Source organism: Trinickia sp. HAY1-2D, from assembly GCF_056754935.1.
Genome location: NZ_JBPGWX010000002.1, coordinates 2,155,538 through 2,270,057 on the forward strand (window position 1 = coordinate 2,155,538; position 114,520 = coordinate 2,270,057).

Annotated in this window: 101 protein-coding genes, 1 other RNA gene and 3 pseudogenes (2 of these 105 cut by a window edge); 36 read left to right on the forward strand and 69 right to left on the reverse strand. The window is 63.7% G+C overall.

Features of this window, described 5'->3' with window-relative positions:
• Together ACR9ZC_RS17210 and ACR9ZC_RS17215 are read left to right on the forward strand one after the other, a co-directional pair.
• Positions 1-516 carry the final stretch of a YeaH/YhbH family protein gene (locus ACR9ZC_RS17210; RefSeq protein WP_481581223.1) on the forward strand. The gene continues 759 nt to the left of window position 1, outside the view, so the window shows 516 of its 1,275 coding nt (coding positions 760-1,275); the start codon falls outside the window, past its left edge; it ends in the stop codon at positions 514-516.
• On the forward strand, positions 506-2,194 hold the full coding sequence (locus ACR9ZC_RS17215) for a SpoVR family protein (RefSeq protein ID WP_481581224.1): 1,689 nt from the start codon (positions 506-508) through the stop codon (positions 2,192-2,194). Before ACR9ZC_RS17210 ends, ACR9ZC_RS17215 begins: the two co-directional genes overlap by 11 nt.
• Positions 2,195-2,222: 28 nt before the next feature.
• Here the strand turns inward: ACR9ZC_RS17215 and ACR9ZC_RS17220 are convergent, their stop codons facing one another.
• Entirely contained in the window at positions 2,223-2,885 is a 663-nt protein-coding gene (locus ACR9ZC_RS17220) for a phosphoribosyltransferase (RefSeq protein ID WP_481581225.1), read from the reverse strand.
• 44 nt (positions 2,886-2,929) lie between these two features.
• Positions 2,930-3,652 (reverse strand): 2OG-Fe(II) oxygenase, encoded by a 723-nt coding sequence (locus tag ACR9ZC_RS17225; protein ID WP_481582697.1) that lies wholly within the window; start codon positions 3,650-3,652, stop codon positions 2,930-2,932.
• A 366-nt stretch (positions 3,653-4,018) separates the two neighbouring features.
• On the opposite strand from ACR9ZC_RS17225, the gene ACR9ZC_RS17230 reads away from it, so the two are divergent.
• The 3 genes and pseudogenes from ACR9ZC_RS17230 to ACR9ZC_RS17240 all read left to right on the forward strand — a co-directional run bounded on the left by ACR9ZC_RS17230 (position 4,019) and on the right by ACR9ZC_RS17240 (position 6,760).
• The gene (locus ACR9ZC_RS17230; RefSeq protein ID WP_481581226.1) at positions 4,019-4,753 is read left to right on the forward strand and encodes a cupin domain-containing protein; all 735 of its coding nucleotides are present in this window, start codon (positions 4,019-4,021) and stop codon (positions 4,751-4,753) included.
• Between the two features lie 2 nt (positions 4,754-4,755).
• Positions 4,756-6,080, forward strand: a pseudogene (locus ACR9ZC_RS17235) (NAD(P)/FAD-dependent oxidoreductase).
• Positions 6,081-6,103: 23 nt separating this feature from the next.
• Positions 6,104-6,760: an aspartate/glutamate racemase family protein gene (locus ACR9ZC_RS17240; RefSeq protein ID WP_481581227.1), complete on the forward strand. Its 657-nt coding sequence runs from the start codon at positions 6,104-6,106 to the stop codon at positions 6,758-6,760.
• A 46-nt stretch (positions 6,761-6,806) separates the two neighbouring features.
• On the opposite strand, the gene ACR9ZC_RS17245 is transcribed toward ACR9ZC_RS17240, so the two are convergent.
• From ACR9ZC_RS17245 to ACR9ZC_RS17255, 3 genes are read right to left on the reverse strand one after another with little or no spacing between them, the layout of a single operon-like run.
• Positions 6,807-8,231, reverse strand: coding sequence for an FAD-dependent oxidoreductase (locus tag ACR9ZC_RS17245; protein ID WP_481581228.1), 1,425 nt, complete (start codon positions 8,229-8,231; stop codon positions 6,807-6,809).
• On the reverse strand, positions 8,221-8,565 hold the full coding sequence (locus ACR9ZC_RS17250) for a (2Fe-2S)-binding protein (RefSeq protein ID WP_481581229.1): 345 nt from the start codon (positions 8,563-8,565) through the stop codon (positions 8,221-8,223). Before ACR9ZC_RS17250 ends, ACR9ZC_RS17245 begins: the two co-directional genes overlap by 11 nt.
• 7 nt (positions 8,566-8,572) lie before the next feature.
• Positions 8,573-9,715 carry an NAD(P)/FAD-dependent oxidoreductase gene (locus tag ACR9ZC_RS17255; RefSeq protein WP_481581230.1) on the reverse strand — a complete coding sequence of 381 codons (1,143 nt, stop codon included), beginning with the start codon at positions 9,713-9,715 and terminating at the stop codon, positions 8,573-8,575.
• 72 nt (positions 9,716-9,787) lie between these two features.
• Here ACR9ZC_RS17255 and ACR9ZC_RS17260 point away from each other — a divergent pair, with 72 nt between their 5' ends.
• The 3 genes from ACR9ZC_RS17260 to ACR9ZC_RS17270 all read left to right on the forward strand — a co-directional run bounded on the left by ACR9ZC_RS17260 (position 9,788) and on the right by ACR9ZC_RS17270 (position 13,016).
• The gene (locus ACR9ZC_RS17260; protein WP_481581231.1) at positions 9,788-9,910 is read left to right on the forward strand and encodes a hypothetical protein; all 123 of its coding nucleotides are present in this window, start codon (positions 9,788-9,790) and stop codon (positions 9,908-9,910) included.
• A 274-nt stretch (positions 9,911-10,184) separates the two neighbouring features.
• Complete coding sequence (locus ACR9ZC_RS17265; RefSeq protein WP_481581232.1) at positions 10,185-11,639, forward strand: carbohydrate porin; 1,455 nt, start codon at positions 10,185-10,187, stop codon at positions 11,637-11,639.
• 129 nt (positions 11,640-11,768) lie between these two features.
• The gene (locus ACR9ZC_RS17270) at positions 11,769-13,016 is read left to right on the forward strand and encodes an MFS transporter (protein ID WP_481581233.1); all 1,248 of its coding nucleotides are present in this window, start codon (positions 11,769-11,771) and stop codon (positions 13,014-13,016) included.
• Positions 13,017-13,154: 138 nt separating this feature from the next.
• Here the strand turns inward: ACR9ZC_RS17270 and ACR9ZC_RS17275 are convergent, their stop codons facing one another.
• Together ACR9ZC_RS17275 and acs are read right to left on the reverse strand one after the other, a co-directional pair.
• Positions 13,155-15,284, reverse strand: coding sequence for a glycoside hydrolase family 3 C-terminal domain-containing protein (locus ACR9ZC_RS17275; protein ID WP_481582698.1), 2,130 nt, complete (start codon positions 15,282-15,284; stop codon positions 13,155-13,157).
• Positions 15,285-15,861: 577 nt separating this feature from the next.
• A complete protein-coding gene (gene acs / locus ACR9ZC_RS17280; RefSeq protein WP_481581234.1) occupies positions 15,862-17,844 on the reverse strand; it encodes an acetate--CoA ligase in 1,983 nt (660 codons plus the stop codon).
• A gap of 252 nt (positions 17,845-18,096) precedes the next feature.
• Here acs and ACR9ZC_RS17285 point away from each other — a divergent pair, with 252 nt between their 5' ends.
• Both ACR9ZC_RS17285 and ACR9ZC_RS17290 read left to right on the forward strand, forming a co-directional pair.
• Entirely contained in the window at positions 18,097-18,285 is a 189-nt protein-coding gene (locus tag ACR9ZC_RS17285; RefSeq protein ID WP_481581235.1) for a hypothetical protein, read from the forward strand.
• A gap of 156 nt (positions 18,286-18,441) precedes the next feature.
• The gene (locus tag ACR9ZC_RS17290) at positions 18,442-18,738 is read left to right on the forward strand and encodes a YciI-like protein (protein WP_331569679.1); all 297 of its coding nucleotides are present in this window, start codon (positions 18,442-18,444) and stop codon (positions 18,736-18,738) included.
• A 16-nt stretch (positions 18,739-18,754) separates the two neighbouring features.
• Here the strand turns inward: ACR9ZC_RS17290 and ACR9ZC_RS17295 are convergent, their stop codons facing one another.
• Positions 18,755-19,312 (reverse strand): cupin domain-containing protein, encoded by a 558-nt coding sequence (locus ACR9ZC_RS17295; RefSeq protein WP_481581236.1) that lies wholly within the window; start codon positions 19,310-19,312, stop codon positions 18,755-18,757.
• A 120-nt stretch (positions 19,313-19,432) separates the two neighbouring features.
• Between ACR9ZC_RS17295 and ACR9ZC_RS17300 the strand changes: the two genes are divergently transcribed.
• A complete protein-coding gene (locus ACR9ZC_RS17300) occupies positions 19,433-20,029 on the forward strand; it encodes a P-loop nucleotide/nucleoside kinase family protein (protein ID WP_481581237.1) in 597 nt (198 codons plus the stop codon).
• A gap of 37 nt (positions 20,030-20,066) precedes the next feature.
• Here ACR9ZC_RS17300 and ACR9ZC_RS17305 read toward each other — a convergent pair whose 3' ends face one another.
• Positions 20,067-21,170: a saccharopine dehydrogenase family protein gene (locus ACR9ZC_RS17305; RefSeq protein ID WP_481581238.1), complete on the reverse strand. Its 1,104-nt coding sequence runs from the start codon at positions 21,168-21,170 to the stop codon at positions 20,067-20,069.
• A gap of 184 nt (positions 21,171-21,354) precedes the next feature.
• On the reverse strand, positions 21,355-21,816 hold the full coding sequence (locus tag ACR9ZC_RS17310) for an Lrp/AsnC family transcriptional regulator (RefSeq protein WP_331569687.1): 462 nt from the start codon (positions 21,814-21,816) through the stop codon (positions 21,355-21,357).
• Between the two features lie 205 nt (positions 21,817-22,021).
• Here ACR9ZC_RS17310 and ACR9ZC_RS17315 point away from each other — a divergent pair, with 205 nt between their 5' ends.
• The gene (locus tag ACR9ZC_RS17315) at positions 22,022-22,510 is read left to right on the forward strand and encodes a Spy/CpxP family protein refolding chaperone (RefSeq protein ID WP_481581239.1); all 489 of its coding nucleotides are present in this window, start codon (positions 22,022-22,024) and stop codon (positions 22,508-22,510) included.
• Between the two features lie 73 nt (positions 22,511-22,583).
• Positions 22,584-23,018 (forward strand): PGDYG domain-containing protein, encoded by a 435-nt coding sequence (locus ACR9ZC_RS17320; protein WP_331569691.1) that lies wholly within the window; start codon positions 22,584-22,586, stop codon positions 23,016-23,018.
• Positions 23,019-23,055: 37 nt separating this feature from the next.
• Here the strand turns inward: ACR9ZC_RS17320 and ACR9ZC_RS17325 are convergent, their stop codons facing one another.
• The 8 genes and pseudogenes from ACR9ZC_RS17325 to ACR9ZC_RS17360 form a co-directional block, all read right to left on the reverse strand.
• A complete protein-coding gene (locus ACR9ZC_RS17325; RefSeq protein WP_481581240.1) occupies positions 23,056-23,421 on the reverse strand; it encodes a DUF3022 domain-containing protein in 366 nt (121 codons plus the stop codon).
• An 89-nt stretch (positions 23,422-23,510) separates the two neighbouring features.
• Positions 23,511-24,563, reverse strand: a complete 1,053-nt coding sequence (locus tag ACR9ZC_RS17330) for a LacI family DNA-binding transcriptional regulator (protein ID WP_481581241.1) — start codon at positions 24,561-24,563, stop codon at positions 23,511-23,513.
• A 287-nt stretch (positions 24,564-24,850) separates the two neighbouring features.
• On the reverse strand, positions 24,851-25,849 hold the full coding sequence (locus tag ACR9ZC_RS17335) for a 2-hydroxyacid dehydrogenase (protein WP_481581242.1): 999 nt from the start codon (positions 25,847-25,849) through the stop codon (positions 24,851-24,853).
• 4 nt (positions 25,850-25,853) lie between these two features.
• Entirely contained in the window at positions 25,854-27,140 is a 1,287-nt protein-coding gene (locus ACR9ZC_RS17340; RefSeq protein ID WP_481581243.1) for an MFS transporter, read from the reverse strand.
• A gap of 56 nt (positions 27,141-27,196) precedes the next feature.
• Positions 27,197-28,156, reverse strand: a complete 960-nt coding sequence (locus ACR9ZC_RS17345) for a sugar kinase (RefSeq protein WP_481581244.1) — start codon at positions 28,154-28,156, stop codon at positions 27,197-27,199.
• A 26-nt stretch (positions 28,157-28,182) separates the two neighbouring features.
• Positions 28,183-28,943: pseudogene (locus ACR9ZC_RS17350) on the reverse strand (sugar phosphate isomerase/epimerase).
• Between the two features lie 299 nt (positions 28,944-29,242).
• Positions 29,243-30,091 (reverse strand): endonuclease/exonuclease/phosphatase family protein, encoded by an 849-nt coding sequence (locus ACR9ZC_RS17355; protein ID WP_481581245.1) that lies wholly within the window; start codon positions 30,089-30,091, stop codon positions 29,243-29,245.
• Positions 30,092-30,441: 350 nt separating this feature from the next.
• Complete coding sequence (locus ACR9ZC_RS17360) at positions 30,442-31,359, reverse strand: LysR substrate-binding domain-containing protein (protein WP_481581246.1); 918 nt, start codon at positions 31,357-31,359, stop codon at positions 30,442-30,444.
• A 111-nt stretch (positions 31,360-31,470) separates the two neighbouring features.
• Here ACR9ZC_RS17360 and ACR9ZC_RS17365 point away from each other — a divergent pair, with 111 nt between their 5' ends.
• The 6 genes and pseudogenes from ACR9ZC_RS17365 to ACR9ZC_RS17390 all read left to right on the forward strand — a co-directional run bounded on the left by ACR9ZC_RS17365 (position 31,471) and on the right by ACR9ZC_RS17390 (position 37,353).
• The gene (locus ACR9ZC_RS17365; protein ID WP_481581247.1) at positions 31,471-32,547 is read left to right on the forward strand and encodes a YeiH family protein; all 1,077 of its coding nucleotides are present in this window, start codon (positions 31,471-31,473) and stop codon (positions 32,545-32,547) included.
• A gap of 70 nt (positions 32,548-32,617) precedes the next feature.
• Positions 32,618-33,352: a glutathione S-transferase gene (locus ACR9ZC_RS17370; protein WP_481581248.1), complete on the forward strand. Its 735-nt coding sequence runs from the start codon at positions 32,618-32,620 to the stop codon at positions 33,350-33,352.
• A gap of 98 nt (positions 33,353-33,450) precedes the next feature.
• Positions 33,451-35,184, forward strand: coding sequence for a ClcB-like voltage-gated chloride channel protein (locus ACR9ZC_RS17375; RefSeq protein ID WP_481582699.1), 1,734 nt, complete (start codon positions 33,451-33,453; stop codon positions 35,182-35,184).
• Positions 35,185-35,328: 144 nt separating this feature from the next.
• Positions 35,329-36,665, forward strand: a pseudogene (locus ACR9ZC_RS17380) (C45 family autoproteolytic acyltransferase/hydolase).
• 92 nt (positions 36,666-36,757) lie between these two features.
• Complete coding sequence (locus ACR9ZC_RS17385) at positions 36,758-37,021, forward strand: hypothetical protein (RefSeq protein ID WP_331569711.1); 264 nt, start codon at positions 36,758-36,760, stop codon at positions 37,019-37,021.
• Positions 37,022-37,122: 101 nt separating this feature from the next.
• Positions 37,123-37,353 (forward strand): DUF2795 domain-containing protein, encoded by a 231-nt coding sequence (locus ACR9ZC_RS17390; protein ID WP_481581249.1) that lies wholly within the window; start codon positions 37,123-37,125, stop codon positions 37,351-37,353.
• Between the two features lie 36 nt (positions 37,354-37,389).
• On the opposite strand, the gene ACR9ZC_RS17395 is transcribed toward ACR9ZC_RS17390, so the two are convergent.
• Positions 37,390-38,463 (reverse strand): hypothetical protein, encoded by a 1,074-nt coding sequence (locus ACR9ZC_RS17395; protein ID WP_481581250.1) that lies wholly within the window; start codon positions 38,461-38,463, stop codon positions 37,390-37,392.
• Positions 38,464-38,584: 121 nt separating this feature from the next.
• Positions 38,585-39,193 (reverse strand): TetR/AcrR family transcriptional regulator, encoded by a 609-nt coding sequence (locus tag ACR9ZC_RS17400; RefSeq protein WP_481581251.1) that lies wholly within the window; start codon positions 39,191-39,193, stop codon positions 38,585-38,587.
• A 262-nt stretch (positions 39,194-39,455) separates the two neighbouring features.
• On the opposite strand from ACR9ZC_RS17400, the gene ACR9ZC_RS17405 reads away from it, so the two are divergent.
• The 3 genes from ACR9ZC_RS17405 to ACR9ZC_RS17415 are packed head-to-tail and all read left to right on the forward strand — an operon-like array spanning position 39,456 to position 45,186.
• Complete coding sequence (locus tag ACR9ZC_RS17405) at positions 39,456-40,541, forward strand: efflux RND transporter periplasmic adaptor subunit (RefSeq protein ID WP_481582700.1); 1,086 nt, start codon at positions 39,456-39,458, stop codon at positions 40,539-40,541.
• Positions 40,542-40,582: 41 nt separating this feature from the next.
• Positions 40,583-43,735, forward strand: coding sequence for an efflux RND transporter permease subunit (locus ACR9ZC_RS17410; RefSeq protein ID WP_481582701.1), 3,153 nt, complete (start codon positions 40,583-40,585; stop codon positions 43,733-43,735).
• Positions 43,736-43,737: 2 nt separating this feature from the next.
• Complete coding sequence (locus ACR9ZC_RS17415) at positions 43,738-45,186, forward strand: efflux transporter outer membrane subunit (RefSeq protein WP_481581252.1); 1,449 nt, start codon at positions 43,738-43,740, stop codon at positions 45,184-45,186.
• A 31-nt stretch (positions 45,187-45,217) separates the two neighbouring features.
• Here ACR9ZC_RS17415 and ACR9ZC_RS17420 read toward each other — a convergent pair whose 3' ends face one another.
• From ACR9ZC_RS17420 to ACR9ZC_RS17440, 5 genes are all read right to left on the reverse strand, one after another.
• A complete protein-coding gene (locus ACR9ZC_RS17420) occupies positions 45,218-46,036 on the reverse strand; it encodes an ABC transporter permease subunit (RefSeq protein ID WP_331569920.1) in 819 nt (272 codons plus the stop codon).
• On the reverse strand, positions 46,036-46,965 hold the full coding sequence (locus ACR9ZC_RS17425; protein WP_481581253.1) for an ABC transporter permease subunit: 930 nt from the start codon (positions 46,963-46,965) through the stop codon (positions 46,036-46,038). The genes ACR9ZC_RS17420 and ACR9ZC_RS17425 overlap by 1 nt, the downstream gene beginning before the upstream one ends.
• Positions 46,962-48,116, reverse strand: a complete 1,155-nt coding sequence (locus tag ACR9ZC_RS17430) for an ABC transporter ATP-binding protein (protein ID WP_331569722.1) — start codon at positions 48,114-48,116, stop codon at positions 46,962-46,964. The genes ACR9ZC_RS17425 and ACR9ZC_RS17430 overlap by 4 nt, the downstream gene beginning before the upstream one ends.
• Before the next feature lie 90 nt (positions 48,117-48,206).
• Positions 48,207-49,304 (reverse strand): polyamine ABC transporter substrate-binding protein, encoded by a 1,098-nt coding sequence (locus tag ACR9ZC_RS17435; RefSeq protein ID WP_481581254.1) that lies wholly within the window; start codon positions 49,302-49,304, stop codon positions 48,207-48,209.
• Between the two features lie 95 nt (positions 49,305-49,399).
• Complete coding sequence (locus ACR9ZC_RS17440; protein ID WP_331569726.1) at positions 49,400-49,579, reverse strand: hypothetical protein; 180 nt, start codon at positions 49,577-49,579, stop codon at positions 49,400-49,402.
• Between the two features lie 115 nt (positions 49,580-49,694).
• On the opposite strand from ACR9ZC_RS17440, the gene ACR9ZC_RS17445 reads away from it, so the two are divergent.
• Complete coding sequence (locus tag ACR9ZC_RS17445) at positions 49,695-49,898, forward strand: DUF1289 domain-containing protein (protein ID WP_331569728.1); 204 nt, start codon at positions 49,695-49,697, stop codon at positions 49,896-49,898.
• 71 nt (positions 49,899-49,969) lie between these two features.
• On the opposite strand, the gene ACR9ZC_RS17450 is transcribed toward ACR9ZC_RS17445, so the two are convergent.
• The 3 genes from ACR9ZC_RS17450 to ACR9ZC_RS17460 all read right to left on the reverse strand — a co-directional run bounded on the left by ACR9ZC_RS17450 (position 49,970) and on the right by ACR9ZC_RS17460 (position 55,474).
• Positions 49,970-51,409, reverse strand: a complete 1,440-nt coding sequence (locus ACR9ZC_RS17450) for an aldehyde dehydrogenase family protein (protein ID WP_481581255.1) — start codon at positions 51,407-51,409, stop codon at positions 49,970-49,972.
• 110 nt (positions 51,410-51,519) lie between these two features.
• Positions 51,520-53,112, reverse strand: coding sequence for an ABC-F family ATPase (locus ACR9ZC_RS17455; protein WP_331569732.1), 1,593 nt, complete (start codon positions 53,110-53,112; stop codon positions 51,520-51,522).
• Positions 53,113-53,173: 61 nt separating this feature from the next.
• Positions 53,174-55,474, reverse strand: a complete 2,301-nt coding sequence (locus ACR9ZC_RS17460) for an AsmA family protein (protein WP_481581256.1) — start codon at positions 55,472-55,474, stop codon at positions 53,174-53,176.
• A 210-nt stretch (positions 55,475-55,684) separates the two neighbouring features.
• Here ACR9ZC_RS17460 and ACR9ZC_RS17465 point away from each other — a divergent pair, with 210 nt between their 5' ends.
• Together ACR9ZC_RS17465 and ACR9ZC_RS17470 are read left to right on the forward strand one after the other, a co-directional pair.
• On the forward strand, positions 55,685-56,377 hold the full coding sequence (locus ACR9ZC_RS17465) for an ABC transporter ATP-binding protein (protein WP_481581257.1): 693 nt from the start codon (positions 55,685-55,687) through the stop codon (positions 56,375-56,377).
• Complete coding sequence (locus ACR9ZC_RS17470; protein ID WP_481581258.1) at positions 56,374-57,180, forward strand: ABC transporter permease; 807 nt, start codon at positions 56,374-56,376, stop codon at positions 57,178-57,180. The genes ACR9ZC_RS17465 and ACR9ZC_RS17470 overlap by 4 nt, the downstream gene beginning before the upstream one ends.
• An 18-nt stretch (positions 57,181-57,198) precedes the next feature.
• Here the strand turns inward: ACR9ZC_RS17470 and ACR9ZC_RS17475 are convergent, their stop codons facing one another.
• The gene (locus ACR9ZC_RS17475) at positions 57,199-57,765 is read right to left on the reverse strand and encodes a DUF6013 family protein (protein WP_481581259.1); all 567 of its coding nucleotides are present in this window, start codon (positions 57,763-57,765) and stop codon (positions 57,199-57,201) included.
• 264 nt (positions 57,766-58,029) lie between these two features.
• On the opposite strand from ACR9ZC_RS17475, the gene serB reads away from it, so the two are divergent.
• Positions 58,030-58,881 (forward strand): phosphoserine phosphatase SerB, encoded by an 852-nt coding sequence (gene serB, locus ACR9ZC_RS17480; RefSeq protein WP_481581260.1) that lies wholly within the window; start codon positions 58,030-58,032, stop codon positions 58,879-58,881.
• Positions 58,882-58,920: 39 nt separating this feature from the next.
• Here serB and ACR9ZC_RS17485 read toward each other — a convergent pair whose 3' ends face one another.
• The 3 genes from ACR9ZC_RS17485 to rimO form a co-directional block, all read right to left on the reverse strand.
• Positions 58,921-60,108: a cystathionine beta-lyase gene (locus ACR9ZC_RS17485; RefSeq protein WP_481581261.1), complete on the reverse strand. Its 1,188-nt coding sequence runs from the start codon at positions 60,106-60,108 to the stop codon at positions 58,921-58,923.
• Positions 60,109-60,151: 43 nt separating this feature from the next.
• Complete coding sequence (gene bktB / locus ACR9ZC_RS17490; protein ID WP_481581262.1) at positions 60,152-61,336, reverse strand: beta-ketothiolase BktB; 1,185 nt, start codon at positions 61,334-61,336, stop codon at positions 60,152-60,154.
• Between the two features lie 92 nt (positions 61,337-61,428).
• On the reverse strand, positions 61,429-62,826 hold the full coding sequence (rimO, locus tag ACR9ZC_RS17495; protein ID WP_481581263.1) for a 30S ribosomal protein S12 methylthiotransferase RimO: 1,398 nt from the start codon (positions 62,824-62,826) through the stop codon (positions 61,429-61,431).
• A 229-nt stretch (positions 62,827-63,055) separates the two neighbouring features.
• Here rimO and ACR9ZC_RS17500 point away from each other — a divergent pair, with 229 nt between their 5' ends.
• Positions 63,056-63,949: an alpha/beta fold hydrolase gene (locus ACR9ZC_RS17500; RefSeq protein ID WP_481581264.1), complete on the forward strand. Its 894-nt coding sequence runs from the start codon at positions 63,056-63,058 to the stop codon at positions 63,947-63,949.
• Between the two features lie 32 nt (positions 63,950-63,981).
• On the opposite strand, the gene phaR is transcribed toward ACR9ZC_RS17500, so the two are convergent.
• The 6 genes from phaR to ACR9ZC_RS17530 form a co-directional block, all read right to left on the reverse strand.
• A complete protein-coding gene (gene phaR, locus ACR9ZC_RS17505) occupies positions 63,982-64,554 on the reverse strand; it encodes a polyhydroxyalkanoate synthesis repressor PhaR (protein ID WP_331569752.1) in 573 nt (190 codons plus the stop codon).
• 152 nt (positions 64,555-64,706) lie between these two features.
• Positions 64,707-65,447, reverse strand: a complete 741-nt coding sequence (locus ACR9ZC_RS17510) for a 3-ketoacyl-ACP reductase (protein WP_331569754.1) — start codon at positions 65,445-65,447, stop codon at positions 64,707-64,709.
• A gap of 101 nt (positions 65,448-65,548) precedes the next feature.
• Entirely contained in the window at positions 65,549-66,730 is a 1,182-nt protein-coding gene (locus tag ACR9ZC_RS17515) for an acetyl-CoA C-acetyltransferase (protein ID WP_481581265.1), read from the reverse strand.
• Between the two features lie 98 nt (positions 66,731-66,828).
• Positions 66,829-68,574, reverse strand: coding sequence for a class I poly(R)-hydroxyalkanoic acid synthase (gene phaC, locus ACR9ZC_RS17520; protein WP_481582702.1), 1,746 nt, complete (start codon positions 68,572-68,574; stop codon positions 66,829-66,831).
• Positions 68,575-69,054: 480 nt separating this feature from the next.
• Entirely contained in the window at positions 69,055-69,879 is an 825-nt protein-coding gene (gene pgeF, locus ACR9ZC_RS17525; RefSeq protein WP_481581266.1) for a peptidoglycan editing factor PgeF, read from the reverse strand.
• A gap of 49 nt (positions 69,880-69,928) precedes the next feature.
• Positions 69,929-71,125, reverse strand: coding sequence for an RluA family pseudouridine synthase (locus ACR9ZC_RS17530; RefSeq protein ID WP_481581267.1), 1,197 nt, complete (start codon positions 71,123-71,125; stop codon positions 69,929-69,931).
• A 71-nt stretch (positions 71,126-71,196) separates the two neighbouring features.
• On the opposite strand from ACR9ZC_RS17530, the gene ACR9ZC_RS17535 reads away from it, so the two are divergent.
• Positions 71,197-72,057, forward strand: coding sequence for an outer membrane protein assembly factor BamD (locus tag ACR9ZC_RS17535; RefSeq protein ID WP_481582703.1), 861 nt, complete (start codon positions 71,197-71,199; stop codon positions 72,055-72,057).
• Positions 72,058-72,159: 102 nt separating this feature from the next.
• Here the strand turns inward: ACR9ZC_RS17535 and yoaA are convergent, their stop codons facing one another.
• The 3 genes from yoaA to ACR9ZC_RS17550 all read right to left on the reverse strand — a co-directional run bounded on the left by yoaA (position 72,160) and on the right by ACR9ZC_RS17550 (position 75,625).
• Positions 72,160-74,418, reverse strand: a complete 2,259-nt coding sequence (gene yoaA, locus ACR9ZC_RS17540) for a DNA repair helicase YoaA (protein ID WP_481581268.1) — start codon at positions 74,416-74,418, stop codon at positions 72,160-72,162.
• A gap of 62 nt (positions 74,419-74,480) precedes the next feature.
• Positions 74,481-74,696: a DUF465 domain-containing protein gene (locus ACR9ZC_RS17545; RefSeq protein WP_331569766.1), complete on the reverse strand. Its 216-nt coding sequence runs from the start codon at positions 74,694-74,696 to the stop codon at positions 74,481-74,483.
• Between the two features lie 83 nt (positions 74,697-74,779).
• Positions 74,780-75,625, reverse strand: a complete 846-nt coding sequence (locus ACR9ZC_RS17550) for a colicin transporter (RefSeq protein WP_481581269.1) — start codon at positions 75,623-75,625, stop codon at positions 74,780-74,782.
• A gap of 164 nt (positions 75,626-75,789) precedes the next feature.
• Here ACR9ZC_RS17550 and ACR9ZC_RS17555 point away from each other — a divergent pair, with 164 nt between their 5' ends.
• On the forward strand, positions 75,790-78,132 hold the full coding sequence (locus tag ACR9ZC_RS17555) for a Tex family protein (protein WP_481581270.1): 2,343 nt from the start codon (positions 75,790-75,792) through the stop codon (positions 78,130-78,132).
• Positions 78,133-78,253: 121 nt separating this feature from the next.
• Here the strand turns inward: ACR9ZC_RS17555 and ACR9ZC_RS17560 are convergent, their stop codons facing one another.
• From ACR9ZC_RS17560 to ndk, 17 genes are all read right to left on the reverse strand, one after another.
• A complete protein-coding gene (locus ACR9ZC_RS17560) occupies positions 78,254-80,146 on the reverse strand; it encodes a potassium transporter Kup (protein WP_481581271.1) in 1,893 nt (630 codons plus the stop codon).
• A 145-nt stretch (positions 80,147-80,291) separates the two neighbouring features.
• Positions 80,292-80,864: a phosphoribosyltransferase gene (locus ACR9ZC_RS17565; RefSeq protein WP_481581272.1), complete on the reverse strand. Its 573-nt coding sequence runs from the start codon at positions 80,862-80,864 to the stop codon at positions 80,292-80,294.
• 15 nt (positions 80,865-80,879) lie between these two features.
• Positions 80,880-82,226 carry an adenylosuccinate synthase gene (locus ACR9ZC_RS17570; protein WP_481581273.1) on the reverse strand — a complete coding sequence of 449 codons (1,347 nt, stop codon included), beginning with the start codon at positions 82,224-82,226 and terminating at the stop codon, positions 80,880-80,882.
• A 123-nt stretch (positions 82,227-82,349) separates the two neighbouring features.
• A complete protein-coding gene (locus tag ACR9ZC_RS17575) occupies positions 82,350-83,504 on the reverse strand; it encodes an ATP phosphoribosyltransferase regulatory subunit (RefSeq protein WP_481581274.1) in 1,155 nt (384 codons plus the stop codon).
• Between the two features lie 39 nt (positions 83,505-83,543).
• On the reverse strand, positions 83,544-83,735 hold the full coding sequence (locus tag ACR9ZC_RS17580) for a DUF2065 domain-containing protein (RefSeq protein ID WP_331569780.1): 192 nt from the start codon (positions 83,733-83,735) through the stop codon (positions 83,544-83,546).
• 42 nt (positions 83,736-83,777) lie between these two features.
• Positions 83,778-84,686 (reverse strand): protease modulator HflC, encoded by a 909-nt coding sequence (gene hflC, locus ACR9ZC_RS17585; protein WP_481581275.1) that lies wholly within the window; start codon positions 84,684-84,686, stop codon positions 83,778-83,780.
• A 13-nt stretch (positions 84,687-84,699) separates the two neighbouring features.
• Positions 84,700-86,055 (reverse strand): FtsH protease activity modulator HflK, encoded by a 1,356-nt coding sequence (hflK, locus tag ACR9ZC_RS17590; protein ID WP_481581276.1) that lies wholly within the window; start codon positions 86,053-86,055, stop codon positions 84,700-84,702.
• A 32-nt stretch (positions 86,056-86,087) separates the two neighbouring features.
• The gene (gene hflX, locus ACR9ZC_RS17595) at positions 86,088-87,290 is read right to left on the reverse strand and encodes a GTPase HflX (protein WP_331569923.1); all 1,203 of its coding nucleotides are present in this window, start codon (positions 87,288-87,290) and stop codon (positions 86,088-86,090) included.
• A gap of 76 nt (positions 87,291-87,366) precedes the next feature.
• The gene (gene hfq / locus ACR9ZC_RS17600) at positions 87,367-87,603 is read right to left on the reverse strand and encodes an RNA chaperone Hfq (RefSeq protein WP_035930711.1); all 237 of its coding nucleotides are present in this window, start codon (positions 87,601-87,603) and stop codon (positions 87,367-87,369) included.
• 142 nt (positions 87,604-87,745) lie between these two features.
• Entirely contained in the window at positions 87,746-89,083 is a 1,338-nt protein-coding gene (gene der / locus ACR9ZC_RS17605) for a ribosome biogenesis GTPase Der (protein ID WP_481581277.1), read from the reverse strand.
• Positions 89,084-89,357: 274 nt separating this feature from the next.
• Positions 89,358-90,503, reverse strand: coding sequence for an outer membrane protein assembly factor BamB (gene bamB, locus ACR9ZC_RS17610; RefSeq protein ID WP_481581278.1), 1,146 nt, complete (start codon positions 90,501-90,503; stop codon positions 89,358-89,360).
• Positions 90,504-90,604: 101 nt separating this feature from the next.
• A complete protein-coding gene (locus ACR9ZC_RS17615; RefSeq protein ID WP_331569790.1) occupies positions 90,605-91,234 on the reverse strand; it encodes a tetratricopeptide repeat protein in 630 nt (209 codons plus the stop codon).
• Positions 91,235-91,305: 71 nt separating this feature from the next.
• On the reverse strand, positions 91,306-92,646 hold the full coding sequence (gene hisS / locus ACR9ZC_RS17620; protein ID WP_481581279.1) for a histidine--tRNA ligase: 1,341 nt from the start codon (positions 92,644-92,646) through the stop codon (positions 91,306-91,308).
• Between the two features lie 25 nt (positions 92,647-92,671).
• Complete coding sequence (gene ispG, locus ACR9ZC_RS17625) at positions 92,672-93,976, reverse strand: flavodoxin-dependent (E)-4-hydroxy-3-methylbut-2-enyl-diphosphate synthase (RefSeq protein WP_481581280.1); 1,305 nt, start codon at positions 93,974-93,976, stop codon at positions 92,672-92,674.
• A gap of 99 nt (positions 93,977-94,075) precedes the next feature.
• The gene (locus tag ACR9ZC_RS17630) at positions 94,076-95,212 is read right to left on the reverse strand and encodes a RodZ domain-containing protein (RefSeq protein WP_481581281.1); all 1,137 of its coding nucleotides are present in this window, start codon (positions 95,210-95,212) and stop codon (positions 94,076-94,078) included.
• 191 nt (positions 95,213-95,403) lie between these two features.
• Positions 95,404-96,540 carry a dual-specificity RNA methyltransferase RlmN gene (gene rlmN / locus ACR9ZC_RS17635; RefSeq protein WP_481581282.1) on the reverse strand — a complete coding sequence of 379 codons (1,137 nt, stop codon included), beginning with the start codon at positions 96,538-96,540 and terminating at the stop codon, positions 95,404-95,406.
• A gap of 113 nt (positions 96,541-96,653) precedes the next feature.
• Positions 96,654-97,079 carry a nucleoside-diphosphate kinase gene (gene ndk / locus ACR9ZC_RS17640; protein WP_331569800.1) on the reverse strand — a complete coding sequence of 142 codons (426 nt, stop codon included), beginning with the start codon at positions 97,077-97,079 and terminating at the stop codon, positions 96,654-96,656.
• 246 nt (positions 97,080-97,325) lie between these two features.
• Here ndk and ACR9ZC_RS17645 point away from each other — a divergent pair, with 246 nt between their 5' ends.
• Positions 97,326-98,024, forward strand: a complete 699-nt coding sequence (locus tag ACR9ZC_RS17645; protein WP_173257213.1) for a Bax inhibitor-1/YccA family protein — start codon at positions 97,326-97,328, stop codon at positions 98,022-98,024.
• A gap of 66 nt (positions 98,025-98,090) precedes the next feature.
• Here the strand turns inward: ACR9ZC_RS17645 and rlmD are convergent, their stop codons facing one another.
• A complete protein-coding gene (gene rlmD, locus ACR9ZC_RS17650) occupies positions 98,091-99,470 on the reverse strand; it encodes a 23S rRNA (uracil(1939)-C(5))-methyltransferase RlmD (RefSeq protein ID WP_481582704.1) in 1,380 nt (459 codons plus the stop codon).
• 107 nt (positions 99,471-99,577) lie between these two features.
• On the opposite strand from rlmD, the gene ACR9ZC_RS17655 reads away from it, so the two are divergent.
• Positions 99,578-100,432, forward strand: a complete 855-nt coding sequence (locus ACR9ZC_RS17655; protein WP_481582705.1) for an endonuclease/exonuclease/phosphatase family protein — start codon at positions 99,578-99,580, stop codon at positions 100,430-100,432.
• 30 nt (positions 100,433-100,462) lie between these two features.
• On the opposite strand, the gene ACR9ZC_RS17660 is transcribed toward ACR9ZC_RS17655, so the two are convergent.
• The 10 genes from ACR9ZC_RS17660 to ffs form a co-directional block, all read right to left on the reverse strand.
• Positions 100,463-101,242: a 3'-5' exonuclease gene (locus tag ACR9ZC_RS17660; RefSeq protein WP_481581283.1), complete on the reverse strand. Its 780-nt coding sequence runs from the start codon at positions 101,240-101,242 to the stop codon at positions 100,463-100,465.
• A gap of 17 nt (positions 101,243-101,259) precedes the next feature.
• On the reverse strand, positions 101,260-102,360 hold the full coding sequence (rpoS, locus tag ACR9ZC_RS17665; protein ID WP_331569806.1) for an RNA polymerase sigma factor RpoS: 1,101 nt from the start codon (positions 102,358-102,360) through the stop codon (positions 101,260-101,262).
• Between the two features lie 11 nt (positions 102,361-102,371).
• On the reverse strand, positions 102,372-103,337 hold the full coding sequence (locus ACR9ZC_RS17670; RefSeq protein ID WP_481581284.1) for a peptidoglycan DD-metalloendopeptidase family protein: 966 nt from the start codon (positions 103,335-103,337) through the stop codon (positions 102,372-102,374).
• A 5-nt stretch (positions 103,338-103,342) separates the two neighbouring features.
• Positions 103,343-104,173, reverse strand: a complete 831-nt coding sequence (locus ACR9ZC_RS17675) for a protein-L-isoaspartate(D-aspartate) O-methyltransferase (protein ID WP_481581285.1) — start codon at positions 104,171-104,173, stop codon at positions 103,343-103,345.
• The gene (surE, locus tag ACR9ZC_RS17680; protein WP_440561099.1) at positions 104,170-104,928 is read right to left on the reverse strand and encodes a 5'/3'-nucleotidase SurE; all 759 of its coding nucleotides are present in this window, start codon (positions 104,926-104,928) and stop codon (positions 104,170-104,172) included. The genes ACR9ZC_RS17675 and surE overlap by 4 nt, the downstream gene beginning before the upstream one ends.
• A 78-nt stretch (positions 104,929-105,006) precedes the next feature.
• Positions 105,007-106,212 carry a CaiB/BaiF CoA transferase family protein gene (locus ACR9ZC_RS17685; protein WP_481581286.1) on the reverse strand — a complete coding sequence of 402 codons (1,206 nt, stop codon included), beginning with the start codon at positions 106,210-106,212 and terminating at the stop codon, positions 105,007-105,009.
• A gap of 36 nt (positions 106,213-106,248) precedes the next feature.
• Entirely contained in the window at positions 106,249-106,845 is a 597-nt protein-coding gene (recR, locus tag ACR9ZC_RS17690; RefSeq protein WP_331569816.1) for a recombination mediator RecR, read from the reverse strand.
• 49 nt (positions 106,846-106,894) lie between these two features.
• Positions 106,895-107,221 (reverse strand): YbaB/EbfC family nucleoid-associated protein, encoded by a 327-nt coding sequence (locus tag ACR9ZC_RS17695; RefSeq protein WP_331569818.1) that lies wholly within the window; start codon positions 107,219-107,221, stop codon positions 106,895-106,897.
• 85 nt (positions 107,222-107,306) lie between these two features.
• A complete protein-coding gene (locus tag ACR9ZC_RS17700) occupies positions 107,307-109,529 on the reverse strand; it encodes a DNA polymerase III subunit gamma/tau (protein ID WP_481581287.1) in 2,223 nt (740 codons plus the stop codon).
• Between the two features lie 122 nt (positions 109,530-109,651).
• Positions 109,652-109,750, reverse strand: an RNA gene (gene ffs / locus ACR9ZC_RS17705) — signal recognition particle sRNA small type.
• Between the two features lie 369 nt (positions 109,751-110,119).
• Between ffs and trxA the strand changes: the two genes are divergently transcribed.
• The 5 genes from trxA to ACR9ZC_RS17730 form a co-directional block, all read left to right on the forward strand.
• Positions 110,120-110,446, forward strand: a complete 327-nt coding sequence (gene trxA, locus ACR9ZC_RS17710; protein ID WP_173257202.1) for a thioredoxin TrxA — start codon at positions 110,120-110,122, stop codon at positions 110,444-110,446.
• Between the two features lie 190 nt (positions 110,447-110,636).
• Positions 110,637-111,899, forward strand: a complete 1,263-nt coding sequence (gene rho / locus ACR9ZC_RS17715; RefSeq protein WP_331569822.1) for a transcription termination factor Rho — start codon at positions 110,637-110,639, stop codon at positions 111,897-111,899.
• Between the two features lie 118 nt (positions 111,900-112,017).
• A complete protein-coding gene (locus ACR9ZC_RS17720) occupies positions 112,018-112,866 on the forward strand; it encodes a M90 family metallopeptidase (protein WP_481581288.1) in 849 nt (282 codons plus the stop codon).
• Between the two features lie 185 nt (positions 112,867-113,051).
• Entirely contained in the window at positions 113,052-113,318 is a 267-nt protein-coding gene (locus ACR9ZC_RS17725; RefSeq protein WP_331569826.1) for a type B 50S ribosomal protein L31, read from the forward strand.
• A gap of 198 nt (positions 113,319-113,516) precedes the next feature.
• Positions 113,517-114,520: the 5' portion of an ArnT family glycosyltransferase gene (locus tag ACR9ZC_RS17730; protein WP_481581289.1), read on the forward strand. The gene runs 751 nt beyond the window's last position; the window shows 1,004 of its 1,755 coding nt (coding positions 1-1,004); the start codon lies at positions 113,517-113,519; the stop codon falls past the right edge of the window.

Below are 114,520 nucleotides of genomic sequence, written 5' to 3' on the forward strand. Positions count from 1 at the left end.
GATGTCTCCGGGTCGATGGACGAGCAGCGCAAGGATCTCGCCAAACGGTTCTTCATCCTGCTTTACCTCTTCTTGAAGCGGAACTACGAAAAGATCGAAGTCGTCTTCATCCGGCACCACACACGGGCGGAAGAAGTCGATGAAGACACGTTCTTTCATTCGACGGAAAGCGGCGGCACCGTCGTATCGAGCGCCCTCGAGCTCATGCGCAAGATCATGGACGAGCGCTATTCGCCGACCGAATGGAACATTTACGGCGCACAGGCGTCGGACGGCGACAATTGGACGGACGATTCGCCGAAATGCCGTCGAATTTTGCAGGACGACATCCTGCAAAAGGTCCGCTACTTCGCGTATATTCAAGTCGCACCCGAAGAGCAGAATCTCTGGGTGGAGTATGCGCAGCTGGCCATGACGCAGCCGCATCTTGCAATGAAGAAGGTGGATGCCGCAGCCGATATCTACCCTGTGTTCAGGGAATTGTTCGAAAAGCAGGTGGCATCGCATGACTACTAAGCATCTGCATAACGAATCGCGCGGATATCAGCCGGAGCGTCGCCGCAAAGGCTCGCACACAAGCGGGCCGCACGAGCAAGGCAAGCAGCACGCCGAGACCGAGCCGGCGCGCCGCCCGGTCGAGGCGCCCGTTGTGCAGCCGAAGGAACCTCGCATGAACGTTGCCGACCGCAGACCTCTGCCGTGGCCGTCCGATTGGACTTTCGAGCTGATCGAAGAGTACGACACGCATATTGCGCAGGTCGCCGAGCAGTATCAGCTCGATGTCTATCCGATCCAGTTGGAGCTCATCAGCGCCGAGCAGATGATGGACGCCTATGCGTCCGTCGGCATGCCGGTCAACTATCGCCATTGGTCGTTCGGCAAGCACTTCCTCTCGACGGAAAAGAGCTATCGCCGGGGACAGATGGGGCTTGCCTACGAGATCGTCATCAATTCGAACCCTTGCATCGCGTATCTGATGGAAGAGAACACGATGACGATGCAGGCGCTCGTGATCGCTCACGCCGCCTACGGACACAACTCGTTCTTCAAGGGCAACTACCTCTTCAAGCTCTGGACCGACGCGCACGCGATCATCGATTACCTCGTCTACGCGAAGAACTACATCGCCGAGTGCGAAGAGCGTTACGGGCTCGACCGTGTGGAGGAACTGCTCGATTCGTGCCATGCACTGATGAACTATGGCGTCGATCGCTATAAACGGCCCCAGAAACCCTCGCTTGCGAAGGAAGCCGAATTGCGCCGCGATCGCGAAGCGTACTTGCAATCGCAGGTGAACGAGTTGTGGCGGACGCTGCCCGCGCATCACACCCCGCTCGCCGCGGAAGAAGAGGAGCGCTATCCGCCCGAGCCGCAGGAGAATCTGCTCTATTTCGCCGAAAAGAACGCGCCGCTGCTCGAACCGTGGGAGCGGGAAGTGATCCGCATCGTGCGCAAGATCGGGCAGTACTTCTACCCGCAGCGTCAAACCCAGGTCATGAACGAGGGCTGGGCCACGTTTTGGCACTACACGCTGCTCAACACGATGTACAACCAGGGGTTGCTCGAAGACGGCTTCATGATGGAGTTCCTCCATTCACATAGCAACGTCATCTATCAGCCCCCAGTCACGAAACCGTATTACAGCGGGATCAACCCTTACGCACTGGGTTTCTCGATGATGAGCGACATACGCCGCATCTGCGAGTCGCCCACCGAAGAAGACCGCAAGTGGTTTCCGGACATCGCCGGATCGCCGTGGCTGCAGACGCTGCACTACGCGATGCGCAATTTCAAGGACGAGAGTTTCATCGCGCAGTACCTCTCGCCGCAACTGATCCGCGATATGCGGCTCTTTTCGGTGCTCGACGACGATACGCGCGAGACGCTGGAAGTGTCGGCGATTCACGACGAGAGCGGCTATCAGCACGTGCGCCAATCATTGTCGCGGCAATACGACATGCACCACCGCGAGCCGAACATCCAGGTTTGGTCGGTCAACACCCGCGGAGACCGGAGTTTGACGCTGCGACACTTCATGAGCGATAACCGGCACTTGTCGGGGGACAGCGAGGAAGTGCTCAGACACATGGCCCGGCTTTGGCAGTTCGACGTTTATCTGGAAAGCGTCGACGAGAATGGGACCGTGCGCAAACGGTACGAGTGCCGATATACGGCGCCGGAGCTCAGGCTCTGATTGCCGGTCATTGTCGGAATACGACGGACTAACTGTCCGACATGCGCTCGTTGGCATTGCCGAGGAGCCGGCGGACCTCCTCGTCGCTCGTTTGATCGAATTCGTCGTAGTGTTGCCCGACGCTGAAAAAGAGCGCCGGCTGGGCAATGCAGACGAATTCGTCCGCGAGATCGGTCAACTCCGACTCGGCGCCCGGCGGCGCAACAGGCAGCGCAACGATCACATGGGCCGGGTTGCGTTGCCGCAGGGCGCTCAAGGCGGCTCGCATCGTGGCGCCGGTCGCCATACCGTCATCCACGAGGATGACGGTTCTTCCTTCCACGGAAGCGGGCGGGCGATTCTCGCGATAGTGCGTTTCCCGGCGAGCGAGTTCTACCCGTTCTTCTTCCAACACCTTTTCGAATGCAGCGTGTGACACGTGCGCCGAGTGCATGATCTCGCGGTCGACGAACTGCGCGCCCCCAGGCGCAATCGCGCCCATCGCGAGTTCGCGTTGCCCTGGCACGCCCAATTTGCGCACGGGCATCACGTCGAGTTCAAGGCCGAGCGCGCGAGCAATCTCGGCGCCGACTGGCACGCCGCCGCGCGGCAGGGCGAGCACCACCGCGTCCTGGGCCGTATTGCCTTTCAAACGATCGGCCAACATACGGCCGGCTTCGGCGCGATTTTTGAACAAAGCGTGCATGAACATCGGACCATCCGTCGATCGGCTTTTGCAGCATGAACGCATGACGCTCAGAGCGCGTCATGAAAGATGATGCCGACCGTATGCCGGTGCCCCGATCGCAAGCGGCTTACCCCGTGACGCATATTGACCCGATAGGCGCCGCGGGAGCCGTTTGCAGGGCGATGGCTGACAGCGAATATTGCGGCGTCGCCCTGCGCGAGCGGAGCGACCTCGACGCGCGACTGCATGCGCGGACGCTGTTCGGTCAGCACAAACTCTCCGCCGGTGAAATCTCGCCCGGGCTGCGACAACAGAATCGCAACCTGAAGCGGAAAAACATGCTCGCCATAGAGATCCTGATGCAGACAATTGTAGTCGCCCTCGGCATATTGCAGTAGCAAGGGAGTAGGGCGCACTTGACCCGCGTGGTGGCAGCGACGGATGAACGCCGCGTGCGTGCAAGGATAACGGGTGTCGATTCCGAGCCGCTCGTTCCAGCGGTTTGCGATCGGGGCCAAAAACGCGTAAAGCGTCTCGCGCAACATCTGGAGGAGCGGGGGCAACGGGTAGCTGAAGTACTGATATTCGCCCCGACCGAATCCGTGGCGCGTCATCACGACACGATTTCTGAAGTGCGCCGCGTTGTCATATAGGCCACGTAACGCCTCGCATTGCGAGGGCGACAGCAGGCGAGGGACGACTGCAACGCCCGCTTCGTCGAGCGTTTCCGAAAGTGCGGGCCAGTCGAGCGTTTGGATGCGAGATTGCGTTGCCGGGCATTCGGCGGGCATTTTGTCGTCGGCATCCAGCGCTGCCACGGCAGCGGCGGACATGTACGGTGGCGTGGCCAATGCAGCCTCCAGGAATTGCCGGAAGGATTCAATGTAACGCTCGGGCGCGCTGCCCACGCTCCGAAATTTGCTATTTCGTTCTTCATCCGATCCCCGACCCGGAGCGGTTCGCCCGCGAGCCGGGGCACCGACGGCAGCGCAGCACAAAATTCCGCATGCACCGGCAAAAACGTAACGTCCATGCGGTTTGTTCGCCGCGAACAACCGCACGTCCCGCCTGTTACGCGATAAATTGACTTCGCTTTACAGATACGAGCTAGATCAGGCTAGCAAGGTCCGGAAATCGCGCAATACAGAGGAGCAAAAATGACCGTGGCACTCGTGCTGCACCGTGGGGACGGCGCACCGCTTTCAACCTCGTTCCGCAGGGCGGCGTTCGGCAACGACGATCCCTTTGCACGACATCGCGAGATCGCGTGGGAAGGACCGGACTCGATGGTCGCGGGTCGGGTCAGCTTCATTGGCGAGCTCGACGTCGCAAGGTTTCCTCATATTGAAACTCTCGTCGTAGTCGAAGGAAATCTCACGCTACACGCCGCCGGAGAAGCCCCGCTGCTGCTCGGTCCGCAGGCGGGTGCGGTCATCGCGGCCGGTACAGCGCTTCGCGTCCAGGCGGAGTCCCGCGTGCGTTTCGTGTTTTGCGCGGCCGCTTGCGAGAAACCGACCAAGCGCGGACTCATCCCCTTGCGGGCCGACGCCGACTTCAAGCCCTCCGCGTCGCTACCGGCGGAAATACTGCTAGGCCCTGCGCCGCAATGCCGTAGCGACAATGTCTTCACCGACGATGGCGCAGAGTACCTCGCGGGCACGTGGGATTCGACGCCTTACCATCGGATCGTTCGGCCGCATCGAGTGAACGAGTTCATGCATCTGCTGGCCGGCAGCGTTCGGTTCGCCGCTCCAGATGGCAGCGTGCTGTCGCTCGGGGCCGGCGACGCGCTCTTCGTACCGCAAGGCGCACCGATCGGATGGGAAAGCCGCGAGCGCGTGGCGAAGTTTTACGCGATTCAAAACCTCCAGGCTCCGATCGAGCGAAACTGATCATGTCCCCTCCGTTGCAACACATTCAAACCTCGCCCACGCTGCCGGCCGCGGCTGATGTGGTGGTGATCGGGGGTGGCATCATCGGCGTCTTCTCGGCCTACTACCTGGCCCAGCGCGGCGTGTCGGTCGCGTTGATCGAGAAGGGGAGGATCGGCGCCGAGCAGTCGAGTCGCAATTGGGGCTGGTGCCGGCAGCAGAATCGCGACGCTCGGGAATTGCCGATTGCCAGCAAGAGCCTCGACCTCTGGGAGCAATTTGCGGTGCAATCCGGTGAAGATACGGGCTTTCGTCGCTGCGGCCTCCTGTACCTCAGCAACGACGAGGCAGAACTCTCTCGTTGGTCCAATTGGCACGAGTTTGCGAAGACCGCCGGCGTGACGACATACATGCTCGATAGCCGGCAAGCCGCCGAGCGAGGGCAGGCGACCGGCCGCGCCTGGAAAGGCGGCGTCTTTTCCCCCAGCGATGGCACTGCCGATCCTGCGAAGGCTGCGCCGGCTGTGGCAGCCGCACTCATCAAGCTCGGTGGCAGCGTTCACCAGCAGTGTGCGGCCCGCGGCCTCGAATTGGAGGGCGGTCGGGTCAGCGGCGTGATCACGGAAGCCGGAGTCATCAAGACGAAAACCGTGGTGCTCGCCGGAGGCGCGTGGGCGTCCTCGTTCTGCCGCCAGCTCGGTATCCGTTTTCCGCAGGCCTCCATCCGCCAGTCCATCCTCAGCGTGGCTCCCGTGGAGCATCCGTTGCCGGACGCCCTGTTTACTTCAGGCGTATCCGTCACGCGACGCAGCGACGGACGATACGCACTGGCCATCAGCGGCCGCGCACGCGTGGACGTCACGCCACAGTTCATGCGATTCGCGCCGCAGTTCGTGCCGATGTTCGCCAAACGCTGGCGCAACCTCCTGCCGGGGGGCTGGAAGGCGTTCGAGGCGGGCACGAAACGTTGAAGCGGTGGCGGCTCGACGCGCCGACACCCATGGAGCGCGTGCGCATTCTCGATCCTAAACCCGACCTCCCGACGATCAGGGAAACACAGCGCCGAGCCGTCGAACTGCTGCCGGAACTTGGCCGCGCCAAGATCACCCACGCGTGGGCCGGCTTCGTCGACAGCACGCCGGACGGTGTTCCCGGTATTGGGGAAGTGCCGGGCATGCCGGGATTGATTTTGGCAGCAGGCTTTTCGGGACACGGTTTCGGTATCGGTCCCGGCGCTGGCCATTTGATCGCGGATATTGCTACCGGTGCGGTACCGATCGTGGATCCCAAACCGTATCGGCCGAGCCGGTTCAGCGATTCGGCGTGGGGCAAGGTCGCCGATTTTTAAACTACTACGAGCCGAATCAACCTATGACGACGATTGCCGTGGTTCATACGGGACTGGTCACGGTCCAGCCGATCAAAGAGCAAATCAGCGAGCAACTCCCTGAGGCGCGTGTCATCAACATCGTCGACGATAGCCTGCTCGCCGACGTGCGAGCAGCTGGCCACCTGACTCCGGAAGTTGCCAGCCGGATCCATTCGTACATGGCCAATGCGCAGGCGATGCACGTCGATATCATCCTGAACGCCTGCTCGTCCGTAGGCGAAGCTGTCGACTCGGTGCGCCACTTCGTCACCACCCCGATCGTGAAAATCGATGAGGCGATGGCAGAAGAGGCGAGCTCGGTCGGTCATCGCATTGGGGTGGTCGCAACGGTATCGACTACGCTCGAACCCACCGTTCGACTGGTCAAAAAGAAGGCGGACGAACTCGGTCGTACGGTTGAAGTGACCGAGCGGATTGCAGAGGGTGCGTTCGAGGCGCTCGTCAGCGGGGATGGCGCCCGACACGATGACATTCTGAAGCGCACTATCTCGACGCTGGCAGAGCAGGTCGACGTCGTCGTGCTGGCACAGGTTTCGATGGCGCGGCTCGTACCGCAATTGACGGGGGTGCGGGTTCCAGTGCTCTCCAGTCCACGCAGCGGTGTGGCTGCGCTCAAACGCGCGCTTGGAACGACGTAATCACACAACACACACACAACAATGCGCCCGACACGCGGCGCTGGTCTCAGTCGCCCGCCAGTTCACCGAGGGTGACCGGTTTGATCGGGGGGCGGATGCGGTAGTAGCCGACCGTCTCGGGTGCGACGTTGCGTGCGTGCGCGATGATTTCGGTTACCGTCAGCCCGCACATGCGCCCCTGGCAAGGTCCCATCCCGCAGCGCCCGAACGATTTCGCCTGATTGGGGCCCTGGCAACCCAGGGAAACGAAACCGCGCACTTCACCCGCGGTGACTTCTTCGCAGCGACAGACTATGACGTCGTCGGCCGGAATACGGTTTGTGTCGCGCGGCCGGTACAGGCTGTCGAGAAAAGGGCGGATGCGCTTCAGGTCAGCGAGCTTGCGGCGATGGATCGACGCTTCGCGATCGCGTGTCGACCGGTCGATCGCGCCGAGCTGCTCGGCCACAGCGAGCCCGGCGAGGGCGCCCTGGACGGCCGCCGCCTGCGCGCCGATAATGCCGCCGCCATCCCCAGCGATGAAGATGCCGGGCACGTCGAGTTCGCCCCAGACATCGGCAACCGGCGCGAAGCACAGCTGCGCCGCGTCCCAACGATGTTGCGCACGCAACGAAAGGGGGAACTGAATGTTCGGCACGACGCCCTGATGCAGCAGGAATAGGTTAGCGTCGATGCGATGCTCGCGCCCGTGCGTTGTGAAACTGAGCGCGGCGGCGCGCTCGACGCCGTCTTCATCCGTCTTCGCTTCGATGCGTAGATCGTCGGCCGCTTCATGGATCGGCACGCCAGCTTCGCGCAGCGTGCGGATCAGCTGCAGGCCCTTGCTGAGCATAGGCCACGCGCGCAGAGCCGATAGGATGTAGCGCTTCGCGCGCCAGCGGTCCTCGTGGCGCGTCGTATCGACGAGCGCGCGAATCGGCACGCCAGCGCGCGTGTATTGCCAGCCGAGCAAATAGACCAGGGGGCCGCAGCCGACCAGCACGGGCGGCTGCGCCGGCACTTCACCCGCGCTCTTCAACAGGATCTGCGCGGCGCCCGCCGTCAACACGCCCGGCAATGTCCAGCCCGGAATCGGGAACGGGCGTTCCAATGCACCGGTCGCGAGAATGATGCGCTGCGCCTGAAAGCTGCCGACCTTGCCGTCCTTCAGATAATGGACACAGCGCTCCCGGGTCACGTGCCACACGGATGCATCGGCGACGTGGTGTGCGCCCGAGCGGGCGAACGCGTCGGCAATGGCTGCGCCTGCCGCGTAATCGGGACCGAGAATGTCCGTGCGACGGGCGTCGGCATGGCTGATGGCACGATAGATCTGGCCGCCGACGGCGTCCTGTTCATCGAGCAGCACGACCGAAAGTCCCGCGCTCGCCGCGCGCGCGGCGGCCGCGAGCCCCGCCGGGCCTGCGCCCACGACCACGACATCGACATCGACCGGTTCGTGGGCGGGTTCAGCAACGTTTTCAACGCTCACGAACGTGCTCCGGCGATTGGGCGACGACAGGCGGCAGTTCACGTGCGCCCTCCTGAGAGCGGACGCGCATGCCGTCGCGTACCGTAACCGTGCAGCTCTGCCGGCTCGGCACGCCATCGATTTCCACGAGGCAGTCGAAGCACGCGCCCATCATGCAGTAGGGCCCGCGGGGCGAAGCGCCGACGGGCGTTGCACGAAACCGCGAGACTCCTGCCGTCAGCAGCGCAGCCGCCACGGAGCGGCCGCCGGGTACGTGCATCGATCGCTCGTTGAACCAGATGCGGACTGGCGCATCAGCGTCGGACAAAGTCTTGAATAACGGTTTGGATGTCATGGCGCGATCAGTGAGCTGGAACCGGAATGGCGCTGGCGAGGCTGAAGCGATTGCCCGAAAATGCAGGCAGTTCTTCCGGAATCGGCGCGCCGGCGATCCACGGCGCGATGCGCGTCGCATGGGCGGCGGCCAACGTCACGCCGCTGTGACACGTCACGACGAACGCGCCGGGATAGCGGGGCGACTCGTCATAGATCGGAAAACCGTCCGGACTATAGACGCGCAGGGCGGCCCACATTCGCACGAGCCGCACGTCCTTCAGGAACGGGAACGTGCGCACGCCGCGCCGCGCGATGTCGGCGAGTACGCGGGTTGTCGTGAAGTCGTCGAAGCCTGCCTCTTCCATGGAATCGCCGAACTGCACGGTGCCTTCATCAGTTTGCCGCACATTCAGCGTGGGGTGATGCAGAAACGGCGCGACACGCTCGCTGACGAGTATCTGTCCGCGGTTCGGCTCAACGGGTGCGTGAAGTCCTACCTGTGGCGCGAGCGCTCGATTGCCGAGTCCCGCCGAGAGCACGACCTTGTCTGCGCGCCAGGTACCGCGAACACCGTGCACCGTAAAACCTGCGCCGTTTGGCGCGATGCGTGACACGTTTTCGCCGCTCACCAGCGTGACTCCGCGCTGCTGCATGCCGGCATGCAGCGCCCGCAGCAGTTTCAAGGGATTCACATGGCCGTCCATCGGCGTATAGCTCGCACCGAGCACCGCTGGCCCAACCGCAGGTAGTCGCTCGCGGACTTCGCGCGCGTCGAGTAGCTGATAGGGGTAGTCGCCGTCCATTTCGCGCCGCAGCGTCGAGAGGCGCGTTTCGCGTGCCGCCAGCTCATCCTCGGAAAAACAGAAGTGAAACCCGCCGGGCTGGCGCAGGGCGACGTCAACGCCCGTCTCGTCCGCGAGCGTCGCCGCAAGCGTTGGCCAGCGCGCTGCGGAATCGCGTGACCAGCGCGTATATGGCGTTAGGCCATAGCCCTTGCCCTGGATCCACACGAGTCCGAAATTGCCGCGTGATGCACGGAAAGCATCGTCGCCCTGGTCGAGCACGGTTACTTTCGCACCTTCGCGCGCAAGCCCATAAGCGACGGCGGAGCCGACCAGTCCTGCGCCGACTACCAGTACGTCGGGGCGGGTGGAAGCAGATTGCTTCATCCGGCGTCTCCAGTCAGGGTACTCAACCGAAATGGTATATCCCTCGACGCATTAGCTTTTGCGGGAAACGAAGTGAAATTCAGCAGTTCCGATGTGTTTTCGGCTTACTTTCAACACTTTCCGAACGCGGCTTTCCAGACGCGGCGCGAGCGCGATTTCGCGATCGACGATCCGGGACGGGGCAACGCTACGTGATGGACGGATGCCCATCCTTGATTTGACATAACGCGAATTATCAACCTTTGGCTTGTATGTAAGAGCAAAGTTCTAATGTCGGATGGAAGGTGCGGACGAAAACTTGGATCTAGCTTTGACAACGCTCGCCACATGAAACCGGCGATGAGAATAATTCTCGTTTTCATTGACTTTGCAATTCACAACCTCTACGATCTCCCGCATTGCGATTAAGCCGCATACGTACCGGACCTATTCACCTCGATACTTCGATCAAAAGATGCAGGACAACAAGATGAAATTAGCGTCGCGCCGAGGAGCGCGCACCTGTTACCGCGCGCGCCCAGCGACGTGCGCCGCTGTCGCTGTCTACGCATGGCTTGCAAGCGCAAGCGCATTCGCCCAAACCCAAGCCGATACGGAGTCGAAAGTCCCGCAAACCGATGCCACCGCTCAGGCGCAACCCGCAGATATCTGGAACCGCGATACGCTGCTTGGCGATATGGGCGGAATCCGTCCGTGGCTCGGCAAGTACGGAGCAACGCTGCAGATCACCGAGACCAGCGAATACCTCGCGAATCTCCGCGGCGGGCTAAATCGAGGTGGCGCGTACGACGGTCTGACAACGATGACTCTGTCGGTCGATACGCAAAAAGCGATCGGCTTACCGGGCGGCACATTCAACGCCAGTGCGCTGCAGATTCACGGCCGCAATCTGAGCAGCTCGAACCTCGGCACGCTCAACACCGCAAGCGGCATCGAAGCGCAGGCCGCGACGCGTCTGTGGGAGCTGTGGTACCAGCAGTCGTTCCTCGACAAGCGTGTCGACGTGAAGATCGGCCAGCAAAGCCTGGATCAGGAATTCATGGGCAGCACGTATGCCAATACGTTCATCAATACGATGTTCGGCTGGCCCGCACTGCCCTCGTACGATCTGCCCAACGGCGGCCCCGCCTATCCGCTCGCCGCACTCGGCGTGCGGGTGCGCGCGCAACTGGCACCGTCCGTCACCGCGTTGGCGGGCGTATTCGATGGCGATCCCCTCGGCAACAATCCCAACAACCTCAGCGGTACGAACTTCAATCTGCACAACGGCGCCCTTTACATCGGCGAGTTGCAGTACGCGCTGAATCCGCCTTCAGAGGGCGAAGCGAACACCAGACACTCCGGCGGCCTGCCCGGTACGTACAAGATCGGCGTCTGGTATCACAACGGCCGCTTCGCCGATCAGCGCATGGGCGTCGACGGATTGTCGCTCGCCAATCCCGCCTCGACGGGTATCGCGCAGTCGCATCACGGCGACTACAGTTTCTATGCCGTCGCCGATCAAATGATTTGGCGCCCGGACCCCTCGGGCCCGAAGAGCCTCGGCGTTTTCGCGCGCGTAATGGGCGCCCCGGGGGATCGAAATCTCGTGAGCTTCGCGGCCAATGCCGGCATCGTGCTGAAGGCCCCGTTCCAGGGTCGGGACAACGATAGCGTCGGCCTTGCCGTCACCTATATCCAGGTCGGCAACCATGTCACGTCGCTGGACCGCGATCAGCTTGCATTCGGCGGCGGCCCCTACGGCGTGCGCACGCGCGAAACGACTGTCGAGGCGACCTACCAGTATCAGGTCACGCCATGGTGGATGCTGGCCGCCGACGCCCAGTACACGTTCAACGCAGGCGCAGGCCAGAATCCGAAAGACCCGGCGCGCCCATTGCGCAATACGTTCGTCGTCGGCGCGCGTGCGACGATCACCTTCTGATTGCGGCGGCGCACGTGCCCTTCGCGTGTGATCGACCTCGAGTGGATGGGAGAGCAAGAATCGGCTCGTAGATACGAGCGGCGACAGCGAACATCAGTGTGACTCGACTCGATAGCCGGAGATCACAAAATGTCCGTACGCACCGCTTCCGAATCTCCCACCACCCGTCTTTCGCCTGCTTTTCATCGGCTTGCATGGTCCAACCTGGCCGCTCAGTCGGCCGAGCAGATCGGTCTCGCAGCGACGCCCCTTGTTGCGGTCTTCGCCCTCGGTGCGGGGGCTGGGCAAACCGGCTGGCTGCAGACCGCCCAAACACTGCCGTTCTTGCTGCTTTCCATGTTGCTCGGTGTCTGGGCGGACCAGAGATCGCGCAGGCAACTCATGGCGGGCGCGGAGAGTTTGCGCGCGGCAGCCCTGCTCGTCGTGCTCGCCGCGCTCGCGACCGGCAAGCTCTCACTACTGCTGCTCGCGATCTGCGGCTTCGTCGGTGCGTGCGGCACCGTCGCCTACAATGTCGCCGCACCTTCGCTGATTACCACCTTGGTAGAACGGCCAGCCTGGGCCGCGGCGAACAGTCGAACGGAACTTGCTCGCAGCGTCGCGTATGCCGCAGGGCCAGCACTGGGTGGACTGCTGGTGGGAACCATCGGCGCATCCGCAGCATTTATCGTCGCCGCGATGCTCTCCACATTGGCCGCTGCGCTGCTGATCGGCATCGACGAACCGTCACGCACGGCACCCACGCGCCGACACTTCGCGGCCGATCTTCGCGAAGGTGCTGCATTCGTCGCAGGCAATCCGCTGCTGCGCGCGATCGCGCTCACGGCAATCTTCTTCAACGTCGGATTCTTCACGATCCAGGCCGTCTACGTACCTTACGCGAGCCGCTATCTTGGCCTGTCGCCGGCAGGAGTGGGTGCCACGCTGGCCGCTTACGGCGCGGGGATGATTGCGGGCGCGCTGACCGCACCACGCATCGCAGCGTCGCTGCGCTTCGGGCAGATCATCGTCGTCGGACCGCTTTGCGGGCTTGCTGCCTCTCTGACGTTGTGCGCAACGCTGATCGTTCCTTCACCGTGGCTTGCGGCGGCGGCTTACTTCCAGCTCGGTATGGGCCCCATCCTGTGGGTCATCAGCTCGACGACGCTGCGCCAGGCGATCACGCCCGAAACGATGCTGGGACGCGTGTCGGCGCTGATCAGCACCGCGACGTACGGCGCGCGCCCGCTCGGCGCGTTGATCGGCGCCATGCTCGGCGGCCCCTTCGGCGCGAAACCCTGCCTCATCGTGGCGGTGCTTGCATTCGTCGTTCAGGCTTACGTCATCTTGCGCTCCCAAGCCGCGAAGCTCGTCTCGCTGCCCGGGGCGGGCGCCTAGGGCCTGTAATTAGCGTGAACAGGCCCTAGCGCATAGGCGAATCGATGGATCGCGCGACGAGCCGCGACGAGCCGCAACGCTCGCTGCCGCGCGAGCCCCGCGCCGCCCCTCGAGGCGACGCGGGGGATACCGCATCGATCACCGGCGTTGCAGGCGAATATCGCGAGACGACGCACCGACATAAACCGCGCTACCCGGCACGAACTTCCAGCCATTGCTCGCCGTGTCCCAGACGCTTTGGAAGCGTGCGGGGATAGAGACGCGGACATGTCGTGCCTCACCCGGATTGAGGTAGACCTTCTGCCAGCCGACGAGGCGTTTCGGCGGCTCACCGCTGTAGTTGACGCCCAGGTAGACCTGCGGCACTTCGGCGCCTGCCATCTTGCCGTCGTTCTTGACGGTGAAGCTTGCCGTCATCGAATGATCCGGTCCGGGCCGGACGTCGAGGTCGGAGTAGCTGAAGTGCGTATAGGACAGGCCATGACCGAACTCGAAGAGCGGAGCGATATTCTTCGCGTCATACCAGCGATAGCCCATGTTCAGCTTTTCAGCATAGACGGGGTCTTTCGGCAGCGTGCCATCGGTGCCCCACGTCGGCGTATCCTGGTCGTGCGCAGGGAACGTGACGGGCAGCTTGCCGGACGGATTGACTTTGCCGAACAACACGTTGGCAATGGCCTGTCCCCCACCCTCGCCCGGGAACCAGGCTTCGATGATCGCGGAAACACTGTCCTTCCATGGCATCAGGACCGGATTCCCGCTTTCGACGATGACGATCGTATGCGGGTTCGCCTGTGCCACGGCTTCGACCAGTTGATCCTGATTCGACGGATTGGCGAGCGCCAGGCTCGTGAGTTCGCCGAAGTCTTCGCCCGACGACTGCGTCACCACGACGATCGCCACATCGGATTGCCGCGCGAGCGCAACGGCGCGATCGATCTCTTCCTGCGTGTAGGCCCTGAACGGCTGCGTCTGATCGCTGTTGCCGGCGAAGCGGACTTGCGCCGCGGGCGCCAGCGCCTGAATGGCCTTGACGATCGGCACGTCGAGCTTGAGCCACGGGTTGGTCCACCAACTGCAACCCGTCGCCGAGCCGAACGTCAACCCGCCGCAACCCGCGAAATTGCCTGACACAGGATCGCGCGTGTTGCCCGAACCGCCGCCCGTGAGAACGGCGGCGTCGGCGTGTCCGCCGATCACGGCGATCCGCTGCAACGCCGCGGCCGTTAGCGGCAATTGTGCGTTGTCGTTCTTGAGCAGCACCATCGATCGCTCCTCCGCGGATTGGGCGAATGCCCGGCCCGCAGCGAAATCGATCGGCGCCGGCTTCGGCGGATCGTCGAATACGCCGGTGCGAATCATCACGTAGAGCTTGCGACGCACCATGTCGTCGAGCCGCGCTTGGGAAATCTGGTGATTCGCCAGCGCCTGCTTGACTGCATCGGGCGTCAGATAGACCGTTGGCCCGACATCTTCCTCTTCATCCAGGCCGGCGTTGATCGAGGCCGCCGTGCTGTGAGCCGCGCCCCAATCGGACTGCACCTGGCCTTCGAAGCCCCAGTCGTGCTTGAGAACATCGGTCAGCACATGCGGGTTTTCGCAAGAGTAGGTTCCGTTGACGCGGTTGTAGCTGCACATCACGCTGCCGGGCCGCGCTGTGCGCGCGGCGATTTCGAAGGGCAGCAGATACAGTTCGCGCAGAGTACGCTCGTCGATCTGGCTGTTGCCGCCCATGCGGCCGGTTTCCTGCTCGTTGCCGACATAGTGCTTGATGGTGGCGATCACCTTCTGGTTCTGGGTGCCGACGGTTCGCGCCGCCAACATCTCGCCGGCAAGGACCGGATCTTCGCCGAGATACTCGAAAAGACGCCCGCCGCGTGGCTCACGCGCGAGATTGGTGCCGCCGCCCAGGCCCATGCCAAAGCCTTGCGCACGCAGTTGCGAAGCGATGCGCGCCCCGAAATCGTACGAGAGGTGCCGGTCCCAGCTAGCGGCGAGCCCGATGGTTGCCGGGAACGTCGTGCTCGGCTGGGACGTGCTGCCCGAGCCCGTAGCCGAATCGACCATGTTCAAATCGGGAATGCCGAGACGCGGCACCCCCTGAATGAAGCCGGCTCCTCCGCCCGGAACATCGCTCATCTGATATTTCGAGTGGATCAACTGCAGTTTCTCGTCCAGCGTCATTTGCCTCACGAGCATATCGGCGCGCCGATGCGCGGCGAAATCCATACCGGGAGTGAACGACGACGGTGCGGGGTTGAAAGCCATATCGCTCTCGCTCGCGTGAGCGCTCGCGAATGCGGCCGCCAACACCAATGCCATTGGCCAACGATTGACCTGCATGTGTCTCTCCATGAATGTGGGTTGTAATGCTCGACAACAACACCGGATCTCACTGGATTCCAGACGACGGCTCCGCGCCCCAGCAGGCACCGGCAACCTTGATGCAGGGTGGAGGCCGCTTTGCGATGGTGGGAGCGGCCCCGTCGCTTCGTAGGGCGGGGACCGGTACCATCGACGCGTTATGCGTAGCAAGACTCCATGACTACCGATCTTATGGAAGTAGTCTGACTACAGGCTCACTACAGTATCAGTACTTTCCCGTAGCCGAGCATCCGCGGAGGTCGCCGAGGGCGCTTCGGCTGTAGGCTGCACGCCCGCTGGGTTTGCATGAAATGGAAGGATTGCGACGTTGCCCGTACAGAGGATTATCCAAGCGTCTGTATCGGTACTGTATAGGGAGGGTGCCGCTGAACGACTGTCGACCGTGCCGAGCGGCACGGTCTGTTTAGAGCGCAGCGCGGGACCGACGCCGATGGGCGTCGAGGCCGCGCCGCGACGAACGTCAACGCACCTCGGCGAGCTGTTCGAGAATGGCGGGGTTTTCGAGCGTGGAGACGTCCTGCGTGATCGCCTCGCCCTTGGCCAGCGAGCGCAGCAAGCGCCGCATGATCTTGCCCGAGCGCGTCTTCGGCAGGTTCTCCCCGAAACGGATCTCCTTGGGCTTGGCGATCGGGCCGATCTCCTTGCCCACCCACGCGCGCAGCTCGTTGGCCAGCTTCAAAGCCTCCTCGCCTTCAGGGCGCGTGCGCTTGAGCACCACGAACGCCACCACCGCTTCGCCCGTCGTGTCGTCCGGACGCCCCACCACCGCCGCTTCGGCCACCTGCGGATTGGCCACCAGCGCCGATTCGATCTCCATCGTCCCCAGCCGGTGCCCCGACACGTTCAGCACGTCGTCGATGCGGCCCATGATCGTGAAGTAGCCCGTCGCCTTGTCGCGCACCGACCCATCGCCCGCCAGATACAGCCGCCCGCCCAGCTCCTCCGGAAAGTAGCTCTTCTTGTAGCGCTCCGGATCGCCCCAGATCGTGCGGATCATCGCCGGCCACGGCCGCTTGACCACCAGGATGCCGCCCTGCCCGTTCGGCACGTCCTGCCCCGTCTCGTCGACGATCGCCGCCATGATCCCCGGCAGCGGCAGCGTGCACGAGCCCGGCACCAGCGGCGTGGCCCCCGGCAGCGGCGTGATCATGTGCCCGCCCGTCTCCGTTTGCCACCACGTATCGACGATCGGACAGCGCGCAGCGCCCACGTTCTCGTAGTACCAGACCCACGCCTCGGGGTTGATCGGCTCGCCCACCGTGCCGATCACGCGCAGCGACGACAAGTCGTAGCGCTTCGGATGCACCGCCGCGTTGGCTTCGGCCAGCTTGATCAGCGAGCGGATCGCCGTGGGCGCCGTGTAGAAAATGCTGACCTTGTGCCGCGCGATCATGTCCCAGAACCGCCCGCCGTCCGGGTACGTCGGGATGCCTTCGAACATCACCTGCGTCGCGCCGCACGCCAGCGGCCCGTAGGCGATGTACGTGTGCCCCGTCACCCAGCCGATATCGGCCGTGCACCAGAACACGTCCTGCGGCTTCAGATCGAACGTCCACTTCATCGTCTGCGCGGCCCACAGCAAGTAGCCCCCGGTGCTGTGCTGCACGCCCTTGGGCTTGCCCGTCGAGCCCGACGTGTACAGCACGAACAGCGGATGCTCCGCGCTCACCCACTCGGGCTCGCACGTGGGCGCCTCGCCCTGCGTGATCTCGTGCAGCCACAGATCGCGACCGGCCTGCCACTGCACCGCGCCGCCCGTGCGCCGGTACACGATCACGCTTTTCACCGCCTCGCACCCGCCCATCGCCAGCGCCTCGTCCGCGATGTTTTTCAGCGGCAGCGCCTTGCCCCCACGCATCTGCTCGTCGGCCGTGATCAGCGCCACCGCGCCCACATCGACGAGCCGCTCGTTGAGCGACTTCGACGAGAACCCGCCGAACACCACCGAGTGCGTCGCACCGATGCGCGCGCACGCCTGCATCGCCACCACGCCTTCGACCGACATCGGCATGTAGATCACGACGCGGTCGCCCTTTTCGATGCCGCGCGCCTTCAATGCGTTGGCCAGCTGGCACACGCGCTGCAGCAGCTCGCGGTAGGTCACGTTCGTCACCGTACCGTCGTCGGCTTCGAACACGATCGCCGTTTTCTCCGCGTTGCCGAGCTCGATTTGCCGATCCAGACAGTTGTACGACGCATTCAGCTCGCCGTCTTCATACCAGGTGTAAAACGGCGCATTCGATTCGTCGAGCACCTTCGTGAACGGCTTGTGCCACGACAACGTCTCGCGAGCGAGCTTCGCCCAGAATCCTTCGTAGTCGTGCTCCGCGTGCTCCATCAGCGCGCGGTACGCGTCCATTCCGGGAATCGACGCATTGGCAACTGTTTGAGCGCTGGGCTCGTAGATGCGGCCCTCGCGCAGGACCGATTCGATGACACTCACTGTCTCCTCCATAGGGTTGAGCACGCGAGCATCGGAACGACGCGCCGAGTTGCTTTCGGGTGTGCAAGCATCCGCTCGAGCCCGGCTTTCGCGTGCGGCCTCGATTCCCTACGCTACCGCTCTTCTCTTACCCAAAACTTACTCGGCCCCGTTTATGCGGGCATACCCGGACAGGCATGCACGCGGCTTGCTCGACTGCGAGAACGGCGCATGCCGCAACGGCATCGCCGGTGTCTTCACAGGAGGTGTCTCATGGCCAACCAGCAGCAGCAAAACCCCGGCCAGCAGCCGTCCCAATCGGACGAAAAGCAGGGCAGCGACAAGACGTTTACAACTGACGTTTCCGAGACCGATAGCGAAGGAACGACGGTCCGCGAGGCCGAGGTCCGCAAAGACGATCTCAGCGAAGTCGATCCCGCGACCCGCAAGGATGAGGGCTGACAGTGCGGCCGCCCGCCGCCGAACGGCAGTCGCGGGCGAGCCGATGTGCCATGCAGCCTGCCCTCGCCCTGCAGGGGCATGGCCACGCGGCCCCTCCGCGGCTGCGCTGCTAAGATGGCGATCTCGCGACCGAAGTCCTTTCACGGGAGAATCGCCATGCACTACCTGTTGTTTTACGAACTTGCGCCCGACTATCTCGAACGGCGCCCGCTTTTTCGAAACGAGCACCTGAAACATGCATGGCAGGCCGTCGAACGCGGCGAGCTCCTGCTGGGCGGGGCGCTCGCCGATCCGGTGGATCAATCGATCTTGCTGTTTCAATGCAAGGATGCCGAGACTGTCGACGCCTTTGCGCGCAACGACCCCTATGTACGGGAGCACATCGTCACCGGCTGGAAAATCAGGCCGTGGACGACCGTCGTCGGCGAAGGTGCCGACAACCCGATCCGCTGAGCCTGCCTATCCGGCTTCAGCCGCGCCGCGCGCTTGCGCCCGGGCCGAGTCGGCGCAACAGCGCGGCGTGTTGGGGATAGCGCGCGAGAAGCACTAGCGTGTCGGCGAGTTCGAACGCGGAAAACTCGAAGCCTGGTGCCACAGTACATCCCACCAGTGCGAAGCTTGCATCGTTGTCCGTCGGCACGCACTCAGCCGCGAACCAACAGCCCGCGGGCACCACCACCTGATAGGCGGAGCCTTCGTGGCTGAGGGCGTCAGCAAGCCGTCGCGTCGTCAAAACACCTGCCTCGTCGATCATGTGGATATCGAGCGGATCGCCTGCGTAAAAATGCCACACCTCGTCGGCATCGATGCGATGCCACGCGGAATAGGCGCCATCGCAAAGCAGGTAATAGATGGCAGTCGATGCGGCGCGTACGGGCCCCTGCGCCGCGTTTGCTCTGGCCGCGGAAGCCAACCGCACGACGCGGGCGCCATCGCGGTGGGTTTCCCGGTAATAGCCTCCCTCCGGGTGCGGCGCAAGCCCGAGCCGATCGATCAATGCGCGCGCGGCGGCGTTCGATACGCTCATCGGTAGCCTCTCCTGTCGGAAATGGTGGGAACAGCGACGCAGTTTAGCCGCGAATGCGCCGTTGCTACAGCCAGCCGAACCGCTACACTTGAGCGCGTCGACTTCGAAGGACATCGATCCGTGACGCACCTCGTTTTCTTCTGCGGTCATTCGGGCACCGGCAAGACCACGATTGCCAAACGCCTGATCGGCCCCCTCATGCGCGAGACGGGCGAAGCGTTTTGCCTGCTCGACAAAGACACGCTTTACGGCGGCTACAGCGCGGCGGCCATGCGGGCACTGACCGGCGATCCGAACGATCGCGACAGCCCGCTCTATCTTCACCATCTGCGAGACCCGGAGTATCGCGGACTGCTCGATACCGCGCGGGAAAACCTCGAACTGGGCATCAGCACGGTGGTGATCGGCCCGCTTTCCCGCGAAGTCCGCGATCGGCGCCTGTTCGATCGCAGCTGGCTCGGCATCGGCGATGACGTCGTCATTCGCATCGTCTGGGTATCGACGTCGGAGGACACGGCGCACGCCCGCATCGTGGGACGACGCAATCCCAACGATGCTTATAAGCTCGCGCACTGGGACGAGTATCGGCAGCGCCGCTTCGTACCCGATGGCGCCGCGCGCGAGGGGCTGATCATGTTCGACAATACGTCGCCCCGGCAGACCGATTTCGACGCCCTGCTCCGGGCTATCGTTGCCGCCCCGGATCCCCTGGCTTGAACATGCCTTCCCCTCGAGCCCAGTGTTCGCCGCGCGCTCAGACGGACACGGCCGCTTCCGCTTCCAACGTCGCGCCATCGTAGAGACGCCCGAAGCGGTTCGCGAGAAATTCGCGCATCGATACCTGCTCCTGCCGAATGAACCCGCTGCGCGGCAGCCTGTTCTCGCGGAAAAGATCGAGGACCGCGCACATAGCGCCCGCAGTGGTGATTTCGATCGCGCTCATCGCCACGCCGCAGACATGCTTTGCGAAAACCTTGCGCGTGAACACTTCCTGCACGAGCTGCCCGTCGCGCATACCGGTGACGGTGACGAAAATGAGCACGACGTCTTGCGCAGTGGACGGTACCGCGCGCCGCATCATCGATTTGAGCGTATCGCGGTCGCTGGCAAGCCGCATGTCCTCGAGCAGAAACTGCATGAGGTCTCGATGCCCGGGATAGCGCACGGACTTGTAATCGAGCGTCTCGACACGGCCCGAGAGCGTCTCGCACAGCGTACCCAGGCCGCCCGAGGTATTGAATGCCTCGTACTCGGTGCCGTCGAGCGAGAAGTGCTCGAGCCCTTCGAGCGGCTGCACCCATTGCTTACGCGAGTCGCGGATCGCTTCGCAAGGTTGGCAGTATTCGTTGATGAGCCCGTCGACACTCCAGGTCAGATTGTATTTGAGCGCGTTGGTGGGAAACTGCGGCAGCGCGCCGACACGCATCTTCACGTCGCGAACCTGCGAAAAGCGGTTTGCCAGTTCGTGAGCGGCGATGCCGATGAACCCCGGCGCGAGACCGCATTGCGGCATGAACGCGTGCGCGGCACCATCGGCCAGGCTGCGGATCGCATGGGTCGCCCGCACGTCCTCGGTCAAATCGAAGTAATGAACGCCGGCCGCCTTGGCCGCCGCAGCCACGTTGACGGCAAGGTAATACGGCAATGCGTTGACGAGTGCGTCGAATCCGTTCAAAGCGGTCTTGAGCGCATTTGCATCGGCCGAGTCGACGCGGTACGTGCAGATGCCTTGCGCCGCGAGCTTTTCGAGTACGACTGGATCGCGATCGAACGCGGCCACTTCGTAATCGCCGGTTCCCCGCAGCATGCGGGCGATGGTGTGGCCGATGAGACCTGCTCCGACGATGGCTACTTTCATGCGCTTCTCCTTGGCGTTCTGTTTGGTGGGTGCGCCCTTCCCGCCGCGCGGGACAAGGCGAGCGCAGTCAGCGCTTCAAAACAGTTTAAGGATGCGCAAAACCGGAAAACAGGCGCAAAGTGCCGTGGGCTGCGGCCGGTTTCGTCGAAAAGACGACTCCAACCGACACTTCGACGAAACGCGCCTACGTGAGCGTGCCGCGATCGATTTTTCGAGCGAGGATGATCGAGGTCGTCGTGCGTTCGACGCCTTCCAGCGCGCCGATCTGGTCGAGCAACTCGTTGAGCCGCTCGGGGGAATCGGCTCGCAGCCATGCGACGTAGTCGTATTCGCCGCTGACGGCGCAGAGCAATTGCACTTCCGGCATCTTCGCGAGCCGCTTTTGAACGTCCGGACCGTACTTCGGCGCGAGAATGATGCCGACATAGGCATTGATGCTGGCGTCCAGAACGTCCTGTCCGAGCCGTACGCCATAGCCGGCGATGACCTGCGTGCGCTCGAGCCGCTCGATGCGAGCCAGGACCGTGGTACGGGCCACGCCGAGACGGCGGGCCAGATTGGCGACGCTCTCGCGCGCGTTGGCCTGTAGCAATGCCACCAGGTTGCGGTCGAGTTCGTCGAGTTGATCGAGGCGTGGCGGTCTCATCGATGAAAGGCGGGGCGCCCGGCTGAATGACAAGCGCCGCATTATCGCTCATCGCGCTTGCTCACGGGTGAGCTTACCGGGCGGTTTCATTTGTAAGCGCATGTCTCAAGGCGGACGAACGCCGCAGCACAGTGGTACAAATCGACTTTGCTTGGCGCACCTCACTGCGCGCCGGCTGTTTGTTCGAACGAACGAAGGAGTTCCAATGAAAAAAACGTTTGTCATCCTCGCGTGCGCGCTCGCGGTCAACGGGGCGTTCGCGCAAACCGCCTCACAGGCGCCTGCGTCGGCGGCCTCCTCGCCCGCCACGCCCGCCGAAAAGCACGAAGCTCGTATCGAGCAGCGTATCGCCTATCTGCACGGTCAGTTGAAGATCACGCCCGCGCAGGAGACGCAGTGGAAGGCATTCGCCGATGCCATGCGCGAGGACGGCGAGACGATGGGTAAGCTGTACGAGCAGCGCATGAAGGGCATCGAATCCGAGACGGCGCTGGACAACATGCACGAATACGCACAGCTCACGCAGGCGCATGCCGATGGCGCGAAGAAGCTCGCGGCGGCATTCGAGCCGCTTTACTCGAGCCTCTCGGCAGAACAGAAGAAGCTGGCCGATACCACCTTCCGGGAGAATATGGGCCGGCACAAGCACCGCGGCGCGCCCATCCCGAAAATGCCGAAGCCTTCGCAGCAATAGCGCTTGCGCTGAAAAGGCGTGCGCGATGGCCGGCTTCGGGCTACGCTCACGCCTTTGTCTTGACGCCGCTTCGATGAACGAACTGAAAGATGTCGATTTGAGCCGCGATCCCGCCGCGGATCGATACGTGAAGGACGAGACCGTCAGTGTTGCCTTCGCGCAGAGCCCCGGCACGTTGATGAGCCTCGAAGGCCCCAATCGTTACGAGCCCGGCGACGCGCTCGTCACCGGAACGGGCGGCGCCAGATGGGTCGTCGAGCGCGCGCGCTTCGATGCCAAATATCTCCCTGCCGCCGCGGGCGTCGCCCACGGTGAAGCGGGTGCCTACCGCAATCGGCCGGTCGTCGTGCTCGCGAAGCGAATGACGCAACCGTTTTCGATCGCGCGCACGGCCAATGGCGACACGCTCACCGGTGCCGCTGGAGATTGGCTCATGCAGTACGCGCCCGGTGACTACGGCGTCGTGAAGGCTCAACGTTTCGCGGCCGTCTACCGTCGAGCCGATTGACGAGCCGTTCCCACGGCGTGTCCATCATGGCCGCGGCTCATGCGAATTCGTCTCCCAATTCGATATCGACCTCGCGTGGCACGGCCTCACCGTTGGCATACTGCTCTTCCAGCGAGCCCAGCGCCGCTTCGACATAGGCGCGCAGGACCGCAAAACTGCGCGAGCGCATCCGCGCCGGCAGTGCTACGTAGCGCGCATAGGCGGGCGCGGAGAGACGGACGGTCAACGTCATGCGCCGCGCGGTCGCCCCGAAGCGCATCGCGACCCATTGAACGGCAAGTCCGGGCGTGCCGCTCTCCGCCGGCCGATCCGAAAACACTGTCTGCTCGGGAAAGAGGTCGCTGATGACGCGCGCGAGCGCTTCCAAGTGCGCGTTCGCACATTCGTAGCGATAAGCTTCCATCGTTGGGCACTCTCTCTTTCATGTCGACGACGCGTATGCGCCTGCGGATGCCCTGAAGCTCGCCGCGCGCGGCGAACCTGCCATACCGGTCACAGTGGCCCGGTGGACGACCGCGCGATCAGTTCGCCCGGCAGCATCGCTTCGCGTACCGGATCGGTCCCACCTTCTATGCGCTCATGTAAAAACTCGACGGCCCGGTAGCCGATCGCATAAGTCGGCTGACGGATCGTCGTGACGCCGACGAGCTCGGCCCACTCCGAATCGTCGATCGCAATCAGCGCTGCGTGCTCTTGCCAGTGTACGCCGTAGCGCGCATGCAGATGCAGCGCCAAGGAAAGCGCAACCGGGCCATTGGCCGCGAACAAGGCCACTCGCTTGCGCCCTTCGGCCGAAGCGTCGGCCAGATGCGCATCGATCTCGGCATAGGCTCGATTCACCGCGTGCGTATCGCCGAGGTCGGCCACGATCGTACGTCCCATGACGGGGTGCTTCGCTTGCGCGAGTGCGGCCCTGAACGCTGCTTCGCGCAGGCGGCGCGAGCTGATGCGCTCATAGGGCTGGACGACAAAGCAGATATCGTCGAAACCCTGCTCGAACAGATGCTGCATGCCCAGGCGCACCGCGGCATCGTTGTCGAGGCCGACCATATCGGCCGCGACCCCTTCGACGGTACGATCGACGAGCACTGCCGGCGTGCCTTCGGCGTGAATCGGCTGTAGCGTCTCTTCGCTGACACCGAGCGCGTTGACGATCACGCCTTCGACGCGATATGTCGTCATCAACTGTACGTAGCGCCGCTCCATCTCGAGTTCGTTTGCCGCGTTACATACGAGCGGCATCAGTCCGAGTGCGTGACACGCGGCCTCGACGCCGCGCAACACCTCGACGGTGTAAGGATTCGTGATATCGGCGACGAGCATGCCGATCAGCCGATTGCGCCCGCGTTTCAGCCCGCGCGCCATCTGGTTGGGCCGATAGTCGAGGCGCTTGATCGCGGTTTCGATACGTGAGCGCAACTCGGCGGAGAGGACATTCGTCTCGCCGTTCAGGAATCGCGAGACGCTGGTCTTGCCCGTGCCGGCTTCGCGCGCGACATCGCTGATCGTCGCGCGACGCGGTACCCCAGAAGGCCGAACGTTCATCGCGCGTCCTCTCCTCCGCGAAATGCGTGCTCGAATGCAAGTGCCAACGAAAATCTCCTCGTGGGAAACAGTGGCGATCGCCAAAGGGACGAGTCAGTGCTCTGCGTAGGACTGGCGCGGGTGCCGCTGCGGCGCGGCATCCGACGCGCTGCCTCGCGTCGCAAAAAAAGCGCGCCGTGGCGCGCTTCCCGACTCGTACGGTGGCCGCATCATAGCGCAGCAAGGCACGCCGCACCACCCGTCACGCCGCCGATTCACCTACGCAATCTAGGAGGTGCGTTCGCATCTCATCGCACTTGCCGCCCAAGAACCTCGCGGTTGGCAACGTTACCGACGAGTTTGCCGTCGAGCGCATCGAGAAGATTTTGTACCGCGCAGGAAGCCATCGCGTGGCGCGTCTCGTGTGTAGCCGAGCCGATGTGCGGCAGCGCGACGACCTGCGGCATGCGCAACAGCGGCGAGTCCGCGGCGAGCGGTTCGTGCTCGAAGACGTCGAGCCCGGCACCGGCGATCGTGCCGTTCCGTAGTGCCTCGATCAACGCGCGTTCGTCGACGATGGGCCCACGCGATGCGTTGATAAGAATTGCACTGCGCTTCATGGCGGCGAGCTCTCGCGCACCGATGAGCCCCTCCGTTTCAGCTGTGAGCGGCGTTTGCAGACAAACGAAATCCGCCTCGCCCAGCAGCGTATCGAGTTCCGCGCGGCGCGCACCGAATGCCTGCTCGGCCGCCTGGTTGGGATGCCGATTGGCATAAAGCACGCGCATATTGAAACCGAGCGCAGCGCGGCGTGCGACAGCCGAGCCGATGCGCCCGAGCCCGACGATGCCGACCGTCTTCCCCTGGACCTCGACGCCGTATTGCTGCGGCCCGACGCTACCGCGCCAGTGTCCGGCCTTGACCCACTCCGCGAGTTCGACGACGCGTCGTGCCGTCGCAAGAATCAGCGCGAATACGGTATCGGCCGTCGACTCGGTCAGCACGTCGGGCGTATGCGCAAGGACGATGCCGCGCCGGTTCAGATCGGGCACATCGAAGTGGTCGATGCCGACTGAGATCGTGGACAACACGCGCAGCCGCTTCGCGCCCTCGAGCATTGCGGGCGTGATCGGCACGCTTGCACCCACGGCGCCGTCGGCGGCAGCCAGCGCGTCCGCGAGCGCCGAGGCGCGCGCCTCGGCGCTCGCAAACGCGGCTGGATCGAAGAGTTCGACCTCGGCGCGCTCGCGCAACCTGGCGAGCACATCCGCAGGCAATGGCTTATAAACGACGACACGAGGTTTCATCGGTTCACTTTCCCGACGCATGTGCATGTGCGCCAAGCGCTGCGCTGGCTTCAGGCTGAGCCTTGACCGCAAGTGTCAGCAGGACCGACGCGACGAGCGCCGCGCTCATGAAGGCATACGACGCAGCCGGCGAGCCAGTCGCACCATTCAGATAGCCGACGAAATACGAGCCGACGAACGAGCCGAGCGCGCCCATGCTGTTGATGAGAGCCATCGCGCCACCCGCCACGTTCTTCGGCAGCAGTTCGGGAACGATGGCGAAAAACGGCCCATAGGGCGCATACATCGCCGCGCCCGCGATGACGAGCATCGCATACGAGAGCCAGAAATGCGTGCTGCCGAGCGCGTAGGATGCCGCGAACGCCGCTGCGCCGATGAGCAGGCTCGGCCACACGAACGCCTTGCGCACGCGCAGCTTGTCCGATGCCCACGAAACGACGAGCATCGCGATGGTCGCCATCAGATACGGCAGCGCCGACAGCCAGCCCGTTGCCACCATGCCGAGTGCCGAGCCGTTCTTCAGGATCGACGGCAGCCAAAGGACGAATCCGTAGACGCCGATGCTCCAGCAGAAATACTGCGCGCAGAGCTTGACGACGGCGGGCGAGCGAAACGCTTCGGCGTAATTGCGCACGGGTTTGATCGTCGCTTGCTCGGCCGCGAGCGCCGCGTCGATGCGGCGCTTGTCTTCGGCGCTCAGCCACTTCACCTCGCGCGGGGTGTCGCGCGCAAGCGCCCACCAGCAAAACGCCCAGATAACGGCGGGAAAGCCCTCCGCGATGAACATTTCGCGCCACCCGAACGCATGCACGAGGTAGCCCGATACGACCGACATCCAGAGCACCGTGACGGGATTGCCGAGGATGAGGAACGTGTTGGCGCGCGATCGCTCGGCCCGCGTGAACCAGTTGCTGATGAAGATCAGCATGGCCGGCATGACCGCGGCTTCGACGACACCGAGCAGGAAGCGAATGGCGATGAGCGAAGGAACGTTGGCGACGACACCGGTCAGCGCCGCGCACGCGCCCCACAGAATCAGGCTGACGAAAACGAGCTTGCGCACGCTACGCCGCTCGGCATAGATGGCGCCCGGAATCTGGAAGAAAAAATAGCCGAGAAAAAAGAGCGCGCCGATCAGCGAAGACAATCCCGCGCTGACGCCGAGATCCTTGTTGATGCCGGCGGCCGACGCGAAGCCGTAGTTCGCGCGATCGAGATAAGCGAGGCTGTAGGTGATGAAGACGATCGGCATGATCGCCCACCAGCGGCGGGGGGCCAGGTTTGCGGGCATAGGTGTCTCCTCCATGTGAACAGGCTTGGCGCGGGGCGCGCCGAGCCTTCGTTACGTCATGCGGGGGCAGCGATCCGTTCGATCCGGTCGAGCTCGCCGCGCGTCGGAAATCCTTCCGAATCGCCGATCACCTGGACCGCCAGCGCACCGATGCAATTTCCGCGCGCCACCGCTTCCGGCAACGCCCGGCCTTCGAGCAACGCACTGATGACGCCCACGGCGAACCCGTCGCCCGCGCCGACGGTATCGACGACTTGCGCCACCGGTGCGGCCGCGGCGTACCCCGACGATTCGGCAGTGCGGTAATAGGCGCCGCGCGCGCCCAGCTTGACGACGACGCCGCGCGCGCCCGCATCGAGGTAACAGGCCGCAATGTCTTCGGGTTTCGTGAAGCCCGTCAGAACCGTGCCCTCCTCGAGGCCCGGCAGCACCCAGTCGGCAAGCGTGGCGAGCCGGTTCAGCGATGTCACCATGGCTTCGCGGGAGGGCCACAACGTCGGCCGCAGATTCGGATCGAACGAGATCGACTTGCCCGCCTCCCGCATTTCGCGTGCGAGGTGAAACGCAAGTTCGTGCGACGAGGCGGAAATGGCGGGCGCGACGCCCGTCAAGTGCAAATGCCGTGCCGCCAACGCGTACTCGGGCGAATAGTCGTCGATCGACACGTGGCTCGCGGCCGATCCCCTGCGGAAATATTCGACAGCCGGATCGCGGCCGTCATCCTGCTTCGATTTCAATTGGAATCCGGTCGGGTACCGTCCGTCCACGCTCACGCGGCCCGCGTCGATGCCCTCCTTGGCGAGGGTATCGAGCACATAGCGGCCGAAAGAATCGTCGCCGACGCGGCTCATCCAGCCTACCTTGAAGCCGAGCCGGGCCAGGCCGATGGCCACGTTCAGATCCGCCCCGGCGATTCGCTTCGTGAACCGGTTCACCTCCGCGAGCGGCCCCGGCTCATCCGCGACGAAAAGCGCCATCGCTTCGCCGTAGGTGAGGACATCGAGAGAAAAGGACATCGAAGACTCCCAGGTCATGACTGTGTTTAGGTCGCGGCCAACCATGCAACGCGTCGGCGCGCGTCGTCGGCCACGCCTTGCTCGGCGAGCGGAAATTCGATCGCTCGCGGCACGCGCCGCGGCAGGATCGCGAAAATCGAGGGGAAAAACGGATCGTCGGCCGCGGGCGCGCACGCAAAACGGCGCGCTCCACTTCCCGTGACCCCTTTGCAATGGATGTACTCGACATGTTCGGCGAGGGCCTGGGCCGCCGCGAGCGGTGCTTCGCCAGCCCACTGCCAGTTGCCGATGTCGAAGGTCATGCCGAGTACATCGGGTGCCCCCTCTTCAGCGAGAGCATCGAACAATGCCACGAAGCGCGCGAGTGTGTCGTCGATTGCGCGTTGACCGTTCTCGACGAGAAGGCGCGCGCGCCCCTGAGCGCAGATGCGCGCAATGGCGGCGGCATTCGCCCGCCCGGTGAATGTGCCCAGCTGCAGTTTGAAGTATCGGGCCCCAGCGCGTCCGCCTCGGCCTGCGCCGTCGCCAACGCGTGGTGGTCGAGCCGCCCTTCGATATACAGGCACGCCGGCGTCGAGTAGACGCACCACAGGCCACGTTTGCGCGCCTCGGCGCCCAGCCTGGCGAGCGCTTCGTGACTGGCATCGGCGTCGCTCGCAAAAAGCTCCCGCCGCACTTCGAAGCCGTGAGCACCTGCGTCCGCCGCGACGCCCAGCCAGGGGGAATGTCCGCTGCGCCAGACCGGATCCGCACCGAACGCATTCGCAACGATCACGATCTCAGTCATCGGACACCCATTTGACGCGTTGCGCGATCGTTTGGAACCGGTTCCACCAGCAATCCAAAAAAACGGGCACCGACGGCCCGACTTGCGAATGATGCTCGCACACCCGGGTTTCTCGCCATTATGGAAAGCCCTTAGCTCCGGGCGTCGCTTCGGACAGGCACATATCGATGAACGCCGTGGCGACGCGGGATTGGGCGCTGCGCTCGCGGCATTGACCGGTGGGAAATCGGCTGCCTGGAAAAGCGCCGCTCATATCCCGCGGCTTGCTGCGGGGGCGCTTGATATCCGATGCGCGACAATTACGATGTCCGGTCGTGTTGCTTTGGCACGGTGACCGCATCAGGAGGAGAGCGTCTCGTCTCGGTATATTTAAACTGCGCCCACGACAGGTAATGGTCCGCCTTTTCCGTACGGACGATGCCCGATGCAGCCACATGAAACTCCGGTGAATAAAGAATATGATCCGGCTTACTGCCCCACGACGGCACTGTCGGAGCATCAGGCAGTGCGTCACGTAGGCGACGCGGCTCAACGAAACTCGAAAACACAGCGGGATTATCCGTATTCAAATCACCGGCGAACAGTAGCGACTTAGACGGCAAACATTCGTCAAAGCACTGCGCCACGCCGGCAGCGTGTGTAGTGCCTACGCCCTGCTCGTAATCGAATCCCAGGAATTTATCGGGGTTTGTATGCACGGTAGCAACCGAAACTGTCGACTCGTGCAAGCGTGCCAGCAATAAGTGCCGGGGTAAGGGCCGGACCTCCTTTCCATCGATATGAATCGGGAATTGCGGATCCGGCAAGCGCCAACTCTCTTGGCTCAACGGATGCTTGGAAATTATGGCATTCGCCAATTGCTGCCGAGAGTCGATATGCGAAGGGTGCATGGACACCTCGCTCACGTGTGACATGCCAAGCGCATCCGCCATTTTCTCTGCCAGCGATCCTGTGCTGTTGGAAATATGGGATTCCTGCAAGCAAGCGATATCTGGATCGATTTCGCCGATCTGATCGATGAAATACCTCAAGTCTTCAGCATCGTAATCGAACGTACCCGCCTGAGAACGCACGGTCCGTCCTCCGGCAATATTCCATGTGACCAGGGTTAGGTTTCGCTCCTCGGTGCCGCCGCTTTCTCGTGCCATGTGGGCGCGCGGCACCGCCCGGTCGATACGAGGACGACTATGGAGGGGCGCCAAAAGACGCGGTATCTGGCCAGAGGCGTAAGGTGCCGGGGTCGGGGTGAATGCCTGTGTCGGCGATGAGTCGTTAGCCCTGCCGCACCCGGCTTGATCACTGACCCGATGGTAAGAAGACAAACTGCCTATATGCCGATCTGACATAAATCCCCCGCACCCCGCTATGGAAACGCATCCCGCTGGAACAAATCACTAAAACGTATCAGCTACGGCCCACATGGGAGGAGCGCAACTGAAAAGCGGAACGCATATGCGAAGTGGTCGTCGATCGGCTCGCTCGTCCGGATTGCCCACCATTATCGAGAGCCCTTGTCCCCGGGCGTCACGTCCGACAGACACATATCGATGAATGCCGTGGCGACACGGGATCGGGCGTCTTCATGCGGCACGAGAATCGAAAACCGACGTGTCAGCGGCTGCGGTGCCAGCGAAAGCGCTCGTAACGCCCCATCCTCGTGGCGCATCGCCAGCGCCGAGACGAAACCGACGCCCATGCCGGCCCGCACCGCTTCTTTCACACCTTCGACGCCCGCTACCCTGAGCGCCACGTGCATCGGCAGGCTGGCCGCTGCGAATGCCTGCTCGACGATCTGCCGCACGCCGGAGCCCTCTTCACGCAACACGATGGGAAAAGCGCTCAACGCACCGAAACTGACCGTGCCAACCGCCCCGTCGGACGACCCGGCAAGCGGGTGATCCGCCGGCACGATGGCCACGATCTCGTCCTCGCCCCAGCCGCGAAGCCCGGTTCCCGGCGGCAGGCCCGCCCCTGGCGGGCCCTCGACCATTGCGACGTCGAGCGTCTGCAGCGCGGCGACGATGTCGGCGGTGTTGCCGCCCGACGTCATCACGGTCACATCCGGAAAACGTCGCTGAAACGCGGCGATCAGGTACGGCAATAGATAGCTTGCAAGGGTGGTGCTCGCGCCCACGCGCAGGCTCCCACGCGCGAGACCTCGCAATGCGTCGCGATAAGCGTGGGCCTGCCGGTATGCGTCGCTCACGTGCCGCGCGTACTGGGCAAGCTGCTGACCGGCAGGTGTCAGCTGTACGCCCCTGCCGTGCCGCCGGTAAAGCGGCTCGCCGAACTCGTCCTGCAATTGCCTCAGTTGGCCCGAGACGGCGGGCTGCGACAAATGAAGTGCGCCCGCGGCATGGCTGATATTCAGATGCTCGGCAACGGCGGCGAAGGTTATCAGTTGGTCAGGGGTCATTGGCGACATATATCGGTACAGCCGATATATTACGTCGCAAATGACAATTTTTCATATCGATATGGTCGAAATACCATAAACCCTGTTCCTCTTCCCGCTGAAGGCACCTCGATGTCTCACTCCTCCCAATTTTCTTTTCCTGCCGCAACGCCTGGGGGGTCCGACAAACAGGGCCATCTGAACGGTCTCCTTTTCGTTGCACTGTTCGCCGCCGCCGTAACACGGCTTGCCGCTCTGCCGTCGCTCGCCGCGTTGGGCGTGAGTCCGTTGATCGTAGGCATCGTGGCCGGCGCAATCTACGGCAACACACTGCGGGCCGGGATGCCTGCCCAGTGGGCCAGTGGAGTCAACTTCGCTGCACGCCGCCTGCTGAGAATCGCGGTTGCGTTCTTCGGGCTACGGGTGAGCCTGCAGGAAATTGCTCAGGTGGGCTTGCCTGGCCTCGCCGTGTCTGTCCTGGTGGTGCTCAGCACACTCGCTGTGGGAACCTGGATCGGTATGCGGCTATTCAAGCTCGACCGCGACACCGCGATGCTGACCGCCGCCGGTAGTGCGATTTGCGGGGCGGCCGCGGTGCTCGCGTTCGAATCGACGCTGCAGTCGAAGCCCGAAAAAAGTGCCGTTGCCGTGGGGAGCGTGGTGCTGTTCGGCACGCTTTCCATGCTCCTTTATCCGTTGGCGTACCGCGCGGGCTGGCTGCATCTCGATACGACCGGGGTGGGGCTGTATTTCGGCGGTACGATCCATGAAGTCGCGCAAGTAGTCGGCGCTGCGAGCGAGGTCAGCCCGGCGGCGACGCATGTGGCGACGATCGTCAAGATGACGCGCGTGATGCTGCTCGTACCCGTTCTCCTCATGGTCAGTGCCTGGCTCATGCGCTCGGACGCGCGCGCCCATGCCGATCGACCGCGCGCGGCCAGGCTGGCGGTCCCCTGGTTCGCGTTGGGCTTTCTGGCCTGCGTGCTCGCCAATTCCCTGCATGCGTTGCCGCATGGGGTCGTTCTGGCAGCCAACGCGCTCGATACCTTCGCACTGACGATGGCCATGACCGCGCTCGGAATCGAAACGCGACTCGTGCACGTCCGCCGTGCCGGCCCGCGTGCGTTGGCAACGGGTCTCGTCCTCTATCTATGGCTGAGCGTCGCGGGACTGGCCATCACCTGGGGCGTTCAACGGTACCTGGGCTGAACGAACCGCCTCGCGGAGCGATCAAAGCGACGGCGCCTTGGCGCCACCGCTCGTTTCAAAGGAGAAATCGATGGCTTATGAACTGCATTACTGGAACGGCTTGCAAGGCCGCGGCGAGTTCGTCCGCCTGGCGCTCGAGGAGTCGCGCGCGCCCTATATCGATGTCGCCCGCGGCCGTGCCGAGGATGGGTATGGCGAGAGCGCCATGCTGGAGGTCATGTCGAGCAAAACCGAGCCGCAAGTTCCGTTCGCCCCGCCTTTTCTCAAAGACGGGGATCTGATCGTGCCGCACACCGCCAACATCCTGCTCTATCTCGGACCGAAGCTTCATCTCGCGCCGAAGGACGAACTTCGCTATGTCGTGCACGGCCTGCAACTGACGATCGCCGATATGGTCACCGAGGTCCACGATACTCATCATCCGATTGCCACCGGGCGCTATTACGAGGAGCAAAAGGATGCCGCCCATGCCCGCGCGGCCGATTTCATCGAGCACCGCCTGCCGAAGTTCATGGGGTACTTCCAGCGCGTTCTGGCACAAAACCCCAACGGCGCCCGATATATGGTGGGCGACAGCCTGACCTACGTCGATTTATCGATGTTCCAGCTGATCGAGGGGCTGCGCTACGCGTTTCCACGTGCGATGAAGCGGTTCTCCGCCCGCTATCCCGGCCTCGCCGCGTTGCATGACGCCGTCGCCGAGCGCCCGAACATCGCCGCTTATCTCGCCTCCGAACGACGCCTGCCGTTCAACGAGACCGGCATCTTCAGGCATTACCCCGAACTCGACAAGGACGTGCGCTGACGATGTCGTCTTCCGACAAGGCTGCGGTGCGAAATGGCGACGCGCGCGCCGAAAAGGCGATGCTATCCTTGCGCTCGACGCAATCCGCCACCGCCGACGTGCTTTCATTCCTGCTCCGCCTGCGTACCCGCGCTCAAGCCGTGTTTCGCCTGTCCGAGGCCCATACGATGTTGTTGTGGGCCGTCGCCACGGGTTTGCTCGGCGCCTTCGCCACAATCGCCTTTCGGCGCTGCATCGATCTGCTCCAATGGGCGATCTCCGGGCGGGCCAGCGGCTTAGTCGAAATGGCGCGCGCGCTGCCGTGGACCGTGCGGCTCTGGCTGCCCGCGGCCGGCGGCCTGATCGCGGGCGGCATCCTGATGCTCTCGCAGCGTCGGGCCAGCGGGCCGGCGAATTCGGACTATATGGAAGCGATCGCGATCGGCGATGGTGTCGTGCCGGTCTGGCAGAGCGCGTGGCGCAGCGTTTCGGCGCTTTTCACCATCGGCTTCGGCGGCTCGATCGGCCGGGAAGGCCCGATGGTTCAGTTGGCCGCCCTCGCCGGCTCGATCATCGGCCGCCTCGTCCATTTCGATTCGCAGCGCTTGCGTCTGCTCGTCGCCTGCGGCGCGGCGGCCGGCATCACTTCAGCGTATAACGCACCGATCGCGGGCGCGTTCTTCGTCACCGAGATCGTACTCGGGTCGATCGCAATGGAGAACTTCGGCCCCGTGGTGGTGGCCTCCGTCGTCGCGAATATTACGATGCGCGAGTTCGCGGGCTATCGGCCGCCTTATGAAATGCCGGAATTCCCGCCCATCGCCGGTCTCGAGGTGCTGCTTTTCGTTGCGCTGGGCTTTCTGTGCGGTGCGGCGGCGCCGCAGTTCCTGCGGCTCATCGATCTCGCACGCACACAGTTTCGCAGGCTGCCCGTATCCCTGCCGTTGCGGCTCGCCCTCGGCGGACTCGTCGTCGGGCTCATCTCCATCTGGGTCCCGGAGGTCTGGGGCAATGGGTACAGCGTCGTCAATTCGATTCTGCACTCGCCCTGGACCTGGACGGCGCTCGTCGTCGTCCTCGCCTGCAAGCTCGTAGCCACGGCGGCGACGGTGGGCTCCGGCGCGATCGGCGGCGTATTCACGCCGACGCTGTTCGTCGGCGCGACGCTGGGCTCGCTGTTCGGACTTGGCGTACATGCGCTTTGGCCGCACGGCACCTCGGGCGCGTTCGCCTACGCGATGGTCGGCATGGGCGCGTTTCTGGCCGGTGCGACGCAGGCGCCGCTGATGGCGATCCTCATGATCTTCGAGATGACGCTCAGCTATCAGGTCGTGTTGCCGCTGATGCTGTCTTGCGTCGTGGCGTATTTCGTCGCCCGTGCCATCGGCAACGCATCGATGTACGACATCACGCTGCGCCGCCACGCGGACGAACAAGAACGGATGCGCCTGCGGGCAACGCAGATGCGCGAGCTCATCCAGCCCGCGGATACCGTCGTGCCGCTTACTGCCAGCGTGCGCGAGATGACGCGAATCTTCCTCGAATATCCCGTCAAGTACCTCTACGTCGTCGATGCGGAGGGCCGTTTCCTTGGCGTGGTCGCGCTGAAGCACATCACCTCCGATCTACTCGAGAAGCGCGACACCGCGTCGCGCACCGCGGCCGATTATTTGCAGCCCGAATTTGCGACGCTGACGCCCGATATGCCGATCAGCGTTGCATTGCAGCGTTTTCTGGCCTTTCAGGGCGAACGGCTGCCCGTCGTCGCGAGCGCGGAGGAGCCGACCTTGATGGGGGCGGTCTACAAAACCGCCTTGCTCGACGCGTACCGTCGGATGAATCCGGCAATCTGATGGAGCATGGGCCGCGCGTGATGGCCCGGATGGCAAAGCTCGGCAATTTCTCTACAATGAAACGGAAGCTGGGCAACGACGCGGTACCGTGCGCAACGCACCGGGTGAGCGTTCTCCCGGCCGATTCGTCGATCCGGAGCGAAGATGAGCGAGCCGTTCCTCGATGCCGTGCGCCGCGACCACGCGGGATGGATTTTCGTCCATATTGAAGGCGAGCCGTACGACCGTGGCGAGCAGCACGGCAAAGTGTTGGCCGCGGAAATCCACAACGCGATCCGCACCGCCAAATATCTCGCCCGCTGGGATACCGGGGAAGAATTCGAAACGTTCACGCGTGCTGCCGTCGAACAGTTTTCGCGCAAGCTCGATACCGAATACCTGGACGAAATTCAGGGCATCGCCGACGGTGCAAAATTGCCGTTCGCCGACGTGCTCGCATGGAACGGCTATATGGACCTGCTGCAAAGCTGGTGGCCGACCCAGGCGGCGGCACGGGATCCCTCGGCCGGCATCAAGCCCTGGCGCGGCCGGCGGGGGCATCACTGCAGCGCATTCATTGCGACCGGCAGCGCAACCCGCGATGGCCGCATCGTCATGGCCCACAACTCGTGGGACCGCTACGCGGCGGGCGATGCATTCAACGTGGTATTCGATATCGTCCCCGACGCGGGACACCGCATTCTGATGCAGGGCCTGCCCGGCTGCATTTCGAGTCTGACGGACTTCTGGCTGACGTCGGCCGGCCTCATGGTGACCGAAACGACGATCTCGAACTTCGCCGGGTACAACCCATCGGGCGCGCCGGAGTTCTACCGTTCGCGGCGTGCGACGCAATACGCCAATTCGATCGGCGAGTGGTGCGACATGTTCGCGCTGTCGAACAACGGCGGCTATGCGAACAGCTGGTTGCTGGGCGATTTGAAAACAGGCGAAATCGCTCGTTTCGAACTCGGGCTGCACGCCCGCGGGTTCGAAAGCACCAAGGACGGCTTCTATAGTGGTTGCAATACCGCCACGAATTTGAAGATTCGCAATCAGGAGTGCATTGGCGAGGGCGAAGACTATACCGACGTTCGTAAAAACGGAGCGCGCCGCCTGCGTTTCATGCAGTTGGCCGACATCCATCACGGCAAGATCGACGCCGAGCTCGCAAAGGAAATGATCGCCGATCACCACGATGTCTATCTGGACCGCGACGACAATCCTTGCTCGCGCACCATCTGCGGGCATCTCGAACTCGACGACGCGCGCTTCGCCGGTCACGACCACGGGCCGTTCAATCCTTGGGGGCGAACGATGGCAAAGTCGTCGACAGCGAAATGGCGCGCGATCTCGCGTTCTGGGCGCGCTGGGGGCATCCCTGCGGCCGCCCGTTCGATGCACAGGCGTTCATGAAACGCCACCCACAGTGGAATTGGCTCAACGGTTACATGCGCGACAGGCCCTCGTGGCCCTGGACGCGCTTCGAAGTGCTGCGCTAGGGCACGCCCTGCCCCGGGCACGCGGCATGCTGCGTTTGCCGGTCGGAAGACGACTCAAAGGCTGCATGTCGCATCGAGAAGGAGGTCGAGTCATGAAAGTCTCGACACTGACGACCATGGCATTGCTTTCGGCATCGTGCTTCGCCGCACCCAACCATACGGCGGCGCTCGACAGCCTGACGGCACGCGCCGCGCTCGCCGCGGCGCGAATCAACGCGCCGCCCGTGGCACCGCCCGCGCCGCATGTGCTGGCCGGCACCGGGCCGGGACCCCAGCATTGGAGCCGCATCGAATTGCCGAAACCGCACGGCCTCGCGGCCCGCTTTGGTCCGCACGAGCGACAGGCGCAAACCTGAAGACGGCCCCCGAAGCCCGGAGGACCGCAATCGAGCCGCAACAGAGCCGCCGCCGCATGTCGGCGGGCGGCGCCCCATACTGCCAAAGGAGCATGCTCATCATGTCGACACCCGCGGTCCCGGACGAACCCATCGATCTTCAGATCGCGGATGTACTGCATGCGGTGTCCTTTCCGGCGAACAAGGACGAGATCGTCGACATTGCTCGCGATGTCGGCGCGAGCAATGAACTGCTGGCGATTCTCGACGGGTTGCCTGAACAGGACTACGCCGACGTCGATGCGGTCACGCGGCTGATCGGCAGCAACTACGGGCCCGGCGTCAGCGTTTGACGGCGAGCCGCCCCGGCCGGCGATGTCCGGTGCCGTCTAGCCTATCAGGCCTTTGATCTTCTCGACTGCGCTCGCCCGGTTCGAGACGATCGCGGCAACCGCCTTCGCCGCACCTTCCGGAAGGTTTCCTCGTCCGAACAAGGTCGCGAGAATGAGCATGGCAATCGGGCAGCGGCCATCCTGGCCCAGGACATGGGGGAAGCGGTATTTGAACACCTCGTGCTCCGTCGGGTTCGGCTGCGCGGCGCCCCAGAGCGCGCAAGCGCTGTAGTACCCGTCCCGGTGGCGTTCCTTGCCTTTCCTCGCAGCAAGCTTTTTTGCGACATAGTGGCCGCCTTTGTCGAGCGCACCGTAAGTCGCCAGCGGGAGCCCCACGAGCGGATGCAGGCCGGCGGCCGACGACGACGCCCCCTTCATCCATTCCTGCGCAATATTGGCCGCCTCGCCGCAGCAACTGCACGTACCGCGGTAGCGGTCCTGGAGTGCCAGCAGGGGATCGAGCTTGCTGCCCGTCACGAGCACCGAGATGACGGTCGTGATATGGCTGAGAACGCTGAGATAACCGTTTGCGAGCGTTGTCGCATTCGCAGCGGCGTTGGCGCTCATCCACCACGTCATGCACTGTTGCACAAGCGAGCTGTTGGTCGTGCTCATTACGGTGCTGACCATCGGCTGAACCGCGACAAACGTTCCTACCGCGCTGATGGTGGCGTCGGTCACATCGTGGACTTGTTTGCCCCCTTCGAAGACCTTGCCGACCGTCTCGCTGCCAGTGGCTTTCGCGACGAGCTGTCCCGCTGCATTGATCGCCGTCGGCACGGCCGAGGTCACGAGCTGCCCAACGGTATCGGCGAGCGCGCCCGCTTTGGCTCGCGTGAACTTCGGTTTCGTCTCGATCAGGGTATAGACGAGCTGCTTGGATTCTTCGTAGCTGGTGCCCAACCCGGACTGCATCGCGCGAATGTCTTGCGCGCCTTTGAGCAGAAGCAACATCGCCTGCAGAATCTCGAGATCCCGATGCAGATTCCCGGTTTGTGGCGAGGGCGTCCGGGCTTCCATCATCAGCCGCAGTCGTCGCCTGGCATCCTCATACCTGTCTTCTTGTCCCATCGTCGACTCCTTTAACGTTGGCGAAGCGAGCGCATTCGCTCGTTTTCACTCGCCTAGTTTTAGTCATCGCCGACGCGCAAATCTCTGAGAAATATCTCGATATTGCAGACTCGAAGCGCTTTCAGCCAACCAGGACCCGTTGGAAGAAGCCCGCGAGGACCGATTCGGTTATCTCATCGGTGAACTGCTGGGGATCGCACATGCGAAAGAACTGCAGGCCGTCGCAAAGGCTCACGAGCCCGAGCGCCAGCGTTTCGGCCGGCAACGGCAGCTCGCTGCCCACCTGCTCCGAAAAAGCGCGGATGTACGCTGCGATCTGCTCGAGCTTCTCGTTTCTAAACGCGTTGAAACGGGCGCGGAATTTGGCGTCGCGGCCCGCCAGCAGTTTCGCCTCGACCCAGAGCGGAAAGCAACGGTCGTCCCGAATCATCTGGCTGTAGTAGGTCATGACGCGCGTTTCGATCTCCGCTTTCGTGCCGCCGTCTTGCATGATCGCTTGGAAATCGGCATCCATCCGGTCGTGGTCGCGGCGCAGCAGTTCGATCAGCAACTCGGACTTGCCGTCGAAGTTCGAATAGAAGGCGCCACGCGTATAGCCGGCCGCCGACGCGATGTCCTCGACGCTCGTTGCGACATACCCCTTTTTGATAAACATCGTGCGCGCCGAGTCGATCAAGCGCTCGCGCGTCTGGTCCTTGCTCTGCTCGCGGGTCAGGCGTTTTCGTTTCATATCCCACAGTGTAGCACTGCCAGACCGGAAAATCCGCCTTTGCATTCCAATACACACCTGTATTAGAATGCACTCGCAAATTTGAGACAACTTTCCCCCGGTGCGGCTGACCGGCCGCGCTTGCGCGGTTTACGCTGCGGCGCTTTTTCTTCACCTTTCATCTGCTTTCGAGGGCTTCGTGGATCGTTCCGATCATGGCGCGCCGAATGGCGTGCGCGCGTCGTCGCGTCGCGCCGCTTCGTCCCCGCGCCGATATAGCGTTCTGGCATCGGTATGCTGCGCCCTGGCGCTCGCCGGCTGCCATCCGCGGGAAGCCGCCGTGCCTCCGATCAAGCCCGTCGTGGCGATTGCGGTGCATCCGGACGGTCGCGCACCGGTCGCCTCGCTGCCCGGCCAGGTGCAGGCACGGTACAGCACGCCGCTTTCATTCCGCGTCGCGGGCAAGATCGTCGAGCGACGCGTGCGTCTCGGCGATACGGTCAAGCCCGGGCAAGTATTGGCGAGCCTGGATCCGGCGGACGTGCAAAAGAACGTCGCGAACGCGCAAGCGCAGCTCGACGCGGCGCAGCACCGGCTCGTCTATGCGAAACAGCAGCTCGATCGCGATCGCGCCCAGGCGCACGAAAACCTCATCGCGCCCGCGCAGCTCGAACAAACGCAAGACGCTTATGCGGCGGCCGCGGCGCAGCGCGATGCCGCGCAAGCCCAACGTGCGCTGGCTGCCGATCAGCTCCGATATGCCACGCTCACGGCCGATCATGCGGGCGTTATCACGGCTGAAAACGCCGATACGGGCCAAAACGTGTCGGTGGGTCAGGCTGTCTACCAACTGGCGTGGAGCGGCGAGATCGATGTCGTCTGCGATGCGCCCGAACGCTTGCTGCCCTCGCTTGCCGTCGGCCACACGGCGCGGGTGAGTCTGCCGGCTTTGCCGGGCCAGACGTTTGCGGCACGGGTGCGCGAAGTCTCGCCGGCCGCCGATCCGCAAAGCCGCACTTACCGCGTCAAGCTCACGCTGCAGGCGCCGACGCCCGCGCTCAAGCTCGGCATGACCGCGAACGTCGCGTTCGAAACGTCCGGCGATACGTCGGTCGCGCATCCGTTCACCCTGCCCGCCACCGCGCTCTTTCACATCGGCGAGCGGCCGGCCGTGTGGGTCGTGCGCGCGGGCAGCGATACGCTCGAGCTTCGTCCGATACAAGTCGTGCGCTACGACGAACGCACGATCTCCGTCGCCTCGGGACTTCGCGATGGCGAGCGCGTGGTGCTGCAAGGCGTCCACGCCGTCAGCGCGGGCGAACACGTCCGCGCGGTCGCGCCGTTGCATCCCGAGGATTTTGCGTCATGAGCGTCGATCGCCCCAACGATTCCGACGGCCTGCCGCAATCGATGCCGGCCCCGTCCCCGCAGGAAGACCGTTTCAATCTGTCCGCATGGGCGCTTCGCCATCAGGCGCTCGTGATCTTCCTCATCACGCTCGCGACGCTGGCAGGCATCCTCGCCTACACGCGGCTCGCACAATCCGAAGATCCGCCGTTCACGTTCCGCGTGATGGTGATTCGTACGCTCTGGCCCGGCGCGACGGCTCGGCAGGTGCAAGAGCAGATCACAGACCGTATCGGTCGCAAGCTGCAGGAAGAGCCGCACGTCGACTTCCAGCGCAGTTACTCTCGCCCCGGCGAGTCGATGATTTTTTTCACGATGAAGGACTCCGCTCCGGTCAAGGACGTGCCGGAAACGTGGTATCAGATTCGCAAGAAGGTGGGCGACATTGCCGCCACGCTACCTCCGGGGACCGTCGGCCCGTTCTTCAATGACGAGTTCGGCGATGTTTACACGAACGTCTATACGCTCCAAGGCGACGGCTTCACGCCGGCCCAGTTGCATGACTACGCCGATCAATTGCGCACGGTCCTGCTGCGCGTGCCCGGCGTGGCGAAAGTCGACTATTTCGGGGACCCGGATCAGCACGTCTTCATCGAGATATCGAACGCACAGCTCACGCGTTTGAACATCTCGCCACAACAGCTGGCCGAGGCCATCAACGCACAAAACGCCGTGTCGCCGGCCGGCACCGTCACGACGGGTGTCGACCGCGTGTTCGTCCGTCCGAGCGGACAATTCCGCGATGTCGAGGCGCTCGCCAATACGCTCATCACGATCAACCAGCGCATGTTCCGCCTCGGCGATATCGCCAAGATCACGCGCGGTTACGACGACCCGCCCGTGACGCAGATGCGCGGCAACCACCAGGCGGTACTCGGCATCGGCATCACGATGCAGCCGGGCGGCGACGTGATTCGCCTCGGAAAAGCGCTCGATGCCAAGCGCGACGAGTTGCGCATGCATCTGCCGGCCGGGCTCGAGCTCACCGAGGTATCGAGCATGCCGCATGCAGTATCGCATTCGGTGAACGACTTTCTGGAAGCGGTCGGCGAAGCCGTCGCGATCGTGTTGATCGTGAGCCTGATCTCGCTGGGTCTGCGAACCGGGATGGTGGTCGCCATTTCGATTCCGATCGTGCTGGCCGTCACGGCGCTGTTCATGTCCCTCTTCGATATCGGCCTGCACAAGGTTTCGCTCGGCACGCTCGTGCTGGCACTCGGGCTGCTCGTCGACGATGCGATCATCGCCGTCGAGATGATGGCCGTGAAGCTCGAACAGGGCTGGAATCGGACGCGCTCCGCGGCGTACGCGTATACGAGCACTGCATTTCCGATGTTGACGGGTACCCTCGTCACCGTTTCGGGCTTCTTGCCGATCGCGCTCGCCAAATCGAGTACCGGCGAATATACCCGCTCGATCTTCGAAGTCTCGGCGATCGCGCTGATCGCATCGTGGTTCGCCGCCGTGGTGCTGATTCCGCTGCTCGGCTATCACCTGCTGACCGAGCGCAAGCGCAACCCGCATGGCACGGACGCGGGCGGCGACGGCGCCGCGGCGGACGACGCGCATCACGTGGATATCTACGACACGCGCTTTTATCGCCGGTTGTCCGTCTGGGTCGCGTGGTGCGTCGAGCGGCGCGCCATCGTGCTGAGCATCACCGTCTTGCTCTTCGTCATCGCGCTGGCCGGGTTCTCGCTCGTGCCGCAGCAATTCTTTCCGAGTTCGGATCGCCCCGAGCTGCTCGTCGATATGCGGCTGCCGGAAGGCGCGTCGTTCGAGGCGACGTTGCGCGAGGCCAAGCGCCTCGAGAAGACGCTCGATGGGCGCCCTGAAATCGACCACTTGGTGGACTTCGTCGGCACGGGTGCCCCGCGCTTTTATCTCCCGCTCGATCAACAACTGCAGCAGCCGAACTTCGCGCAATTCGTGGTGACTGCCAAATCCGTCGAGGACCGCGAGAAGCTCGCCCGCTGGCTCGATACGCAGCTCGAAAACCAATTCCCCGGCGTGCGCACGCGCTTGTCGCGGCTCGAGAACGGGCCGCCCGTGGGCTTTCCGATCCAGTTCCGCGTGAGCGGCGATGACATCGCGACGGTGCGCTCCATTGCCGAGAAGGTCGCCTCCATGGTCCGTGCCGACACGCGCACGCGCAATGTTCAATTCGATTGGGACGAGCCCGCGGAACGGTCTCTGTCGTTCGAGATCGACCAGATGAAAGCGCATGAACTCGGCGTGACGTCGCAAGACGTATCGAATTTTCTTGCGATGACGCTCTCGGGCTATACCGTCACGCAGTATCGCGAGCGCGACAAGCTGATCGGTGTCGAGCTGCGCGCACCCAAGAGCGAACGCGTCGACCCCGCAAGGCTGACGAGCCTCGCGATGCCGACTCCGAACGGACCGGTGCCGCTCGCGTCGCTCGGCCATATGCGCGCGACGCTCGAATACGGCGTCATCTGGGAGCGCGACCGTCAGCCGACCATCACTGTCCAAGCCGACGTGCGCGGCAACGCGCAGGGCATCGACGTCACGAACACCATCGATCGCGCGCTGCGTGCCGAACGGGCCCGGTTGCCGCTCGGCTACCGGATCGAGGTCGGTGGATCGGTGGAGGAAAGCGCGAAGGGCCAGTCGTCGATCAACGCGCAAATGCCGCTGATGGCGATCGCCGTATTGACGCTGCTGATGATTCAGCTGCAGAGCTTCGCGCGCGTCCTGATGGTCGTGCTGACCGCGCCGTTGGGACTGATCGGTGTCGTCGCGACACTGCTGCTGTTCGGCAAGCCGTTCGGTTTCGTGGCCACGCTCGGGGTCATTGCGATGTTCGGCATCATCATGCGCAACTCGGTCATCCTCGTCGACCAGATCGAGCAGGATATCGCGGCCGGGCATCGGCGCGTCGATGCCATTATCGGCGCCACCGTCCGCCGCTTCCGCCCGATCACGCTGACCGCGGCGGCCGCGGTGCTCGCGCTGATTCCGCTGCTGCGCTCGAATTTTTTCGGGCCAATGGCCACCGCCTTGATGGGCGGCATCACGAGCGCGACGATCCTGACACTTTTCTATTTGCCGGCGCTTTACGCGGCGTGGTTCAGGGTGCGGCGCGACGAGCGCGATCCTCTGCCGTCCGGTACTGAGCATACGGGGAACTGACGATGAATTCCGCCTCGAGTCGCGTTGTTCTCACCGCGGCCATCGCATCCGCACTGGCCGGCTGTTCGTTCGGTCCGAACGGCGCACCGCCCGCGATGCCATCGCCCGCCCAATATGGCGCGGCACCGCAACCGCCGCGCACGGCGACGGCTGGCGGTGTTGCCCAGCAGTTCGAGATGGGCGCTGAACCGGTGCCCCAATGGTGGCGGCTTTATCGCTCGGATGCGCTCGACGCGCTCGTCGATGAGGGTCTGCGCAACAGTCAGACGCTTGCCGCAGCCGAAAAATCGCTCGCCGCCGCGCACGAGCAACTGCGCGCACAGATCGGTTCGTCATTGCTGCCGCACGTTGACGCCGGCGCACAGGCAACACGCGAACGGGCGCTCGGCATTCCCACCGCCGGACCGAATACCGTCCTCTACAACGTGTTCGTGGGGCAGGTGGAAGCGAGCTATACGTTCGATCTTTTCGGCGCCGTGCGCTACGCAAATGCGGAATTGCGTGCGCGGGTGAACCAGCAGGCGTTTCAGCTCGATGCGGCACGGCGTGCGCTTGCGGCCAATATCGTCGGCTCCGTCATCAACGTCGCCGCGCTCGACCGTCAAATCGCCGTGACGGAGCGGCTCGTGGCACTCGCCAACGACACGGCGCGCGAGGATGAACGCCGCTATGCGCTGGGCGCCGTCTCGCATGCCCAGGCGCTGACGTCGAAGCAAAGCGCCGCGTCGCTCGCGGCCAATTTGCCCGGGTTGCGCCAACAGCGCGCCGCGGCCGCGCATGCCCTCGCCGTGCTGTTGGGCCGCACGCCCGACGCCGCGCCCCCCGTGCCGGCGCTGGAGAGCTTCGCGTTGCCCGAGCGCGTACCCGTGGTGCTGCCGTCCGAGCTGTTGCGCTCGCGTCCCGACATCCGCGCCGCCGACGCCACACTCAAGGCGGCCGCGGCGGATGTCGGAGTGGCAACGGCGCAACTGTTCCCCAGCGTTTCGCTCTCGGCAAGCATGGGGCAAAGCGGCTTCTCGTGGGCCAAAGCGCTGTCGGGCGCCGGCGCCGTGTGGAGCATCGGCGCCGGGCTTTCTCAGCCGCTTTTTCACGGCGGGGCACTGCGCGCGCAGCGCCGAGCCGCGATCGACAACTACGACGCAGCCGTGCTGCAGTACAAAGCGACCGTGCTCTCGGCTTTCCAGAACGTAGCCGACACGCTCGCGGCACTCGAGCATGATGCTGAAACGCTCGCATCGGCGGACACGGCTGCCGGGGCCTCGCGCACCGGCTTCGAGGAGACTGCCGCGCGGCACCGACTCGGGGCGTTACCGCCCTCGGCCGAACGTGCGAGCGAACAGCAATATCTGAACGCGGAGCTCGATGCGATTCGCGCGACCAGCCGGCGCCTGACCGATACCGCAAGCCTCTTCCAGGCAATGGGCGAAGTGCCGGCGGACGAGCGCTCCTGACACGCGAACCGGGCAATCCGGCGCACACCGATCAGGCGACGCCTTCGAGGCGCCGCCTCTCGGCCCTCGACATGAAGTAGTTGATGACGATCACGCCGATCGTGACGACGGCGATGAAAAGCGTTGCGAGCGCGTTCATTTCGGGATTGAGCCCGAGCCGGACCCGCGAGAAAACGACGAGGGGCAGCGTCGTCGATCCGGGCCCCGAAAGAAATGCCGACAGCACGAGATCGTCGATCGAGAGCGTGAACGACAGCAGCCAGCCGGCCATGAGCGCCTGCGAGATGAGCGGCAGCGTGATCGTGAAAAACACCTTCAACGGCGTCGCGCCGAGGTCGAGCGCCGCCTCTTCGAGCGAGGGGTTCAGATCGCGTACGCGCGACTGCACGATGATGGCGACATAGGACATGCAGAGCATGACATGGCCGATCCAGATCGTGACGAGACCGCGCCCTTCGGGCCAACCGAGCCACTTGCCCATTTCGATGAACAGCAACAGCAGCGAAATGCCCTGAATGACCTCGGGGATGACGAGCGGCGCATTGATCATCCCGGTAAAGAGCGTGAAGCCGCGAAAGCGGCCCATGCGCGCCAGTACGAAGCCCGCCCAGGTACCGATGAAAACCGAAGCGAATGCCGTCAGCAACGCAATGCGCAGCGAAAGCCAGAATGACGCGATCAGTTCGTCATCCTGTACGAGCGCGGCGTACCAGCGCGTCGAAAAACGCGTCCAGACGGTGACGAGCTGAGACTCGTTGAACGAATAGACGACGAGGCTCAGGATCGGAATGTAAAGAAACGCGAAGCCGATGCCGAGCGCGATCAGCTGCAACGTGCGATTCGGTTTGATCATCGGTGCGCTTCGAGTTGTTTGGCCTGATAGTGCTGGAACATCGCCATCGGAACGAGAAGCAGCAGCACCATCGCGCAGGTCACCGCCGATGCCATGGGCCAGTCGGCGTTATTGAAGAATTCGTTCCACATGACGCGGCCGATCATCAACGTATTCGCGCCGCCGAGGAGCTCGGGGATCACGTACTCGCCCACCGCGGGGATGAACACGAGCAGGCATCCGGCGATGATGCCGTTCTTCGATAGCGGCAGCGTGATCTGGACGAACGCTCTCCATGGCTTCGCGCCAAGGTCGTATGCCGCCTCCAGCAGCGTCAGATCCATCTTCACGAGATGCGCATAGAGCGGCATCACGAGAAACGGCAGATACGAATAGACCATGCCGATATAGACGGCGACGTTCGTCCGATAAAGCTCGATCGGCGTGTGGATGAGGCCGATCGTCATCAAAAAGTTGTTGAGCAGCCCGTTGTTCTTGAGAATGCCGACCCACGCGTAGACGCGAATCAGGAACGACGTCCAGAACGGCAGCATGACGGCCATCATCAGCAGATTGCGTGCCCCGGGGGCGGAGCGGGCGATGTAATACGCCATCGGGTAGCCGAGCAGCAGGCACAACAGCGTTGTGACCGCGGCTACGACCACCGAGTTGACGTAGGTCGCGAAATAAAGGCTGTCGCTGAACAGAAACGCGTAATGCGCGATGTTCAACGATATCTGGATGACACCTTCCTTGAACGCCACGAGCTCGGAGTAAGGCGGAATACCGAGCTGCAGCTCCGCGAAGCTGATCTTGACGACGAGCAGAAACGGCACGAAGAAAAAAAGCAGCAGCCAGATGAACGGCCCGGCGACGACCGCCGTACTGCCGGTGAGCCGCAAGCGCCGCGCCGGCCATGCGGCCAACGAAGTCAGAGCGTTTTTCATGCTGTCAGCACCACCCCGGCCGAAGCGCTCCAGCGCACGTAGATCTCGTCGCCCCAGGTGGGCGTATCGATCTCCGAAAGCGCGAGGCTCGTGACGTTCGCGATGACCGTCTTGCCCGAATCGAGCTTCACATGATAGAGCGAGTAGCCGCCGAGATAAGCAATGTTCGACACCACGCCGCGCCCCCAGTTGTAGGCGCCCTCGGGCGGTTTGCGCGTGAGCGCGACACGTTCGGGACGCACCGAAATGGTGACCGGCATGCCGAGCGGACCTGTAATGCCGTGGTTGACGTACATCCGGCACGGCAGTTCGGAGGTCTCGACGAATATGTGATCGGGCTCGTCCTCGACGACGTGCCCGTCGAAAAGATTCGTCGACCCGATGAATTCCGCGGAAAAGCGCGTATTGGGATACTCGTAGACCTCGTTGGGCGTACCCAGTTGCACGATCCTTCCCTCGCTCATGACGGCGAGCCGGCCAGCCATCGTCATCGCTTCCTCCTGATCGTGCGTGACCATGATGCAGGTCACCCCAACGCGCTCGAGGATATTGACGAGCTCGATTTGCGTGCGCTGGCGAATCTGCTTGTCGAGCGCCGACATCGGCTCATCCAGCAACAGCAGCTTCGGCCGTTTCACGAGCGAGCGCGCGAGCGCCACGCGCTGTTGCTGGCCGCCCGACAGCTGATGCGGCTTGCGCTTGGCGAAACGGCCCATTTGAACGAGATCGAGCGCCGCTTGCACCCGCTCCTTCAATTCGGCCTTCGGCACGCCCTCCTGCTTGAGACCGAATGCGACGTTCGATTCGACCGTCATATGCGGAAAAAGCGCATACGACTGGAACATCATGTTGACCGGGCGCCGGTACGGCGGCATCAGCGCCAGATCTTCGCCGTCGATCAAGATCTTTCCCGACGTGACGGTCTCGAGCCCGGCCAGCATTCTCAGCAGCGTCGACTTGCCACACCCCGAACTGCCGAGTAGCGCAAAGAGTTCGCCCTTCGCGACCGACAAGCTGACGTTGCGCACGGCAACGGTCTCGCCGAAGTTCTTGACGACATCCACGATCTGGACGAAGTCCTCGGCCGAGGCCGTTACTGACGATGGGGCCCGCGCGCCGCTTGGGGCCTGCGAGCTCGGCTGATCGCTCATGGTCTTCCGCTTGATTCGAATCGTTTGACGTACAAAGCCCCCGGCTCCGGTCCGGGGGCTTTCGAGATTACATGCCGGCTAAATGTTCTCTTAACGGCCCGACTTGAACTCCGTCCAGAGCCGCGTTTGCAGACGCTGGATATCGGCGGGCAACGGTTTCAAGAGGAACAGTGTCTTGACCACATCGGCGGGCGGATAAACCGCCGGATCGTCGGCGATGTTTTTGTCCACGTACTTGCGCGCTTCTGCATTGGCGCTCGGGTAATACACCGCGTTCGTAATCGCGGCATGCACCTTCGGATCTTCGATGTAATTGATCCACTCGAGCGCCGCTCCCTTGTGTTTCGCGTCTTTCGGAATCGCCATCACGTCGAACCAGATCGGTGCCCCGCCCTTCGGAATGTAGTACTCGATCTTGTAAGGCTTCTTCGCCTCCTGCGCGCGATGCTTGGCGATCACGACGTCACCGGACCAGCCGTAGGCGAAGCAGATATCGCCGCCGACCATATCGTTGATATAGCCCGACGAGTTGAACTGCGTGATGTACGGGCGGATCTTCTTGAGCATGGTCATCGCCGCCTGGTAGTCAGCCGGGTTCGTGCTCATCGGATCCTTGCCGATATAGTGGAGCGCAGCCGCGAAGACCTGATCCGGCGCATCGAGCACCGACACGCCGCACGCCTTGAGTTTGGAAATGTTCTCGGGCTTGAAGAGGACGTCCCAGTTATCGAGCGGGACTTTGCCGAGAATCTTGGTTGCCTTGTCGACGTTGTAGCCAAGGCCCGTCGTGCCATAGGCCCAGGGCACCACATACTTGTTGCCCGGATCGGCGCCGGCCACGAGCGCCATCAGTTGCGGGTCGAGATACTTGAGGTTCGGCAGTTTCGATTTGTCGAGCGGGGCGAAGATGCCGGCCGCGATCTGTTTGCCGGCGTAGTTGCTCGTCGGCACGACGATGTCGTAGCCCGAGTTGCCCGTGAGCAGCTTGGCTTGCAGCGTGTCGTCGCTATCGTAGTTGTCGTATTTGACCTTGATGCCGGTTTGTTTCTCGAAGTTCGGGATCGTGTCCTTGGCGATGTAGTCGGACCAGTTATAGACATTCAGTTGCGTGTCTTTTGCGAGCGACGCAGTCCACGGTGCCGCGCACAGCGCGAGCACGGCCAGTCCACCCAGAACCCGTTTTTTCATTCCACTCTCCGGTCCATCCGGCCAGCGCCGGTGCCAACCCGTTCCGATATCGCGGCGCGATACGCGCCGCGCGCTGAAAAACCCGAAACCTATCATCAATCGCCAGGCAAGACCAAAAAAAAACCGCGGCATTCGGCCCGGCTGTCGCGCAAAGGGTACAGCGGCTGGACGCGCCGCTGCGCATGAATGGACGGGCGTCGGCGACTGATGAAAACGGGCGCAATTTTATCCCGTTGCACGGCGGTGTCCAGCGGAAAAAATACCGGATCGGCCATTCGGCCGGTCTTGTCCGCGACCTCCGATACCCATTCGGGAGACAGCGCGAACGGAAAAGCGTGCCGCGCGTATGGGCTACCATAGCGCCTGATCTGTCTATTACCAAGGTTTCAAATGGCCTCCAATCTCCATGATGTCCCGGACAGCCCGTGCATCGGCGTGTGTTCTACGCTTTTCGACGACATCTGCAAGGGCTGCGGACGCACGGCAACCGAGGTCTCGAACTGGGTTTTCATGAGCAACGAGGAAAAGCGTGCCGTCTGGGTGCGCATCGAGAAGGAAGGCACCGCCATGCGCTTTCAGTACGACAAGCTATAGGCTCGCCCGGCTCGGCCCGAGCGAGCCGTGCACGAACTGCGCGCCGAGCGGATGCCGACTGGTCAGCCCAGTCAGCCGGCCGGCTTCGGCTGCTTGAATTGCAGCGACTTGTATTCGAGGTACTCTTCGAGGCCGAACGTACCGTTTTCCCGACCGTAGCCCGACTGTTTGAAGCCCCCGAAAGGCGCTTGCATATTCCAGTCGCCGCCATTGATGTCGATCTGCCCCGTCCGAATGCGCCGCGCAACACGATGCGCCCGCTCGTCGTCGCCCGCCCAGACCGCGCCGGCAAGGCCGTAGGGCGAATCGTTGGCGATCCGAACGGCCTCTTCCTCGTCCTTGTAAGTCAGGATCGAGAGTACGGGGCCGAAGATTTCCTCCTGCGCGATGGTCGCCTTCGGATGGACGCGGCCGAAGACGGTCGGCTTGACGAAAAAGCCTTTCGACAACCCTTCGGGCATGCCGGGGCCACCCGTCACCAGTTCCGCGCCCTCTTCCATGCCACGCTCGATATAGGCGCGCACACGGGCCTGTTGCGCAGCTGAAGCCAGCGCGCCCAGGCGCGTCGTTTCGCTACGGGGGTCGCCCGGCACATAGGCTTCGGCCGCCCGCTTCGCGAGTTCACGTACCTCCTCGTAGCGCGACTCGGGCACGAGCATGCGCGTATGCGCGGAGCAGGTCTGGCCGGCATTCAGGAAGCTGTCGGAAACGGTAGTCTTGACGGCTGTGGAAAAGTCCGCATCGTCGAGAATCAGCGAAGCCGATTTCCCGCCGAGTTCGAGCGCGACGCGTTTCACGGTTGCCGCGGCGAGTTCGGCTACGCGCTTACCCGCGCGCGTGGACCCCGTAAACGAGACCATGTCCACGAAGGGATGGCTTGCGATGATCTCGCCGACGACCGCCCCGTAGCCGCTCACGAGATTGAACACGCCCGCCGGCAATCCTGCATCGTGAATGACTTCGGCCAGCACGAATGCGTTGAGGGGCGCGATTTCGGAGGGTTTCAGGACAACGGTGCAGCCTGCGGCAAGCGCCGCAGCCACTTTGAGCGTGATCTGGTTGAGCGGATAGTTCCAGGGGGTGATGGCAGCGACCACGCCGACCGGCTCGCGCACCACGAGCGAGTTGCCCACGCGTTCTTCGAATGCGAATTCTCGAGCCAGTTTCGCGTACGCGTTCCAGTGATAGACGGGCGAGCCAACCTGGATCGCGCGCACGAGCTTGATGGGCATGCCGACCTCGCCGCAGATCAGCTGCGTGAGCTCCTCGGTGCGGGCTTTGAGCCCATCGGCAATCTTTTGCAGATACTCGGCCCGCGTGACGGCGGGCGTGGCGGCCCATGATTCGAACGCGAGCTTCGCAGCCTCGACGGCCGCCTCGGCATCGGCCGCCGCGCCTTCGGGAATGCGGCCCATGACCGCTTCGGTGCCTGAATCGATTACGTCGATCGTGCCGCTTGACGACGGCTTCAGCCACTTGCCGCCGATATACAGGTGCTCGTACGTTTTCATGTCGAATTCCGTCTCGCAAGGCGATCAGAGCATTTTACGCGCGGCGGCGTCGCGACGACGTCCGTACGCCATTCGAGCGAGAGGCACTCACGAAAGGCGTACGCGAACGGTTACTCGACTCCCTGGCTGGCCAGGAAGTCCTCGTAATTGCCGCCGAAGTCATACAGCGTGCCATCGGTTCGCACCTCGATGATGCGGTTCGCAAGGCCGCTCACGAACTCCCGATCGTGTGAAACGAAGATCAGCGTGCCGTCGAATTTATCGAGTGCGACCTGCAACGATTCGATCGATTCCATATCCATATGGTTCGTCGGCTCGTCCATCAGCAGCACGTTGTGCCGGCCCAGCATCAGCTTGCCCCAGATCATGCGCCCCTTTTCACCGCCCGACAGCACCTTTACCGACTTCCTGATGTCATCCGCATTGAAAAGCAACCGCCCGAGCGTGCCGCGCACCATTTGATCGTCGTCGCCCTCCTTACGGTAGGCATCGATCCACTCGGTCAGCGTCACGTCGTCCGGAAATTCCTCGTACGTATCCTGAGGCATATAACCGATATTGGCGTTTTCGGCCCATTTGACGCGACCGCCGTCGAGCGCCAGGTTGCCATGTAGTGCGCGCAGCAACGTCGTTTTGCCGGCGCCGTTCTCGCCGATGATCGCGATACGTTCAGCGGGCTGTACGCTGATGCTGAAGTTCTCGAAAATCGTCCGGTCGTAGCGCTTTGTGATGCCTTCGGCCACCACCGCGATGTTGTGCAGCTTCTTTTCGTACTCGAAGCGGATAAACGGGTTCTGCCGTGACGACGGTTTGAATTCCTCGATCTTGATCTTGTCGATCTGCTTGAGGCGGCTCGTGGCTTGTCTAGCTTTCGACTTGTTGGCCGAAAAGCGCCGCACGAAGTCCTGCAGATCGGCAATGCGCTCCTTCGCCTTGGCATTCGCGGCCGCTTGCCGCTCGCGGGCTTGCGCCGACGCCAGCATGTAGTCGTCGTAATTGCCGGGATAAACCTTCAGCGTGCCGTAATCCATGTCCGCCATATGGGTGCAGACCTGGTTCAGGAAATGCCGATCGTGCGAAATGATGATCATCGTCGAGTTGTACTCGTTGAGCACATTCTCGAGCCAGCGGATCGAATTGATGTCGAGGTTGTTGGTCGGCTCGTCGAGCAGCAGTACGTCCGGATTCGAAAACAACGCCTGCGCCAGCAGCACGCGCAGTTTCCAGCCCGGCGCGATGTTGCTCATCGGTCCGTTGTGATCGTCGATATGAATGCCGATGCCGAGCAGCAGCTCGCCGGCCCGCGCTTCGGCGGTGTAGCCGCCATATTCGGCGAACTTCGCCTCGAGCTCCGCCGCGTGCATGTAGTCGTCGTCCGTCGCCTCCGGGTTGGCGTAGATCGCATCGCGTTCGGTCATCGCGGCCCACATTTCGGTATGGCCCATCATGACGACATCGAGAACGCGCATTTCCTCATACGCGAACTGATCCTGGCGCAGCTTGCCCAGCCGCACGTTCGGCTCGAGCATGACGGTGCCCGAGCTCGGCTCGAGATCGCTGCCCAATATCTTCATGAACGTCGATTTCCCGCAGCCGTTCGCGCCAATGAGGCCGTACCGGTTGCCTTCGCCGAACTTGACGGAGATGTTCTCGAAGAGCGGCTTCGGCCCGAATTGCATGGTGATATTGGCGGTAGACAGCACGGCGAGGCCCTCAGAGTGGTGTTCGACGAAAAACTCGTAATTTTAACAAGTTTCGGCGACATCACCCACCGTGCTGCGCTTGCGCTTCCGGTTGAACCGCCGCGCCGCCGGGTGCGCTGGCCGCACGTGGCGCCGGGCTGGCCGTTTTCGCGCCGGGCGGCGGCGCGCTCGGGGCCTCCCGCATGTTCGCCATCAGCGCGGCACACGGCACGTCCTTGTTGTGGCTCGGCGCGATGAGCGGGATCAGCGCGGCGAACGGATTGATGAGCCCCAGCCCCACTGCGGCGCCTGCGCGCAAGATCAGCGCCCCCTTGCTCACGCCGACGTCGGGATGTTTGAACGTACCCTTCACGTAGAGCGGCGAACGCAGCGAAACCACCCGCAACCCCTTCGTATGCGGATGAATCGTGAGATCCATCGTTTCGTTGCGCAAATCGATGTGACCGTTCATGGAGATCAACGCGTCGTCCGTGTCGATGGCGAAAGTCTTCGATTCGAGCACGCCGTTGGTTGCCGTGAAATCCGCCGCGCCGCAGCGGATATTGACGTTACGGTGTCCGAAAAGCTTTTCATAGACGATATTGGCGACGTTGAGTCCCGCCTCTTCCATCAGCAACTGGCTCACGGTCCCATCCGTGACGAGCACTTTCGTTTCCCCGTCGATCGTCGCAGCCAGCGCCGCCGGCGAATTGCCGGTGGCCGACAGCGCCGCATCGCCATTCACCTCGCCCAAGGCCGACTCCATGCTCTTTTGCTTCGGGAACAACTGCTTGAGCTTCAAATGGCGCGCCGACAGCGACATGCGGGCCTTCAGCGGGACCGCACTGCCATCCAGATGCAGCTCCGACGCCAGCGTGCCGCCGGCCACGCCGAAACGCAGCGGAGCGAATGTCAGCGCGCCGCCTTTCAGCAGCACGTGCGTATAGAGATCGGTCACGGGAAGATCGGGATTCCTGATGATGCGTTTGCCCGTGAACGTCACGTTGGCATCGATCGCATGCCACCGGTCGGTCTTGAACGACTCGACCGGCAAAGCCCGATCGGCCGGCTGTTTCACGGCCGCCCCGCGGCGCGCCTTGCTGGCGTTCGTATCTGCGCCCACGACGGGCGCGAGGTCCGCGAAACGCAGCAGACGCGACTCCACGTTGCCCGTCAACAGCGGCCGCGAGTCGCGCCCGCTATAGCTCAGCGTTCCTTCCAGATCGCTCTCGCCGACGCGTCCGGTGAAGCCGCTATAGGTCAGCACCGTGTCGCCGGTCCTGATGTGCCCCGCGAGCCGCCCATCCGTCGCGTAAGGCGGCGTGTCCGGTAGCGTCACGCCGAGGATCGGGTAAAGGTGCGACAAACTCGCGCCTTGCAACCACAGCCGCACATCGAGCGCAGCCAGATGCAGCGGATCGGTCAGCGTTCCGACGAGCGCGAGCCGCGTGTCGCCCACCTTGACATCGACTTGCAAGGGGAAAGGTCGATGCGCGTCGCGCAGCGACAGCACGCTGCCCAGCTTGCCGCTGCCCTCGACCGCGGTCGTCCGATAGTGCCCCTTTGCCGTAAATCCCAGCGCGTAAAGATCGCGCGGATTGGGAGCGGGCTTCGACACTTCCTGCGCCTCGCTCGTCGGCACCGCGGAGGCTGCCGACGCCGCCGCGGCCGACGCTTCGGACGCAACCGCGGGACCCTTCTTTTGCGCCGCCAGCTTGCGAGCGCCTCCCTGCCCAACGGTGTGCGCTGCGCTTTCGCGCGAGGCCGCCTCTTGCTGCTTGAGCACATCGCCTATCGCGAGCGGTTTGCCCAGCGTATCCACACCGATTGCGAGATCGATTTTCTTGAGCGCGTCATTCAGCGCGATCTGGCCTTTCGAGAAGCCGAGATTGGCAAGGCGTACCGTCCAGCGCGTCGGATTCTTCGATTTGGGCAGCGTGAACGTCCAGTTCTCGCGCCCGTCGGCCAGGCGCTCGAGGTCGATCGAGGGGCTCACGAGATCGATCGACGGCACCGAGATCGTATGAGCGAGAAGCGGCAGCATCTCGACCGTGAAGGAAATCTCGTCGGCCGTTGCGAACTGCGGCGCGTGTGTCCAGTCGGGATTGCCGATGCTCACGCGATGGGCCGAAAATCGCGGCCACGGCACCCACGCGCGCCATCCGTGCTCGCTGGCAGGCCGATGCCAGGAGACGCGCAGATCGCCGTTGATCGCGAACGGGCGGCCGATGGCTTGCGAAACCTTATCGTCCACCCACGGCCGCGCGCGGTTCCAGTCGAATGTGACGAGCGCCACCGCAAGCACGGCGATAAGCACGACGATAACGGCAAGTGTCCAGGCAAGCACCTTGCCGGCAGTACGCGGAACGGATCGAATCGGCATAAGGACTCCGGCGTACGCGAACGGCGACGAACTCGGCAGCCGCCCGATGCGCGACCATCATGACCCGAAATTCAGCAAGGAGTGTGCCGCGCGAAAACGGCGGCCGCGCTGGCCGATCCGATCGTCTATCATGTCGCAGCAGCATGGCGGTCAGGCGGCACCGGCGCCGGTCCGCATCGCATTTCATCCCCACTTGACGAATTTTCTCCGATGTCCGCCCTTCCCCTCGTGCAGACGTTCGGCATCGTTCGCCGCGATGCGCGCACCGCGGAGACATTGCTGTTTTCGACCGACTTCGCATTGGCGGCCGGCGAGCGCATCGCGGTAACCGGTCCATCTGGAGCCGGGAAAAGCGTCTTGCTGCGCGCACTGGCGCTGCTCGATCCGCTCGAGGCCGGGCGCATCTGCTGGCATGGCCGCGATGTCGACCGAAAAACCATCCCGCGCTATCGCTCGAGCATCGCCTATGTGAAGCAACGGCCCGCCCTGGTCGACGGCACCGTCGAAGACAACCTGCGCTACCCGTACCTGCTCGGCGTGTACCGCGATCGGCGATTCGATCGCGCGCGAGCCGCATACCTCGCCAAGCGCGCGGGTCGCACGGTCGGTTTTCTCGATAAACGCGCGAGCGAACTCTCCGGCGGCGAAGCCCAGCTCACGGCATTGATCCGTGTCCTGCAGCTCGATCCCGAGGTCCTGCTCCTCGACGAACCGACCGCCTCGCTCGATCCCCAAACGACACAGGCCGTCGAGGCGCTCGTCGACGACTGGTTTTGGGCCGGCGAACACGCGCGTGCGTCGATGTGGGTCTCGCACGACCCGGCGCAGGCAGGCCGCGTCGGCACGAGCCGGCTCACGATGCAGGCGGGGCGCTTGAACGCCTGTGAGGAGATCCATCGATGAACGCCCCGCTTCAAGCGTTGAGCCTCGCCGATGTGGCCATCGCGACGCTGCTCATCGTCGTCAACGGCGCGGTGTCCGCCGCGCTCTCGCTCGGCTTGGGTCGCAAGCTCGCGCTCGCGGCCATACGGACCGTCGTGCAGTTGCTCGCGATCGGTTACGTGCTCGGCTGGGTCTTCCGATTCGACCACTGGTACGTGGTCTTGCCGCTCATGGCATTGATGACGCTCGTCGCCGGGTTCGCGGGGGCATCCCGCGGCACGCACAGCTATCGCGGCCAGCGCGTGGACAGCGTCGTATCGATCTGGCTCAGCGCCTGGCTCGTCGCGGCAATCGGTCTTTTCGCCGTGATCCGCATTCATCCCTGGTATGCACCGCAGTATGCGATTCCGATCCTCGGCATGATTCTCGGCAATACGCTGACCGGTGTATCGCTCGCGATCGAGCGCATGACGGAGGCATTGACCGCGCGGCGCGATCGCGTGGAAATGGCGCTGGCGCTCGGCGCGACGCGCTGGGAGGCTGCGCGGGCGCCGGCCCGCGAGGCCGTGCGCGCAGGCATGATCCCAACGCTGAACCAGATGAGCGTAGTCGGCGTCGTGAGCCTGCCCGGCATGATGACCGGACAAGTGCTCGCGGGGCAACCTCCGCTGCAGGCAGTCCGGTATCAAATCGTCATCATGTTTCTGATTGCAGCCGCATCCGCGCTCGGCACCCTGGGCGCGGTCCTGCTGACGTACAGGCGTCTTTTCTCCCCCGAGCACCGGTTTCTTGCCGCACGTCTGAGCGAGCGAGAGACGGCCTGATGCGGCCTATGCGGGCCGTCAGCGTTGCGCCGAGACGGTCACCTTGGAGCCGTCGCTCAGGCCAATCATCTTCGCGCTGCCGTTGGTCGGCATCGTGAAGCGCACGATCTGACTGAGGGTCGCGAGTTGCGGACACTGCAACGTCTTACCCCCCGCCTTCATCGCAGCCTTGCCTTTGGGCGCCGTGCCCTGCACGCTCATCTGCATGGTGGCCGTACCGTCAGCCGCCACGACCGGCGCGAGCCGGATGCTGAGCGAGCGCATCGCCGCGCCGTTGGGATCGAGCGTCATCTCGGAACGATTCGGACAATTCTCCGGGACTGCAACGGCGCCGCCGGGCGGTGCCGTCTTCCAGTTGTAGTCGTCGGTCTGCCCCGAGCTGATCGTGCGCGTTTCCTGAACGTTGCCGAAGACCTTCGACGCAACCTTGACCGTGTATTTGATCGGCCCGTCGGCGGGTGCCTTCGACGTCACCGTGATGGGCGGCGCGGCGTATGCGGCGACACTCGAGAGAGCCGCGGCGCATACGGCGACGCGAGCCCAAGCGGCAGACGATTCAATAAACGAGCTGCGGTGAACACTCATGCTGGCACCTCCTTTTCGAGCTGCGCACGACGGCGTGTCATGCAACGATGCGATTTCAGTGACCGCTGGACGATGCGATGCCAGTCTAACGCCAACTGCGGCACATCGTTGGACGAAAGCGATCGGGGCTTGTCCCGCTTGTATTCCTCGCCCAGCTAAGCTTGGACGGCAATGTGATGCTCGGCCGCGCGGCTACCGCTACAATAGGCGGATTTTCGAAAGGCTCGCATCGCGCGGCCCGGCAACTCCCCTCTTTGCATCGCCATGAACCTCGTCATCCAGAGCACCGAGCCGCTCCCGGCCGCCCATCTCAAACCGCTCGTTGCTCTCGCCCACGGCAAGCACGCCGAGCCGATCGATGCCCGCGCCGTGCGCATCGTCGAGGCCGACGAAGCTCAACGCGGCGATATCGAGGCTTACTGCGAAACGCACGCTCTCGATTATGCGTTCGTTCGGCCGGGCCTGGGCTGGCGCGATTTCGGGCTCGTCGCCATGGATATGGATTCGACGCTGATCACGATCGAATGCATCGACGAAATCGCCGATTTCTGCGGCCTGAAGGCCGAGGTGTCCGCCATCACGGAGGCAGCGATGCGCGGCGAGATCAAGAACTTCAACGAAAGCCTGGTCGCCCGCGTAGCGCTGCTCGAGGGGCTCGATGCCAGTGCGCTCGATCAGGTTTATGCGCAACGGTTACAGCTTTCTCCTGGCGCGCAAACGATGCTTGCAGCGGCGCAGGCCGCGGGCATGCGTACGTTGCTGGTCTCGGGCGGGTTCACCTTTTTTACCGATCGATTGAAATCACGCCTGAGCCTCGATTTCACACGAGCCAATTCGCTCGAAATCGTGGACGGCAAGCTGACGGGCAAGGTGATCGGGGAAATCGTGAACGCGAGCGTCAAGGCACGGACCGTTCGGGAAACCTGCGACAAACTCGGGATTCCCACCTCGCGGGCGATCGTCCTCGGCGACGGCTCGAACGACCTGGAGATGATGGCGGAGGCGGGGTTGTCCGTCGCGTTTCGCGCCAAGCCTGTCGTGCGTGCCGCGGCGGACGTGGCGTTCAATCACGTGGGACTCGATGGGCTCTTGCGCCTGCTCGAACCCACGCCCTGATGCGACGATGACGGCGCACGCCCGTCATCGATACCACTATCAGCCGAGAGCCGACGCCATTGCCCGCTCGATGTCGGCTCGAAGGTCCAACTCGTCTTCCAGGCCTGCATAAAAGCGTACCAGCGTGCCACGATGCGGCCATTGCGAGGCAGTCCGCATCTTCGCCACGTCGTAGGGCATGGCGAGGCTGTGCGCCCCGCCCCAACTCCAGCCGATTGCAAAGAGTTCGAGTGCCTCGACGAACGCGTCGATTTGCGCCGGGCTGTAGCGCGCATCGAAGACGACCGAGAACAGCCCGCCCGCGCCAGTGAACTCGCGCATGAACACCTCGTGCCCCGGGCAATCCTCGAAGGCCGGATGCAGCACTGCCGCGATCTCGCCTCGCGTCTCGAGCCAGCGCGCCAGCGCAAGCGCCGTGCGGTCATGCGTTTCGAAGCGCGCCTTCATGCTCGGCAGACTGCGCAAAACGAGCGAGCAGTCGTCGGCCGAAACACCGACGCCGAGACGCATGCGCGCTTGCTTGAGCTTCAAATGCAAGTCGCGATCGATCGTGATCGTCGCCCCCATGAGCACATCGCTGCCGCCCGACTGATACTTGGTCAATGCTTGAACCGAGATGTCGACGCCCAGTTCCAATGGACGGAAGGCGAGGCCCGCCGAGTAGGTGTTGTCGATGGCGGTCACGACGTTACGCTCGCGCGCGGCCGACACGATCGCCCGCACGTCCGGTACTTCCATCGTCACCGAACCCGGCGCCTCGATCCAGATGAGCCGTGTATTGGGCTGGATCAGATCGGCAATCCCTGCGCCCACGAGCGGATCGTAGTAGCGGACCGTCACGCCGAAATCGCGCGCGAGCCATTCTCCATGGTCGCGATTGGGCGAATAGACGTTATCGGGAATGAGCACGTCGTCTCCAGCCTTCACGATCCCGAAGTAGACGTTCGAAATGGCGGCCAGACCCGACGGTTGCAGCAGTGCGTACTGCCCGCCCTCGATCGCGGCAATGCGCTGGGCGAGCGCCGCCGAGGTCGGCGTGGCATGCAGCCCGTAACGCCATTGCGATTCGTCGCGCCAATCGGCCGCGCGAACGGCCGCCAGATCGGGAAAAACGACGGTCGACGCCCGCATGACCGGCGCGGCGAACGACGCAAAGCCGGGTGCGAGCTCGATGTCGGGATGGACGACGCGCGTTTGCGGCGCGCGCTTAGATTTCGAATCGGTCATGTTCGGTTGATGTTGGAAGAGTAAAGAAGCGGCCCCTCGCCCTTCAAATCCGCTCGAAGATCGCGGCGATACCCTGGCCGCCGCCGATGCACATCGTCGCGAGGCCGTAGCGCCCGCCGCTGCGAGCCAGTTCGTAGATCGTCTTGACCGCGATGATGGCACCGGTTGCGCCGATCGGATGCCCGAGCGAAATGCCCGAGCCGTTCGGGTTGACCTTGGCCGGATCGAAGTCGAGCTCGGCCGATACCGCGCAGGCCTGTGCAGCGAACGCCTCGTTTGCTTCGATCACATCGAGATCGCTCACTTGCAGCCTGGCGCGCTCGAGCGCTTGGCGTGTGGCCGGCACAGGTCCGATGCCCATGTAGGCGGGGTCGACACCCGCGTGCCCGTACGCGACGAGCCGCGCGAGCGGCGCGATCCCGCGCGCCTTGGCCGTACCATGCTCCATCAGCACGAGCGCGCCGGCGCCATCATTGATACCCGATGCGTTGCCGGCCGTCACCGTTCCGCCCTCTTTCTGATAGACGGGCCTCAGGCGCGCGAGATCGGCGGCCGACGTGTCATGACGAACGTGCTCGTCCGTATCGAAGATCGTTTCGCCTTTCTTGCCCTGCGATGCGATGGGCAGGATTTGATCGCGGAAGTAGCCTTCGCGGATGGCGCGCGAAGCGCGCCGGTGCGATTCGACCGCGAGCGCGTCCTGCATTTCACGCGTGATGCCGTACCGGCGGGCCACGTTTTCGGCGGTCACACCCATATGAAACGACTCGAACGGATCGTGCAGCGCGCCGAGCATCATGTCGACGAAGCGCGCGTCGCCCATGCGCTGTCCGAAGCGGGCGGCCGGCGCGATATAAGGCGCCCGGCTCATGCTCTCGGCGCCGCCTGCAACGGCAATCTCGGCGTCGCCGAGCAAGATGCTTTGCGCGGCGGATACGATCGCCTGCAGGCCCGAACCGCATAGCCGGTTGACCGTCATGGCCGGTGCATGCTGCGCCACACCGGCGTTGAGCGCCGCCACGCGCGCGAGATACATGTCCTTCGGCTCGGTTTGAATCACGTTGCCGAAAACGACGTGCCCAACGTCCTCGCCCGATACTCCCGCACGGCGAAGCGCTTCCTTGACGACGCGCGCGCCGAGCTCGGTCGGCGCAAAGTCCTTGAGGCTGCCGCCGAAATCGCCGATCGCCGTGCGTACACCGCTCACTATCACCACTTCACGTTGCATTGCTGTCTCCGTAGTCGAGGTTGTCGGTACGATGCCGATACATCAAGGCAGCGAAGTGCGGCGAATGTCGGGGATCGGCGGGGACCCGCCGTTCAGACCTCTCCCCATAGATCGTGGCCGTCGGCGCCCGTGATCCGGACCGACACGAACTCGCCGACCTTGTAGCGCTTCGACGCCTTCGTAACCGGCGCGACGTAGACGACGCCGTCGATCTCCGGCGCGTCGGCAGCCGTACGGCCGATCCCGCCTTCGGCATGAACTTCGTCGATGAGCACCTTGACCGTCTTGCCGACCTTGCGCGTCATGCGCTTGGCCGACACTTCCTCGGCCACTTCCATGAAACGCGCGCGGCGCGCCTCGCGGACTTCGTCGGGCAGCGCGCCATCGAGCTCGTTCGCACTTGCACCCTCGACAGGAGAGTACGCGAAGCAGCCGACGCGATCGAGCTCCGCGGCCCGAATGAATTCGAGGAGCGTCTCGAATTGCGCTTCCGTCTCGCCGGGGAATCCTGCGATGAACGTGCTGCGGATCGTGAGATCGGGGCACATGCGTCGCCAGGCCGCCACACGCTCCAATGTGCGCTCGGCGTTGGCGGGGCGCTTCATGCGCTTGAGCACCTGCGGATCGGCATGCTGGAACGGCACATCGAGGTAGGGCAGCAAATGGCCTTGGTATGGCCCCTCGGCCATCATCGGAATGATCTCGTCGACATGCGGGTACGGGTAGACGTAGTGCAGCCGCACCCAGGCGCCGTACTGTGCGGCCAATTCGCCGAGGGCGCCGACGAGCTCGGTCATGCGCGTCTTGAGGGGGCGGCCGTTCCAGAAGCCCGTGCGGAATTTGACGTCGACCCCGTAGGCGCTCGTGTCCTGCGAGATGACGAGCAGCTCCTTCACTCCCGACTTGAAGAGATTTTCCGCCTCGAGCATGACTTCGGCGACCGGACGCGAGACCAGGTCGCCGCGCATCGACGGGATGATGCAAAAGCTGCAGCGATGATTGCAGCCTTCGGAAATCTTCAGATAGGCATAGTGCCGCGGTGTCAGCTTGATACCGGCCGGCGGAACGAGGTCGACGAACGGATCGTGTGGTTTCGGCAAATGGCTGTGCACCGCCTGCATGACCTCGCCCAGCGCGTGCGGCCCCGTCACGGCCAGGACTTTCGGATGGACCTCTTCTATCAGGCCCGAGCCGCTTGCGCTCTTTTTCGCGCCGAGGCAACCGGTCACGATGACCTTACCGTTTTCCGTCAGCGCTTCGCCGATGGCGTCGAGGCTTTCCTGCACCGCCTCGTCGATGAAACCGCAGGTGTTGACTACTACGAGATCGGCTCCGTCGTAGGTGCCGGAAATCTCGTAGCCCTCCGCCCGCAGCTGCGTAATGATCTGCTCGGAGTCGACGAGGGCCTTCGGGCAGCCGAGCGAGACGAAACCGACCTTGGGGGCCGCAGGCGTAGGCATAGCCGCGACGGGAGAAGAACTCTGGGGCATGTGATGGATCCAGCGATAACAGGAACGAATGGCGCGTAGCGGGGAAAGGCTGCGAACGACGCGCGTTCCGGCCCGTTGTCCGATATGACGGAAAGCCGCGTATTGTACCGCGTCGCACCGGCGCCGGCTCGGCCCGACGCAGCGCACTCATGCGCGCTCTGCGGTAACCTTTCTGAACTGCGCGGCCCCGGCCCGCCCCATCCTGCACGATTTTCCGCGGAGAAAAGCGATGCTCGATCATCCACGTCACGTTCGAACCGCCAAACTCGATATCGCCTACACGGACACGGGCCCGACCGACGGTCCGCCGGTTCTGCTGCTGCACGGCTGGCCCGATTCGGCGCGCGCCTGGCTCGGCATCGCCCCGCGGCTCAACGCCGCGGGATGGCGCACCATCGTGCCCGAATTACGCGGGTTCGGCGCGACGCGTTTCCTGCGCAACGACACGATGCGCGACGGCACTGGCGTCGCATTGGCACAGGACGCCATCGATCTGGCCGACGCGCTCGGTATCGCGCGTTTCGATGTGATCGGCCACGATTGGGGCGCTCGCGTGGCCTACACGCTCGCGGCGCTCCTTCCGGAACGCGTGAAGCGTATCGCGGCTATCGCCCTGGCCTTTCAGCCGAAAGGCGCTTTCGAGCTGCCCGACACGTTCGCTCAGGCGCGCCGCTTCTGGTATCAATGGTTCATGACGCTCGACGATGGCCCGGCCGCGGTGCGACGGGACCCGAAAGGCTTCGCCCGGATCCAGTGGGAAACGTGGTCCCCGCCGGGCTGGTTCGACAACGCGGAATTCGAGGCGACCGCACGCGCCTTCGACAATCCCGACTGGGCGGAAATCACGCTCAACGGCTACCGCACGCGCTGGTGCACGGGCGACCTGACCGACCCCGATTACGAGCCGCTACGGTTGCGGCTGCATGCAATCGAAACGCTGTCGACACCTACGCTGATGATCCAGGGCGGCGCGGACGGGTGCGACGAACCGGAGCTTTCCGCCGGCCAGGAGCGCCATTTCACAGGGGGCTACCGACGCATCGTGCTCGACGGAGTCGGGCATTTTCCGCCGCGCGAAGCGCCCGAAGCCGTCGCCGATGCGCTCCTGGGACATCTGGGCTGAGGCTGGCCGGGCGTTCGGGCGTCGAGCGCGGGTTACTTTTTCTCGGGCTCGGGCCCGGCGCTGCCCGGCTTGTTGAACGGAAACGTGCTGAACATGGTCTTCGCCTGGTTCTGCATCTGCTCTTGCAACTGGACGAACATGTTCTTCGACTGTTCGATGTAGCTCGTCATCATGCCCTGCATCATCGGCGCCTGCATGTTCATGAACTGGGACCAGACTTCGGGGTTGAGCGCATTGCCTTCGTAAAGATTCTTCGATTGCTCGGTGAGCTTGTTCTGGATGTCGATGAAGGCCTGGATGTTCTTTTCCAGGTAGGTCCCCATCATGCCCTGCATCGCATGCCCGTAAAAACGGATGATCTGCGAGAGCATCGACGACGAGAACATCGGTACGCCGCCGCTTTCCTCCTCGAGGATGATCTGCAGCAAAATGCTGCGCGTCAGATCTTCGTTGGTCTTGGCGTCGATGACCTTGAACTCCTCCTGCTCGAGCACGAGTTGCTTCACGTCACTCAACGTGATGTAGGTGCTCGTCTCCGTGTCATAGAGCCGGCGGTTCGGATATTTTTTGATGAATCGCTCGGCTGTTTTCTTTGTAGTCGACATGTACGCCTTCTTTATGAACGCAAACGCAAACGCAGCGCTGTAATGGCGCCCGCGCGCCTGCCCGCGCAACGCGGGCAGGCCGGACCCCCGAAACCGAAACGCTCTGATGCGAAAAACGGCCGGGGCGTGAAAGCCTGCCAGCCGCCCCCGCGTCAGCCCATGTGCAAACCGCCATTCAACGAGAAGTCGGCACCCGTGGCAAAGCCGGACTCGTCCGATGCGAGCCACGCCACGATCGACGCTATCTCGTCCGGCGTGCCCAGCCGGCGCACGGGAATCGTCGCAATGATCTTCTCGAGCACGTCCGAGCGAATCGACTTGACCATATCCGTTCCGATATAGCCCGGCGAAACCGTATTGACGGTCACGCCCTTGGTCGCCACTTCCTGCGCGAGCGCCATCGTAAAGCCGTGGATGCCGGCCTTCGCCGTCGAATAGTTGGTCTGGCCGAACTGCCCTTTCTGGCCGTTGACCGACGAAATGTTGATGACACGCCCGAATCCGCGCTCGACCATTCCGTCGATGACCTGCTTCGTCACGTTGAAAAGGCTCGTGAGGTTCGTGTCGATGACCGCGGTCCAGTCTTCATGCGTCATCTTGCGAAACACGACATCGCGCGTAATGCCCGCATTGTTGACGAGAATGTCGACTTCGCCGACTTCGGCCTTGACCTTGTCGAACGCATCCTTGGTCGATTCCCAATCGCCGACATTGCCCTCCGAGGCGACGAACTCGAAGCCGAGCGCCTTTTGCTGCTCGAGCCATGTCACGCGGCGCGGCGAGTTCGGCCCGCAGCCGGCGACCACCTTGAAGCCCTGTTTGTGAAGGCGCTGACAAATACCGGTGCCGATGCCACCCATTCCGCCGGTTACGTATGCAATTCGCTGACTCATGAATCACGCTCCATTTTCGTTTTCTGCGGGGCCCATGCGAGCCCCTCGTCTTCGCCGCCCGCCCAGGCGCGGCGCGCCGGCGGCGCTCACGCCGCCCGGCGTCAGACTCGCTCGACGGCCAGCGCGACGCCCATTCCACCGCCGATACACAGCGACGCGAGGCCCCGCTTCGCATCACGCTTTTTCATCTCGTGCAGCAGCGTGACGAGAATACGGCAGCCGGACGCTCCGATCGGGTGACCGATCGCGATCGCACCGCCGTTCACATTGATCTTCGACGTATCCCAGCCCATTTGCTTGTGAACCGCAAGCGCCTGAGCCGCGAATGCCTCGTTGATCTCCATGAGGTCGAGATCGCCGACCGACCAGCCGGCGCGCTCGAGGCACCGGCGCGATGCCGGCACCGGACCCATGCCCATTACCTTCGGATCCACGCCCGCGTTGGCATAGGCCTTGATGCGCGCAAGCGGCGTGAGCCCGAGCGCCTCGGCTTTTTTGGCCGACATGACGAGCACCGCGGCCGCGCCGTCGTTCAGGCCCGATGCATTCGCGGCCGTCACCGTGCCTTCCTTCGAAAACGCCGGCTTCAGGCCCGCGAGCGACTCCGCCGTGACGCCGTGACGCACGAACTCGTCGGTCGTGAAGCGCACGGGCTCGCCCTTACGCTGAGGGATGTCGACCGGCACGATCTCGTCGTCGAACCGACCCGCCTTCTGGGCCGCCTCGGCCTTGTTTTGCGAGAGCGCCGCGAACTTGTCCTGCTCCTCACGCGTGATCCCGTGCTCCTTGGCGACATTCTCCGCGGTGACACCCATGTGGTACTGGTTATACACGTCCCAGAGGCCGTCGACGATCATGGAATCCACGAGCTTCGCATCGCCCATGCGAAAACCGTCGCGCGAGCCCGGCAGCACATGCGGCGCGGCACTCATGTTTTCCTGGCCGCCGGCCACGACGATGTCCGCGTCGCCCGCGATGACCGCGTTGGCGGCGAGCATCACCGCCTTGAGTCCCGAGCCGCAGACCTTGTTGATCGTCATGCCGGGCACCGCGGAGGGTAGTCCCGCCTTGATGAGCGACTGGCGCGCCGGGTTTTGACCCGAGCCAGCCGTCAGCACCTGCCCCATGATCACTTCGCTGATCTGCTCCGGCTTCACGCCCGCGCGCTCCAGCACCGCGCGGATCACCGTTGCGCCGAGCTCCGGTGCCGCGATGCGCGCCAACGAGCCGCCGAATTTGCCGACCGCCGTGCGGGCAGCCGATACGATCACTACGTCTGTCATTTGAAGCTCCTTCGAGCGAGGCGGCTCAAAGAACCGCACCTCGTCCAGTTGAAAACGATCGCGCCGAACATGACGCGATACCCGTCGTCGAGTGCGCGTCAGTCGCGCTGTTGCACATAGCGCCCCGGCGCCGGCTCGATGACCGGATAACCGGCCGAGCCGAGCTGCGCACGGGGCTTCACTTTCTTGCCGCCGTATTGATCGAGCCAGGAGATCCATTCCGGCCACCAACTACCGGGCTTTTCGACGGCGGCACCGAGCCATGCATCGGGATCGGCATCGAGCTCGCGCTCCTTCGTCTCATGCGCCCAGTAGCTGCGCTTGCCCTTCGCGGGCGGATTGATGACGCCGGCGATGTGGCCCGACGCACCGAGCACGAACCGCTTCGGACCGGTGAGCAGCGGCGCGGACGCATAAGCAGTCCGCCACGGCACGATGTGGTCGTCTCGCGAACCGTAGATGAACGTGGGTACGTCGATGCGCGACAGATCGAGCGCCTCGCCGCAAACGGTCAGCGCCCCGGGCTCGCGCATCTTGTTTTCCAGATACGTGTTGCGCAGGTACCAGACATACATCGGCCCCGGCAAATTCGTCGAGTCGCTGTTCCAATAAAGCAGATCGAACGAGGTCGGCGTGCGGCCCTTCAGATAGTTATCGACGACATAGTTCCAGACCAGGTCGTTCGGCCGCAGAAACGAGAATGCGTTGGCAAACTCGATGCCGCGCATGAGGCCCGGCGGCGTGCCGTTCGCCCCACCGATCGTCTGCTCGCGCATGCGCACATGCGCTTCGTCGACGAAGACATCGAGCACGCCCGTGTCGCAGAAATCGAGCATCGCCGTGAGCAGCGTCATCGACGCCGCAGGGTGCTCGCCGCGTGCCGCGAGCACGGCGAGCGCTGACGCAATCATCGTCCCGCCGATGCAAAAACCGAACGTGTTGATCTGCTCGCGCCCGCTGACGGCCTTCACCACCTCGATCGCGGCGAGCACGCCGTCCGTCATGTAGTCGTCCCAGGTCTTTGCCGCGAGCGTCGTATCCGGATTGCGCCACGAGATCATATAGACCTGGTGTCCGCACTCGAGCGCATGCGCCACGAGCGAGCTCTCGGGCTGCAGATCGAGGATGTAGTACTTGTTGATGCACGGCGGCACCATCAAGAGCGGCCGCTCGAAAACGCTTTCGGTACGCGGCTTGTACTGGATGAGCTGCATCAGCTCGTTTTCGAAGATGACGGCACCTTCCGTCGAGGCGAGGTTCTTGCCGACCACGAAGCGCGATTCGTCGCTTTGCGAGATCTTCCCGCGCCGCAGATCGGACAACAGGTTCATCACGCCCTGGCGAAGGCTCTCGCCGTGGCTTTCGAGCAGCGTCTTTTGCGCTTCGGGATTGAGCGCGAGAAAGTTGCTCGGCGAGGTGGCCGCGGTCCACTGCTGGACTGCGAAGCGAATGCGCTCGCGGGTCTTCGGATCGGTATCGAGCGCCTCGGCAAGCTCCTGCAGATAGCGTGCGTTGAGCAAATACCAGGCAGCCATGTACGCGAACGCCGGCGACGATTTCCATGCGTCGGACGAAAAGCGCCGATCGGGCAATTCGGGCGCGGCCAGACCGGGCGCGCCGAATTGCTTCATGAGTTCGAGGCACTCGCGCGAATAGTCGGCCTGCAGTTGCTGCAATCGCTCAGGCGGCACCGAAGCGACAGGCAGCTTCAGCGTATCGAATGCCGGCGCGGCCGCACTGCCCATTCCGGGCGCCGCCCCAGGCATCGGCGGCATCATGAACGGGAACGGCATCGCGGTGCCGTTCATGGCCGCGCCCGCTGGGCCCACGCCCGGCCGCGGCATCTTCTCGGCGAACGCGCGCCACGCGTTCATCCATGCATCGAACATTCGCTGGGCCTCGGCGGGGCCGGTTCCGGCCTGCTGCTCGCTCGTCGAGGAGGGATCGGGATGAGAGGAAGCTGATGGACGTTTTGATGCAGACATACCCGCTTATGACCGGTGAGTCTCGGAAGACTGGTTGAAAGGCGGGTGTGAAGCGCGGTCGGGGCGAACCCTCATGACCTTCATGCGCTCACCCTTGCGAGCGGCCATTCTGTCTCCCAGGCGCAAAATATGTCAATGCTTGGGCCGATTTTGCCGCACCGCGATAAGTTTTTTATTATCGTTTTCCCGATATCGATTGATCGGGCCGAGCCTTCGGCCCGGCTTGGCGTTGCATGCGTCGGCCGCTGCCGGTCGTCGCCGGGCGTCCGCCAGCGCACGGACCGCCAGCGGCGTTTGTGCACTACATCTTTGTGCAGCGCATTGCTGCAGCCGTTCCGCTCAATCGGCAAGCCAGATCAGCGCGGCCATGCGCCCGGTCCTGCCGTCGCGGCGAAACGAGTAGAACCGTTCGCGCTCCGTGACCGTGCACGCCCCGCCGCCGCCCACTTGCGCCAGACCGAGCCGGGCCAGCCGTAAGCGCGCCAACGCATAAAGATCCGCCCAATACTTGCCCGGCGCGTTCTCGCGGGGTACGAACGCTCGCACCGTGGCCTCCGCGTCTCGGGCATCGCCGGCACCCTGCATGAACGCATCGCGCACCTCGGCGCCAACCTCGAAAGCCCGCGGGCCGATGGCCGGACCGAGCCAGGCATGCAACGAAGCCGTGGGAACCCCGGCCAGCTGCGCGACGCGCTCAGCCGCCTTTTCGACCACACCGGCCGCCAGACCTCGCCACCCCGCGTGTGCGGCACCCACCGCGCGGCCTGCCGAATCGCAAAGCAGCACCGGCAAACAATCGGCCACCATCACCGTACACGCCAGCCCCGTCGCAGCCGTGACGCACGCATCGGCGCGCAAGGGCTGCGCCGCTGCCACCGCGTCCTGCGCGCTCGCCACCGCATCGCCGTGGACCTGATCGAGCCAGGCCACGCGCGCGCCGGTCAGCGTCGCGAGCCGCGCGCGATTTTCCGCGACCCGCGCCGGATCGTCGCCGGTATGCAACCCAAGGTTCAGGCCGCCAGGCTGCTCGACGCCTTCGGCGAAGCGTCCATAGGGCGGCAGACTGACGCCGCCCGCGCGCGTCGTCACGAGTGCCCGGACACGCGGAGATACTTGCCACGAGGGCACCACGCAATCGGCCTGCGTCAATTCCGCGCGATCCATTCTGAGCCTTCCCTTGTCGTTTTCGTTAGCGATTACGCATGGCGGGACCTCACTCGAGGTCATCGTCGGCGTCATCGAACTCGAACGTGCCGGACTCGCCCGCTTGCCAGGCCTCGTCGAATCCGGCGTCCGTTGCATCGAGCGGCACCTCGGCCTCGGCACCGAATCCCAGTTCCCGTGCGAGCTCCGCCATATCGGCCGGCACTTCGGCGCGCCACTGCATTGCGCGCCCTGTTGCCGGATGAATGAGCCCGAGACGCCACGCATGCAGCGCCTGGCGCGCAAAACCATCCGGCAACGGAATGGTCGAACGCCTGCCGCGCGCGTTGCCGTAAAGCGGATCGCCCAGCAGCGGATGCCCGATATGCGCGCAATGCACGCGAATCTGATGCGTGCGCCCCGTCTCGAGATCGCAATGCACCGCGGAAATGGGCTGTCGGTTCCAGAGCGTTTCGTCGATGCGGCGAAAATGCGTGCGCGCGGGCTTGCCCGCCGCACCCGCAACCACGGCCATACGCGTACGCTCGCGCGGATCGCGTCCGATCGGCGCGTCGATCGTACCTTCTTCCGGCGTTGCGCCCCAGACCAACGCGACGTAACGCCGCTTGACCGTGCGCGCCTGCAGTTGGCGAACGAGGTCGGTCTGCGCTTCGAGCGTGCGCGCGACGACCATCAGTCCCGAGGTGTCCTTGTCGAGCCGGTGCACGATCCCCGCCCGGGGCAGCCCGGCCGCGGCCTCGCCGTAGCGATGCAGCAATCCGTTCAGGATCGTGCCGCTCCAATTGCCGGCGGCCGGATGAACGACGAGGCCAGCCGGTTTGTCGATGACGACGAGCGCATCGTCCTCGTAGACGATATCGAGTTCGAGCGGCTCGGGCGCAAAAGCCAGTTGCTCGGGCAGCAGATCGGGCTCGAGCTCGATCACCGCATCGAGCGGCACCGCTTGCCGCACCTTCGACGGCATTCCGTTCACGCGTACGCGACCGGCCTCCACCCACGTTTGCAACCGGCTGCGGGAAAACTCGGGGAATACCCGGGCGAGCACTTTATCGAGCCGTTCGCCGGCAAGCGCGGCCGGCACGCAGGCGCTGCGCGGGGCCGGCGCGGCGACGCTTGCCATCGGCCGCGTGCGATCGCCGTCGGTGAGCGCACCGCCGCGGGCGTCGGCGCGGTCAATGCTTCGGCTATAATCGGCGCTTCGATCTTTGGAGCCGGGCTCGGCGCCTGAAGGACTTTTGCGGGTCATTAAAACTGGGTCACTGAGTGAGACTGATAGCTAGGAAGCATGGAGAAATGCGGCAAGCCTCGAACACCATGATGCGATCGGCCATTCGCGCGGCCGGGCACGCACTCGAAAGCACCGCCCGGCGCGTCGCCCGGCCCGCGGCAGCGAGCCTCTCGCTGGCGGCTGCCGCATTGATCGTGACGGGTTGCCACGGCCTGCCCCAAAAGACCGACGAGACGGTGACCTGGTCGAACAACAAATTATACTCGGAGGCGCAAGACGCCCTCACGGGTGGCGACTGGGGCAAGTGCGCGAAATACTTCGAAGCGCTGCAAGGCCGCGATCCGTTCGGCCACTTCGCGCAACAAGCTCAGATCAACGTTGCGTACTGCAACTGGAAGGACAACGAAGCGGCGGCGGCCGATCAGGCTATCGACCGCTTCATCAAGCTGCACCCCGATCATCCCGATATCGCGTACGCGTACTACCTGAAAGGGATGATCCACTTCAATGACGATCTCGGCCTGTTCGGACGATTCTCCGGGCAGGACATGAGCGAACGCGATCCGAAATCGCTGCGCGAGTCGTATGACGCGTTCAAGATCGTCGTCGACAAATATCCCGATAGCAAATACGCCCCCGATGCGGCGGCGCGCATGCGTTATATCGTCAATGCGCTCGCCTCGTACGAAGTCCATGCGGCCGACTACTACTACCGGCGCGGCGCCTATGTCGCTTCGATCAACCGTGCTCAGCGGGCGATCAAGGAATACAAGAACGCGCCCGCGATCGAAGATGCGCTGCATTTGATGATGCTGTCGTACACCAAGCTCAATGAGCCGCAGCTCGCCGAAGATTCGCGCCGGGTGCTGGCGGCAACGTTCCCCGACAGCCCCTACATCACGGGTCGCCCGCGTCCGGGTACGAAGAAGGCCTGGTGGCAGATCTGGTGAGATTCACGCGGGGACGAAACGAGCGCCGCCGCGTCAACGCGGCGCGCTCCCCCCGCGTATATCGGATGAATGCAACCGAGCGATCCGGCAATGCCGGCAGGGCTATGACGCTTCGGCGTCGCGTACGGCATCCTGCGTTCGCTCGGCAAAGAACTCCCGCACGACTTCGATTTCACGCGTCCGCTTGAACGGCGGCAGGCTCTGCCAAATGCGTTTGCCATAGGGCTTCTCGACGAGGCGCGTGTCGCAGATCATCAACACGCCCCGATCGGTTTCCGCCCGAATGAGCCGCCCCGCCCCTTGCTTCAGGGTAATCACGGCCTGCGGTACCTGATGGACCGCGAACGGGCTCAAACCTTTCTTCGTCAGGACATCGAGCCTCGCCGACAACACCGGGTCGTCGGGTGGCGCGAAAGGCAACTTATCGATGACGACGAGCGACAGCGCGTCGCCGCGCACATCGACGCCCTCCCAGAAGCTTTGACTGCCCACGAGAATCGCATTGCCGTACGCACGGAAACGGTCGAGCAGTTCCGTACGGCTCGCATCCCCCTGAGTCAATAGCGGCGTCGACCAGCCACGTGTCTCGATGACGTCGCGCAGCTTGGCCGCGATGCGATCGACCGCGCGCAGCGTCGTGCAAAGCACGAAGACGCCCCCGCCGGCCGCTTCGATGGCTGGCAGCGCCGCATCGAAGACGGCATCGGTAAACGCCGGCGACGACGGTTGCGGCAAATTGCGCGGTACATAAAGCAGCCCTTGCGTGCCGTAGTCGAACGGACTCGGCAACGTCATCGAGCGCTTGGCATCGAGACCCATCTGCGCCGCATAGTGGGTGAAATCGCCGCGTACGGAAAGCGTCGCCGACGTAAAGATCCATGCCCTCGGTACCCCTGCGCGCTGCTTCGCGAAAATGGGCGCAACCGAAAGCGGGGTCTCGTGCAATTGAACGCTGTGCGAGAACACCTCGACCCAGTGAATACGATCGTCGGTATTCTCGGACGCGGCTCTCGGCTCAGGGCTCGCCGAAGCGGCTCGTTCAGCGTCGGCTGCAGGCCTCGGCGCAGCGATCCAGCGCGCCAATTGATCCTGCAATTCACGGGCGCGCCGCAGGCAGGCACCGAGCGATTCGGCGCGCTCGGCCTGTGCAGCCAGCGCCTGAGCCAGCGTCTCGAGCGCCGCATCCAGTGCATCGAGCGCCGCATAAAGCGGATGGGTCTCGCCGAGCTGGGCTGCCGAGACTCGCAGCGAATCGTCCCTGAAGGTTAGCCGGACGTCGCGCGCTGCGCGCTCGAGCGCGGCGCCGAGCTTGACCCATTCCACGGCATCGCGCGCATGGACGAGCCCTTCGGCGACCGTGTCGCGCGCGAGCTCGAGCAATTGCGCCGTGGAAAGCGTTTCGCCGAAAAACAAGGTGGCCGTTTCCGGCAATTGATGCGCTTCGTCGAAGACGATCGTATTGGCTGTCGGCAACAGCTCGGCCATGCCGGTATCGCGCAACATGATGTCGGCGAAAAATAGATGGTGGTTCACGACGACGATATCGGCCTGCTGCGCCTCGCGGCGCGCCTGCATGACGAAGCAGTCCTTGTAGTTCGGACACTCCTGCCCGAGGCAGTTTTCGCGCGTGGAAGTCACCATCGACCAGACCTGAGCCGTCTCCGGCACGCTCGCGAGCTCCGCCTTGTCGCCGGACTTCGTGATCTTCGCGAAGCGGACGATGTCCTGCAAATAGGCCGTCTCCTGCCGCGAAGGCAGCCGCCCGTTATCCGCGGTACGCTGCAGGTAGTAGTGGCACAGGTAGTTGGCGCGCCCCTTGAGCATGGCGACGCTGACCGGTACCGCGAGTGCGTCGCGGACGGTCGGAATGTCGCGCGCGAAGAGCTGGTCTTGCAAGTGCTTCGTACCGGTCGAAATGACGACCTTGCCGCCCCAGAGCATCGCGGGGACGAGGTAGGCAAAGGTCTTCCCCGTACCCGTGCCCGCCTCGACGATCAGCGTGTTCTCGCCGCTGTCTTCTCCGTGCGAAACGCTGCCGGTCTCGTCGACTTTGCCTGGGTCTTGACCTTGCGGGTTGCCCTCGCCCGAGAGCCGCCTCGCCGGTCGGCGCTGCAACTCGAACATCGCCGGCTCGGGCAGCGCGCGAGCCGACGCTTCCATCGTCGCCGCCACGGCGCGCGCCATTTCGATCTGGGATGCTCGCGGCCTATAGCCGTCGATGGCGCGGGCGAGCACACCGTCGGCCGCGAAAATCGCGTCCAGCTCGGTCCCGCGCTTCGCGCTCAATGCGATGGAAGTGTCTCGCTGCGGTGCACCGGTGCGCCCCGCGGCGTTCGAAGATTGATCCGGCGATGAATTCAAGGCAAGCGATTCCTGCTCCGTCCGGCGTCAAGTCACAGCGCCGGCGCCCGCCCGACGGTCGCTCATGCGTGCTTGTCCGGTTCAAGCTGCAATTGCAGCAGCATGATGTTGTCTTTGACCTTGAGCTTGCGCTTTTTCAGGCGCCGCAGCTCGAGGTCCGAAATATCCGATGAGTCCGACAGTCTGTCGATCATGCGATCGAGTTCACTATGCTCCCACTCCAACTGCACGATGCGGTCGCGTAAAGCGTTCGTGGTGATCGCGTGATGGCCGCGCATGGTCCGCCTCCTCGGTCGATAGGCGCTCGCCCGCCTCGCGGCGGTCTTCACCTGAGGTTGCCGTCCAGCAAAAACGCGTCGCGTCAGTCGCTCTCCTGCTGCTCCTTTTGCAACTGCTTTTGCTGCTCCTGCTGCTGCAACTGCTCCTGCTGTTTTTCCTGCGCTTTTTGCGCCGCCTGCTTCTGGCGCGCCTCGACGTCCGCCTTGTGCTGCGCGGCATCCGTCTGCTTCTGTTCGAAGCGCTGCGCGCGCTCGGCGCGCTCGCGCGCATCTTGCGCCGCCTGGCGCCGCGCATCGTCGAGCTTGCGCTGATAGTCGGCCTGTTTGCGATCGTACGCAGCCTGATTCGCGGCACGCTCCGGCGCCTGCGCCCCGCGGCGCGCCTCGTCGAGCGCATGCTGGCGCTGCCTTTCCTCGAACGCCTGCGCATTGCGCGCATCCGCCGCGGCCCGTTGCGGCGCGTCGGCGGCGTCGCTCGCCGCCTTCAAGGCCTCGCGCTGATCCCGCTCCTGCGCGTGCGCCGCGCGCCGCTCGCCGTTGAGCGCGAGCTGCTCGGCCTGGATGCGGGCCTGCACGGTGCGCATCTTGTCGCGCGCGCGCCCGAGGCACGCGTTCACGAAGAATTTCGAATAGCAATCGTGCACGGCCACGCCGTACGCGTAATCGTTCTGAGCCCCGCGTTCATCGAGCGCCTTTTGACGCGCGTCGAAATCGCTCGTGGCTGCGGCATTCGCCGAGGCTTGCGCCTCGGGCTTGCCTGCCGTCCCATCGACGCGTTGCGCCGAAGCACCCGCGGAAGGCCCTTCGGCCACCGACGGTTGCGCCGCCAGCGCCAGCGGACAAACGACGATCGCCGCGGCCAATCCGGCAGCGCGCACGAAGGCGGGAAAACGGGAGGTCTGCAACGTGTTGGACAGGGACTGGAACATGAGCGAAATTCTAACACTCGGGGATTCGCCGCCGATCATTTATGGCAAAATGCGCCGCTCCAGCAACCCGGCCTCGCACCCGCCCCGCAGCTGCTTCGGACCTATTTCGGCCCCGTTTCACGCGGCTCGGCGCGGCCCGCACGGCCCTGCAGCCCAACGCCTCTATGACGGACACCGTAGCACTCAAGATCGTACAGCGCATCGCCACCGAATTGACCGTTCAGCCGCGCCAGGTCGCAGCTGCCGTACAACTGCTCGACGAAGGCGCAACCGTCCCGTTCATCGCGCGCTACCGCAAGGAAGTCACCGGCAATCTCGACGATACGCAGCTTCGTCACCTCGAAGAGCGGCTGCTTTACCTGCGCGAGATGGAAGAGCGCCGCGCCACCATCCTCGCGAGCATCGAAGAGCAAGGCAAGCTGACCGACGAGTTGCACACCGCGATCGTCGCGGCCGACAGCAAGCAAACGCTCGAAGACCTGTATCTGCCCTATAAGCCGAAGCGCCGCACGCGCGCGCAAATTGCGCGCGAAGCCGGGCTGGAGCCGCTTGCGCAGGCGCTGCTCGAGGACCCGCGGCTCGATCCGCAACAGGAAGCCGCCCGGTATGTCGATGCCGAAAAAGGCGTGGCGGACGTCAAGGCCGCACTCGACGGCGCGCGCGACATTCTGTCCGAGCAGTTCGGAGAGCGCGCCGAGCTGCTCGGCAGGCTGCGTGAATACCTGCAAGAGCGCGGCATCGTTTCGTCGACGGTCGTCGCCGGCAAGGAGAACGAAGAAGGCGAGAAGTTCCGCGACTACTACGACTACTCCGAGACGCTGAAAACCGTGCCGTCGCACCGCGCGCTGGCGCTTTTCCGTGGGCGCAACGCCGGCATCCTGATGGTCAAGCTCGGGCTCGGCGCTGAACTCGACGCCGAAGTGCCGCACCCATGCGAAGCCATGATCGCGCGTCACGTCGGCATCGCGAACCAGGGGCGCGCGGCCGACAAATGGCTCGCCGATGTCTGCCGCTGGTGCTGGCGCGTGAAAGTCCAGCCCCATCTCGAGAACGAACTGCTGACCCAGCTGCGCGAAACCGCGGAGCATGAAGCCATTCGCGTTTTCGCCCGCAATCTCAAAGACCTGTTGCTGGCCGCGCCAGCCGGCCCCAAGGCCGTGATCGGGCTCGATCCGGGGCTGCGTACGGGCGTGAAAGTCGCGGTCGTCGACCGGACCGGCAAGGTGCTCGCAACGGATACGATCTACCCGCACGAGCCGCGCCGGGACTGGGACGGCTCGCTGGCGAAACTTGCGCGCCTTGCCGCCCAAACGCAAGCGGAGCTGATCAGCATCGGTAATGGCACGGCGTCGCGCGAGACCGATAAATTGGCGAGCGAGCTCATCAGCCGCCATCCCGAGCTGAAGCTTCAGAAAATCGTCGTATCCGAGGCAGGTGCGTCGGTCTACTCGGCCTCGGAGCTGGCGGCCAAGGAATTCCCCGACCTCGATGTCTCGCTGCGCGGTGCCGTCTCGATTGCCCGCCGTCTGCAGGATCCGCTCGCCGAACTCGTCAAGATCGAGCCGAAAGCGATCGGAGTCGGCCAATACCAGCATGACGTCAATCAGCGCGAACTCGCCCGCTCGCTCGATGCCGTTGTCGAAGACTGCGTGAACGCGGTCGGGGTCGATGCGAATACCGCCTCGATCGCCCTGCTCGCTCGTGTCTCGGGCCTGAATGCCACGCTCGCTCGCAACATCGTCGAGTTCCGCGATGCCAACGGTCCCTTTGCATCGCGAGAGCATCTGCGCAAGGTTCCGCGTCTTGGCGACAAGACCTACGAGCTCGCAGCCGGTTTCCTGCGTATCAACGGTGGCGAAAATCCGCTCGATCGATCGTCGGTGCACCCCGAGGCCTACCCCGTCGTCGAACGGATTCTCGCGAAGATTCGCAAGGACATCGACGTGGTGCTCGGCAATCGCGAGGCCCTCGCCGGTCTAAGCCCGACCGAGTTCGTCGACGAGCGCTTCGGCTTGCCGACCATACGCGATATCCTCGCTGAGCTCGAGAAGCCCGGGCGCGACCCGCGCCCCGAGTTCAAGACCGCCACCTTCCGCGAAGGCGTCGAGAAGATCTCCGATCTCGTACCGGGCATGGTCCTCGAAGGCGTCGTGACGAACGTCGCGGCGTTTGGGGCGTTCGTCGATATCGGTGTGCATCAGGACGGCCTCGTGCACGTCTCGGCCCTGTCGACCAAATTCGTGAAGGATCCGCACGAAGTCGTAAAAGCCGGCCAGGTCGTGAAGGTCAAGGTCCTCGATGTGGATGTGAAGCGTCAGCGCATCGCGCTGACGATGCGGCTGGCCGACGATGCGGCTCCCGTGCGCAGCGGCGGCCCGACCGGCGAGCGCGGCGCAGGCCAGGCGAACGGCAACGGACGCAACGCGGGCATGCGTGGCCAGCGTACCCGCGACGAGCAACCCGCCGGCGCGATGGCGGCAGCATTCGCGAAATTGAAGCCGCGCTGACGCGCTCAGGAAGAGCGCCGCGTCCCGCGCGGCGCCTAACGGAAAATGCCCGTGTCGAAGCCAGACACGGGCATTTTTGCATATGAGCCCGCGCCGCCTTCGGCGTCGGGCAAGCCGCCGCTCAAATCTCGATCTTCGTGCCCAACTCGACGACCCGATTGGCCGGAATACTGAAGAAGTCCGTGGGCTTGGCCGCGTTCTGGTGCATCCAGGCGAACACGCGCTCGCGCAGAATCGACATGCCGGGCAACTGTGTCGGCACAACCGTTTCGCGGGCGAGGAAAAACGACGTATCCATGAGTTCGAACGTCATTCCGTACAGCCTGCTGATTTCCGACAGCACCGCTTTCACGTCGGGCGTTTCGTTGAACCCGTAAGCGGCCTTCACCATGAACAAGCCGCCGCCCTCGTCTTTGATCGCGACGCGCTCGTCGTCCTTGACGTATGGGATGTCGCGCGTGACGAATGTCAGAAACAGCGTGCGCTCATGCAGCACCTTGTTGTGCTTGAGGTTGTGCAGCAGGCTGACGGGCACGAGCGTATCGCTGCCCGTCAAGTAGATCGCCGTGCCCGAGACCCGATGCGGCGGGTGCGCAAGCAAGCCCTGCAGGAACGGCGCGAGCGGGATGCCGTCAGCGGCGGTACGCTCCTTGACGAGCAACCGCCCCTTGTGCCAAGTCATCAGCAGGAAGAAGAGCAATGCGCCGATGCCGAGCGGCAGCCAGCCGCCCTCGGCCACCTTCAGCAGGTTCGCACCGAAAAACGCGAGGTCGACGACGATGAAGGTTGCGATGATGAGCGCAACGAGCAGCTTGTTCCAGTTCCACACTTTGACCATCACGACGCAAGCCAGCACGGTCGTAATGACCATCGTCGTCGTGACGGCGATGCCGTATGCCGCCGCGAGATTATCGGAGCTCTTGAACCCGATGACGATCATCAGAATCACGAAGAGCAGCATCCAGTTCACGACGGGAACATAAATCTGACCGATTGCAAGATCCGACGTATGGAGGATCTTCATGCGAGGAACGTAGCCGAGCTGAATAGCCTGGCTCGTAAGCGAATAAGCACCTGAAATGACTGCCTGCGAAGCAATGACCGTTGCGATGGTGGAGAGTACGACGAGCGGCAGCGTGGCCCAGTCGGGCGCCATGAGAAAGAACGGATTCGCGAGCGCACTATGATCGTGCATGAGCAGCGCGCCCTGCCCAAAGTAGTTCAGTACGAGCGAAGGCATGACGATGCAATACCAGCCCACGCGGATCGGCTTCGCGCCGAAATGGCCCATATCGGCATACAGTGCCTCGGCACCCGTCAGTACGAGAAACACCGAGCCGAGCACCACATAGGCCTGCAGAAGATGACGGCTCATGAATGTCATCGCGTAGTACGGATTGAGCGCGGCGATGATGCCGGGTTCGCGAATCACATGCGCCACACCGAGCACGGCTAGCGTGATGAACCAAACGATCATGATCGGCCCGAAGAGCTTGCCGACCAGCGAGGTGCCGTGCCGCTGAATCCAGAACAGTGCGATGAGGATCACGATCGTGATCGGTATGACGAGATGCGAAAGCTGCGGTGTGGCAACCTCGAGGCCTTCGACCGCGGACATGACCGAAATAGCCGGCGTGATGACCGCATCGCCATAGAACATGCAAGCGCCGAAGATGCCGAGCATCAACAAGGTGGACGATGTCCGTCCCTTGCTCGTAAACGGCCGAAGCGAGAGCGCCATCAGCGCGAGCACACCGCCCTCGCCGTTGTTATCGGCCCGCATGACGAACAGGACGTATTTGATCGAGACGACAACGACTATCGCCCAGAAAAGCAGCGAAATAACGCCAAGAATGGACGCATCGGTCAATGGAATGCCATGCGACTCGCTGAATGCTTCTTTGAGCGCATACAGCGGGCTCGTGCCGATGTCGCCAAATACGACGCCAATGGCGGCCAGAGCAAGCGCAGGTAAGGAGTGCTGGCGGATATGATCGTGGCCGTTATCAGTCATAGGCGAAGAAATGTAGAGCGGATCAGCGGGCAGCGAGCGCTATTCTAGCGGTGCTTGCACGGCGCGCACATACAAAAAAGCGGAGTCGGTCGACTCCGCCGCCATGCGACTCGTCCGCATCCGCGATTTTTCGCCGCCGGGCACGTTATGTGCCGGATGGCGACCCGGCCGTGCCGCGTTTGATCCACGCGGCAAGATTATGGGGGCGCACGGTGTCCCACTCCTCGAACGGCTGATGGATCCACGGGTTCGTTGGCAGGTACTGCACGAAGTAATCGGGCTTCACCTGCGAGCAGCCCTTGTACCAGAGCACAGCCGAGCGCACGGCGGCCACGGCCGGATACCGCTCTTTCAGGTGTTGCTGAACCCGGGCAAGCGTCACGCCCGAATCGACGAGATCGTCAACGAGCAGCACGTTGCCCGACAATTCGCCGCGCGTCATCGTGATGTACTGCGCGATGTCGAGCTCGCCTTGCTGCGTACCCGCTGCCTCGCGGTACGAGCTCGTCGCAAGAATGGCCAGCGGCAAATCGTAGATGCGGGAGAGCTGATCGCCCACACGCAAGCCGCCACGCGCGAGACACAGAATCTTGTCGAATGTCCATCCTGAATCGTGCACCGCGAGCGCGAGCATCTCGATCAGCCGGTGGTATTCGTCCCAGCTGATCCAAAGGTTCTTCTCGTCGTTGCGCGCATCCGCCATCGAGAATGTCGTCATGTCCCGCACCGCCCGTTACACCTTGAACGGATGACGCAGCAGGATCGTTTCGTCCCGGTCCGGACCCGTCGAGACCATATCGATCGGCACGCCCGCCACTTCCTGAACACGCGTCAGATACGCCTGCGCGGTCGCCGGCAGCTCGCTCCACTGCGTGATCCCGATCGTGCTCTCCTTCCAGCCGCCGAACGTCTCGTAGACCGGCTCGCAGCGCGCCACCTCGGCGGCACCCCGCGGAAGCAGATCGACATCCTTGCCGTCGATCTTGTAGCCGACACACAACTTCACTTCGTCAAGCCCGTCGAGCACATCGAGCTTCGTCATGCACAGCCCCGACACGCCGTTGATCTGGATCGAGCGGCGCAGCGCGGCGGCGTCCAACCAGCCGGTGCGACGCGGCCGGCCCGTCACCGAGCCGAATTCCTTGCCGACGTTCGCGAGCGTCACGCCGACCGTCTCCTGCCGATTTGGATTGTCCGCATCGTAGAGTTCGCTCGGGAATGGCCCCGCGCCGACACGCGTGCAGTACGCTTTCGTGATCCCGAGGATGTAATGAAGCTTTTGCGGCCCGACACCTGCGCCGGCGGCGGCGGCACCGGCCACGCAATTACTCGATGTCACGAACGGATAAGTACCGTGATCGATGTCGAGCAGCGTGCCTTGCGCACCCTCGAACAGCAGGTTGCGCCCCGCGGCGTTTTCGTCGTACAAGCGCCGCGATACATCGGTGACCATGGGCCCGATGCGTTCGGCGTAGCCGAGCATCGTGTCGAGCGTTTGCTGGAAATCGACCGCCGGAGCACCCAGATACTGGGTCAGCACGAAATTATGAAAATCGAGGTTGTCCCGCAGACGCTCGGCGAAAGCCGCCGGGGCAAACAGATCCTGAACGCGCAACGCGCGCCGGCCTACCTTGTCTTCGTACGCGGGGCCGATGCCACGGCCCGTCGTGCCGATCTTGCCGGCGCCTCGGCGCAACTCGCGCCCCTGGTCGATGGCAACGTGGTACGGGAGGATCAGTGTGGCCGCTTCGGAGATGAAGAGGCGCCGCCGCACATCGAGGCCGGCTGCTTCGAGCTCTTCGATTTCCTTGAAGAGCGCCTCCGGCGAGAGCACGACACCGTTGCCGATATAGCAGGCCACGTCCGCACGCATGATGCCCGACGGGATCAGACGCAGGATGGTTTTTTTGCCACCGATGATGAGCGTATGGCCGGCGTTATGACCGCCCTGGAAACGCACGACGCCTTGCGCGTGGTCCGTCAGCCAGTCGACGATCTTGCCTTTGCCTTCATCACCCCATTGAGTCCCGACGACGACGACGTTGCGTCCCTGGGCTGCGTTCACTGCACTGGCAGACATGTTGATTCTTGAGCTGGTTAAAAACGTATTCTACCCATGTTCGCCGGGCGTTCCGACTTTTTCGTTTCGCGTCAACGGCATGGGATTCCTGGACGATGCGGCACCGGTCGCGGTGCGCGCGACTTACGGCCGTCGCACCTCGACTACCCACGCGCCGTCGCGCTCGATGAGCACGCGATCGCAGGCGAATTCGTCGAGGTCGTGATCGTGGCCCGGCAACGCCTGAATGACGATTTCTCCCGCATCGCGCAGAGCGGCGACGCTGGCACGTAACGCGTCGTCATGCCGCCACGGTGCCAGGATCGCACTGCTGCGCGCCTGGGCCGGCAAAATCCGGGCAAGCTCGCGCAGATCGAGCGAAAAACCGGTGGCCGCGCGGGCGCGCCCATACGCCTGACCGACATGGTCGTAGCGCCCGCCCCGCGCAACGGCATTCGATACGCCATCCACGTAGGCGGAAAACATGACACCGCTGTGATAGGCATAGCCACGCAGATCGGCCAGATCGATCGTCACTTCGGCTCCCTCGACTTGCGCCGCGAGGAACGCCAGGTCATCGAGCGCCTGCGCGATATCGGGCCATTGCGGCAGACGCTGCCGCGCTAGCTCGAGCACCGATGCGTCGCCATAGAGCGAAGGCAACAGCCGCAGCGCGTCGCGGATGGGTGCGTCGAGCCCTTGCGTGAGTTCGTCGAGGCGCGCGACGTCCTTGCCCGCGAGCGCCTCGTAAAGCGTCTCGCCCATGGCCGCCGCGGCCGGTTCGCGCGCGAACAACGCGGCGAGTACGCCGGCATGGCAAAGATCGAGCCGGACCTTGTCGAACCCGGCCAGCCGCATGGCATCGAGCATCAACTGCTGAACTTCGACATCGGCTTCCAACCCCGCGTGACCGTAGAGCTCGGCGCCTACCTGAATCTGCTCGCGCGTCGCGTGGAGTCCGCGCGGCCGGGTATGCAACACACTGCCCGCGTAACAAAGCCGCGTAACGCCCTGCCGATTCAGCAGATGCGCATCGATGCGCGCCACCTGGGGTGTCGTATCGGCTCTGAGTCCCAGCGTGCGACCCGATAACTGGTCGACAAGCTTGAACGTGCGCAGATTGAGGTCCGCGCCGCCGCTCGTGAGAAGCGATTCGAGATATTCCAGCAGCGGCGGCATCACCAGCTCATAGCCGTAGGCGCGAAACCGATCGAGCAGCGCGCGGCGCAACTCCTCGATCTTTCGCGCTTCCGACGGCAGCACATCGGCAATATTCTCGGGAAGCAGCCAGGTCGACATTCAGGTGAGTCCTACGACATTAATGGATAACGCACGGCCTCATGTGGCCACGAGAAGCAACACGAGACCCAACGCCATGACGATGAGCCCGCCGACGCGAATATGATGCGTCGGGCGTGCCGCAATTTTACGGAACGTCTCCCGCCACGCGGTCGGGAATACGAACGGGAACATGCCCTCGATAATGAGCATCAACGCGACCGCAAGCAGTAACGAGCCAGCCATGTCCATACGCTTTCAGCCGCGGCCCGATGAGCGCGGCGTCCCCTCTTGTCAGTGTTTTTTCGGCGCAGCCTCGGCGCGGGTGGCCGCATCGGCATTGCCGCCGGAGCTGCGCATGAAGCGGAAAAACTGGCTGTCCGGATCGACGACGATCACGTCGTTCGGCTTGAACACCGCCCGATAGGCCTGCATGCTCTGATAAAACTGATAGAAACCCGGGTCCCGGCTGAACGCGTCCGCAGCGATTTCCGCGGCTTTTGCATCGCCTTGACCCTTGATCGTCTGGGCCTGTTTGTATGCGTCGGCCAGCACGGTCTGGCGCTGCCGGTCGGCGTCCGCCTTGATCGCCTCTGCCTGCGCGGCACCGTCCGCGCGTGCCGCGCTCGCCGCCTGCTCGCGCTCCGCCGCCATGCGTTTGTAGACGGTGTCGGACATGTTCCCTGCAAAATCGACGCGCACGAGTTGCAGATCGACGACATCGATACCGAGCGAACGGGCACCGTTCGCCATCGCCTCGCGGGCACTCGCCGCAATCTGAGTCTGATGCGAAAGGGTATCGGTCAGCGTGCGCTTGCCGAGCGCATCGGCGAGCGCCTCGCGCGCGAGCGCGCTCAGACGCTCGGGAGCACTTTGCAGGTCGCCCCCGGTAGTCGCAAACAGCTTGAGCGGTTCGACGACGCGATACTTCAGGAGCGGACTGACGAGCAGATCGCTTTTGTCCGACGTCGTGTAGCGATCGGGATTGCCGGCATCGACGGTCTGGATGCGCATATCCATGCGCGCCGCCGCTTGAAGGGGGGTGGGCAGCTTGAAATGCAGGCCTGGGCCGACGACCGTCGGGTCCGCGTGGCCGCGCGAATAGACGATGGCGACATGCCGCTGATCGACGACTACGAGCGTGGATGCGCCCGCGAACAGCAGCAAGACGACGACGATGACGAGCGCAACGATACGGTTCATGATCAGGCGCCCCTCATTGCTGCAAATCGTCTTCGCGCGAGCGGCTTCGGAACCCGTCGCGTGAACGTACCGCGTCGCTCGCGGCGGCCGCGCGGCTTGCGGGAGAGGCGACGGCCGGTGCGGCCGCAGAAGCGCCCTGCGTGGGCGCCGCGGCAGACGATGCGGGCGCTGGCGCCCCCGGCGCCGCCTGAGCATCGCCCGCGCCTCGTCCCTTCGCCTCGATCAGCTTGTCGAGCTGCAACTGGACGACGCTCGACCCCGCTTTCGTGTCGACGAAAACCTTGGTCGTGTTCGAATAGATGTCACGCATGGTATCGAGATACATTCGCTCGCGCACGATGGCGGGCGCCTTGGCGTACTGGGCATAAACCTGAGAGAAACGATCCGCGTCGCCTTGGGCCTGCGTCACCACGCGCTCGGCATAAGCCTTCGCATCGTCGATCGAGCGGGCGGCATCGGCTTGCGCGCGCGGCAGAACTTCGTTCGCGTACGCCTGCGCTTCGCGCTTCATGCGCTCACGGTCGTCTTTCGCCCGAAGCGCATCGTCGAACGCCGCTTGCACCTGCTGTGGCGGCTCGATGCTCTGAATCGTCACGCCGGCAACGGTCAGCCCCGCGCGATACAGGTCGAGCGAGCGCTGAATCGCGGTGGCCAATTGCTGGCTCAGTTGATCGCGATTCTGATCGAGCAGCGCCTGCGTGCCGCTCGCGCCGACAATCGCGCGCGCCGCCGCCTGAGCGGCCTGCGTCACGCTGCGATCGGGGTCGACCGCGTGAAAGAGGTAGTCGGTCGGCGATTTGACCTGGTATTGCACACTGAAGCGCACGTTGAGGATGTCGCCATCCCGCGTGAGCATCGAGGCATCCATCAGGTTGCCGTCGTTCACGGCATTGCGCCGACCGACTTCGACCGAGCGGATCTCCGCTACGTTGACGATTTCGCTCGTCTCGAACGGATACGGCGAGCGCAGATGGACACCAGGGCCCACCGTCCTGCGCAATTTTCCGAACTGCAGCACGACGCCGGTTTGGCCGTCTTGTACGACGAAAACGCCACTGCCGATGTAGATCGCCACGAGTACGCCGATGACGATGCCGACACCCACGCGCGCGGCACGCCCGTTATCGGGCCGGCGTTCGCCCGGCCCGGGGCCGCCGCCCTTGCCGCCGAAAAGCCGCGAAAGGCGCCGATTGAATTCGCGCCACATCTCGTCGAGATCCGGCGGCCCTTCGCCGTTGCCGCGCCCACGGTTCGGCTCGTTCGGACGCTGCCGGTCGCCGTTGCCGTCGCTGCGCCCCCAACGAGGATCGCTGATGGAAAGAATGGCGCGCGCACGCATCCAGAAACTCCGCTCGTTGTATTCGTTCACCTGTGTTCGTTCGCTCGAGTTGGGAGAGCCGGTCAATGCAGATCGGAGCGGCGCACAACCGCCATTCCGTCCAGTCGCGGTACGTCGAAATCTTTGTGCTCGTCCGCCGCTGCCTGGGGTTCCGGCAGCGCCCGCCCGGTGTCTGGGAGATGTTCTGAGGTGGCGATCTCGGCGATGGCTGCGCGCAGCGAATCGAGTCCTTGCCCCGTGCGCGCGCTCAAAAAGACGCGCGAGATATTACCATACTCGTCGCGCTCGACCGCGTCCTTGCGAGCCTCGAGTTCCGGCACCGCATCGATCTTGTTGAAGACGAGGACTTGCCGCACGGTATCCGCGCCGATCTCGCGCAAGACCTCGTTCACTTGATCGATCTGATCGAGCCGCACGCCGCTCGACGCGTCGACGACATGCAGCAGCACATCCGCATGGATCGTCTCCTCCAGCGTCGCGCGAAACGCAGCCACGAGTTGGTGCGGCAACTCGCGAATGAACCCGACCGTATCGGACACCACGACCTGGCCGGCCTCGTCGCCGAGGAACACGCGCCGCGATGTCGTATCGAGCGTGGCGAACAGTTGATCGGCCGCATAGGCTTGCGCCTTCGTCAACGCATTGAAGAGCGTGGATTTGCCTGCGTTCGTGTAGCCCACGAGCGAGACCGACAACGTGCGGTTACGCTGGCGCTGGCGGCGCTGCGTGCCATGCTGGCGCTGCAGCTTCGCGAGGCGCGTCTTGAGCATCTTGATACGGTCGCCGATGAGCCGCCGGTCCGTCTCGAGCTGCGTTTCGCCGGGCCCGCGCAGGCCGATACCGCCTTTTTGCCGCTCGAGGTGAGTCCAAGCGCGCACGAGCCGCGTTGCGATGTACTGCAACTGAGCAAGCTCCACTTGGAGCTTGCCCTCGTGGCTGCGGGCACGCTGGGCGAAGATGTCGAGAATGAGGCTTGTCCGATCGATCACGCGCCGATTAAGCGCCCGCTCCAGATTGCGTTGCTGTGCCGGTGCGAGCGAATGGTTGAAGATGACGATTTCGATGTCGTTCGCCTCGCAGGCGAGGCGCAACTCCTCGGCCTTGCCGCTGCCGACGAACAGCGCGGCATCGGGGCTGGACCTGCGCCCCGTCAACATCACGGCGGGATGGGCGCCCGCGCTTTGCGCGAGCAGGCTGAGTTCTTCGAGACTGGCTTCGAAGTCGATCTTGCCGAAATCGATGCCGACGAGCGCTGCGTTGATCAAATTGGTGGACGTCAAATTGGAGGGGCCGGCACGGCGGCGCGGTGCAAATGCCGCCATGCCGTCCGCAATGATGGGTTCAGGACGTCTCGGCGTCCGGATGGAAATTGACCGGACGGGCGGGAACGACCGTCGAAATAGCGTGCTTGTAAACCATCTGAGTAACGGTATTCCGGAGCAACACGACGTACTGGTCGAACGATTCGATGTTCCCTTGCAGCTTGATGCCGTTGACCAGATAAATCGAGACAGGCACGTGCTCTTTGCGCAGTGCGTTCAAAAACGGGTCTTGTAACAATTGCCCTTTGTTGCTCATAGCAAACTCCGTCGTTTTTTTGCAGGTTGGATCCACATCGACGCCGAAGAAAAAGAGATCCGGCGTCAATCGCTACACTATAGCCGATTTTCGTTGGCGCACGCGGTGCCCGGCCGTCCGGCCGATCCTTCGTCGGAGCCGGTCAGCTCTTGTCCGCGTAGGGGTTCGCCGATGAGCGAAACTCTATGCGCAATGGAGTTCCGGTCAGCGAGAAAGTTTCTCTGAAGCGGTTCTCGAGGTACCGTTTATAGGTATCCGTCACCGCATCGAGCGCATTACCGTGAATCACGATGATCGGGGGATTCTGCCCCCCCTGGTGCGCGTAACGCAGTTTCGGGCGTACGGGTCCGCGACGCCGCGGCTGCTGGAACTCGACCGCTTCGATGAGCGCACGCGTGAGCTTCGGCGTCGGCAGTTTCGCCATGGCCGCGGCATACGCCGCGTCGACGGAGCGCATCAACGCGCCAATGCCGGACTTCTCCGTGGCGGAAACGAAATGGAATTTGGCGAATTCCAGGAACTTCAGCTTGCGCTTCAGATCGGCCTTCGTGCGTTCGCGCACATGTTCGTCGAGTCCATCCCATTTGTTGACACCGACGACGAGCGCGCGCCCCTGCTCGACGACGAATCCTGCGATATGCGCGTCCTGATCGGAAATATCCTGACGCGCATCGAGCAGCAAAATGACGACGTTTGCATCGGCAATCGATTGCAGTGTCTTGACGACCGAGAACTTCTCGACGGCCTCGAATACCTTGCCCCGACGGCGTAACCCGGCCGTGTCGATGAGCGTGTAGTGGCGGCCCTGCCGCTCGAAGTCCACATAGATCGAATCGCGCGTCGTGCCGGGCATGTCGAACGCAATGACGCGATCCTCCCCGATCAGCGCATTGACCAGGGTGGACTTGCCCACGTTCGGGCGGCCGACGATGGCGATCTTGACGCCGTGCGCAGCCTGGTCCGCCTCCGCTTCGTCAGGACGGCCCGAATACGCGATCTCGAGCGCATCGTTGATCATTTCGGTGACACCGTCGCCGTGCGCGGACGAAATCGCCCGCGGATCGCCGAGTCCAAGCTCGTAGAAATCCGCCGCGACGGCGGTGTACTTCATGCCTTCCGCCTTGTTGACGACGAGCATGATAGGCCGCCCCGTCTTGCGCAGGTACTCGGCGATCGACTTGTCCTGCGGCGCCAGGCCGTTGCGGCCGTCGACGATGAAAACCACGACGTCGGATTCCTCGACCGCTTGCCGCGTCTGGCGAGCCATCTCGTGAAGGATGCCGTCCTTCGCCACGGGCTCGAAGCCTCCGGTGTCGACGACGAGATAAGGTCTGTCGCCCGCGCGCCCCTCACCGTAATGGCGATCGCGCGTGAGACCCGGCAAGTCGGCGACGAGAGCGTCCCGCGAGCGAGTGAGCCGATTGAACAGCGTGGATTTCCCCACATTGGGGCGCCCAACGAGGGCAATAACGGGTTTCATGAGATGTCATCAAAGTAAAGCGCCGGTGCCGTGATCGGCACCGGATGGCGCGCGCGTTGCCTGAAGCGCCGGCGCCCGGGCAGCGCGGCTTCGCGCGGCGCGCGCCGTAAAAGGCCTGTCGTCTTGCCGCACGTTATCACGATCGCGTCATGACGCCCATGCGGGGCGCGACCGACGGGCCGCGCCGTGCGAAACCGGCGGCTGCCTCATCGATAGGGAAAGGCCGGCACGGAGCGGCCCAGGGCGGCTAGCCAGGCGCCGCCCGCTTTTGCGCTCAGCGCGGGCGGAAACCGAATAAGTTGCCGTCCTTCGTCTGAACGACCAGCGTATCGCCCGCTACCACGGGCGGCGCGCTGATACGACTGCCGTCGGTCGGTACGCGCGCCACGAACGAGCCGTCGTCGCGCGAGAGGAAATGTACAAAGCCCTTGTAATCGCCAAAGACGGCCGACGGCCCGAGCAACAGCGGTGCGCTCAGATCGCGATTCTTGAGCTTGTCGTTACGCCAGAGCACGTGGCCGTCGCTGGCGCCGAATGCCTCCGCGACGGACCAATCGTCGCTCGAGATCACCGTGGCGCCGTCTTGCGCCACCCCCGTCGTGCTCGAGAACGGCTGTTCCCAAATCGGTCGTCCCGAATTCGCATCGAAGCAGCCGATGCGCCCCTGGAACGTCGCGGCGCAAGCTTCGGCGCCCACGAGAACCGGCGCGCCCGTCACGTCGTTGATCCGCTCGACTTCGGTGACGCCCTTCGGGAACGACACGGGCGCCTGCCAGTAATCGTCGCCCGTCTTCAAGTCGATCGCGGCCAGCCCGCCGCCCGGGAATCCGGCCAGCACCGCCGCGTCGCCCGCGAAGGTCATTCCGGCCGACACGCGCAGATTGAGCGGCACCGCCCGGTTGTGATAGACCCACTTGAGCTCGCCGGTCTGCGCATTGAACGCATTGATCTGTCCGTCGATCGTGCGCACGAGCACGAGCCCGTTGCCGACGAGCGGCGGCGAGATGACCTCGCCCGGTACATCGGATTTCCAGAGTTGCTTGCCGTTCGCATCGAGCACATAGACGCCGCCGCGCACCGCGCCGACCGCCGTCAAGGTGCCGTCGCTGCCGACGCCGGCCGTCAGATCGGTGTGAAGCTTGGTGTGCCAGATTTCCTTGCCCGTCTTGGCATCGATCTTCGCCACGGCGCCGCCCGCGCCAGCCGCATAGACCGCGTCGCCGACCGCAATCGGAGAAAACAGGTAGCGCCCCGCCTTGCCGACGCTCGCGCGCCAGACGCGCTCGACCGTGAGGGCGGGCTTGAACTCCGTAAGCGGTGTCGGCACGCGACGCTCGTCCTTGGAAGACGAGCAGGCTGTCATCGCGAGGACGGTCATCGCACAAGCAACGGGCACGGCGAAACGTTTCAGCAAATTCATTGGAGGGCGAAGCATCGTCTAGGGTTGATCAATCGAGGCGAGCGGCGCTGCCTATGCGGCAACCGCCCGACGGCGAACCGGCGCGCCATCGCTGAGCCGGCTCAGCTGCCCAGCGCGTCGAGCTTGAATTGAATCAGCTGACGCGCGGACGTGTCGCTCTTCGCCAGTGAATCGAGTGCGACCTGATAGGCGGCACGCGCGTCGTCGCGTTTGCCGCCAGCGGCCAGCAGATCGCCGCGACGGTCGGCTACGACGCCCTTGAACCCCTCGGGTGGCGTGCCGGCCAGTAATGCAAGGCCCGCATCGTACGACTTCTCGTCGAGCAGGACGCCCGCGAGCCGCAGCTTCGCGATTTCCTTGTATTCGTCGTCCTTCGCGTGGTCGATCGCCCATTGCAGCTGGGTTTTTGCCGCCGCGATATCGCCGGCCTCGTACAACGCCTTGGCCGCGGCGAGCGCGGTCATTTGGGCATACGCCGTGCCGTCGTACCGCGATTCCATGTCGGCGGCATCCCGCACCACGTTCGCCTTGTTCTTCGACGAAACCGCCTGCTGCACTTGCTCGTACAGCACCGCCGCTTGAGCCGCCTCGCGTCGTTGCCAGAAATTCCAACCGTTCCAGGCGGCAGCGGCAAGGAGCGCAACGAGGACGATCCAGGTCGCCGCGTTACCCCACTGCGCCCACCAGGCCTTGAAGCTCTCTATCGATTCTTGTTCGTCGTGATAACTCATCGCCAAGCGATTCCTTCTTTCCTGCGTCTTGTGATTGTCGGGTCGCCGTCATGCGCCGCACGGGGCGTGCATCAATCCTCGCCGTCTTCGGCGGTTGCAACCATCGCATTGATTAGAAATTCGGTCAAGTTTTCGACCTGAACGCTGCGTTGTTCGCTTTTCTCGCCCGCAGCGCCCGTTTCGCGCAACGGCTTGACCGCCACCGTCCCGCTCGCGACCTCGTCTTCGCCGAGGATGACGGCGAACGCGGCTCCGCTCGCATCGGCGCGTTTCATCTGCGATTTGAAGCTCGCCGACGCGCCGTCGGCGCTGCAGTGCAAGACGACGTCGAGGCCCGTATCGCGCAAGCGCTCGGCGATCACGAACGCCTGCTCGCGCGCGGCGTCGCCCTGGTGGACGACATAGACATCGCAACCTTCTTCCTGCGGCACGAGCCCATCTTCCTTCAGCAGCTCGAGAATGCGCTCCACGCCCATCGCCCATCCGCACGCGGCGGTCGGCTTGCCGCCCAGTTGCTCGATGAGCGGATCGTAGCGGCCACCGGCGGCCACGGTGCCTTGCGCGCCGAGCTTGTCGGTGACCCACTCGAATACGGTCAGGTTGTAATAGTCGAGCCCGCGTACGAGCCGCGGATTGATCGAGAACGGCAGGTTGTTGGCCTTCAAGAGCCGCTGCAGTCCTTCGAAGTGCGCACGCGACTCCTCGCCGAGGAAGTCGATGAGCTTCGGCGCATTTTGCGCGATTTCCTGCAGCGCGGGATTCTTCGTATCGAGCACGCGCAGCGGGTTCGTGTAGAGGCGGCGTTTCGCGTCCTCATCGAGCGCATCGACATGCTGTTCGAGATACCGGATCAGTTCGATGCGATGCGCGGCACGCTCTTCGGCCAGACCGAGCGAGTTGATTTCCAGCCGAATACCGGTCAAGCCGAGGTCATCCCACAAGCGCTGGCACATGAGGATGATCTCGGCATCGGTGTCGGGGCCCGCAAAGCCCAGCGCTTCCACGCCGACCTGGTGAAACTGCCGGTAACGCCCGCGCTGAGGCCGCTCGTGACGAAACATCGGACCGACGTACCAAAGCCGCTTCGGACCGTCGTAAAGCAGATTGTGCTCGATGCAGGCGCGTACGACGGCCGCGGTGTTTTCCGGGCGCAGCGTCAGATTTTCGCCGTTCAGCGCATCGACGAAGCTGTACATCTCCTTCTCGACGATATCGGTCACCTCGCCGATACCGCGTGTGAACAGCTGCGTGTGCTCGACGATGGGCGTACGGATGTTCTGATAGCCGTACGCACGCAGCATCGACTTCACGGTGGACTCGAAAAACTCCCAGAGCGCGGCATCCTGCGGGAGGATGTCGTTCATGCCTTTCACGCCGGTCAGTTTCTCGAGCTTCTTTTTCGGTTCAGTCATACTGGATTGTGTTGGCGATTGACGCTCAGTTCGCGACGACAGCGCGGCCATACCGGCGCTCGACGTAGTCGCTCACGATTTGCTGGAATTCCTCGGCGATGCGCTCTCCGCGCAGCGTCTTGACCTTTTCCCCGTCGATGAAGACAGGCGCGGCGGGGTTTTCTCCCGAGCCCGGCAGGCTGATGCCGATATTCGCCTGCTTCGATTCGCCCGGACCGTTGACGATGCATCCCATCACGGCGACATGCATCTTCTCGACGCCGGGGTACTGCTCGCGCCAAACGGGCATCTGCGCGCGCAGATAGGACTGGATCTGCGCGGCCAGTTCCTGGAACAGCGTGCTCGTCGTACGGCCGCACCCTGGGCAAGCAATGACCATCGGCGTGAACGAACGCAGTCCCATGGTCTGCAGTATCTCCTGGCCCACGATGACTTCGCCGGTACGCGACGCACCGGGCTCGGGCGTGAGCGAGATGCGGATCGTATCGCCGATGCCTTGCTGCAGCAGCACGCCCAGCGCGGCTGTCGAAGCGACGATGCCTTTCGAACCCATCCCGGCCTCCGTCAGCCCGAGATGCAGCGCGAAGCGGCAGCGGCGCGCAAGCTCACGATAGACGGCGATCAGATCCTGCACGCCGCTCACTTTGCACGACAGAATGATTTTGTCGCGCGAGAGGCCAAGTTCCACGGCGCGCTCCGCGGAGCCGATGGCCGATTGGATCAGCGCCTCGTACATGACGCTTTGCGCATCCCAGGGTGAGCTGCGCGCCGCGTTTTCATCCATCATCCGCGCGAGCAGATCCTGGTCGAGGCTGCCCCAATTGACGCCGATGCGCACGGGCTTGTCGTAACGGATCGCGGCCTCGATCATCTGCGCGAACTGCGTGTCGCGCTTGGCGCCCTGCCCGACGTTGCCGGGGTTGATCCGATATTTCGACAGCGCCTCGGCGCAGCCCGGATAGTCACGCAGCAACAAATGGCCGTTGTAATGGAAATCGCCGACGAGCGGCACGAACACACCCATGCGATCGAGCTGTTCGCGAATGGCCGGTACCTCCCGTGCGGCTTCCGGCGTATTCACGGTGATACGGACGAGCTCGGAGCCGGCCTGAGCCAGCTCTTTCACCTGGATTGCCGTGCCGATCGCGTCGGCCGTATCCGTGTTCGTCATCGATTGAATGCGCACGGGAGCATCCCCGCCGATCGTCACCAGCTGACCGCCCCACCGGACGTCCACGGCATGCGAGACGCGGCGCGGAGCGGGGCCGCCGAAAATCGGCTCGGACGAACAAATCTGGCTGCTGCTGTCGGATTGCATCGAAAGACCCATTGTTGCTGATTACGCTACGTGCTCCGCGCGCTCATGAGCGGCGGTTCACCCATGTAAGAGGCGCCACAGCGGCGGCGGCGCCGGCGCCCACGCTCATACTCACGGCAGCGTGAAGCGCGCGACATTGCCTTTAATCGGACCGTACTTCGCGGCCTCGACGGGCTTGCCGTCAACCGTGACCGACTGAAGGCCCGCCCGATTGCCCGCGATCACCTTCAAAGGCGCTTGGCCCGTCACTTGTTTGGTATCGCCAGCGTGCACGATACCCGAGAACACTTCCTTGCCTGCCTTGTCGCGTACGCTGAACCAGCTGTCCTGCGTCACGGCGAACGAAAGCGTCGTGGCACCCGCCGGAACGGCCGACGCCTCGGCCGGCGTTGCCGCGCTCGCCGCGGCGAGCGCTGGCGCTTGCGCGGCCGGTGCCGGTGTTACCGCGGCAGCCGGCGCCTGTGCCGGCGGCAAGGGCTGCTGCGCCGAAGCCGGAGTGGCGGCGGAAAGCGATGCAAGCGGGGTGGGCGTGAGCGCCTGTCCTTCGCTTGCATCGCCGGCAACCGCGGCCGGCGCGCTGGCCGGCGCGAACCCGGTATCCGCGGCGGCCGCGGTACCCGATGCGATCGTCTGTCCTTGCGCGGTCGTCGTCGACGGACCGCTCGAATTCGCCGCCGCACCGTTCGCGCTCGCTTTCAGGCGCGCGAGCCAAGCCGGCGGTTGACCGCCGCTATGCCACATGACGAGCGCAACGAGCCCGACGGCGACAGCGGCAACCCCCCACCACCACGAGCGGTGCCTCGGCGTGCCGCCCAACGAAACCGAGACGCGCCCGCGCGGCAAATCGGTGCCCGTCGATGCCGGCATCGAAAGATCGGGCTCCGGCTCGCCTTTCTCGCGGCGCAACGCCTGCACGAACGGCGCCGCGTCGACGCCCAGCATCTTGGCGTAGCTGCGCACGACCCCGAGCGCGAACGTCGTGCCCGGAAAATGGCTGACGTCGCCCGACTCCAGCGCTCGCATCTTGGCCGGCGGTACCTTCAGCCGTGCCGACACATCGTCGATCGACCATCCCTTCGCCTCGCGCAACTGCGCGAGGCATGCCCCCGCCGCTGCAAGCGAGCCGAACGAGGCCGCGATTGCCGCGTGCCCCGATTGTGGCGCGGCACGATGCCCGGTCGAAACCGGCCCCGATTGTCCCTCGCCCGTCTGAGTGCCCTCTGTATGCGGATGCTGCGGCTCACTCATCCCTGATCCTCGCGTCGATTCTTTTTCACCTGTGCGCCCCGGTTCGACTTTTCGTCCGCCGGATTCGCAGACCGTTTATAACAAAATGCGCTGCACCACGTATCGCTTCCGTGCTTCTTGCTGCTTTCTGCCGCTTCTTGACACTTCGTGGCCCGTCGTGCCGACAGGGGTGTTGCGCCCGCTACGGGCATTCACTGAGCGCGCCGCAGCTCGATGACCCGGCTTGACCGCTCCATCCGCTCGGCTACGCGCGTGCGATCCTTGACGGCCCCCGCGAGCTGACCGCAGGCGGCATCGATGTCGTCTCCGCGCGTCTTGCGCACGGTCGTCACGACCCCGGCATCGATGAGAATCTGAGCGAACCGTTTGATGCGCTCGGCTTTCGAGCGCAGGAGCCCCGACTCCGGAAACGGATTGAACGGAATGAGGTTGAACTTGCACGGCACGTCGGCGGTCAGCGCGAGGAGCTCCCTTGCGTGGGTCTCGCTGTCGTTGACGCCGTCCAGCATGCAGTACTCGAATGTGATGAAATCGCGCGGCGCCACGGTCAGATAGCGCCGGCACGCAGCCATCAACTCGGCGAGCGGGTATTTCTTGTTCAGCGGCACCAGTTCGTCGCGCAATGCGTCGTTCGGTGCGTGCAACGATACAGCGAGCGCCACCGGCACATCGGCGCCGAGCCGGTCCATCATCGGCACGACTCCCGAAGTGGAGACCGTGACACGCCGGCGCGACAACCCGTAGGCGTTATCGTCGAGCATCAGCCGCAACGCCGGCACGAGCGCATCGTAATTGAGTAGCGGCTCGCCCATGCCCATCATCACCACATTGGTGATGACGCGCTCGCCCTTGCCCGTTTCGGCGCCGCCCGAGGCCGCGCGCAACGCGAACTCGGCCATGCGCAACTGCCCGATGATCTCGCCTGTCGTCAGATTACGGGAAAAACCCTGCTTCCCAGTGGAACAAAAACGGCAGTTGACGGCGCATCCCGCCTGTGACGACACGCACAGCGTGCCGCGCGTTTCCTCGGGAATGAAAACGGTCTCGACCGCGTTCCCGTTGCCGACGTCGACGAGCCATTTGCGCGTGCCGTCGGCCGAGACGTGATCGCTGACGACGGCCGGCATCGTCAGCGTCGCGCGGCCCTTGAGCTTTTCGCGCAGCGACTTCGCGAGGTCGGTCATGCCGTCGAAGTCGGCGGCGTTGTATTGATGGATCCAACGCTGCAACTGCTTGGCGCGAAACGCCTTCTCGCCCAGGCTGTCGCAATAGGCGACGAGACCCTCGGCGTCGAGATCGAGAAGGTTGACGGATGAACTGCTCGTCATATCGAATCCTGCTGTTTCACTGCGTCAGCACCGGTCGTGCCAGCGCCCGCATCGCGTGCGAAGCCGACCGGTGCCGTTCGCGCCCTATCGGGCATTGCGCCCGAGCGCGCTCGTCAGCGCGAATAAACGTTGATCTCGGGGAAGAAGAAACCGATTTCCACGCGAGCGGTTTCCGCCGCATCCGAGCCGTGCACGGCATTGGCGTCGATGCTGTCGGCGAAGTCCGCGCGAATCGTTCCCTTGTCGGCCTTCTTCGGATCCGTTGCGCCCATCAGATCGCGGTTCTTGAGAATCGCGTCCTCGCCTTCGAGCACTTGCACCATGACGGGGCCCGAAATCATGAATTCCACGAGATCCTTGAAAAACGGACGCGCGGCGTGCACGGCGTAGAATTTCTCAGCATCGGCGCGCGAAAGCTGCGCCATCCGGGCCGCCACGATCTTGAGGCCCGCATTCTCAAAGCGGCTGTAGATCTGCCCGATCACGTTTTTTGCCACTGCGTCAGGCTTGATAATCGACAGGGTACGCTCGATCGCCATAAAAACTCCAAAAAATTAAGGGGTTACGATTTCTAACGAATCTGCAATTGTAGCATGTTCCGGTGTATGATTGCGATTGAACCCTTACGAGGGTGAAAGGTTCGAATGAATAGGATGCCGGTCGCATACGCGGCCGTTGAAACTCGCGGCGCCCGTACCTATCTTAGTGTCGGGATGGCCTGGAAAAACGCCCTGTCGCGTGTTCGAGCCTGCCCAACGTCACTGCGTCTTACGCAAGGAGAAAGCATGAACGACTATCCGTACAACTTCGGCCGCGGCGGCGCCATCGCCACGGCGGAAACCCGCAACCGCGTGCTACGGAACACTTATTGGCTGCTCGCGCTGTCGATGGTGCCGACGGTGCTCGGGGCTTGGGTCGGCGTCGTGTCGGGCTTCTCGCTCTTTGCCGCGACGAGCCCCGCCATGAGCCTGCTCGCGTTTTTCGCGATCGCATTCGGCTTCATGTTCGCGATCGAGCGGACGAAAAACAGCGGCGTCGGCGTTGTCGTGCTGCTCGGCTTCACGTTCTTCATGGGCCTCATGCTGTCGCGGCTGCTGAGCTTCATCCTCGGCTTCTCGAACGGCCCTTCGCTGATCATGCTGGCCTTCGGCGGTACCGGCGTCATCTTTACGGCCATGGCAACGATCGCCACGGTCAGCAAGCGTGACTTCTCCGGGCTGGGCAAGTGGCTCTTCATGGGCGTGATCGTCTTGTTGCTGGCAATGGTCGCGAACATGTTCCTGCACCTGCCCGCACTGATGCTGACCGTCTCGGTGCTCGCCATCGCGATCTTTTCGGCCTACATGCTGTTCGATGTGCAGCGCGTCGTGAACGGCGGCGAGACGAATTACATCACGGCCACGCTCGCGATCTACCTGGATCTTTACAACGTGTTCGTCAATCTGCTCTCGCTGCTCGGGATTTTCGGCGGTAACCGCAACTAATCGAGCGCTGCCAGCCACAGAAAAACCGGCCTTCGGCCGGTTTTTTTTCGCCTGGTCTCTTCGGGCTCAGTCCCGCTCGAAAAGCGCAATCGATTCGACGTGCGAAGTGTGCGGAAACATGTTGACCACGCCGGCGCCCTTGAGCCGATATCCAGCTTCATGCACGAGGAGCCCCGCATCGCGCGCGAGCGTCGCCGGGTTGCAGGACACGTAGACGATCCGGCTCGGCAGCGGTCCTTGTCCGCTTTGCGCAATCTCGGCGAGCCCCTTCGCAACGGCCAGCGCGCCCTCGCGCGGCGGGTCGACGAGGAATTTGTCGAACGGCCCGAGCACGCGCAGGTCGTCGGCAGTCATCTCGAAGAGGTTGCGGCAGGCGAATGACGTATGGGCGTCGACGCCGTTCGAGCGCGCGTTCTCGAGCGCTCGGGCCGTCAGCGTCTCGCTGCCCTCGATGCCCACGACTTCGCGTGCGCGCCGTGCCAGCGGCAGCGTGAAATTGCCGAGTCCGCAAAAGAGATCGAGCACGCGATCGCTCGGTGACGGCGCGAGCAAACGTACCGCACGACCGACGAGCACGCGATTGATCGCATGATTGACCTGAGTGAAGTCCGTCGGCTTGAACGGCATGCGGATGCCGAACTCGGGGAGCGTGTAATCGAGGGCGACGTCGAGCGGGTAAAACGGCACGGCGGTGTCCGGACCTTTCGGCTGCACCCAGAACTGGACGCCATGCTGATCCGCGAACTGCCGCACCTGCGCTTCGTCCTCGGCATTCATCGGTTCGAGCACGCGTAGCACGAGTGCGGTCACGCTCGAGCCTACGGCCACTTCGATCTGCGGCAGCCGCTCGCGAATCGACAGGCTTTCGACGAGCCGGCGCAGCGGCACGAGCAGCGCCGAGACGTGCGGGGGCAGCACTTCGCAGCTCGTCATATCGGCGACATAGCTGCTTTTTCTTTCATGGAAACCGACGAGCACCCCGCCCTTTTTCACCACATGGCGCACCGTGAGGCGCGCCCGGTAGCGGTAGCCCCACGTCGGCCCGTGGATCGGCCGGAACACCGTTTCCGGGCGAAGCTTCGCCAGATGCCATAGATTGTCCTCGAGTACGCGTTGCTTCACGGCCACCTGCGCGCGGGCATCGAGGTGCTGCATCGAGCAGCCACCGCAGGTGCCGAAAAACGCGCAGCGCGGCGCTGTACGCATCACGCTTTCGCGCAGAACGTCGACGACCTGCGCCTGCTCGTAGCTCGGCTTTCTCCGATAGCTCGCGTAGGTGACACGCTCGCCAGGCAAGGCCCCTTCGACAAAAATGACTTTCCCGGGCGCGCCGTTCTCATCGACGAGGCGTCCGACGCCTCGCGCATCCATGTCGAGCGAGTCGATCTCGATCATTGGGGCGGGAGCAGAGACAGTATCCGGTCTGGCAGACTTGATGCGCGGCACGATGGGGCGGGAAGATTCAGACACCGGCTTTTTCCTGGCGGAAATCGAATGAAAGGCGAGATTGTAGACGAACGACGGGGGCCAACGGCACACCGAAGGAGTCCATGATGCGGTTACTCAGCTGGAACATTCAATGGGGACGCGACGCACACGGCGTGGTCGATCTTGCGCGCACCGTCGATGAAGCCCGTAAGCTCGCGGATTTCGACATCCTTGCCCTCCAGGAGGTCACGCGCGGCTTTCGCGCCTTACCGGGCGGCCCTTCGGACGATCAATTCGCCGACCTCGCGGCCGCGCTTCCCGGTTTTACCGTGCTCGATGCGATCGGCGCAGACCTGCCGCCCACCGCCGCGGGCCTTCCCCGTCGCCAATTCGGAAACGCGCTGGCCAGCCGCTTGCCCGTCGAAAAGGTCATTCGCCACAGCTTGCCGTGGCCGGCCGACGCGAGCGGACCGTCGATGCAGCGCGTCGCGCTGGAGGCCGTGTTGCAGGCACCGCGCGGGCCGTTGCGCGTTATCGTCACCCATCTCGAATTCTATTCGCTCAGTCAACGACTCGCCCAAGTCGACGAACTGCGACGCCTGCAGCGCGAAGCGGCCGACCATGCACGCCATCCGGCACCGGCCGAAAATGCCACCGGTCCGTTCGCTCCCTCAGGCCGCCCAGTCAGCGCGATCGTCTGCGGCGACTTCAACAGCGAATTCGGATCGCCCGCGTATCGGCGCTTCATCGAACCGATCGATGACGGACCGGGCTTCGTCGATGCATGGACGTTTCTTCATCCCGGCCGTACGCCGCCGCCCACGGCGGGTGTCTATGACAAAGCGCAATGGTCCTCGGGCGCAATTCCCTGCGACTTCCTATTCGTGACCGCCGATCTGTGCGATCGCCTCGTGCGATGCGAGATCGATGGGGCTACGCAGGCTTCGGATCATCAGCCGATCGTTCTCGAGCTGCGCTAGGCGCCGCGCCATGAACGGCCAAACCGCGGACTAGGTGGTTTCGAATGCGGCCAGGTACTCGGGCCACTGCGCGCCCGGTTCCTGCGCGAGCGCGTTCTTGACGAATGCGATCTCGTCGGCGTACTCGTCAGCCGAAAATGCGCCGCGCATCAATTGAAAGCGGCAATAAAGCAGGTAGGTGTTGACCACATCCGTCTCGCAATATTGGCGGATCTCCTCGATACGCCCGTCACGGAAGGCCGTCCAGACCTGAGCACCGTCCATCCCGAGCTTGCCCGGGAACCCGCACAGCTTGGCGAGCGCGTCGAGCGGTGCATTCGCGCGGGCCTGATACATCGCGAGCACGTCCATCAAATCGGTGTGACGCGCGTGGTAGCGGCTGATGTAGTTATTCCATTTGAACTCGCGATCGTCTTCGCCCAGATCCCAATAGCGCGGAGCCGAGACGCCGTGCACGAGTGCGCGATAGTGCAGGACCGGCAGATCGAAGCCTCCGCCGTTCCATGAAACGAGTTGCGGCGTGTACTTTTCGATGACGCGATAGAAGGACTGAACCAACGCGGCTTCGCCGTCCTCGGGCGTACCGAGCGAGCGCACCCGAAAACCGCCGCGGTCGCGAAACACGCAGGAGATCGCCGCGACACGCTGGAGGTAGTGCGGGAGGAAATCGGTGCCGGTTTTTTCGCGGCGGGCTGCGAAGGCGTGCTCCGCCACCTCGACGTCGCTCATCGACTCGGGAAGGCCATCGAGCCGGCGAATGCCGGCGACATCGGGAATGGTCTCGATGTCGAAAACGAGAATCGGTGTCATCCAGGTCTGAGTCTTGTCTAGAGCACGGCGTCCTTGCGCACGCCGTTGGAAGCGAAAAAGCGTTTGAGCCTGACGAGCGCCTCCTGCTGGATCTGTCGGACGCGTTCCCGCGTGAGTCCCATTTCGTCGGCCAGTTCTTCGAGCGTGGCGGGTTCGATATGGTTGAGTCCGAAACGGCGCTCGATGACGTGCCGGTGCTTGTCGGACAGACGAGAAAGCCAGGCGCGGGTCAGCGTTTCGAGTTCCCGGTGCTGAACCTCCGCGTCGGGAGACTGGCTCTGTTCGTCCGAGAGCAGATCGAGCAAGCTGCTCGCGGGGTCGAGGTCGAGCGGAGCATCGAGGGATGCCGTATGCTCGTTCAACGCCAGAATGTCGGTGACTTCGTCGGTCGTCTTTCCGGTCAGGTAGGCGATATCGTCGATGCTCGCGTCGCGCCGCTCGCTCGCGTCGCCCGAATTCATCGAATTTTTTTCGAGATGGCGCTTCGCGCGCAGCACCTGATTCAATTCGCGGATCACGTGCACCGGTAAGCGCACGGTGCGCGCTTGATTCATGATCGCGCGCTCGATGCTTTGCCTGATCCACCACGTCGCGTAGGTGGAGAAACGGAACCCGCGCGTGGGATCGAATTTCTCGATCGCATGCATCAAGCCCAGATTGCCTTCCTCGATCAGATCCAGCAGCGGCACGCCGCGATTCAGATAGCCCTTGGCAATGCTGACGACGAGCCGCAAATTGCGCTCGATCATGACCTGCCGCGCTTCGAACTCCCCCGCCTTCGCGAGCCTGGAGTAGCGCTGCTCCTCCTCCACCGTGAGAAGCGGCTTGACGCTGATGCGATTCAGGTAATGCTGAATGGTATCGGCCGTCAGCTCGGCCTGCAGCAACGCACGGAAATCATCGGGGTCGGGGGCGGCCGCCCCCTCCCGCGCCTCGGGTTCGGCATCGTCCGCCTCGCCCTCGCCCGCCGCTCCCTGCGCCTCGAATTCCGCTTCGGCTTCGGGGGTGTCGTCATCCGGCTCGCTCGTCGAAGCGCCCGTCTCCGGTGCTACTTCCTCCGCGATACGGGTAAGCGTTTCCGTCTCGGCTTGTTGCTTGCGGCGCTTCGATTTCGGCATGGTCGTATCGCTTATTGCGGCGGCAAGTATTTCATCGGGTCAACAGGTTTGCCTTGCTGGCGGACTTCGAAGTGAAGCATGACTCGGGGTGCGTCGGTCGAGCCCATCTCGGCGATCTTCTGGCCTCTGGTCACCGAGTCCCCCTCTTTTACCATCAAAGCGCGGTTGTGTGCATATGCGGTCAAATACGTTGCGTCGTGCTTGATGATAATGAGATTGCCGTATCCGCGCAGCCCATTTCCTGCATACACCACGCGACCATCGGCTGCGGCCCGGACCGGATCGCCCGCGGCACCGCTGATATTGATGCCCTTGTTGGTCGAGTCGTTGAACGACGCGATGACGGGCCCCTTCACGGGCCATGCGAAACTGATTGCACCGGCGGCGGGTGCGGGAACGCTCGAAGAACTCGGCGCGGCCGGCTGCGGCGGGATCGTCGTGGCCGCCGAGGCGCCTCCGACCATCGGCGGCATCGCGCCGCCGGCACTTGCGCCATTGCTTCCGCTCGGCGTGTTCGGGTTGGCCGGCGACGGCGGATTGCTCGAAAGCGGTGCGGCCTGAACCGCCCCGCCCGTGATCGGTGCCGTCGCGACGCCCGGCGTGACGGCCGCGGCATTGGCGCCCGGCGGCACGACACGCAGCAGTTGATCGACCTCGATCTGGCTCGGATTCGCGAGATTGTTCCAGGCCGCTATATCGCGGTAGTTTTGGCCGTTTTCGAGCGCGATACGGTAAAGCGTATCGCCCGGCTTCACGCGGTAGTAGCCGGGCGGCGGCGGCCCGAGCGGCACGGCCGGTTGCGCTGCCTGCGCCGATGATTGAGTAGCGAGCGTGCCGGAACGGTCGACGACCGGTGCCTGATCCATCCTTGTCGCGCAGGCTGCAAGCGACGCGAGGGCCACCGCACACATCACGCGTTGGGCGGCAACCAGCCCGCCGTTTCTGTTGATTGTTCGCATCGCGCTCAACGTAAACATCGGTGTCAAATCACTCCGGATTTTAAGGGGACAAAGAAAACGCTATCAAGCTGCGACTCCCGCCATTGGCTCGGCCCGAGCCGCTCGACGAGCGTGAGCACCTGCGAGTGCCCGCCCAGCGCGGCGACAGGCGCGACGAGGCGTCCGCCGACCGCAAGTTGCTCGGCGAGCGCCTGCGGCACGTCGAAGCCGGCGGCGGCGATCACGATCGCATCGAAAGGCGCGGCCGCCGGCAAGCCGAGTCGGCCGTCGCCATAATGCAGGCGGATATTCGGCACCCGCAGCGGCCGGAGATTCTGCTTGGCGCGCTCATAAAGCGGCTTGACCCGTTCGATCGAATAGACATCGCGCGCGATCTGGCTCAGCACCGTTGCCTGGTAACCGCACCCCGTTCCGATCTCGAGCACCCGGTCGAGCGTTCGCCCGGCCGCGGCGAGCTCGAGCATGCGAGCCACCACCGATGGTTTCGAAATCGTCTGCTGATGACCGATCGGCAGCGCCGCATCTTCGTAAGCCTGCGGTGCCAGCCCCGGATCCACGAACAGGTGGCGCGGAACCGCCGCCATCGCATTGAGGACGCGCGCATCGCGGATTCCGTTCGTTCGAAGGCGTTCGACCATGCGCTCGCGCACCCGTTCCGAAGTCAGCGCGTGCGCGCCCGAAAACGGCACATTGGGCGCGCCCATTTTGTCGACACCTTGCGACGGCTGCGTGTCAGTGCGCCGGGCACCCGGCTCGGTCGAACGCAGCGGCGCCTTGCCGGCGGCACGCGCGCGCGGCTTGCGCTCGAGATCGGCGAGCCCGAGCGGAAAACGCCTGGCGCGCTCGCTCGTCATGAGGCGCCGCGCCCCGCAAGCGACCATTCGCGCGTGGCGGCGAGCATTTGAGTATGCGTGAGATCGAGTTGCAGCGGCGTAATGGAGACGCGCCCATTGGCAAGCGCGTAAAAGTCCGTGCCCTCGCTCGCATCGAGCGCCTCGCCGGACGGACCGATCCAATAAATCGGCTCGCCTCGGGGATTCGTTTGCCGAATCACCGGCTGCGACGGGTGACGCTTGCCGAGCCGGGTCACCTCCCATCCGCGCATCTCGTCGTAGGGCAGATTGGGAATGTTCACGTTCAGCAGAGGATGGCCGGGAAGCGGATTCGACAGGAAGTGCTGGACGATATCGAACGCGACACGCGCGGCATCTTCGAGGTGAGCCCAGCCTTTGTCGACGAGCGAGAACGCAATCGCCGGCACCCCGAACATTACGCCCTCGGTCGCGGCCGCCACCGTACCCGAATAGAGCGTGTCTTCGCCCACGTTCTGGCCATTGTTGATGCCCGAGACCACCAGGTCGGGCTTGTCGTCGAGCATGCCGGTGAGCGCGATATGCACCGAATCGGTCGGCGTTCCGTTCACGTAGTAAAAACCGTTAGCCGAGCGCAGCACGGACAGCGGACGCGCCAGCGTAAGAGAATTTGATGCGCCGCTGCAATTTTGCTCGGGTGCCATCACGGTGATGTCGCCGAGCGGCTTCAGGGCGCCATAAAGCGCGGCGAGACCCGGCGCCAGATAGCCGTCGTCGTTGCTCAGTAAGATTCGCATGCGGCGATTGTAACCGAGGAGTCCGCGCCGCTGATCGCCTGGGCCGGCGTATTCGCGCCCAATTCCCACGTCACGCCGTTAGACGATCTTACGCTCACGCAGGCTCGCAATCGCTTCGTCGTCATAGCCGAGCCCGTGCAGCACTTCATCCGTGTGTTCCCCGAGCTCGGGGCCGAGCCAGCGCGTGCCGCCCGGTGTAGCCGAGAGTTTGGGCGTCACGTTCGGCAAAGCGATGTCGAGCTCCCCTTGCCACTTGAAACGCTGAATCATCTCTCGCGCCGCGTATTGCGGATCGTCGAACATGTCGGCCACACTGTATATCCGGCCGACGGGCACATCGGCCGCATTGAGCACCTCGAGCGCTTCGTCGATCGTGCGCCCGGCCAGCCATGCGCCGATCGCCTCGTCGATTTCCCGTGTGCGAGGGACCCGGCCGTCGTTTTGCGCAAGCGCGGGATCGTTCGCCAGGTCGCTGCGCCCGATGGCCGTCATGAGGCGCTTGAAGATCGGATCGCTGTTGCCGCCGATCACGATCTGGCCGTCCCTGCATGCATAGGTGTTCGAGGGCACGATGCCGGGCAGCGCAGCCCCGGTGCGCTCGCGCACGGCGCCATATACGCCATACTCCGGCACGACGCTTTCCATCATGTTGAAAACCGCTTCGTAAAGCGCGACGTCGACGACCTGCCCTTTACCGCCCGATGCCTGCCGATGATGCAGCGCCATCATTGCACCGACGATCGCATGCAGCGCCGCAATGGAATCGCCGATCGAAATACCGATCCGTGGCGGGGGAAGATCGGGAAAACCCGTGATGTGCCGCAAGCCTCCCATCGCTTCGGCGATCGAGCCAAAGCCCGGCCGGTCACGGTATGGACCGGTTTGCCCGTAGCCTGAAAGGCGGACCATGACGAGGCCCGGGTTCTCGGCGCTCAGCACGTCGTAGCCGAGCCCGAGCTTCTCGAGCAGGCCGGGCCGAAAATTCTCGACGACGATATCGGCTTCGCGCGCAAGCTCGCAGACGATTTTTTTGCCTTCCGGTGCCTTCAGGTTGACCGTCACCGATTTCTTGTTGCGCGCCTGCACTGCCCACCACAGCGAGGTGCCGCCCGCTTCGGGGTAGAGCATGCGCCACTTGCGCAGCGGATCGCCCCCGTTCGGGTCTTCCACTTTGATGACCTCGGCGCCGAATTCGCCGAGAAACCGGGCGGCAAACGGGCCAGCGATCAGGGTGCCGAGTTCGAGCACCTTGATTCCCGCAAGCGGGCCAGGAGTTGCGGTCATAGCGTTCCTTTCAGAAAGGCGGCGAGCGCCACCCGGTCAAAGCGAGCGCCGGTCGAGCATGGCACGGGCGATCGTTCCGGCATCGACATATTCGAGTTCGCCGCCGACCGGCACGCCGCGCGCGAGCCGCGTGACCGCAAGCTGGCGCGCCTTGAGCATTTGCGCAAGGTAGTGTGCCGTGGCTTCTCCCTCGTTCGTGAAGTTCGTGGCCAGCACGACCTCCTTGACGACCCCATCCGAGGCGCGTTTCACGAGACGGTCGAAATGGATCTCTTTCGGACCGATTCCGTCGAGCGGACTCAAGCGCCCCATGAGGACGAAGTAAAGACCGCGATACGTCATCGTCTGCTCGAGCATGATCTGATCGGCGGGCGTTTCGACGACGCACAGCAGCGTCGGGTCGCGCGCTTCGTCGCTGCATACGTCGCAGATGCGAGCCTCGGTGAATGTATTGCACTTTTCACAGTGTTGCAGATGCTCCACCGCAAACAGCAGCGAGCGTCCGAGCCGCTCGGCGCCCTGCCGATCGTGCTGCATCAGGTGATACGCCATGCGCTGCGCCGACTTCGGACCGATGCCGGGCAACGCGCGCAGCGCCTCCACGAGCGCGACGAGCGCGGAAGGCTGTTTCATGGCGATAGCGCGAGTCGTGCGCTCGGAATGTGCATGAACGGCTCCGGCCTCAGAACGGCAGCTTGAAACCCGGCGGCAACGGCAAGCCGGATGTCATACCACTCATTTTCTCCTGCGCCGTGGCCTCCGCCTTGCGGACCGCATCGTTGAATGCGGCCGCAACGAGGTCTTCGAGCATGTCCTTGTCGTCGGCGAGCAGGCTCGGGTCGATCGCCACGCGACGGACCTCGTTTTTGCAAGTCATCGTGACCTTGACGAGACCGGCGCCGGACTGCCCTTCCACTTCCATCTGGGCGAGTTGCTCCTGCATCTTCTTCATGTTTTCCTGCATCTGCTGGGCTTGCTTCATCAGCCCGGCGAGTTGGCCTTTCATCATGGACATGCTCCTTGATCGTGTGGATAGGTGGACGACGTCCGGCTAAGCCGGGCGTCGTCGATGTGCGTGGCTGCCCGGGATGCGCTCAGTGGACCGTCGCCCCCGCGTCGGGCGCAATGGGCCTGATCGAGCCGGGTACGATGCTCGCGCCGAAATCGCGAATCAGCGAGCGCACGAATGGATCGGCGCCAATTTCCCGTTCCGCTTCGCGCTGACGTTGCGCGCGTGCGGCCGCCTCGATTGCCGCAGCGGTACGCCGCGCGGGGCCGACCTCGACGCGCACGTCGACAGGCCTGCCCAACCGCTCGTGCAGGGCGGACTTCAGCTTCGCGACCTGCGCGGTGTCGGCATATTGCGGCACCGGCACGACCAGCTTCAGGGTCTCGCCGTCGAGCATCGTCAATTCGCTATTGAATGCGAGCTGATGCGCCACGCCTTTTAGCGGAAGCTCGGCGGCAAGCGCCGGCCAATCGCCGGCATAACCTAGCGCGTCGAGCATGACGGGCGGCGGCAGCGAGGCGAGATCGATGGCGGGCGCAGCTTCCGACGCCGCTTGGCTCCCATTGCGGGTATCGGCTTGCGCATCGTCGAAACGCTCTGCGGCGAAATACGCGTCTTCAGCGCAAAAGGGCGCGCCATCGTCGAACGGTGCGTCGGCAAGCGGTGCGTCATCCCAGGGTGGCGATTCGGTCGCCGGCGCGCTTGCCGCGCTGGCGTCCGCACCGCGGGCACGCGGCACCGGAACCACGACGGGTGTGCGGGGTGCGGCCGGTTTCGCCGCCGGCGTGGGCGTCGAAGACTTTGCCGCGCCGGCCGGGCGATTGCGATCCGCCGATACGCGCAACCCCGCGCCGCGCAGCACTTCGAGCGCGGCGCTCGCGCCCGTGGCGCGAGACTGGGCAGCCGGCTCGGGCGCCGATCGTGGTGGCGCGCCCCGCGCCGACGCAGCGCTCTCGCGCGCGACGGGCGGTGAACGGTCTGGCGGCGAAGCCTCCAACGGGGCGGGCGGGCGCGCCGGCGCCGCAAACGCTTCGCGATGCGGCGCCGGCGCGCCGCTAATGGCTTGCGTTTCACGTTCGGGCGGCGCCTCTTTCACCACCGCGCTGTCCTGCGCAGTCGCGTCGGTGCGAGCCAGAATGCCGGCCGTTGCGCGCCGGCTCCCCGCCGATGCGGCGGGCGCAGCCGTACGCTCGCCGGGGCCGGGCGCACCGCCGGCGCCCCGAACCGTCGGCTCGAATGCCAGCATGCGCAGCAGCGTCATCGTGAAGCCGGCATACTCGTCCGGCGCGAGGCCGAGTTCGTTGCGTCCGATCGTTGCGATCTGATAGAAAAGCTGGACTTCTTCCGGCGTGAGGGCATCGGCGAAACGCCGCACGTCGTTCGCTTCGGGCCAATCGTCGAGCACCGAGGCCGGCGCGAACTGCGCCCAGGCGATGCGGTGCATGAGGCTCGCCAGGTCTTGCAGCGCCGTCGAGAACGAGAGACTGCGCAGCGCCATTTCGTCGGCGATTTCGAGCACTTGCGCGCCGTCACCGGCAACGAGCGCATCGACGAGCCGGATCAGATAGCTCTGGTCGAGCGCGCCCAGCATGCCGCGCACCGCCTCCTCGGAAATCTGATTGGCCGAATAGGCGATCGCCTGATCGGTCAGCGACAGCGCATCGCGCATGCTGCCGTCCGCGGCGCGCGCCAAAAGCCGCAATGCCTGCGGCTCGAACGCAACGCCTTCCGCGCCGAGAATGCGCTCGAGGTGCCCGACGATGTGGCCCGCCGGCATCTGCTTCAGATTGAATTGGAGACAGCGCGAGAGCACCGTCACCGGGATTTTCTGAGGATCGGTCGTCGCGAGGATGAACTTGACGTGTGGCGGCGGCTCTTCCAGCGTTTTCAACATCGCGTTGAACGCATGGTTCGTGAGCATGTGCACTTCGTCGATCATGTACACCTTGAAGCGGGCGTCGACCGGCGCATAGACGGCGCGTTCGAGCAACGCCGCCATTTCGTCGACGCCGCGGTTGCTCGCGGCATCCATTTCGACATAGTCGATGAAGCGTCCCTCATCGATTTCGCGGCATGCACGGCACACGCCGCAAGGCGTCGCCGTGATGCCGGTCTCGCAGTTCAGGGCCTTGGCGAAGATGCGCGAAAGCGTGGTCTTGCCGACCCCGCGCGTACCGGTGAACAGGTAGGCGTGGTGCAGACGTGCGCCGTCGAGCGCGTGCGTGAGAGCACGCACGACGTGCTCCTGGCCGACGAGCGAAGCGAAATCCTTCGGCCGCCACTTGCGTGCGAGAACTTGATAGGTCATCGCCAAATTGTATCAGCAACGATGCGGCGCAAGACGAGGCGAGTAGCGACGCGGAGCGACTACAGGAAACCGCTTGGCGGGGAAGAGAAAGAGGACAACGAGAACAACGAGAACAAAAGGAAGGTGACGAGCCTGACCCTCGGCACTGGCGGAAAACGGCTGTGGCTGCTTCGTTCCCGACCTGACCAGGTTGACCGCCCCTCCATGCGAGGAGGCCCGTCACGGCGCATTCTATCATCGTCGCGCACACGGCGCGACCCTTCTTGCGCCCCACGCTTCTTCTTGTGCCGCCGCGGCGATCGAACGGGGGCCGCGGTGCCGGGCCGGGCGCCCGTGACCGCTTGGCTATCGGCCTCGTACGACGGATAGCGATTTGGGCTAATATGGCATTCGGACGACTCGCCGCCGAAAGCGCTGCCGCACCTGGCTCATGCGATCCGTGCGGCTCGCTCGACTAGTTGAATGCAGTGGACGCAGCGCATCGCGCCAGCCGCATTTGCGCATCGGCACCAACAGTGCGTTTCCCCGTTTTGGTGTATCGTGGCGGGCAATTGAGGCTCGGGTCCCGGAACCCGATGAGGTAAATCTAAATGAGCGAACAAATCAAGCACATCAGTGACGCATCGTTCGAGCAGGATGTCGTGAAGTCCGACAAGCCCGTATTGCTCGATTTCTGGGCCGAATGGTGCGGCCCCTGCAAGATGATTGCCCCCATTCTCGACGAGGTGGCCAAGGATTACGGCGACCGTCTGCAGATCGCGAAGATCAACGTCGATGAAAACCAGGCTACCCCGACGAAGTTCGGCGTGCGCGGCATTCCCACGCTGATCCTGTTCAAGAATGGCGCTGTGTCCGCGCAGAAGGTCGGCGCACTGTCGAAGTCGCAACTGACCGCCTTCCTCGACAGCAACCTGTGATCGTCATGCCAGGCCTGTTGTCCTCGTGCAACAGGCCTTTCAGCCGCGCGAGCGTCCGCTCAACGGTAGCTGGCGTGTGCTATGCTAGAATGACAAGACGTCAAGAAAACGTATAAGTCCTTGAGCGGTTCCGCTCATCCTCCTCCCAGATTCTTTCGTCGCACCTTCTCTTCCCCGGCGGGATTTCCGTATGCATTTATCCGAGCTCAAGTCTCTGCACGTTTCTCAATTGATCGAAATGGCCAACGGCCTCGAGATCGAAAGCGCGAACCGCCTGCGCAAGCAGGAACTGATGTTCGCCATCCTCAAGAAGCGCGCCAAAACCGGCGAGACCATTTTCGGCGACGGCACGCTCGAAGTCCTGCCCGACGGATTCGGCTTCCTGCGCTCGCCGGAAATGTCGTATCTCGCGAGCACGGATGACATTTACATCAGCCCCTCGCAGATCCGGCGTTTCAATCTGCACACGGGCGACACGATCGAAGGCGAAGTCCGCACGCCGAAAGACGGGGAGCGGTACTTCGCACTCGTGAAGGTCGACAAAGTCAACGGGCAGCCGCCCGAGGCCTCGAAACACAAGATCATGTTCGAGAACCTCACGCCGCTGCACCCGAACAAGCCGCTGTTGCTCGAACGTGAAATGCGCGGCGAGGAAAACGTCACGGGCCGCATCATCGACATGATCGCGCCGATCGGCAAGGGCCAGCGGGGCCTGCTCGTCGCGTCGCCGAAGTCGGGCAAAACGGTGATGCTTCAGCACATCGCGCATGCGATCAAGCAGAACCATCCCGATGTCGTCCTCTTCGTGCTGCTCATCGACGAGCGTCCCGAAGAAGTGACGGAAATGCAGCGCTCGGTCGCGGGCGAAGTCGTCGCCTCGACGTTCGACGAGCCGGCCACGCGCCACGTGCAGGTGGCCGAGATGGTGATCGAAAAGGCCAAGCGCCTCGTGGAGATGAAGCACGACGTCGTCATCCTGCTCGATTCGATCACGCGTCTCGCGCGCGCTTACAACACCGTCATTCCCGCGTCGGGCAAGGTGTTGACGGGCGGCGTGGACGCCAATGCGCTGCAACGTCCGAAGCGCTTTTTCGGCGCGGCGCGCAATATCGAGGAAGGTGGCTCGCTTACGATCATCGGCACAGCCCTGATCGAAACGGGTAGCCGCATGGACGACGTGATCTACGAAGAGTTCAAGGGCACCGGCAATATGGAAGTGCACCTGGAACGCCGTCTGGCAGAAAAGCGCGTCTATCCGTCCCTCAATCTGAACAAGTCGGGTACCCGGCGCGAAGAGTTGCTCATCAAGCCCGAGATCCTTCAGAAAGTCTGGGTACTGCGCAAGTTCATCCACGATATGGATGAAGTCGAAGCGATGGAATTCCTGCTCGACAAGGTTCGCCAGACGAAGAGCAATTCCGAGTTCTTCGATATGATGCGCCGCGGCGGCTGAGCTCAGATTGGCATAACGTTGCGCAAATCGCGCCGACAGGGCGCGCCGGCAGCCGATGCCGGCGCGGATCGGTCCCGGCGCCAATCCGTCCCGCCCCCGCCCAACCGGGCACTGCATCATGCTCACGAAGCTCTCCCGCTGGCTCGACACGCGCCGCCGCGAACGCGCACTGCGTGAGTACGGTATTGCCGACGATGTCTGGCAGGCGACGCTCGACGGCCTGCCGTTCCTCGGTTATCTCGATGCGGCCGATCTCGCTCGCCTGCGAGAAACCGCTAGCCTCTTCATCGCTCAAAAATCGTTCTCCACGGCCCACGGCCTCGAGTTGACCGATGGGATGATCGCCGGCATCGCCGTGCAAGCCTCGCTGCCCGTGCTCAATTTGGGCCTCGAGTTGTATCGCGGATGGGTCGGCATCGTCGTCTACCCCGGCGAATTCGTCATTCGCAAAACCGTCGAGGATGAAGACGGCGTAGTGCACGAAGTGGAGCACGACGCGAGCGGCGAAGCGTGGGAGGGCGGCCCCGTCATCCTCTCGTGGGAAGATGCGCAGATGACCGATGCGCGTGACGCCTACAACGTCGTCATCCACGAATTCGCCCACAAGATCGACATGCTGAGCGGCGAAACCGATGGCCACCCGCCGCTCTTCAAGCGCTGGCACGCGCCGCTCACCGCCGACGAATGGGCCAGCGTCTTCGATTCCGCCTACGACCGGTTCTGTGCGCAGGTCGATGCCGTGCCGACGCGGCGCTGGGCGCGTTTCGAACGCGAATCGCTGATCGATCCCTATGCGGCAGACCATCCATCCGAATTTTTCGCGGTCTGCAGCGAAGCACTCTTCGTTCAGCCGCGTGCATTCGAGGCCGAATATCCCGAACTGTATCGTCTGCTCGCGCGTTATTACCGCCAGGATCCTGCGCGCACGGGCGTACTCCTCGAAACGCACAGCGGCGGGCCCGATTGATTGGCGATTGGCGATCGGCGTGGCCCGACGACGAGCAAATCTTTTCGCCAACAGCATGATTTTCTGGCATAATCGCCGTCTTTCGACCTTGGGCAAGTGGCTCGCGGTTCGATGGCGTCGCGACTACGGCGGCCGCCGTATCGGCATCGCAGCGGGCTGGCTACCGCCACATTAAAGGAAGCACCATGAAGGAAAATACTCACCCCAATTACCGCGAAGTCGTTTTTCAAGACGTGTCGAACGGCTTCACGTTTGTAACGCGCTCGACGATCCAGACGCGCGAAACCATCGATTTCGAGGGCAAGTCGTACCCGCTCGCCAAGATCGAAGTGTCGTCGGAGTCGCACCCGTTCTATACGGGTCAGCAAAAGATCATGGACACGGCGGGTCGTGTCGAGAAGTTCAACAAGAAGTTCGGTGCACGCGCAGCCGGCAAGGCCGCCGCAAAGTAAGTCGCCGCGCCTTTGTACGAGCGTGCAAAGGTACTGCAAGAAAAAGGGCAGCCCGCGCTGCCCTTTTTTCATCGTCATGCCGATCGGCCAGCGGCGTGGCGTCACGCGCCGCATGAGCGCGGCTACAATGCCGATTCGCTGCGATGGCGATCGCCCCCGCCATTAGCCGAATAACGATAACGATCGCCGTTCATCCGCATGAGACCCGTCGTCCGACTCACCGCCTCCGCTACGCGTGCGCTGCCCCGCTGGCTGCTGCTGACGATCTGCATCGTCTATGCGGCGTTCGGCCTGTTCGGCCGCGACCCGTGGAAGAACGAAGATGCGGCTGGATTCGGCGTCATGTGGACGATGGCTGGTGGCGACGTCCGGGATTGGCTGCTGCCGAACCTCGTCGGCAAGTACGTCACGGACACCGGCCCGCTCGGCTACTGGCTCGGCGCGGGGTGCATCCGGCTGCTCACACCATGGGTCGACGCGGCCGATGCGTCGCGGCTGTCGACCGGCATACTCTTTTGCGTGACCTGTGCGTTGGTCTGGTATACGGCCTATCTGCTCGGGCGCCGTGCCGAAGTTCAACCGTTCAAGTATGCCTTCGGCGGCGAACCCGCGCCGCGCGACTACGGACGCGTGCTCGGCGACGGCGCCTTGCTGATTTTGCTCGCGTCGTTCGGACTCGCCGAGCGAGGCCACGAAACGACACCCCAGCTCGGCCAGTTGATGAGCATCGCGCTCATCGTGTACGGACTGGTGCGCACGCTCGACAAGCCATTGCAAGGGGCGGTCTGTTGGGGCCTCGGGCTCGGACTCGTCGCGCTGAGCGGCAATCCGCTGCTGGTTGCCGCTCTCTTCGCCGGTACGCTCGTTCTGCTGGCGCTGGTACCGGAAGCGCGCTCGATCTGGCTGCTGGTCGTCGGCATGCCGATCGCGGCAGCGTTGTCGGTGGCGTGGCCGCTCGCGGTGCTCAAACTCTACGGCGACGATGCGCGGTGGTTCATCCAACAGTGGGTCAACGGCAGCATCAATCGCTTTTCGGCGCCGCCGGGGCACGTCGTGCGTTACGCCTTCAAGAACCTGCCGCTTTTCACTTGGCCCGCGTGGCCCCTGGCGGTGTGGGCCTGGCTCAGTTGGGGCGGTCTGCGCCGCAAGCCGCATATTGCAGTGCCGCTTTCGGTCGTCGCACCCGTGCTGGTCCTCGTCGT

Excerpts from the sequence above, each read along its gene's own strand:
- rho (WP_331569822.1), top strand. The coding sequence starts at position 110,637 with ATGCATTTATCCGAGCTCAAGTCTCTGCACGTTTCTCAATTGATCGAA.
- hisS (WP_481581279.1), bottom strand. The coding sequence starts at position 92,646 with ATGACTGAACCGAAAAAGAAGCTCGAGAAACTGACCGGCGTGAAAGGC.
- ACR9ZC_RS17475 (WP_481581259.1), bottom strand. The coding sequence starts at position 57,765 with ATGAGTGTTCACCGCAGCTCGTTTATTGAATCGTCTGCCGCTTGGGCT.
- ACR9ZC_RS17250 (WP_481581229.1), bottom strand. The coding sequence starts at position 8,565 with ATGACATCCAAACCGTTATTCAAGACTTTGTCCGACGCTGATGCGCCA.
- ispG (WP_481581280.1), bottom strand. The coding sequence starts at position 93,976 with ATGGGTCTTTCGATGCAATCCGACAGCAGCAGCCAGATTTGTTCGTCC.
- ACR9ZC_RS17515 (WP_481581265.1), bottom strand. The coding sequence starts at position 66,730 with ATGACAGACGTAGTGATCGTATCGGCTGCCCGCACGGCGGTCGGCAAA.
- ACR9ZC_RS17255 (WP_481581230.1), bottom strand. The coding sequence starts at position 9,715 with ATGAAGCAATCTGCTTCCACCCGCCCCGACGTACTGGTAGTCGGCGCA.
- ACR9ZC_RS17355 (WP_481581245.1), bottom strand. The coding sequence starts at position 30,091 with ATGGCACGAGAAAGCGGCGGCACCGAGGAGCGAAACCTAACCCTGGTC.
- ACR9ZC_RS17570 (WP_481581273.1), bottom strand. The coding sequence starts at position 82,226 with ATGTCTGCCAGTGCAGTGAACGCAGCCCAGGGACGCAACGTCGTCGTC.
- ACR9ZC_RS17445 (WP_331569728.1), top strand. The coding sequence starts at position 49,695 with ATGGCCTCCAATCTCCATGATGTCCCGGACAGCCCGTGCATCGGCGTG.
- ACR9ZC_RS17430 (WP_331569722.1), bottom strand. The coding sequence starts at position 48,116 with ATGAGCGATCAGCCGAGCTCGCAGGCCCCAAGCGGCGCGCGGGCCCCA.
- hfq (WP_035930711.1), bottom strand. The coding sequence starts at position 87,603 with ATGAGCAACAAAGGGCAATTGTTACAAGACCCGTTTTTGAACGCACTG.
- ACR9ZC_RS17415 (WP_481581252.1), top strand. The coding sequence starts at position 43,738 with ATGAATTCCGCCTCGAGTCGCGTTGTTCTCACCGCGGCCATCGCATCC.
- ACR9ZC_RS17460 (WP_481581256.1), bottom strand. The coding sequence starts at position 55,474 with ATGCCGATTCGATCCGTTCCGCGTACTGCCGGCAAGGTGCTTGCCTGG.
- bktB (WP_481581262.1), bottom strand. The coding sequence starts at position 61,336 with ATGCAACGTGAAGTGGTGATAGTGAGCGGTGTACGCACGGCGATCGGC.
- ACR9ZC_RS17310 (WP_331569687.1), bottom strand. The coding sequence starts at position 21,816 with ATGAGACCGCCACGCCTCGATCAACTCGACGAACTCGACCGCAACCTG.
- ACR9ZC_RS17215 (WP_481581224.1), top strand. The coding sequence starts at position 506 with ATGACTACTAAGCATCTGCATAACGAATCGCGCGGATATCAGCCGGAG.
- ndk (WP_331569800.1), bottom strand. The coding sequence starts at position 97,079 with ATGGCGATCGAGCGTACCCTGTCGATTATCAAGCCTGACGCAGTGGCA.
- ACR9ZC_RS17560 (WP_481581271.1), bottom strand. The coding sequence starts at position 80,146 with ATGACTGATAACGGCCACGATCATATCCGCCAGCACTCCTTACCTGCG.
- recR (WP_331569816.1), bottom strand. The coding sequence starts at position 106,845 with ATGAAACAGCCTTCCGCGCTCGTCGCGCTCGTGGAGGCGCTGCGCGCG.
- surE (WP_440561099.1), bottom strand. The coding sequence starts at position 104,928 with ATGCGAATCTTACTGAGCAACGACGACGGCTATCTGGCGCCGGGTCTC.
- serB (WP_481581260.1), top strand. The coding sequence starts at position 58,030 with ATGAACCTCGTCATCCAGAGCACCGAGCCGCTCCCGGCCGCCCATCTC.
- ACR9ZC_RS17700 (WP_481581287.1), bottom strand. The coding sequence starts at position 109,529 with ATGACCTATCAAGTTCTCGCACGCAAGTGGCGGCCGAAGGATTTCGCT.
- rlmN (WP_481581282.1), bottom strand. The coding sequence starts at position 96,540 with ATGACGAGCAGTTCATCCGTCAACCTTCTCGATCTCGACGCCGAGGGT.
- ACR9ZC_RS17630 (WP_481581281.1), bottom strand. The coding sequence starts at position 95,212 with ATGAGTGAGCCGCAGCATCCGCATACAGAGGGCACTCAGACGGGCGAG.
- ACR9ZC_RS17550 (WP_481581269.1), bottom strand. The coding sequence starts at position 75,625 with ATGTTCCAGTCCCTGTCCAACACGTTGCAGACCTCCCGTTTTCCCGCC.
- ACR9ZC_RS17670 (WP_481581284.1), bottom strand. The coding sequence starts at position 103,337 with ATGTTTACGTTGAGCGCGATGCGAACAATCAACAGAAACGGCGGGCTG.
- ACR9ZC_RS17285 (WP_481581235.1), top strand. The coding sequence starts at position 18,097 with ATGGCCAACCAGCAGCAGCAAAACCCCGGCCAGCAGCCGTCCCAATCG.
- der (WP_481581277.1), bottom strand. The coding sequence starts at position 89,083 with ATGAAACCCGTTATTGCCCTCGTTGGGCGCCCCAATGTGGGGAAATCC.
- ACR9ZC_RS17720 (WP_481581288.1), top strand. The coding sequence starts at position 112,018 with ATGCTCACGAAGCTCTCCCGCTGGCTCGACACGCGCCGCCGCGAACGC.
- ACR9ZC_RS17435 (WP_481581254.1), bottom strand. The coding sequence starts at position 49,304 with ATGAAAAAACGGGTTCTGGGTGGACTGGCCGTGCTCGCGCTGTGCGCG.
- ACR9ZC_RS17230 (WP_481581226.1), top strand. The coding sequence starts at position 4,019 with ATGACCGTGGCACTCGTGCTGCACCGTGGGGACGGCGCACCGCTTTCA.
- ACR9ZC_RS17655 (WP_481582705.1), top strand. The coding sequence starts at position 99,578 with ATGCGGTTACTCAGCTGGAACATTCAATGGGGACGCGACGCACACGGC.
- ACR9ZC_RS17410 (WP_481582701.1), top strand. The coding sequence starts at position 40,583 with ATGCCGGCCCCGTCCCCGCAGGAAGACCGTTTCAATCTGTCCGCATGG.
- rpoS (WP_331569806.1), bottom strand. The coding sequence starts at position 102,360 with ATGCCGAAATCGAAGCGCCGCAAGCAACAAGCCGAGACGGAAACGCTT.
- ACR9ZC_RS17470 (WP_481581258.1), top strand. The coding sequence starts at position 56,374 with ATGAACGCCCCGCTTCAAGCGTTGAGCCTCGCCGATGTGGCCATCGCG.
- ACR9ZC_RS17685 (WP_481581286.1), bottom strand. The coding sequence starts at position 106,212 with ATGACCGCAACTCCTGGCCCGCTTGCGGGAATCAAGGTGCTCGAACTC.
- ACR9ZC_RS17225 (WP_481582697.1), bottom strand. The coding sequence starts at position 3,652 with ATGCCCGCCGAATGCCCGGCAACGCAATCTCGCATCCAAACGCTCGAC.
- ACR9ZC_RS17465 (WP_481581257.1), top strand. The coding sequence starts at position 55,685 with ATGTCCGCCCTTCCCCTCGTGCAGACGTTCGGCATCGTTCGCCGCGAT.
- ACR9ZC_RS17535 (WP_481582703.1), top strand. The coding sequence starts at position 71,197 with ATGCGATCGGCCATTCGCGCGGCCGGGCACGCACTCGAAAGCACCGCC.
- ACR9ZC_RS17450 (WP_481581255.1), bottom strand. The coding sequence starts at position 51,409 with ATGAAAACGTACGAGCACCTGTATATCGGCGGCAAGTGGCTGAAGCCG.
- ACR9ZC_RS17615 (WP_331569790.1), bottom strand. The coding sequence starts at position 91,234 with ATGAGTTATCACGACGAACAAGAATCGATAGAGAGCTTCAAGGCCTGG.
- ACR9ZC_RS17390 (WP_481581249.1), top strand. The coding sequence starts at position 37,123 with ATGTCGACACCCGCGGTCCCGGACGAACCCATCGATCTTCAGATCGCG.
- bamB (WP_481581278.1), bottom strand. The coding sequence starts at position 90,503 with ATGAATTTGCTGAAACGTTTCGCCGTGCCCGTTGCTTGTGCGATGACC.
- phaC (WP_481582702.1), bottom strand. The coding sequence starts at position 68,574 with ATGCCGCGGCCGGGCGTGGGCCCAGCGGGCGCGGCCATGAACGGCACC.
- ACR9ZC_RS17275 (WP_481582698.1), bottom strand. The coding sequence starts at position 15,284 with ATGGCTTTCAACCCCGCACCGTCGTCGTTCACTCCCGGTATGGATTTC.
- ACR9ZC_RS17400 (WP_481581251.1), bottom strand. The coding sequence starts at position 39,193 with ATGAAACGAAAACGCCTGACCCGCGAGCAGAGCAAGGACCAGACGCGC.
- ACR9ZC_RS17315 (WP_481581239.1), top strand. The coding sequence starts at position 22,022 with ATGAAAAAAACGTTTGTCATCCTCGCGTGCGCGCTCGCGGTCAACGGG.
- ACR9ZC_RS17335 (WP_481581242.1), bottom strand. The coding sequence starts at position 25,849 with ATGAAACCTCGTGTCGTCGTTTATAAGCCATTGCCTGCGGATGTGCTC.
- ACR9ZC_RS17395 (WP_481581250.1), bottom strand. The coding sequence starts at position 38,463 with ATGGGACAAGAAGACAGGTATGAGGATGCCAGGCGACGACTGCGGCTG.
- ACR9ZC_RS17580 (WP_331569780.1), bottom strand. The coding sequence starts at position 83,735 with ATGGACATGGCTGGCTCGTTACTGCTTGCGGTCGCGTTGATGCTCATT.
- rimO (WP_481581263.1), bottom strand. The coding sequence starts at position 62,826 with ATGCCCCAGAGTTCTTCTCCCGTCGCGGCTATGCCTACGCCTGCGGCC.
- ACR9ZC_RS17660 (WP_481581283.1), bottom strand. The coding sequence starts at position 101,242 with ATGACACCGATTCTCGTTTTCGACATCGAGACCATTCCCGATGTCGCC.
- ACR9ZC_RS17340 (WP_481581243.1), bottom strand. The coding sequence starts at position 27,140 with ATGCCCGCAAACCTGGCCCCCCGCCGCTGGTGGGCGATCATGCCGATC.
- ACR9ZC_RS17555 (WP_481581270.1), top strand. The coding sequence starts at position 75,790 with ATGACGGACACCGTAGCACTCAAGATCGTACAGCGCATCGCCACCGAA.
- ACR9ZC_RS17545 (WP_331569766.1), bottom strand. The coding sequence starts at position 74,696 with ATGCGCGGCCATCACGCGATCACCACGAACGCTTTACGCGACCGCATC.
- ACR9ZC_RS17675 (WP_481581285.1), bottom strand. The coding sequence starts at position 104,173 with ATGACGAGCGAGCGCGCCAGGCGTTTTCCGCTCGGGCTCGCCGATCTC.
- ACR9ZC_RS17220 (WP_481581225.1), bottom strand. The coding sequence starts at position 2,885 with ATGTTCATGCACGCTTTGTTCAAAAATCGCGCCGAAGCCGGCCGTATG.
- ACR9ZC_RS17270 (WP_481581233.1), top strand. The coding sequence starts at position 11,769 with ATGTCCGTACGCACCGCTTCCGAATCTCCCACCACCCGTCTTTCGCCT.
- ACR9ZC_RS17330 (WP_481581241.1), bottom strand. The coding sequence starts at position 24,563 with ATGAACGTTCGGCCTTCTGGGGTACCGCGTCGCGCGACGATCAGCGAT.
- ACR9ZC_RS17305 (WP_481581238.1), bottom strand. The coding sequence starts at position 21,170 with ATGAAAGTAGCCATCGTCGGAGCAGGTCTCATCGGCCACACCATCGCC.
- ACR9ZC_RS17485 (WP_481581261.1), bottom strand. The coding sequence starts at position 60,108 with ATGACCGATTCGAAATCTAAGCGCGCGCCGCAAACGCGCGTCGTCCAT.
- ACR9ZC_RS17265 (WP_481581232.1), top strand. The coding sequence starts at position 10,185 with ATGAAATTAGCGTCGCGCCGAGGAGCGCGCACCTGTTACCGCGCGCGC.
- ACR9ZC_RS17530 (WP_481581267.1), bottom strand. The coding sequence starts at position 71,125 with ATGACCCGCAAAAGTCCTTCAGGCGCCGAGCCCGGCTCCAAAGATCGA.
- ACR9ZC_RS17290 (WP_331569679.1), top strand. The coding sequence starts at position 18,442 with ATGCACTACCTGTTGTTTTACGAACTTGCGCCCGACTATCTCGAACGG.
- ACR9ZC_RS17575 (WP_481581274.1), bottom strand. The coding sequence starts at position 83,504 with ATGTCGACCTGGCTGCTTCCCGAGAATATTGCCGATGTGCTGCCGTCG.
- ACR9ZC_RS17440 (WP_331569726.1), bottom strand. The coding sequence starts at position 49,579 with ATGGCCGATCCGGTATTTTTTCCGCTGGACACCGCCGTGCAACGGGAT.
- pgeF (WP_481581266.1), bottom strand. The coding sequence starts at position 69,879 with ATGGATCGCGCGGAATTGACGCAGGCCGATTGCGTGGTGCCCTCGTGG.
- ACR9ZC_RS17325 (WP_481581240.1), bottom strand. The coding sequence starts at position 23,421 with ATGGAAGCTTATCGCTACGAATGTGCGAACGCGCACTTGGAAGCGCTC.
- ACR9ZC_RS17370 (WP_481581248.1), top strand. The coding sequence starts at position 32,618 with ATGGCTTATGAACTGCATTACTGGAACGGCTTGCAAGGCCGCGGCGAG.
- ACR9ZC_RS17510 (WP_331569754.1), bottom strand. The coding sequence starts at position 65,447 with ATGAGTCAGCGAATTGCATACGTAACCGGCGGAATGGGTGGCATCGGC.
- ACR9ZC_RS17360 (WP_481581246.1), bottom strand. The coding sequence starts at position 31,359 with ATGACCCCTGACCAACTGATAACCTTCGCCGCCGTTGCCGAGCATCTG.
- ACR9ZC_RS17240 (WP_481581227.1), top strand. The coding sequence starts at position 6,104 with ATGACGACGATTGCCGTGGTTCATACGGGACTGGTCACGGTCCAGCCG.
- ACR9ZC_RS17385 (WP_331569711.1), top strand. The coding sequence starts at position 36,758 with ATGAAAGTCTCGACACTGACGACCATGGCATTGCTTTCGGCATCGTGC.
- ACR9ZC_RS17725 (WP_331569826.1), top strand. The coding sequence starts at position 113,052 with ATGAAGGAAAATACTCACCCCAATTACCGCGAAGTCGTTTTTCAAGAC.
- ACR9ZC_RS17295 (WP_481581236.1), bottom strand. The coding sequence starts at position 19,312 with ATGAGCGTATCGAACGCCGCCGCGCGCGCATTGATCGATCGGCTCGGG.
- ACR9ZC_RS17565 (WP_481581272.1), bottom strand. The coding sequence starts at position 80,864 with ATGACGACATTCTCGATGGCGGATGCGCGCAACGACGAGAAGAACCTT.
- hflC (WP_481581275.1), bottom strand. The coding sequence starts at position 84,686 with ATGAACCGTATCGTTGCGCTCGTCATCGTCGTCGTCTTGCTGCTGTTC.
- ACR9ZC_RS17645 (WP_173257213.1), top strand. The coding sequence starts at position 97,326 with ATGAACGACTATCCGTACAACTTCGGCCGCGGCGGCGCCATCGCCACG.
- ACR9ZC_RS17320 (WP_331569691.1), top strand. The coding sequence starts at position 22,584 with ATGAACGAACTGAAAGATGTCGATTTGAGCCGCGATCCCGCCGCGGAT.
- ACR9ZC_RS17695 (WP_331569818.1), bottom strand. The coding sequence starts at position 107,221 with ATGATGAAAGGCCAACTCGCCGGGCTGATGAAGCAAGCCCAGCAGATG.
- phaR (WP_331569752.1), bottom strand. The coding sequence starts at position 64,554 with ATGTCGACTACAAAGAAAACAGCCGAGCGATTCATCAAAAAATATCCG.
- trxA (WP_173257202.1), top strand. The coding sequence starts at position 110,120 with ATGAGCGAACAAATCAAGCACATCAGTGACGCATCGTTCGAGCAGGAT.
- ACR9ZC_RS17425 (WP_481581253.1), bottom strand. The coding sequence starts at position 46,965 with ATGAAAAACGCTCTGACTTCGTTGGCCGCATGGCCGGCGCGGCGCTTG.
- ACR9ZC_RS17365 (WP_481581247.1), top strand. The coding sequence starts at position 31,471 with ATGTCTCACTCCTCCCAATTTTCTTTTCCTGCCGCAACGCCTGGGGGG.
- ACR9ZC_RS17500 (WP_481581264.1), top strand. The coding sequence starts at position 63,056 with ATGCTCGATCATCCACGTCACGTTCGAACCGCCAAACTCGATATCGCC.
- ACR9ZC_RS17345 (WP_481581244.1), bottom strand. The coding sequence starts at position 28,156 with ATGTCCTTTTCTCTCGATGTCCTCACCTACGGCGAAGCGATGGCGCTT.